This window comes from Dyella sp. RRB7 (genome assembly GCF_022761115.1).
Classification (GTDB): Bacteria; Pseudomonadota; Gammaproteobacteria; order Xanthomonadales; family Rhodanobacteraceae; genus Dyella.
The window spans coordinates 1,249,635-1,361,867 of sequence record NZ_JAKWJS010000001.1 but is presented as its reverse complement, the minus strand read 5'-3'; the positions used below and the strand labels follow the sequence as shown (position 1 = coordinate 1,361,867).

Below are 112,233 nucleotides of genomic sequence, written 5' to 3'. Positions count from 1 at the left end.
TGCGAGCCGCTGTGCTGGCGTATCGCAATCAGCTCGAAGACGCAGTGAGCGCCGACTTCGGCCATCGCTCACGCCATGAAACAGCCATAATGGAACTGGTTGGCGTCATCCAGTCCATCGACTATCTATCCAGGCATCTGCGCCGCTTCATGCGCACCGAGCGTCGACATGTGGCGCTCACTTATCGCAGCGGCAGGGCGTACGTGGAGTACCAGCCCAAGGGCATCATCGGCATCATGGCGCCGTGGAACTACCCGGTTTCCCTGGTGCTCATTCCGCTGGCCACGGCGCTGGCTGCCGGCAATCGCGCCATGCTCAAGCCCTCCGAACTCACGCCCCGCACCAGCGACGTGCTGAAGGATCTACTGACGCAAACCTTCCCGGCTGACGAGGTGGCGGTGGTGCGCGGCGGCCCCGACATGGGGGCCGCCTTCAGCGCTTTGGCATTCGACCACCTGTTGTTTACCGGCAGCACGCAGGTAGGGCGCAAGGTGATGAAGGCTGCCAGCGACAATCTGGTGCCTGTGACGCTGGAACTGGGCGGCAAGAGCCCGGTAGTCGTCGGGCGCGGCCAGGTCAACGATCGCGCGATCGGCAGCATCGTCTTCGGCAAATTGGCCAACGCCGGGCAGACCTGTGTGGCGCCGGACTATGCGCTGGTCCACGAGGACGACGTGGACGCCTTCGTCAAGCAGTTCGACGTGGCCGTGCGTGCCGCCTATCCAGAGGGACCGACCAGCGTCGACTACAGCTCCATCGTCAGCAGCGGTCATTACGATCGCCTGAAAGGCCTTCTTGGAGATGCCCGGCAGAAAGGAGGGCGCGTACTGGAAGTGGGCGTACATCCGGAGCACGCCACTCGCCGCATCCGCACCATGGCTCCCACGCTGGTGGTAGGTGCGCGCGACGACCTGGCCGTCATGCAGGAAGAAATCTTTGGTCCCATCCTGCCGGTGCGCAGCTATCGCACCATGGATGAGGTCATCGATTTCATCAACGCCCGCCCCCGTCCTCTGGCGCTCTACTACTTCGGGAGCAGGGACGCGGAATGCAATAAGCTTCTGGCGCGCACGACGTCGGGTAACGTCGGTATCAACAACACGATGATGCACGTGGCCCAGGATGACTTGCCTTTTGGGGGCGTGGGCCCGAGTGGCATGGGTGCTTATCACGGCATCGAAGGGTTCCGCACGATGAGCCATGCCAAGGGCGTGTTTGTCCAAGGGCAATGGAACCTGCCCAGCTTGTTACGCGCACCGTTTGGAAGGTTGGTTGACCTGGCACTGGCTGCGACCCTCAGGGGCAAACGCGCCTCCTCGCCCAAGGCACGCGCGCCCGGAGTGCATCAAAGCGCGTGATGCTGTAGTCGCCGCTTCGACCTCCGAATCTCCCTACACGGGTGTTCTACGGTATCCACCCTCCAGACCGTGATTCCGCTATGACCAAGCGCATCCTCCATGTCGTCACCAACGTGTCCCACTACGACAACCCGCGGCATCTGACAGGTCTATGGCTGTCCGAGCTGACACACGCCTACCACGTATTTGCGGAAAAGGGATTTGAGCAGCAACTGGTCAGTCCGCGGGGTGGCTTTTCGCCGCTGGAGCCGAGGTCGCTGAAATGGCCCCTGGCCGATCAATCCGTAAAGCAGTGGTTGGCCGACCCGCAAAAGCAGGCATGGCTGAAGACCACGGCTCGGCCCGAAGATGTCGATCCCACGGACTTCGACGCTATCTATTTCACCGGTGGACACGGCGTCATGTGGGACTTCCCAGACGACCCAGGGTTGCAGCGAATCACCCGCGACATCTATGAGCGCGGTGGCGTGGTGTCGTCGGTGTGCCACGGCTACTGCGGGTTGCTCAACACCCGCTTGTCGGATGGTCGTTTACTGGTGGCCGGTCGTCGTCTCACCGGTTATGCCTGGTCCGAAGAAGTGCTGGCGGGCGTGGCGAAGGACGTGCCCTACAACGCCGAGCAAGCAATGAAAGACCGCGGTGCCCTCTACGAAAAAGCCCCACTTCCGTTTATGCCCAAGGTAGTGGTTGACGGACACCTGGTCACCGGCCAAAACCCCGGATCGGCCAAGGCAACCGCGCAACAAGTCGCTGCGCAACTCTGATCTGGCCGTGTGCGGAATTGGCGGCCGGAGGGTCACGAATGCTGTCAGTAGCTTCGCGACTGCCGCCATATGCCGTCATTTGCAGAAGGCTGCACCCCCATATATGCCCGATGATATGCGAATAATTCAGCGAGTTGCCTCAAGTGCCACCAATCGGTGCCACCGATACCGCCATAGTCTGTTTATGTCTTTCTGACTTTGGTGGTCTGCATCCAAAGTCCATCGACTGGATTTCTTGTTCGGTTTTTGACCACGTCATTCGGATCACTGCTTCGGGAGCAAGCCCACGAGTGACGCGAAAGCGTGAGGACACCCCGCAAGACTGATGGCTAGCGAGCCACGTTGAGCAAGGCGCCCGCCGCCAGCCTAGCCTTCCACGCCTGATAAGCCGGATCATGCAGCGCCGGCTGCGCAGCCGCCATCTCGCGGATCGCGGTGTTTTCCGGGAAGGTGGCGACCAGCAGCGGTGCAAGGTTGGCCGCATGGCGGCGTTCGGCGATCAGGCTGCGCAGGCGTTCGCTGGCGGGTTGCTCGAATTCATCGACGATGGGGGAACCGCAACGGCGCCCCTTCGCCAGCGCCGTGACATACATGAACTGGGCCGCCTCGTTGTCGGGACAGGCCACCGCTAGGCGCTGCATCCAGCCGTAGATATTGCGTTCGCCGTAGATTCGCGTGCCATCCGTGCGGCCTTCATGCACGAATGACTGGGCGACAAGACAACGGGCGGCACGGGCACGCATAAAAAAACCCGCAGAGGGGAGTCTGCGGGTTCTGGATCCATCTGATTGCATGACGAAGGAGGGGAGCCTGGCCATGCGGTGGGAGCGATGTCTCACGACACGGGTATAAATGTACTACCTGGTTTATTAACAGAGAGTGAGCGACCTGGGCCAAGGGCTGTCGCTCCGCACCGCAAGGGCCGAAGCGCTGTCTGGCCGGTCCAGCCCCGGGGTTCATAGTCCGGCCGTCATACTGGCGCGTGAACATATCCCCCGATCCGTACGCCGAGAGCGTCAACCCCTCCGTCAGCTGCAGTGATTGCGAGGCGGTATGTTGCCGACTCACCGTCGTACTGATGCCCGACGACCAAGTGCCAGCCTGGCTCATCGATCGCCACACTCATGGCATGGAGACCCTGGCCAAGGGCGAAGATGGCTGGTGTGCCGCGGTGGACCCCAATACGTCACGCTGCACCATCTACGACCAGCGCCCTGCGATCTGTCGCAAATTCACCATGGGCAGCCCGGGCTGCCGGGATGAGCGTGACCGCTGGTTTGCCGGCGCGGCATTTCCCACGCCGGCAGTGTTGATCGGCTACTAGGACATCGGCACGCCCATCTTGCGGCCGGCGATGACCGTTAGGCCTTTTTCTTTGCTACGGCCTTTTTGACCGCGCGCTTGGCCACGCGCTTCCTGGATGCCTTCTTGGCGGTCTTGGAGACCTTGGCCGGGCTCGATGCACTGTCGATGAGCAGGCTGTCTTCGGTCACGCCGCGGCGCTTGAGGGCGGCGGCGAACCAGGCCGGCTGGCGGCCGCGGCCGGACCAGGTTTGCGAGGGATCAGCGGGGTTGCGATATTTGGGAGCCACCGAGCCTGCGGCACTTTTCCTGGCTCCGGCCTTTTTGCGGAGGGACGGATAGATGTCTTCCAGCGTGAGGCCGCTGCTGCTGAGCAGGGTCTCGATCTTCTGCCTGACCGTCTGGATTTGCGCGGCATGCGCCTCGTGCATCTGCGCGCTGGCGCTGGCGATGAGTGCCTGAAGTTCTTTCGGGGAGAGTGTCTTGAGATCGATGGCCATGGGATACCTGGGTTGGATGCTTCGAATCGAGCCTAGAGCGTGGGGTGCACCAGACTGTGAAGGTCACTGGCATTTGAGCTTGTGGGCAGCGCATCCCTATCGCTGGGCCCGCGCCAGAACCTGATCGCGAACAACGGCAATCACCGCTTGCCGCGTGGCAGATGCGGGCCCGAAAGCGGAAGATCAGGCCCATACATCGCGTCAATCATAAGACAGCCGCCAAAGAAGATGGCCATGCTCGTGCGTAGTGGATGCCATCACACCGGCTTTATGAGCCTGTCGCCGGTCACTATGCTCTGCATTCGCGGCGTGCCATGCGCCATGGCTGCTCCCTTTTCTGCAAGGTCTTTCATGCGATCACTCCGGCGAGTGCCGTCCAACCGTGGCCTGTCCTTGTTGTTGCCCCTGATCATGGGCGCGCTCGCCGCTGTGCTGGTCACCGACGGCGCCATGCTGTGGCCTGGCAATATCGTGTGGCTGCAACACGCGGATCTCGCGCAGAGCTATCTGGGCTGGGCGTTTTATCGGCACGATGCATGGACGCTGCCCTTCGGCGCCGCGCCTTCCTATGGGCTGGAGTTCCATTCATCGGTCTATTACTCCGACTCCATCCCGCTGCTGGCCATGGTGTTGAAACCGATCGCCGCCTGGCTGCCGGAACCCTTCCAGTACTTCGGCCTGTGGGTGGTCTTGTGTTTCGCGTTGCAGGCGCTGTTTGCGTGGAAGCTGCTTTCGTTGGCCACCAACAACGTGACGGCACGCGTGCTGGGCGGCGTGTTTTTCGTGATCGCCCCGCCGCTGCTGATGCGCCTGGGTGGCCATATGGCCCTGGTGGCGCAGTGGGCGATACTCGCCGCGCTCTATCTGTATCTGCGCCCCACGACGAAACATCAAGACCGCTGGTGGACCGCGCTGGTCGCCATGGCGATGCTGATCCATGCGTACATTTTTCTGATGGTTGGCGCGGTATGGGCCGCCGATATCCTGCGCCGTTTCCTGCCGGCCCGTGGCCTGCGGGCCGGCACGATGCTGCCTTGGCGTGATGCGGCGATTGAGATCGCGCAGGTGTTGGCAGCTACGCTCGCCGTCGCGTGGCTTGCCGGTTTCTTCATGATCCCAAGCCGCGGCATGCAGGCGGAAGGCTTCGGCTACTACAAGATGAATCTGCTCGCCCCTTTCAATGGTGCGGGATGGTCGTCATTGGGCCTCGCGTTTGGCGAAGCTCCTGGCGAGTACGAAGGCTTCAATTACTTCGGCGCCGGCGGCCTGCTGTTGTTGCTGAGCGCCCTACCGGCATGGTGGATAACGCGTGCCCGTGTGCCGGATCGTCGCCCGATATGGCCGTTGGTAGCTGTGGCGTTGGGCCTGGCCCTGTTTGCGGTCACGCCGACGATCGGCTTTGGCAGTCACCAATGGCATCTGCCGCTGCCGGTCTGGTTGCAGACGCGGCTTGCGCATTCCTCCATCCAGGCTACCGGCCGGCTGTTCTGGGTGGCTTATTACGCACTGCTGGCCGGCGCCTTCATGGTGCTGGCCAGGGCGTTACCCGCGCGCTGGTTGACCACCCTGCTTTGCGTGGCCGTAGCCCTGCAACTGGTGGACATCGGTCCTGCCGTGATGGGTTTGCGTACCACGCTGGAAACACGCGCCGCAGTCGACGATGCCACGCATCTGACGGGACCCTTCTGGAGTCAGGCCGGTTCGCGCTATACGCGCTTGCGTCTGGTGCCCACACGCATTCTCGCACCCGGCTGGGAGGTGCTTGCGCGCTTCGCCCTGGAGCATCGCATGTCGACCGATGACATCCAGGTGGCCCGCGCGGACTGGAAAGTGTTCAATCGCGTGCGCGCGGAACAGCTGCAAAGGCTGTCGAGCGGTGCGCCCGAGGAGCAGACGCTCTACGTGCTCGACTCCTCCATCATCGATGTGGTGGCGCGTGCCGCACGCCCGCAGGACGCGGTATTTACGCTCGATGGCATCCACTTGCTGGCACCGGACTGGAACCAACCATTGCCCGCCGGTGCGGTGGACCTCAAGCCGCCACACTGACAGCGGCACGACAGCCACTCGCCGGTTTCAGCCCAAGGGCAACGGAAATCCATGCGACGAGTGGCGATGCCAACGGCGGGAAAAACAACGGGCGCCGAAGCGCCCGTTGTCCCTCCCACCCAATGTTTACGCGATCAGAGCGCGTAGTACATCTGGAATTCCAGCGGATGCGTGCTGGCGCGATAGGCCGTCACTTCCTTCATCTTCAGCTCGATGTACGCATCGATGAAGTCGTCGGTGAACACGCCACCGGCCTTGAGGAAGTCGCGATCCTTGTCGAGCGCTTCCAGTGCCTGGTCGAGGCTGGAGCACACCTGCGGGATGTTCTTCTCTTCTTCCGGCGGCAGGTCGTACAGATCCTTGTCGGCCGGCGCACCCGGGTCGATCTTGTTGATGATGCCGTCGAGGCCGGCCATCATCAGCGCGGTGAACACCAGGTAGCCGGAGTTCATCGGATCGGGGAAGCGCACTTCGATGCGGCGACCCTTCGGGCTGGACACGTACGGAATGCGGCAGCTGGCCGAACGGTTGCGAGCCGAGTAGGCCAGCATCACCGGCGCCTCGAAGCCCGGCACCAGGCGCTTGTAGCTGTTGGTGGTGGAGTTGGCGAACGCGTTGATGGCCTTGGCGTGCTTGAAGATGCCGCCGATGTACCACAGCGCGGTCTGCGACAGGCCGCCATACAGATCACCCGCGAACAGGTTGTTGCCGTCCTTCGCCAGCGACTGGTGCACGTGCATGCCGCTGCCGTTGTCGCCGACGATCGGCTTGGGCATGAAGGTGACGGTCTTGCCGTTCTGGTGGGCCACGTTCTTGATCACGTACTTCATGGTGATCAGCTCGTCGGCCTTCTTCACCAGCGTGTTGAAGCGCGTACCGATTTCGCACTGGCCGGCGTTGGCCACTTCGTGATGGTGCACTTCCACCACCTGGCCCAGCGATTCGAGTACCTTGCACATGTCGGCGCGCAGGTCGCCCAGCGAGTCGACCGGGCTGACCGGGAAGTAGCCGCCCTTCACGCCCGGACGATGACCGGTGTTGTTGTCCTCGTACTTGTAGCGCGAGCTCCACGCGGCTTCCTCGGAGCCGATTTCGTAGAACACGCGGCCCATGTCGTTCTGCCAGCGCACCGAATCGAAGATGAAGAATTCCGGCTCCGGACCGAAGAAGGCGGTGTCGGCGATGCCGGTGGACTTGAGGAACGCTTCGCCACGCTTGGCGATGGAGCGCGGGTCACGGCCGTAGGCCTGCATGGTGGACGGCTCCAGCACGTCGCAATGCAGCACCAGCTGGGTGTGCGCGCTGAACGGGTCGATGTAGGCGGTGTCCGGATCCGGCAGCAGGATCATGTCGGACTCGTTGATGCCCTTCCAGCCGGCGATCGAGGAGCCGTCGAACATCTTGCCGTCCTCGAAGGTGCCTTCGTCGATGGCATGGGCCGGAAACGTGACATGGTGGTGCTTGCCGAGCATGTCGGCAAAGCGGAAGTCGACGAACTCGACCTCGTGTTCCTGGATCAGATCGAGCACTTTCTGGGCAGCGGCGGACATGGACAACCTCGGCGGGTCAAAGGGTGAGGAAACGACATGCGGCAGAGCAAGGCCCGTGCCAAGCGGATGTTTCTTTCTGCATCAAGCCATTAGACGATACCAGAGCATCCTGGCGTGGACTCGTTGCATCCATGTGAATCACACGAATGCACCAAGATGGTGCTAACAAGCTTCGGCCGGCATTCCAGCGGAAGTCCGGGCCGACGCTACCGACGTACACCGCAGGGTCGACTCCGGATCACCCCAAAAACGCCACGCCAGTCCCTTAAGCTATGCCGCTTTGGGCCGGCATGGAACCGGTACCCGCCAACTAACCGGAGTTTTCGTGAGCGATCTGATCAACGTCATCCTGCTCGGCATCATCGAGGGCATTACCGAGTTTCTGCCCATTTCCAGCACGGGTCACCTGCTGATCGCCGAGAAGTTCGGCCTGGGCGAGCGTTCGGACCTGTTCAACGTCGGCATCCAGGCGGGTGCGATCCTGGCGGTGACCTTTATCTACTGGAGCCGCATCTGGCAGCTGTTCACGCAATGGCGTGACCCGGCCAACCGCGACTACCTGGCCAAGCTGATTGCGGCGTTCCTGATCACCGCGGTGCTGGGCTTCGTGGCGGTGAAGCTTGGCTTCAAGCTGCCCGAGGCGGTGACGCCGGTGGCGTGGGCGCTGATCATCGGCGGCGTCTGGATGCTTGCCGCCGAGCGCCTGGCCGCGCGCCAGCCGGACCGCACCCAGGTGACCTGGCGCGTGGCGATCCTGGTCGGCATCGCGCAGATGGTGGCGGGCATTTTCCCGGGCACCTCGCGCTCGGCCGCCACCATCTTCACCGCCATGCTGGCCGGCACCAGCAACCGCGCCGCGGCGACGGAGTTCGCCTTCCTGGTGGGCATTCCCACCATGTACGCCGCCAGCGGCTACGAGCTGTTGAAGGTGCTCAAGGAAGGCGGCATCCACGAGGACTGGACCGCGCTGATCGTGGGCTTCGTGGTGTCGGGCATCGTGGGCTTTATCGCGGTGAAGTGGCTGCTCGGCTATATCCGCAGCCATCGCTTCACCCCGTTCGCGATCTATCGCATGGCGCTGGGCATCGCGTTGCTGCTGCTGATCCCGGCCGGCGCCTAAGCATTTCCCGGCAGGCGCGCGCTTGCCGGGAACGATCGATCAGGCGCGGATGCGCTCCGGCTCCGCCACCACGGCCATCGGCTTCTTGTGCTTGCCGGGCTCGTTGGTCTGCTCGAACACTTCGCGCACCCATTCGATGAAGGCCTGCACGCGGGCGGACAGGTGCTTCTTCTGCGGGTAGACGATCCACACCGGCTTGCCGGTGGAAATGGTGTCGGTCATCACCAGCTGCAGCTTGCCGAAGTCGAGCATGCAGGCGGCAATCACGTGCGGCGCTTGGGTGATGCCCAGCCCCGCGACCACCGCCTGGATCACCGACTCGGCGTCGTTGATCAGCAAATGCCCGTCGATGTCGACGGTCACCTGTCCGCTGGGCGTCTCGAACTGCCACTGGCGCGGACGGCCATTGGGCATGATGTAGTTGATGCAGCGGTGATCCTTCAGATCCTCGATGCTCTGCGGCGCGCCGTGCCTGGCCAGGTAGTCCGGCGAGGCGATCATGACGTTGCGCAGGTAGCCGATCTTGCGCGCGATCAGGCTGGAATCTTCCAGCGGACCGACCCGGATGGCGCAGTCGATGCCCTCCTCGTTGAGGTCGTAGGCGTAGTCACACATCGACAGCTCAAGGCGGATATCCGGGTAGCGCTGCTCGAATTCGGCCAAGCGCGGAATGATCACGGTACGGCCCACCGCCGCCGGCACCCCGATGCGCAGCTTGCCGGTGGGCTTGCGGCTGGCATAACCCAGCGCCTCGGTGGCCTCGGCCAGATCGGCAAGGATCTCCTTGCAACGCGCATGGAACGAGGCCCCATCATCGGTCAAACGCAATGAACGGGTGGAACGGAACAACAGCCGGGCGCCCAGCTGTTCCTCCAGTCGCGACACCGCGCGGCTGACCCCGGACGGGGTCATGCCCAGCTGGGCGGCGGCGGCGGCGAAGCTCTTGGCCTCGACCACGCGGACAAACGCGGAGATTGCGGCAAAGTCTTCCATAGGCTCGATTTCTACCCCATTCGTGACTGACAGTCACTATTGCATTGCACCAAAACGCATTTATTGAACTCCATGGTACACCTAATCTCTCGCTCCTGTTCGTCGGCGTACCCCTGCCCCGACGAGATCATTCTGGGATCGCGACATGAAGAAACAATGGATATTCGCCCTACTCACCCTGGCCGTGGTGGGCGGCAGCTGGGCCCTGCTGGGCCATAGCGCCGACACCCACGCCCAGTCCGCGCCTATGGCGCCACCCACGGTCACCGTTGCCCAGGTGCTGGTGCGCCCGGTGGACGACGCCGATGAGTTCACCGGCCGGCTGCAGGCCGTCGATACCATCCAGTTGCGGCCCCGCGTGGGCGGCTACGTGGATTCGGTGCATTTCCAGGAGGGCGCACTGGTGCGCAAGGACCAGCTGCTGTTCCGCATCGACCCGCGTCCGTATCAGGCCGAAGTGGATCGGCTGAGCGCCAACCTCAACCAGGCCCGTTCCGAGCAGGTGCTGGCGCAGTCCAACGCCGAGCGCGCCCAGCGGCTGCTCGATCAGCACGCCATTGCCAAGGAAGAAGCCGACCGCCAGGCCACCGCGGCGCAGAGCGCCAAGGCCCAGGTGGCCTCCACCACCGCAGCACTGGATGCGGCGCGCCTCAACCTCAGCTTCACCGAAGTGCGCGCGCCCATCGACGGCCGCGTCAGCAACGCGCTGGTGACGCCGGGCAACCTGGTCACCAGCAACGATGTGCTGACCAGCGTGGTGAGCGTCAACCCGATCTACGCCTACTTCGACGTGGACGAGCACAGCTTCCTGAAGTTCGATCGCCAGCGCCGCGAGCATGGCGCCTCGCCGCAGATCGCCATGGCGCTGGCCGATGAAAAGGGCTTTCCGCATACCGGTCGCGTCGACTTCGTGGACAACCAGCTGCGTGCGGGCAGCGGCACCATCCGCCTGCGCGCCGTGTTCGACAATGCCGACGCGCGCTATACGCCGGGCCTGTACGTACGCATCCAGCTGCGCAGCGACAGCCCGCAGCCGCGCGCGCTGGTCGACGACCGCGCCATCGGCACGGATCTGGGCAACAAGTTCGTCTACGTGATCGACAAGGACCGCAAGGTGGAATACCGCCGCGTGGAAACCGGTCCGCTGCTCGACGGCCTGCGCGTGGTGACCAACGGGCTCGATGCCAAGGACGTGGTGATCGTCAACGGCCTGCAGCACGTGCGCCCCGGCGTGGAAGTGAACCCGACCAAGGTGGCGATGGAAGCGCGCAGCCTCGATCCGGACAAGCAGATCGCGCAGCAAGGCGGCAGCGCAAACAAGATCGCCGCGCAGAACTGAATCCGCGACTCCCTTCCCTGCGACCGAACGGAGTTCCTTTCGGGACTCACGACAGGAAGAAGAAGCCCAAACGCCCCCTCCCCTGCGTGTAGCAGGGGAGGGTTGGGGAGGGGTGTAGCCGTCATGAAGCGTTTCGCTTCGTGGGCTCATCCCCTCCCGACCTCCCCCTGCAAGGCAGGGGGAGGAGCCTGAAGCCATCAGGACGAATGCAATGAAAATCGCCCAATTTTTCGTGGACAGGCCGATTCTGGCCGGCGTCCTTTCCGTACTGATCGTCATCGCGGGCGGCATCGCGCTGTTCAAGCTGCCGATCAGTGAATACCCCGAAGTGGTGCCGCCCACCGTGGTGGTGCGCGCCAGCTATCCCGGCGCCAACCCCAAGGTGATCGCCGAAACCGTCGCCACGCCGCTGGAGGAACAGATCAACGGCGTGGAAGGCATGCTCTACACCAGCTCGCAGTCCACCAGCGACGGCGCCATGACGCTCACCGTCACCTTCGCGCTGGGCACCGACCTGGACAATGCGCAGGTGCAAGTGCAGAACCGCGTGGCGCAGGCCCAGCCGCGCCTGCCACAGGAAGTGCAGCGCCTGGGCGTGACCACCCAGAAAAGCTCGCCCGACCTGACCATGGTGGTACACCTGATCTCGCCGGACCAGCGCTACGACATGCTGTACCTGTCCAACTATGCGCGACTGCACATCAAGGATCAGCTGGCCCGCCTCGACGGCGTCGGCGACGTACAGATCTTCGGCGCCGGCGAATACAGCATGCGCGTGTGGCTGGACCCCGAACGCCTGGCCATGCGCCAGCTCACCACCGGCGATGTGGTGCACGCCATCCAGGAGCAGAACGTGGCCGTCGCCGCCGGTGCGCTCAATGCGCCCCCGGGCCATGGCAACGCCGCGTTCCAGCTCAACATCAACACGCGTGGCCGCCTGATCAACGAAGAGGATTTCCTCAACATCATCGTGCGCACCGACGCCAACGGCGCCGTGACGCATCTGCGCGACGTGGCCCGGGTGGAACTTGGCGCCGACACCTATGCGCTGCGCAGCCTGCTCAACAACCATCCCGCCGTGGCACTGCCGATCTTTGCCCGGCCGGGCTCCAACGCCATCCAGATTTCCGACGAAGTCCGCCACACCATGACGGAACTGAAGAAGGATTTCCCGCAGGGCGTGGACTACCAGATCGTCTATGACCCGACCGTGTTCGTGCGCGGTTCGATCGAGGCGGTGGTGCATACGTTGTTCGAGGCGATCGCGCTGGTCGTGCTGGTGGTGATCCTGTTCCTGCAGACCTGGCGCGCCTCGATCATTCCGCTGGTGGCGGTGCCGGTGTCGTTGATCGGCACGTTCGCGGTGATGTACCTGGCGGGTTTCTCGCTCAACGCGCTGTCGCTGTTCGGCCTGGTGCTGGCCATCGGCATCGTGGTGGATGACGCCATCGTGGTGGTGGAAAACGTCGAGCGACATATCGAACACGGCCTCGCGCCCAAGGAAGCCACCCGCAAGGCGATGACCGAAGTCACCGGCCCGATCGTGGCCACGGCGCTGGTGCTGTGCGCGGTGTTCGTGCCGGCGGCGTTCATCAGCGGCCTCACCGGCGAGTTCTATCGCCAGTTCGCGCTGACCATCGCCATCTCCACGGTGATCTCCGCATTCAACTCGCTCACCCTCAGCCCCGCGCTGGCGGCGTTGCTGCTGCAGGATCGCAGTGCGCCGAAGGACAAGCTGAGCCGGTGGATCGATCGCGGCTTCGGCTGGCTGTTCCGCCCGTTCAATCGCCTGTTCATCAGCAGCGCAAACCGTTATGTGGGTGGCGTGAAGCGCATCCTGCGTTCGGGTTCGATCGCGCTGCTCATTTATGGCGGCCTGGTGCTGCTGGGCCTGTTCGGCTTCGCCCACGTACCGACCGGTTTCGTGCCGGCGCAGGACAAGCAGTACCTGGTGTCGTTCGCGCAGCTGCCCGATGCCGCGTCGCTGGATCGTTCGGAAGACGTGATCCGCCGCATGAGCGACATCGCGCTCAAGCAGCCGGGCGTGGAGAACGCCGTGGCGTTCCCGGGCCTGTCGATCAACGGCTTCACCAACAGCACCAACTCCGGCATCGTGTTCGTCACGCTCAAGCCGTTCGAGGAGCGTCGCGACGCGTCGATGTCCGCCGGGGCGATCACGGCCGCCCTGCAGCAGAAGTACGCGGCCATCCAGGACGCCTACATCGCGATCTTCCCGCCTCCGCCGGTGAACGGCCTGGGCACCATCGGCGGCTTCCGCCTGCAGGTGGAGGATCGTTCCGACGCGGGCTTCGAGGAGTTGTACAAGCAGACCCAGGGCCTGATCCAGGCCAGCACCAAGGTACCCACGCTGGCCGGCCTGTTCTCCAGCTACCAGGTCAGCGTGCCGCAGATCGACGCCGACGTGGACCGCGAGAAGGCCAAGGCCGAAGGCGTGGACCTGGCCGATGTGTACCAGACCATGCAGGCCTACCTGGGCTCGCTCTACGTCAACGACTTCAACCGTTTCGGTCGCACCTACCAGGTGAACGTGTCCGCCGAGCCCAGCTTCCGTCATGAGCCGGAGGACATCCTGCGGCTGAAGACGCGCAGCGCAAGCGGCGAGGCGATTCCGCTGGGTTCGTTCGTCACCGTGCACCAGACGGTGGGACCGGATCGCGTGCAGCACTACAACGGCTATCCCACCGCCGAGATCAATGGCGGCGCGGCGCCCGGCTTCAGCAGCGGCCAGGCACAGGCGGCGATCGAGAAGCTGGCACGCGACAACCTGCCCAACGGCATGACCTTCGAGTGGACCGAGCTGACCTATCAGCAGATCCTCGCCGGCAATACCGCGGTGCTGGTGTTCCCGCTGTGCGTGCTGCTGGTGTTCCTGGTGCTCGCTTCGCTGTACGAGAGCCTCGCCCTGCCGCTGGCGGTGATCCTGATCGTGCCGATGGTGCTGCTGTCCGCCATCAGCGGCGTGTGGATGTCCGGCGGTGACAACAACATCTTCACCCAGATCGGCTTGATCGTGCTGGTGGGCCTGGCCTGCAAGAACGCCATCCTGATCGTGGAATTCGCCCGCGAGGCGCAGATCATCGAAGGCATGGACCGCGTGCAAGCCGTGCTGGAAGCGGCCCGCCTGCGACTGCGCCCGATCCTGATGACCTCGTTCGCTTTCATCATGGGCGTGGTGCCGCTGGTGACCTCGCACGGCGCCGGCGCGGAGATGCGCCACGCGATGGGCGTGGCGGTGTTCTCGGGCATGTTGGGTGTCACCTTCTTCGGGCTGATCTTCACCCCGCTGTTCTACGTGCTGGTGCGCGGCTGGAGCGAGCGCATGAGCGAGCGCCGGCGTGCCCGCAAGGCGGCGCGCCTCGCCTCGGCCGCCCCTGCTTTGGAGAATCACTGATGAATAAGCTCACCGCACTCGCCGCTTCGTTGCTGCTGGCCGGTTGCGCCAGCGTGGGGCCGAATTACCACGCGCCGGTGGAAAAACCGGTAGCGCTGCAGGGCGTGAACAGCCAGCAGGAGTCCACCGCGAACTTCCAGGCCAACTGGTGGAAGCAGTTCAACGACCCCACGCTCGACGCGCTGATCCAGCGCGCCGCGCAGAACAGCCCCGACCTGAAGATCGCCTTCGCCCATCTGCGTGAATCACGCGCGCTATGGGGTGTGGCCAAGTCGCAGCAGATTCCCGACGTGGAAACCGGGGCCAACTACTCGCGGGCCCGCGAGCAGGAGCCCGGCTTCACCGACCAGCGCACCACCATCACCAGCTACCAGGCCGGTTTTGATGCGAGCTGGGAACTGGATCTGTTCGGCGGCGTGCGTCGCTCGGTGGAAGCCGCCGGCGCCGAGGCCGGCGCCAGCGAAGCCTCGCTGCAGGATGCCCAGGTGACGCTGTTCGCCGAGATCGCGCGCTACTACTTCGACCTGCGTGGCGTGCAGTTGCGCATCGACGTGGCCAACCGCGACATCGAGAACCAGCGCGAGTCGCTGCGCCTGATCCATGCCCGCGCCGATATCGGCACTGGCTCGGAGCAGGACGTGGCCAGCGCCACCGCGCGCCTGAAGTTCGTGGAAGCGCAGCTGCCTACCTTGCAGACGCTGGCGCAGAACGACACGTCCCGACTCGCCGTACTGGTGGGCGAACGACCGGGCGAGCTGGACATCGACCTGTCGCCGCAGGGCTTCAAGCCCATCGACGTGGCGCTGGCCATCGGCAACGCAGGCGACGTGCTGCAGCGCCGGCCCGACGTGCGCGTAGCCGAACGACAACTCGCCGCCGCCAACGCCCGCATCGGTGTCGCCAAGGCCGACTACTACCCGCACATCACGCTGGGCGGCTTCCTCGGCTTCCTGGCCGGGCGCAGCAACGATTTCGGCGGACCGGCCTCGCGTGCGTGGTCGATCGCGCCGAGCATCACCTGGTCGGGCCTCAACGTGCAGCGCGTGCGTTCCAACGTGAAGGCGAGCGAGGCACGTGCCGATGCGGCGCTGGCCAACTACCAGCGCAGCGTGCTGCAGGCCGTGGAAGACGTGGACAACGCCATCGTGGGCTACAACCTGCAGCGCGATCGCGTGCTCAAGCTGCAGGACCAGGTGGCCAACAGTCGCCGTGCGGCCGATCTCGCCCGCATCCGCTACAACGAAGGCGCCGCGGACTTCCTGCAGCTGCTGGATGCCGAACGCACCCAGCTGGAAGCGGAGGATTCGCTGGCCGACGCACAGGCCGCCATCAACCTGCGCGCCGTGTCGGTGTACAAGGCGCTGGGCGGTGGCTGGCAGGCCTGCGCCACCGAACGCTGCGATCAGCTTGCCGCCGCGCCATGAACGCGGTGGTGTTTCCGGTGAGGTCGCCACGTCGCCGTGCCGCGGCGGCCGAACCGGAGCTGGCGCAACGCGTGGCGCTGGTCAGCGGCGCCAATCGGGGGCTGGGCCTGGAAATCACCCGGCAGCTCGCCGCCGAAGGCATCACCGTACTGCTGGGCGCACGCAATCCGCTGGCCGGTGAAAAGGCCGCGCGGCAGCTGCGCCGCGATGGCGGCACGGTAATGGCAGCGCCGCTGGACGTGACCTCGATGGACGATATCCGTGCCCTGGTCGCGCGCATCGAGCGCGACTATGGACGGCTGGACATCCTGGTCAACAATGCCGGCGCCTATTTCGACATCGACAACCAGGCGACGTCGGTGAGCATGGATATCGTGCGCCAGGCGCTGGAAACCAATCTGCTCGGCGCCTGGCAACTCACCGAAGCCGTGCTGCCGCTGATGCAGCGTCACGGCTACGGCCGCATCGTCAATGTCTCCAGCGGCTGCGGCGCGATCGCCAGCGACGGTTCCGGCTGCCCGGCCTATCGCGTGTCCAAGGCAGCCTTGAACAGCCACACGCGCATGCTGGCGATGGAGCTGCAAGGCAGCGGCATCCTGGTCAATGCGGTCTGTCCTGGCTGGGTCGCCACCGACATGGGTGGCCACGGCGGACGCCCCGTCGCCGAGGGCGCCGCCGGCATCGTATGGGCCGCCACGCTCCCCTCGCGCCCCGCCATCACCGGCGGCTTCTTCCGCGACCGCATGCGCATAGACTGGTAAGGCACACGCCCAGGTCAGCGCTGCACCATCCGCGCAAACCACTGCCACCCGCGCACGCGCTCGGCCACCAGCTTGGCGCTGGTGAGCATCGGCACCGCCAGCAGCGCGCCGGGAATGCCCCATAGCCAGCCCCACACCAACAGCCACAGCAGGATGGCGATAGGGCTCAGCCGCATGCGATGGCCCTGGATCAGCGGCGTCACCACATTGCCTTCGAACGCCGTAATGCCTGCAAACGTGAGTGCGGGGAGCAGCGCCGAGGTGGCATCGTTGAAGTTGAGCAGCCCCACCACGGCGAGCACGCTGGTGGTGGTGATGGCGCCCACGTAGGGTATGAAGTTGGCCAGCATCGCGACCGCGCCCCACAACAGCGGATCCGGCATGTGATAAAGCCACAGCATCCCGGCAGTGATGGCGCCCAGCCCGACGTTGATCAGCAAGGCGGTGAGAATGTAGCGCGATACCTCGTACTGGATGCCGCGCACGATCGACACCGCATGGCGCTTGTAACCAAAGCCTGGCGAGGCCTGTACCAACCGCCTCAGCATCAGGTCGCCGTACACCAGGAAGAAGAACACCAGCAGCACCACGGTGAGCACACCGGCAAGTATCTTGGGCGTCGTGGCCACAATGTCCCATGCGGTAATGGACAAGCTGGGTTGCTGCACCTGTTGCGGCCGGGCGGGCCCGGTGAGGCTTTGCGTGGCGCGGTTGGCGGCTTCCAGCGGTTGGGTCACGGCGCGCAGCTTCGGCACAAAGCTGCGAATGGCGGTGGGTGCCTCATGGAACCAGCCAAGCGCCGGCTGTGTCAGCATGCCAATGCCACCGCCAATGGCCGCGATCAGCCCGATCATCAGCACGCTGGCACCCAGCCAGCGCGGAATGCCCAGATGGGCGGCGCGCGCCACGATGGGATTGAGCGCCAGCCCAATGAACGAAGCGAGCACCAGCGGTATCAGCAGCTGCTTGGTCAAGGTGACCGTGTACAGCAGCGCCAACGCCAGAAACACGTTCAATACGATATGGATGCCGCGCAGGTGCCGGCGTGCGCTCTGCGCGCGCTGAACACGCACGAGGCCACCACGAGGCACGCGGCTGGGCACCATCGCGGCGCCGTCACCGGGGGTGGCGGGCGGGCCAGGCGACTCCGGCTCACTCATGACGGGTCGAAGCTGCCTTGCGCGAACTCGGCGGCCAGCCGCACGCCCTGGCTCACCAACTCGGCTGCGGTACCGCTCAACAACGCGCCCAGGCCGGGTACCCGCAGGGGATGGACATTGAGCTGGCCCAGCACGAAGCCGGCACCGGCGGCCACGCCCACGGTGGCCAGGGGATAACGCTGTCCACGTGAGAGCAACGCCTGTGCCGGCACGGCCAGCTCGTGACGTGCTTCCACCGCACGCGCCTGCGCGGCGCGAACGGCATGCAGCTGCTTGATCAGGCTCATGGCGCGTCCTCCGGACGGATGTCGTCCTGCGGATCGGGACGATGCAGGGCCTCGCGCATCATCGCATTCCATTCGCCCCGCGTCGCGGGCAAGGTCATCCAGTGCATGCAGCGGCGGAACAGCAGCACCGCCCCGATTACGAAAGCCACTTCCACCAGGGCCAGCACCAGCAGCGCCCAGGTCCACGAGCCGAACCATTGCGCCAGCAGCCAGCCGATCAGGCCCAGCAGGGTCAGGCCAAGGCCCACACCCGCGACCGTCGCGACCAGGCCTGCGATCAGCAGCCAATGCACCGCGCTGCGGGCCAGCCCCAGTTCCGCCGCCAGCAGGCGAAGTTGCGCGCCGAACAGCTGGTGGAACGCACGCCCGAGGCGGCCGAGGTCATCCAACAGGCCCGGCGGCGACGGGGGTGCCGGCGTCTCGTCGGGTGAAGCGGGCGCGTCATCGCGTCCGGTCTGGTCCATCCGCTGTCCTCGGTGTCGCTTAGCGGCGGAGTATGCGGCCTAACAGCCAGCCGGCGCCAAGCGCGATGGCCACCGACTGCACCGGTTTCTCGCGTACGTAATCGCGCGCGCGGTCCAGCCACTCGTCGGCGCGATCGATCACCTCGTCATAGGTTTCGCGCCCGCGCTGACGAACCTCCTCGGCCTTGGCGCTGGCGCGCGTGGCGGCGTCGGCGGCCTTGTCGGTAGCGCGATGCAGGCCTTCCTCGACATGGTCGGCCGCGCGTTCCACGGCCTCCTTGGTGGTGTTCACGGCGCTGGAGGTGGCCTGCTTGATGCGCTCGGCGCGCTCCTCGATACGTTCGGCGGCGCCGCTTTCTTCATGCGCCTGGACCTGCTTGTTCATGACGTTCTCCCATGAGGCAATGGATTCACTGTAACCAATATCGCTAGCCGGGCGCGTGCCGGAGCGTGCCAGCTCCGGTGCGCTGCCGCTCAGCTGGCGCGGCGAAAGAAGGCGATCACGGCGAGGATCAGGAAAACAACGAACAGGATCTTCGCGATGCCGGCGGCCGTACCCGCAATGCCGGTAAAGCCGAACAGGGCTGCAATGATGGCGATGACAAGAAATACCAGGGCGTAGTGGAGCATGGTGCGGTCCTCGTGACGGGGCAGCGGATCGCCCCGCCCTCATTCACCCACAGGCCATGCCTTGCGGGCGTGAAGATGGACCGGCGCCAGTCGTTGGTTGCGCACTGTTCATGCTTTCGTCGCCACGGTTCAGGCTAGTGCCGGGTTGAGCGTATAGGTGCCCATCAGTTCCGCCTCGGCCAGCACATGGCCATCCATCGCGGCACGCAACTCGCTCACGGTGAAACCGTCGGCAAGCTTGAGGTGCTCCACATCCAGCGCATACAGGCGGAAGTGATAGTGATGCACCAGCGAGTCGTTCCATGGCGGGCATGGGCCGTCGTAGCCGAGGTATTCGCCGCGCATGTCCGCATCGCCCGCGAACCAACCGGTGAAGTCATTGATGCCCTGCACGCTGCCGGGCGGACCATACGGCGCGCGCTTGCCGCGCGGCACGATGCCGTCGCTGCAGGCGCCTTCGGCCAGCTCGCCGCATTCCACCGGGATGTTCGCCATCAGCCAGTGCACGAACTCCACGCGCGGCAGGTCGGCCGGCACCGTTCGCCCTGCCTGGTTGACGTCATCGGGTTTGCTCGGCACGTCGAAGTCGATGCAGGTCAGCACGAACGAGCGCGTGGCCAGCGGCGCGTCCTTCCACGCCAGATGCGGGCTCAGGTTGTCCGACAACGCGAACGGCGAGGCGCGTTTGCCAAAGGCGAGCGGGGCCGGAATCGGCTGTCCGTGGGTGAAATTGTCGCTGCGCAATTGCAAGGTGGTTCTCCTGGAACGATGAATCGAAAAGCATCAGGCGGCGCCCACGATAAAGCACTTGGCCGTCAGGGTTTTTGATAGGTCACGCGGTACACCGCACCGGCCAGGTCGTCGCTCACCAGCAGGCTGCCATCCGGCAGCGGCTGCACGTCAGCCGGGCGGCCCCAGGCTTTCTCGTCCTGCTCGAAACCATCGACCAGTGGCTCGTAACCGATGACCTTGTCGCCATGGAGACGCACCGTCATCACCCGATAACCGGACTTCTTGGTGCGGTTCCACGAGCCATGCTCGGCGATGAAGATGGCGCCCTGGTAGCTCGCCGGGAACTGCGCGCCCTCGTAGAAGCGCATGCCGAGCGAGGCCACGTGCGCGCCGAGCTTCAGCACGGGTGGCGTGTAGTCCTTGCAGCTCTTGCCCTTGCCGAAGTCCGGATCGAGCGTGTCGCCCTGGTGGCAGTAGGGAAAACCGAAATGCTCGCCCACATGGCTGAGCCGGTTCAGCTCGTCGCTGGGCATGTCGTCGCCCATCAGGTCGCGGCCGTTGTCGGTGAACCACAATTGCTTCGTGCGGGGTTGCCAGTCGAATCCCACGGTGTTGCGAATGCCGTAGGCGACATCCTCAAGCCCGCTGCCATCGGCATTCATGCGCGTGAGCTTGGCGTAGTCCTTGCCCTTGTCGCAGATGTTGCACGGCGCGCCGATCGGCACGTAGAGCTTGCCGTCCGGACCAAATGCGATGAACTTCCAGCCGTGGTGCGTCTCGGTGGGAAACTTGTCGTAGATCACCTGCGGCGCGGGCGGGTTGTCGAGATGGTTCTCGATGTCGCGCAGCACCAGGATCTTGCTGACGGCGGAGATGTACAGGTCACCATTGCGGAAGGCGACACCCACCGGCAACTGCAGGCCACTGGCGATCACCCGCACCTTGTCGGCGTGACCATCGCCCTTGCTGTCGGTAAGCGCATAGACCTTGCCGGCGCTGTTGGAGCCGACGAAGACCGTGCCCTTGGCGCCCAGCGTGATCTCGCGCGCATTGGGCACCTCATCCGAGTACACCGCGATATGGAAGCCCGCCGGCAGGGTCAGCTTATCCAGTTGCGGCGCGGCGGCAGCCGCATGGACGGCGAGCAGGCCGAGCAGAGCGAACATCAGCTTGCGCATGGACGTGGCTCCAGGAAGGGAAAGCGAAAGCGTAGCGCCGGCGACACCCCATGGGAACGTCACGGCAGGTCCGGCAGTGAATACTCGAGGTGATAGGCGTGCACCCCGTTGGCGACGGTGATGTCGAGCCGGCCGGCGATGCCGCTCAGCCCGTCGGTACCGGAGTCCGGCACGATGGTTACCGAGAGCTGTGGCGTGCCGCGGGTCAAGGTACCCGCATGCTGCAACGCAAAGCTGCCTTGCCGCCCATGCACGATGCCGCTGACGCGCTCCATCGCGACATAGCCCGCCGAACCATCGACCGGCGTACCCACCGCCAGCATCTGGCCGTTGCCCGTGCCTTCGAGATCACCATGGAATTGCTTGTGGATGGCCATGCGACCCACGCTTGGGTCGCCCACGCCGTCTTGCGCCGGTTGCGGCGACATCGTGATCTCGAACGTGCCATTGGCATGACGGGCCATAGCGTTATCTCCAGGCTGGGGCGACCCTATCGCGGAGGATGCGGACAGACGGACCATCGTCGGCGCGGGCCGGCCCACTGTCAACGATATCGCTGCCGCAGGAAACCCGACGAAGCCGCGCCGCTCAGCCCGCCGTCATCGCATTGAAGCGCGCGGCGATGTAGTCATCGGTGAAGCTGGTCATGTCCCAGCCGCGGATGAAGCCGCAGTGCCCGCCGTAGGCGGCGATATCCAGTTCGACATTGGCCGGCAATTCCAGCTTTTCGAACGCATCCACCGGAATTACCGGATCATCGCGCGCCGTGAGGATGGTCGCCGGTATATGCAGGTCCGCCAGCGCCCGGCCCGCCACCGAATAGCCGTCCAGATAAGCTTCGAGCGAATCGAAATCGGTATGCCGCGCCACCAGCGAGGCGGTGAGGCCGCGCAGGCTCTGCTTCAGCTCCGACAGCTCGAAATACTCCCGGTGCGGAAAGGCCGCCTGCTTGGCCTGCAACGAGCGCCGCCATTTGTGCATGAAGTACGCCTGGTAGAACCACGGCGCTGCTTCCTCCAGCGAGAACAGGCCTTCGCTGGGATCGATGATGGGGCACACCGCCAGCGCGTAACTCAATGGCAGCCCCGCGGCCGGCGCGCGCAAGGCGGCGCGCAGTGCGAAGTTTCCGCCCAGCGAGAAGCCCGCCAGTGCCATGGGTCGACTGGGATAACGCCGGGCGATGTCGCCCAGCGCATTCACCACCTCATCGATACGGCACGAATGGAACAAGGCCTCGTTGAGATCGTGGCTATTGCCGTGATCGCGGAAATTGAGCCGGAAAACATCCCAACCGTCGGCGAGCAGGCGGCTCCCCGTCTGCAGCACATAGGTGGAATCGACGCTGCCTTCCCAACCGTGGAACAGCACCGCGAGGCCGCGCGACGATGCTTGCCTGGACTGCGCCGTGTAGGCGCCGGTGAGCCGCACGCCGTCGCCGCCATCCACCGTCACCGGTTGCGCGCCCTGCAGCACCGCCCGGGCAGCCCGGGGCAACAACAGGCGGCGTACGCCGCTGGACGACAGCATGGTCTGGATATGGCCGCTGCGTAGCGGCCTGGGTGGCAGGAAATCCTTTCCCCGGGGCAGGCTCATGCGCGCTTGTCGTGGTTCGGCTTGTCTTCCAGCGCCAGTGCGATGCGCTCGCGCGCCAGCTCGGCCATGCGGCGGCGCGCATCGGGCGTGGCCGGCACCGGTTCGAGGAAATGCACCTCGGCATCGAGCGGCGCCTCGCCCAGCAGGCGCAGGAAGTTCTGCATGAAGTTTTCATGCTCGCGGAAGCCGGCGTCGATCACCCGGTGCCCGTCGCGGGCAAAGCGCAGCGCCACCGGCTGCACCGGCACCCCGGCGTCGAGCGCAGCCTGGAAAATGCGCGCGTGGAACACCCGCAACACACCGTTGTGGCCGGTACCGCCCTCGGGGAACACCGCCACCGAACGGCCGCCGCGCAGGCGATCGACCATCACCTGCATCACCGCCGCCAGCGAATGGTTGTTGCCGCGGCGATGGAAGATGGTGCCCCCGCTGGCGGCCAGCCAGCCGACCAGCGGCCAGCTGGCGATCTCGGCCTTGGCCACGAAACAGGCGGCACGCTGGCTATGCAACAGCTCGATATCGATCCACGAGGTATGGTTGGCCACGAACAGCGCCGCGTCGGGCAACGGCTTGCCCACGCGCACCGAACGCAAACCGAAGATGCGCAACAGCGCGGTCGACCACCAGCGGATGGTGCGGTGCGCAAATGGCTCGCGACCGTCCCTCATCACCGCATTGCGGTTCCAGCTCAGGACCAGGGAACACAACAGCACGCCCAGCACCACGTGCAGCAGCAGCAGCGGCACGCGCCAGGCATAGCGCAGTGGTCGCATCAGGTCGCGGCGGGCCGGGGCGGAAACGGTGTGGGTGTTCATCAGTCGGGTTAGTTTAGCGTTAGTCGGAGGCCGCTGTGCCCCCATGGAGAACGCTTCAACGCTCCCATTGGGTCAGGGGTAAAGCAGCCGAGCGCTTGACTGTACGCAGCACAAAACTGGAATTGACGTCAGCCACCCCCGCGGCGTTCAGCAAGCGGTCGAGCAGGAAGCGCGAAAAATCCTGCAGGTCGGCCACATAGACATGCAGCAGGTAGTCCATGTCGCCGGTGAGCGCATAACAGGCCACCACCTCGTCCCAGCCATTGACCAGTTCGACGAAGCGCTCCACCGCCGCGCTCTCGTGCTTGGTCAGCTGCACGCGCACGAAGGCCTGCAGCCCCAGGCCCACGGCCTGGGGGTCCACCTGGGCGGTATAGCCGGTAAGGATGCCCTCGGCCTCCAGTCGCTGCAGGCGCCGCAGGCAGGCCGAGGGCGACAGGCTGACCCGCTCGGCCAGGTCGGCATTGGTGATGCGGCCTTCCCCCTGCAATACGGCGAGAATGCGCAGATCGGTGCGGTCCAGCGCGGCCATGGCAATGAAATTCCGAAAATAGCTTCAGATATAACCGATTATTGCGCAAAAGACCCACGAATGAGCAATAAAACAAGCAACGTGCGCCTCGTCGGCCATATGCTGTGTCATCGCACCAGCAACCACGGCCAACGCCGTCCGGAGCACGCCATGAACACCGCCCCTCGCCGCGTCGAACACCAGCAGACTGACCGTGGCTACGTGCCGGTGTACGCCACCGGCGTGGTGGAGCAGCCCTGGGCCAACTACACCCGTACCGACCACGAGGTCTGGGACACCTTGTACAAGCGCCAGCGCGAGCTGCTGCCCGGCCGCGCCTGCCAGGAGTTTCTGGACGGCGTGGAGCGCTTCGGCCTGGGAGATGGCGGCATCCCGAAATTCGCCGACCTGAACAAGGTGCTCGGCGCCGCCACCGGCTGGGAGCTGGTGGCAGTGGAAGGCCTGCTGCCGGACGAGGTGTTCTTCGATCACCTGGCCCACCGCCGCTTCCCGGTCAGCTGGTGGATCCGCAAGCCGGACCAGCTCGACTACCTCAGCGAGCCGGACCTGTTTCACGACCTGTTCGGCCACGTGCCGCTGCTGCTCAATCCGGTGTTCGCCGACTACATGCAAGCCTACGGCCGCGGTGGCATGAAAGCCTTCGCCATCGGCCCCGAGGCGCTGATGAACCTCACGCGCCTGTACTGGTACACGGTGGAATTCGGCCTGATCAACACCGCCGATGGCCTGCGCATCTACGGCGCGGGCATCGTCAGCTCCAAGGGCGAGTCGATCTACTCGCTCGACTCGCCGTCGCCCAACCGCATCGGCTTCGGGCTGGAGCGTGTGATGAGCACGCGCTACCGCATCGACACCTACCAGCAGACCTACTTCGTGATCGACAGCTTCGAGCAGCTGTTCGACGCCACCCGCCCGGACTTCACGCCCATCTATGCCCACCTGCGCGAACAGCCGGCGCATGCCGCCGGTGACGTGCTCGACAACGACCGCGTGTTCACCCGCGGCAACCGCGAGGGTTGGGCTACCAACGCCGACACCTGAACCTTTAGGCGTTGCCTTGGCCCGGACGGCCCGCCCCATGGCGGGCCGTCTGCTTTCCAGGGTATGCGTACCTGCGTCCGTATGCCCTAGCTTGATATGACCTGGATCAATAGCCCACAACGAAATCCTCACGAACATGGCCTCATCCCGAATGACCCATACGGACGGATGAACCCCATGAAAGCTCTACTTCCCCTCTTCATCGCCGCAGCCCTCGGCGCCATCGCTGCGCCTGCTGCCCACGCTGACAGCAACGACAACTGGGTCGTGCGCTTTGGTGGATCAGTCGTCGATCCCAAGAGCAACAACGGCAACCTGGCCGGCCTTGGTTCTTCGGTGAGCAGCAGCGTGCGGCCGTCCGCCAGCCTTGAGTACATGATCACGCCCAATATTGGCGTGGACGTACTCGCCGCCTGGCCGTTCCAGCACGACGTGAAGCTGTCCGGCCTGGGCAAGGCGGCCCAGACCAAGGAACTGCCGCCGACGTTCGGCCTGAATTACCACTTCTTGCCCGACGCCACGGTGTCGCCGTTCCTCGGCATCGGCCTCAACTACACCAACTTCTTCAACACCAAGGGTGCGGGCGCGCTGCAGGGCGCCGGCGTCAGCATCGCCAACAGCTGGGGCGTGGCCGCCCATGCTGGCCTGGACGTGAAGCTCAGCCCGAAGTGGATCTTCACCGCCGACCTGCGCTGGGTCGACATCGAGAGCGACGTGAAAGTCAGCGGCAGCAAGGTCGGCACGGCCAAGATCAACCCGATGGTCTACGGCGTCAGCCTCGGCTACCGCTTCTGATACCGATAAGGGTTACCGGCACGGATGCTGGGCGGGCCCCCACAAGGGGGCCCGTTCTTTTATGGCGATTGCGCGCTATCAGCCGCGCTTCCACTCATCGACAGTAAGCACCTGTGCAATGCGGGTGCCGTCCCAGCGGTACATCAGGTGCTGCGCCTGCACGCAGGGCGCAACGCGGTCGGGATAGAACACGGCGACGCATTCGCCGCCCAGGTGACGCACGCTGTCGTACACGATGCCATCGGAGCCATCGTTGCGCAGCCGTCGAGCCAGCGCGATGCCGGCGGCGTAATTGTCCGGATCGTGGGCTGCCTTCCAGCCACCGCGCAGATCGTGCAGCCGCGCCTGGATGCTGGTGCGGTAGCAGCGCATTTCGATATCGCAGGCCGGCTCGGTGGTGGCGGCCAGAAAACGTTCGCGGTGATAGACCGTTTCTTCCACTGCGGTGGCCACGCTGTGGGCGGCATAGAACACGCCCCAGCTTCCGTCCGAGAAACGGCTGCCTTCGGGATTGAGATGGGTGAAGGCGGCCATCACCGGCGTGGTGCCGGGGCCGCTGACGCGTCGCTCCGGGGGCACCAGGCGCAACTCGCCCATCTCGTCGCGCAGGCGCGGGTTGGTCATCGCCTCGATGGCATAGAGCGCCTCCAGGTCACCCGGCTCGGCGATGCGGTCGAACACGCCGACCGGCGGAAAGCGGCTGGGCACGATGCGGTAGGCCTGGCTCCAGCGGATGCGTTTGAGCGGGGGAATGTCGGCCATGACGGGTGCTCTTTCTCGCGCGATCTGCCAGAGCCTGGGAGTATGCCGGGCGAAGGTATCGCCCGTTGCGACAGGCGCCTCGCGGCTGATCAGTTCCAGCCGCGCTGGGCATCCAGGTACTGGCGCACCACGTAGAGGTCGGCGACATTGCCCGACAGCATCCGCTGCAGCGCCGACTGTCCGCCGAACAGGGGACTGTGGTTGGCACGATGCACCCAGGCATCGGCCTGTTCCGGATCGGGAAACAGGATCTGCAGGCTCTTGAAGATACCCAGCAGATAGCTGATGCGCTCCAGCGTATCGCGACCCAGCGTGCCGCTTTGCAGGCGCTTCCACTTGTAGAAGGTCGATTCCGGCGGATCGCCCAGCAGGCGGCGCTGGTCGGCGATGCGCAGCTTCCAGCGTTCGGCGAGGTTGAAGAAGGCGCGCAGCGCGGGGCCGCCGAGATCGGCGCCGGGGATGCTTTCAGGCTGGAGATGAGCAGCCATGGCGTGACTCTCCCAGTGAAGTTATTTGCAATACTACTTCACAGGTGAATTTTTCGCCAGCGGCAAGCCGGCCGTTGCCCGTGGCCGTTCGACAGACCACGGAACAACGGCTCTTTAGCCGGCGCTTACGGCGCCTTGGTTTCCTTGGCGCAATCGCAACCGAAGTCCGGCTCCGGGCCGCCCTCGGCGATAAAGCGGTCGATGCGCTGCTCCAGCACCGGCAGCGGTACCGAACCCACTTGCAGCACGGTGTCGTGGAAGTGGCGGATATCGAACTTCGGTCCCAGCGCCTGCTCGGCCTTCTGGCGCAACTCCAGGATCTTCAGGTAGCCCAGTTCGTAGGACAGCGCCTGGCCCGGCCAGCTGATGTAGCGATCCACCTCGTTGGCGATCTCGCGATCGGACAGCGCCGTGTTCTGCGTCATGTAGTCGATGGCCTGCTGGCGCGTCCAGCCCAGGTGGTGGATGCCGGTGTCGACCACCAGGCGACAGGCGCGCCACATCTGGTAGGTGAGGTAGCCGAAGCGGTCGTAGGGCGTCTTGTAGATGCCCATCTCGTTGCCGAGGAATTCGGAATACAGGCCCCAGCCTTCACCGTAGGCGGAGATGTAACCCTCGCGGCGGAATGCCGGCTGGCCGTGCTGCTCGGCCGCCAGCGCCAACTGCAGCGAGTGGCCCGGCATCGATTCATGCAGGGTCAGCGCGGGCATGTTGTAGAGCGGGCGCGACGGCAGATCGTAGGTGTTGACCAGATAGGTGCCGGCACCGCCGCGGCCGGAGGTGTAGTACGGCGCGATATCGTCCGGCACCGGCACGATGGCGAAGCGCTGGCGCGGCAGGCGGCCGAATTCCTTGCCGAGCTGGCCGTCGACCTGCTTGGCCACCCAGGCGGTGCGCATCAGCAGTTCGTCCGGCGTCTTGGCGTAGAACTGCGGGTCGGTGCGCAGGAAGTGCAGGAAGTCGGCGAAGCTTCCCTTGAAGCCCGTCTCCTGCATGGTCTTGACCATTTCGGCGTGGATCTTGGCCACCTGGTCCAGGCCCACCTGGTGGATCGCGTCGGGGCTCAGGTCCAGCGTGGTGTATTCGATGATCTGCTGGCGATACCAGGCCTTGCCGTCGGGCATGGCCTCGGCCGCCAGCGTAGTGCGCGCCTTGGGCACGTACTCGGTGCGGAAGAAGGTGAGCAGGGTGCCGTAGGCGGGAATCACCTGGCCGGCGATGACCTTCTTCGCCTCGTCGCGCAGCCTGGCGGCGTCGGCGGGGGTGATCGTGCCGGGCATATTCTCGAACGGCTTGTAGAAGCTGCTCTGGGTGGGGTCCTTCAGCTCCGCCACCGAGGCGATCGATACATCGCGCCCGTTGAGCACTTCACGCGGCACGGTGAAGCCGCGCGCCAGGCCGTCGCGCATGTTGGCGATCTGCTGCTGGAAATAGGACGGCACCTCGCCGAGCCGGTCGAGGTAGCGGCGATAGTCCTGCGGCGTGCGCAGGTTGTCGCCTTCGAGCACGTAGTTGAGCTCGCTCCAGAACGCCGAGTCGCTGTTGAACGGCATCTGCCACTGCTTGAACTGCTGCACGGCGAGCAGGTTCTGGATCTGTGCGCGGTAGATCGCGTAGTTGACCTGGTCCTCGGCCGGCAACTGCTTGGGGTCGATGCCGTCCAGGCGGGTGAGCACTTTCTGCCAGTAGTCGAGCCGGCTCTGCTGGCTGGCGGCATCCACGTTGTCCAGCCGCGCGCCGTTGGGCTGCGCCTCGCCGGAGGTGCTGATGCCGGATTGACCATTGCGCCAGGCCCATTCCTGCTCGTAGATCTGCTTGAAGCGGGCATCCGCGTTCTGTTCGGCCCAGGCCGGTGCGGTCAATGCGAGGGCGGCCGCGGCCAGCCATGTCATGCGTTGTGCTTGGTTCACTTAAGGGTTTCCCTTGGCCGAAGATGAGGGGGGTGATGGTGCCAATACGGCATCCTCCACGCTCCAGTCGTTGAGCGCCTGTGGCGGAAGCTGGGGTAGCGCCATGCGCGACAGGGCATCGCGCGCGGCATCCTTCAACCGTGCCACGCGCAGCTCGACACCACGAGCACCCAGCCAGGTGGCGAAGTCGCCCAGCGACTCCAGCACCGTGCCATCGAGATCGGGCGACTCCTCCAGGCTCAGGATCACCCGGCGCAGCCCCTGGCTGGCGTCGACGCGCCGCCGCGCCTGGGCCAGCAAGGCTTCGGCGTTGACGAAGAACATCGGCTCTTCGGGGCGCACGATCAGCATGCCGGGTATCGGCAGCGCGCCCGGGTGCCCCTCGATGTCGACAAAATCGTGGCTATCGGCGAGGCGGCCAAGCACGCTCAGGCGCGGCGTGGCCAGCTGGCGCAACAACATGACCAGGCTGAAGGCAATGGCCAGCAGCAAGCCATTGAGGATGCCCAGCGACAGCACCGCCAGCACCGACGCCAGCGCCACCAGGCGATCCCGATGCCAGCGCAGGTAGGGCGCGAAGGTCGACAGCCGAAGCGACTTGCTCACCGCGTGGATCACGATGGCAGCCAGTACCGGCTGAGGAATCCGTTCGATCCAGCGCAGCGCCAGCAACACCAGCAGCAGCACGGTGGCCGCCGCGATCACGCCCGCCCAGCGCGAGCGGGCGCCCGCCGCCTCATTGGCCGAGGTGCCCGAATAGCCGGCACCCACCGGCATGCCCTGCAACGCACCCGAAATCACATTGGCCACGCCCAGCACCAGCAGGTCGCGGTTGGGGTTGACGCTATCGCCATGCTTGAGCGCAAAGCCGCGGATCGAGCTGTACGACTCCGCATACAGGATGAGCAGCAGCGCGGCCGCCAGCTCCACGCTGGGCACCCATTGTCCGCTCTGCGGCCAGCGCGGCCAGCCCAGCGATGCGGCCAGGTGGATCTCACCGGTAAGAGTCACCCCGCGCGCGGCCAGCCAGCCCGACGCGGCCACGCCCAGGGCAATCACCACCAGGCTGCCCGGCAGGCGACGCAAGCGTTCAGCCACGAACAGCAAGAACAGCGCAAGCACACCCGTGCCCACGGCGGCGGGCTTGAGCTGGGGCAATACCGAAGCCAGCTGCGCCAGCAGGGCCGGCACGAAATCGCCATGCATGTCCGCCACGCCCATCAGATGCGGCAGTTGCTTGAGCGCGATCACGCAAGCGAGGCCGAAGGTGTAGCCGCGCAGCACCGGCCGCGCGATCAGATGCGACAGCCCACCCAGGCGCGCTACACCGGCGACCAGGAAACACACGCCTGCCAACAGCACCAGCATGGCGCCCACCGCGGCCCGCGAGACGCTGTCGCTGCCGGCCAGCGCCAGCGTGCCCGCCGCCAGCACCGCGGCGGAAGACGACGTGGCCGACACAATGGCGTAGCGGCTGCGACCCAGCAGGCCATAAGTGGCCAGGCCCACGAACAGGGCTATCACGCCAGCCTGCGGTGGCAGGTTGGCGATGCCGGAGTACGCCACGGCCTCGGGCAATAGCAGGCCGGCGATGGATAGGCCGGCGATGAGATCCAGGTGCCATGTCGGCGCTGCAGCGGCTTTGGTGGGGCTCCCAGTCAGCGACATCGATCACTCCGGCGCGGGTGGCGACGTCGAGGTTAGCCGATCCGCTGCTTTTGCTCCCAGGGAGAAGAGGAAGCCGGCTGCTCAGCCGTCCATGCCTTCGTAATAGCCCCGCATGGCCTGCAGGTAGGCATCGAGGTTGCGGCCTTCCACCTCGCCAAAACGCTCGCCGGTAATGGTGCAGCTGGCGATGCGGTCGGGGCGGAAATTGCGGAAGCCCACGCGCAGCCGGCACCACGTGCCCAGCGTCCACGCGCCGCCCCAGAACGCCAGGCACAGCGGTTCCACCTCGCGCGTGCTGGTGCGGCCGGCCTCGTCGCTGTAATCCAGGCGCAGCACCTGGTTGTCGCTGATGGCAGCGTTGAGGCGGTCGATCAGCGCGGCGAAATCGCTCTTGCTCTGGTCGCGCCAGATCGGCGCGTAGATGCGCGTACGCCCCGCCCGTTCGCGCAATTCGGGCGGCAGCACCGCCTCGATCTTCAACAGGGCCGCCTGCGCGCTTTCGGCCAGCTTCTGCCCGGCGAACGCGCGCACGAAGCGCGTGCCGACCACCAGCGATTCGAGCTCGTCGGCGGTGAACATCAGCGGGGGGATGTCCGAACCCTTGCGCAACAGATAGCCCACGCCGGCCTCGCCTTCGATCGGCACGCCGGACAGCTGCAGGTCGGCCACGTCGCGGTACACGGTGCGCAGCGACACCCCCAGCGTGCCCGCCAGCTGGCGCGCCTGCAGCGCGGTGCGGCGCCCGCGCAAGGCATGGATGATGAGGAAGAGTCGGTCAGCGCGACGCATCGGTCAATGATGGCCGAGCGGGCGGCAGGCGGCCAGCGTCGGGAGTCATGGTTGAGGAAATACATGGCTCATCCCTCACCGTCATCCCCGCTTTCGCGGGGATGACGAATGGGAAAGTCCGCGCGAAACGGAAACCTCACGCCGCCTGCGCTCGATATTTGCCGTCGTGCGTGAAATCCCCACCGGTCTACAGGTAACGGGTCACTGCCGGCGTCTCGCGCCAGTTGTTGGCGCGGCCATCGGCATAGCCCACCGGCGCGCTTGCCCATTCCTCGTCGCTGACGTCATCCAGGCAGGCGACGTTGATCGCTACATAGGCACCGCCCACCGCCTCCACATAGCCGCGATGGAACGCATGCACGCCGCAGTGACGGCAGAACAGGTTATGGGCGCTGTGGGTGCCGAACTGGTAATCGGTGAGCGCGTCCTCGCCACTGAGCACGCGAAACGTTTCCGGCCTGGCCATGGCGCCCCAGAAGCGCAACTTGCGGCAGATCGAGCAATTGCAGCGGCCGGTACCGGAGGCCAGGTCCAGTTCGGCCTCGTAGCGGACCGCGCCACAGTGGCAGCTGCCTTGATGAATGCGGATCATGGAGTGGCTCCATGGAGTGGCTTGAGGTGACGGGATGGCGCGCGCTTGGCGACCACTTCGGTGCTGGGTTTGACGGGTTTGGCGGGTGCCGGTGACGGCTGGGGAATCCGGTACTGGCCATCCATCAGCAGGCCGCGCAGGTAGAGCGGCCGATACGCCAGCAGCATCCGTCCGATCAGGGATGCCATGTCATCCTCCTCAAGCCGCCACCGCAGTGGCGACTTCGCTCGCGCACCACGGCGGCGGCAGCGCGTGTTTGAACAGGCGGAACCAGTGCTCGCGGTCGGTGGGGCTGTACAGGTCGAGCGTGCGGATGACCTCCCGCGCGAACTCCACGCTGCCCAGCTGGCTGGCGGTGATCACGCCGCCATCGCTGACCGCCAGCACGGTCGGGTCGTACTGCTCGGCGCCGGCGTAGGCCGGCACATGGGTGCCGATGTGGCCGGGCCAGCTGCCGGTATGACGGCAGGCATCCAGCAGCCCGGCCCGGGCCAGCACCAGCACTCCGCTATCGATCGCGGCCACCGGCGCGCCGGCCGCGTGCACGCGCCGGGCGGCGCTTACCGCTTGCTCACCCTGCCCCCGTTCCCACTGATAGCCGCCAGGCACGATCAGCAGCGCCACGCGCTTGAGATCCAGCTCGTCCAGCGTCAACTCCGGCAGCACGCGCAAGCCACCCATGGACAACACCGGCTGCATGGAAAACCCCACCGTCCGCAGCCGCCATTCGCCGGGGCGGCGGATCTCGCACAGGGCCTGCGCCGCGTGCCAGTCGGCGAAGCCATCGAATGCCAGGAAATACACCGTATCGCGCATGAGAGTCCCTCCTTTTGACGGGGCCCAGTGTGGGTACCCCCTGCTGCCAGCGTGTTGTCAGCAGCCGCCAGCTGAACGGAGCGGTCAGGCTGGCCGCTGGCAAGCGTGGGCGCGAGCCGGGACAATAAGCATCCCTTTGCTTGCGGGTTCGCCATGAAGTCCATCTCGCTCATCCAGTTCCTGATCGAGGAACGTCGCGCCGGCCACGTGAATGCCGAGCTTTCCCTGTTGATCGAGGTGGTCGCCCGCGCCTGCAAGCGCATCGCGGTAGCCACCAACAAGGGCGCGCTGGGTGGCGTGCTCGGCGAGGCGGGTACCGGCAATATCCAGGGCGAGGCGCAGAAGAAGCTGGACGTGATCTCCAACGAGATCCTGCTGGAGGCGAACGCCTGGGGTGGCCAGCTGGCCGCCTGCGCGTCGGAGGAGATGGAAGATCCGCAACCCATCCCCGACATGTACCCCAAGGGCCATCACCTGCTGCTGTTCGATCCCCTCGACGGCAGCTCCAACATCGACGTGAACATCTCGGTCGGCACGATCTTCTCGATCCTGCGCTGCCCTGATGGCGTCACCGAGCCGAAGGCCGAGCATTTCCTGCAGCCGGGCACCACCCAGCTGGCCGCCGGTTACGTGGTGTATGGCCCGGCCACCGTGCTGGTGCTGACCTTCGGCCACGGCACGCACGAGTTCACGCTGGATCGTGAGGTGGGCAGTTTCATCCTCAGCCGTCGCGACATCCGCATTCCGGAAGAGACCGCCGAGTTCGCCATCAACATGTCCAACCAGCGCCACTGGGAAGCGCCGATGCAGCGCTATATCGGCGAGCTGCTGGCCGGCAAGGACGGCCCGCGCGGCAAGGACTTCAACATGCGCTGGGTGGCCTCGATGGTGGCCGACGTGCACCGCATCATTACCCGCGGCGGCGTGTTCTTCTATCCGCTGGACGCCAAGATCAAGTCCAAGGGCGGCAAGCTGCGCCTGATGTACGAAGCCAACCCGATGTCCTTCATCATCGAGCAGGCGGGCGGCGCCGCCACCACCGGCCGCGAGCGCATCATGGCGCTGCAGCCCACCGGCCTGCACCAGCGCGTACCGGTGTTCCTCGGTTCCAAGAAGGAAGTGGAAGTGGCTACGCACTACCACGTCGAGGCCGACGCGGCGGTCTGATCCTGCTCACCTCGTCCCCGCTTTCGCGGGGACGGCGGCGGGGCGTATTTCTGAGCGCCGCCCAACGACGCGCCCTAACCCGACATCGCGGCGCCCTTCGGCGGTCTTACACTCGCCCGCCAGTCATCACCGTACGCAAGGCGGTGTTGACACCCTCTCCCAACCTGTCGCCGACATGTCCACCACCCGCCGCTTTCGCTCCGTGCTGCCCCTGCTCGCCAGCCTGGCGCTGTGCGCCTGCTTCGGCCATACCAAGCCCACGCCGCCACCGGCGCCGCTGGTGCCGCCGCCGGTGGCGAAGCTGCGCATCGGGCTGGCGCTGGGTGGCGGCGCGGCCAAGGGCTTTGCGCATATCGGCGTGATCAAGATGCTGGAGGCCAACGGCATCCATCCGGACGTGGTGGCCGGCACCAGCGCCGGCAGTGTGGTGGGCTCGCTGTATGCCAGCGGCATGGATCCGTTCCAGCTGCAGGAGACGGCCTTCTCGCTGGATGAGAGCAGCATCCGCGACGTGCGGCTGTTCGCCGGTGGCGTGGTACAGGGGCAGAAGCTGCAGGACTACGTGAACCAGCAGGTCAAGAACCGGCCGCTGGACAAGCTGGGCATCCCCTTCGCCGCCGTCGCCACCCAGCTGGAAACCGGCCAGCGCACGGTGTTCGTGCGCGGCAACACCGGCCAGGCGGTGCGTGCGTCCAGCAGCGTGCCGGGTGTGTTCGAACCGGTGGAGATCAGCGGCAAGCACTATGTGGACGGCGGCGTGGTGAGCCCGGTGCCGGTGGACGCGGCGCGCCAGCTGGGCGCCGACGTGGTGATCGCGGTGGACATCTCCAGCAAGGCCAGCGGCACCAATCCAGTGGGCATGATCAACATCGTCGGCCAGTCGATCAGCATCATGGGACAGAAGCTGGGCGAACAGGAGCTGGCACGGGCCGATATCGTGATCCGCCCCAGGGTCAGCCAGATCGGCTCAGCCGATTTCGAGCAGAAGAACCAGGCCATTCTGGAAGGCGAGCGCGCCACCCAGGCAGCGATGCCGGCGATCAAGGCGAAGCTCGCGGCGGTGCAGGCGGCGCGGCAATCATCGGCGATCGCCGCGCACTGACCGTACGAACGGGCGCTGACATGGGCTGGTGGGCCTGCTAGGTTGCGATGTTTCCATCGCTAGAAACCACCCGCCATGCCCCGATCCGCTCGCCTGCTGCTGCCCTGGCTTGTTGCAGCATTCGCTCCCGCTGCCATGGCCGGTTCGGCCAACGTCGATCCACGCATCGAACAACTGCTCACCGAGCTGGGCAAGGTGCGCCAGATCGATGCCGTGCAACTGTCGCCCGATGGCAACCGGCTGGCCTGGGTGGTGCGCACCGGGGGCCGGGACAGCATCGAGGTGGCCCAGGCCGACGGCAGCGGGGCGCATCGCATCGGCACCGACAAGCCCGGCAGCTGTAGCCAGGGCGATATCGCCTGGGCACCGGATTCGCGCCACCTGGCCTTTCTCTCCGATTGCGCCAGCGGCGGCAAGCAGAAGGAGTTGTTCCTCGCCGACACCCAGGCCAACGCCGTGCCCAAGCGCCTGGCCGCGCTCACCGGCGTGGCCGATGACCTGAGCTGGTCGCCGGACGGCAAGGCGCTGGGCTTCCTCTACGTGCCCAACGGCACGCGTCGCGCCAGCGCCTTGTATGCGGCCAAGCCAGCCGCGGGCGAGATCGGCGTCGATGGGCTGGAAGTGCAGCGTGTGGCGACGGTGGACGCGGACGGCGGCAACCTGCGCCTGCTCACGTCGGCCGACACCTATGCCTACGAATTCGCCTGGTCACCCGATGGCCAGCGCATCGCCTATGTCGGAGCGCCGCCGCCGGGCGACAACAACTGGTGGGTAGCCAAGCTGTATGTGCAGGACGCCAAGGTTGATGCGAAGGCGGCGATGCTGCTCGATCCGTCCACCAGCAAAGGCTCGCTGCACGGCCTGCAGATCGCATTGCCGCGCTGGTCGCCGGATGGCCAGCGCATCGCCTTTATCGGCGGCCTGATGAGCGACCAGGGTTCCACCGGCGGCGACATCTACGCGGTGCCGTCCTGTGGCGGCGAAGCGGTGAATCTCACCCCAGGCATCCAGGTGACGCCCGCCTGGTTCGCCTGGACCGGCGCGCAACAATGGCTGGTCGCACAGGTCAGCAACGGCCAGAGCCAGGTGGCGGAATACGCCGTGACACGTGACCAGGCCAAGCAAGCGGTCACGCTGTTCACCCTGCCCGCCAGCATCGGCGACGGCAGCGCGGAAATGGCGCTTTCGTTGTCGGCCGACCAGCGCAAGGTCGCCTTCGTGCAAAGCTCCTACACCGACGCGCCGGAAGTGCATGCCGGCGAATTCGGCATGACGCCGCCACCGGCGGTGACCCACATCAACGCTGCGCTCAAGCCCGGCTGGGGCAAGGCCGAGTCGGTGGAATGGGACAACGAAGGCCGCCACGTGCAGGGCTGGCTGCTGTATCCGGCCAACTACGATGCGAAGAAAACCTACCCGATGATCGTCACCGTGCACGGCGGTCCCTCGGCGGCGGTGATCCCGCGCTGGCCGAGCGTGGGCTTCGGCGGCGCGCCGTTCTCCTCGCTGGGCTATTTCGTCTTCATGCCCAACCCGCGCGGCAGCTTCGGCCAGGGCGAGGCCTATGTGCAGGCCAACCGCAAGGACTTCGGCCACGGCGACCTGCGCGACATCCTCGCCGGCATCGACACCATCGAGAAGAAGCTGCCGGTGGACGACCAGCGCCTGGGACTCACCGGCTGGAGCTACGGCGGCTTCATGAGCATGTTCATCCCCACCCAGACCCAGCGTTTCCGCGCCGTGGTGGCGGGCGCCGGCATCGCCAACTGGCAGAGCTACTACGGCCAGAACCTGATCGACCAGTGGATGATCCCGTTCTTCGGCGCCTCGGTATACGACAACCCGGCGGTGTATGCGAAGAGCTCGGCGATCAACTTCATCAAGCAGGTGAAGACCCCAACGCTGATCGTGGTAGGCGATCGCGACGCCGAATGCCCGGCGCCGCAGTCGTTCGAATACTGGCATGCGCTGCGCGCGCAAGGCGTGCCCACCGCGCTGGTGGTGTATCCGAACGAAGGCCACCACTTCGTCGACCCCGATCACCAGCGCGACGTGCTGCAGCGTGCGCTGACGTGGTTCGAGAAGTATCTGCCGGCGTCGAAGTGAACGCTTGCTCCCTCTCCCCAAAGCGAGAGGGAGCATCTGTCGTTAGAACAACTGCCCCTGCGGCGACGGCTTGCGCGGCGGTACGAACTTCGTTGTATCCAGCCACAACTCCCGCGCACGGCCAAAGCCGTGCTTGCGGCAGGCCACGTCGAAGCGGCGGCGGATCAACTCCGCAAACACGCCTTGCCCGCGCATGCGCGTGGCGAAGTTGCTGTCGTAGTCGCGGCCACCATTCATCTGCTGCACCAGGCTCATGACGTGCGCGGCGCGTTGCGGTGCATGCAGCGCCAGCCATTCGCGGAACAGCGCTTTCAATTCGTACGGCAATCGCAACGTGGTGTAGCCCGCGCAACGGGCACCGGCCTCGGCTGCTTGTTCCAGCACCGCTTCCATATCGCCATCGTTGAGGGCGGGAATGATCGGCGCCACCAATACGCCTACCGGTACGCCGGCGTCGGCCAGCGTGCGGATCGCCTTGATGCGCCGGTGCGGTGCGCTGGCGCGCGGTTCCAGCTTGGCCGCGAGATGGTTGTCCAGTGAGTTCACCGACACGAAGACCTGCACCAGTTTTTCGCGCGCCATCGGCGCGAGAATGTCCAGGTCACGCTCCACCATCGCGTTCTTGGTGACGATGGTGCACGGGTGATGGCATTCGGCCAGCACCTCCAATGCAGCCCGCGTCAGTTTCCAGCGACGCTCGATCGGCTGGTAGGGATCGGTGTTGCTGCCGATGTTGATCGGACTGACCGTGTAACCCGGCCGCGCCAGTTCCAGCCGCAGCACCTCGGCCAGGTTGCTCTTCGCGCGCAACTTGGTCTCGAAGTCGAGGCCCGGCGAGAGATTGAGATAGCTGTGCGACGGCCGCGCGAAACAATAGATGCAGCCATGTTCGCACCCGCGATAAGGGTTGAGCGCCTGGCTGAAATGGATGTCCGGCGAGTCGTTGCGCGTGATGACGCTGCGTGCGCGTTCCTCGGTGACCTCGGTGCGCGGCCGGGGAGCGGCCTCGTCCAGCAACAGGCTTTGCCAGCCGTCGTCCTCCGCATGGTGGCGGATCGATTCGAAGCGCCCCTCGGGGTTGGAGGCGGCGCCGCGACCCTTGAATGCTTGCGATGGGAAGGAGGTGTCGGCCATGCATCCAGTGTGCGCCCGGCACGTCTCAGTCAACGCGACACCTGGGCGCCGGGCGCCAGCTGTTGCTGCAACGCCTTGGCCATCGCCGCCAATGGGTATTCCTGCGTGACCTGGCGATCGAGTTCGGTGAATACCGAGCTGGAAATGGTCCAGCCCAGCGGGATGGGGTAGTTGCCGGGACACAGGCGGAAATGCCAGAGCATGTCGCCTTGCGCAGGATCGGCATCATTGGGCTTGAGTGCGTGCAGCAGTTGCACGCGCGCGTAATCGCCGCGCGCATTGCGTGTATTGAGCAAGGCGTCGAACGGCGCGGTCGCCTCGCCGCGAACGCTGTCAGGCTTGGCGCTGGGTGCCGGCGGACACAGCGCGGAATAGAACGGCCACGGATGAGCGGCATCGTGGTTATCGACGAAGTCGCTGATCTGCGGATCGTTGCTGACATGGATGACGATGAAGCGCAGCGTCTGCTTGCGCTGCGTCGCCTTGGTGCGCAGCAGACGCATCACTTCCAGCAGGGTGGTGGTACCGGAGTTTTCGAAGTAGCCGCCATCGACCAGTTGCAGGCGCCTGGGCGCTGGCGGGTTCCTGGCGCCGGTTTCCAGCGTGCCGGCCGGGCTGATGTAGGTGAACCGCGCGCTATTGAGCACCACCTCACTCAACGGTACGCGCGGGTCGAGCCAGCTGGAGCCGTCGAAGGCGGCCGTCCACACTTCGCGCTGTGGCGTGCCGATGGGCCGGAACGGGTGCTGCACGAAGCGCCGGCCCTCGGCCACGGTGGTGCTGTTGAAGAATAGCGCCGGCAGCGCGGTGGATACCGTTCCATCCGCCTGCCGGTAAAGCGCGCTGAACGGTTGCTCGAAAGCGGTGACGCCTTGCGTGCGCGCGGCCGATTCCCAGGCGCGGGTCAACGCGCGGGCGCGATCGTTCAACCATGCACCCGGCAACCAGCGCTGGGTGAAGTCGACAAAGAAGGCATTGGCAAGCGTGGGCGCGAGAAAATCGTGGCCAAGCACGTCCTGCGCGCGCTGCTCCTGCGTCCATCCCGGTGCGGGCGCCGGCTGCTGCAGCAGGCTCACATAGGTGGCCAAACCCAGGCTGCCCCCCGACACGCCGCTTGCGGCAAACAGGTAGCGCGCCACCAATGGCTCGCCCGGCGAGGGCGCGGATGCATCCACCAGCGCGGTCAAGCGACTGAGCACCAGCGCGGTCCACGCCGCGGCACGGATGCCGCCGCCTTCGCTGGAAACCAGGATCACCGGGCAGATCGCACGGCCCGCGCAGCGATCATCCAGCCATGCATTCGCATAGTCGTCGAAGGCCGGGCGCGTATCGGCGGGCGGCGTCGCCGGATGCTGGTGCGTGCTCATCGTCGGGTACTGGCGCACCTTGTGGTTGTCGTTGAGATGCAAGCCATGCAGGGAGGCGCTGAGCAGCAGCATCGCACTGAGCAGCGGCACGCCACGACGGTCGCCGATCATGCAGATCAGGCTGCCACTGAGGCACAGGAAGGCTTCGGCAATCAGCAGGATGGCCAGCGGGCCGATGCCATCCAGCGCCTCGGGTCGCAGTGCGATCAACACGGTGGCGACAATATTGAGCACCACCACCACCGCGTAGATGACGCATGGCACCGTGCCGAGGTCGCGCACGCGCCACACGCGTTTCTCGGCCGACGGGGAACTGCGTGGTGGCGAGCGCAGGCGATAACGCGGCGATACCATTCCCCACAGGCGGCGGCGCGTGATGAAGAACACGAGGAGCACGAGGCATTCGATCACCAGGCCCAGGGCACGCCAGCTGCGTTGCGCGCAATGAACGGTCTCGCCACATGGCCCATGCGGCAGTTTGATCAGGGCCACCCCATAGCCCAGGGCAAGCAGCAAGGGCACGAGCGCACCGAGCAGGCGCGGCACCCAATCGCGCAATGGCGCGGCGCGCTCGTCCTGCAAGGCGGGCCAGCGCGGGTAGTACAACCGATAGGCATTGCGTGCGGCATACCAGATGGCCACGCCGGCCAACGCACCGCTCGCCAGCAACGCGACGTAGCGCGCCTCGCTGGGATCGGTCCAGAGAGCGATGATGAACAGCTCGGCCGCCTGGTCCACGCCAACGAATACCACCACGGCGGCTGCCAGTACCAGCAGTGATACGCGTACCGGCTTGAGGTGATCGAGCAGCAACGCCGTCCAGCCGAGCATGTGTCGCCAGCGACGACGCAGGTGCGATCCGCGCTTGCGCATTCCTTCGGTAGTTGTCGGCATGCGGCTCCCCTCCGGCACCGTGCGTCATCAGGACACGCGCATGGTAGTGCCTTGGAGGCCTTTGCCATTCAATCACCCCGACATCACGAATGTCGCGCGACCATTCCGGCGCGGCATCGCACGATCAACGCATTCTTTCTTCCGTTCCCCTTGAGGAGAACACGATGAGCGCAACAGGCTTGCTGATATTCCTGCTCGTTGGCGCCATTGCCGGATGGCTGGCGGGGCTGATCGTACGCGGCTTCGGCTTCGGACTGATCGGCAACATCGTGGTCGGCATCATCGGCGCATTCCTGGCCGGATGGCTGTTGCCGATGCTGGGCATCAGCTTTGTGATCGTCAGTCCGCTGGTCACCCACATCGTCTATGCATTGATCGGCGCGATCATCCTGCTGGCCATTATCGGCGTGATCAAGCGCGCCTGATCCAAGGCCAAAGAAGAGGCGCGACGGGTGACCGTCGCGCCTTTCTTGTATGCGCTTGGCGCGGTCAATGACGGATATCGACGTCCTTGGTTTCGCGCAAGAACAACAGGCCGATGAAGAACGTGCCGATGGCCACGATGATCGGATACCACAGGCCATAGTAGATATCGCCCTTCCATGCCACCAGCATGAAACCGATGGTGGGCACGAAGCCGCCGAACCAGCCATTGCCGATGTGATACGGCAGGCTCATCGAGGTGTAGCGGATGCGCGTGGGGAACATCTCCACCAGCCACGCTGCGATGGGTCCATAGACCATGGTGACGTAGAACACCAGGATCGCCAGCAGCACGGTCAGCATCACGTAGTTGGACTGGGCAGGATCGGCCTTCTCCGGATAACCGGCCGTCTTCAACGCCGCAGAAATCCGCGCGCCGAACGCCTTGCTCTGATCGGCGAACGCCTTGCTGTCGAGCGCGCCGCCTTCAAACGACGAAATGCTGGTGTCGCCGATCTTCACCTCGGCCACGCTGCCAGGTTCGGCGGTGACGTTGGCGTATGGAATGCCTTTCTTGGCCAGCGCGCTCTTGGCCACATCGCACGAGCTGGTGAACTTGGTCTTGCCCACCGGATCGAACTGGAAGCTGCACGCCTTCGGGTCCGCCACCACCTTCACCGGTGACGTGGCCGCCGCCTGTTCGATGGCCGGATTGCCGAAATGGGTAAGTCCCTTGAAGATCGGGAAGTAAGTGAGCGCCGCCAGCAGGCAGCCGGCGAGCACGATGGACTTGCGACCGATGCGGTCGGACAGCCAGCCGAAGAACACGAAGAACGGCGTGCCGATGGCCAGCGCGGCGGCGATCAGCAGGTTGGCCGTGGTGCCGTCGATCTTCAGGCTCTGGGTGAGGAAGTACAACGCATAGAACTGGCCGGTGTACCACACCACCGCCTGGCCGGCCGTGGCACCGAGCAGCGCGAGAATCACCAGCTTGAGGTTCTTCCACTGGCCAAACGCTTCGGTAAGCGGCGCCTTGGACTGCTTGCCCTCGGCCTTCATCTGCTGGAACACCGGCGATTCGGCCAATTGCAGGCGGATATACACCGACACGATCAGCAGCACCGACGAGACCAGGAACGGCACGCGCCAGCCCCAGGTATCGAAGGTGGCATCGCCCAGGCCCAGTCGCGTGCCCAGGATGACCAGCAGCGACAGGAACAGGCCAAAGGTGGCGGTGATCTGGATGAAGCTGGTGAACAGGCCGCGCTTGCCCGGCGGCGCATGCTCCGCCACATAGGTGGCCGCGCCGCCGTACTCGCCGCCCAACGCCAGGCCCTGCAGCAGGCGCAGCGCAATGAGGATCACCGGCGCCGCCACGCCGATGCTGTCGTAACCGGGCAGTACGCCGACCAGGAAGGTCGACAGGCCCATGATGATGATGGTGATCAGGAACGTGTGCTTGCGACCGATCATGTCGCCCAGACGGCCAAACACGATGGCACCGAACGGCCGCACCGCAAAGCCGGCGGCGAACGCGAGCAACGCGAAGATGAACTGGCTGGTCTCGTTGAGGCCGGTGAAGAAATGCTTGCCGATCAGCGCAGCCAGCGATCCATACAGGTAGAAGTCGTACCACTCGAACACGGTACCGAGGCTGGATGCCAGGATGACTCGTCGGTGGCTGGTGTCGAGCGATCCGCGCATGTCCGCTGCGGTCGTAGCCATGATGTTGCCCTCGATGGTGAACTGCCCGGTCGGGAAGATGGATCAGGATGTCAGGGTGCAAGCCACCGGAGCGGCTCTGCCGCCCTGTGCCTCTCTCGCCGTTGCCGGGGTCGGGGATTGTCCTTGCCCTTGGTCCGGCTGATCAGGCGGCAGCGCTTTCCCGCGCTGCCGTCGCGGTGGGTCAGAAGTGATACAGACCGCTCAGGTTGACCTGGTTGCCATTGACGTTCTGGTGCGGGCCATCGGCGCCCACCTGGTAACGCAGCTTGTCGTACATCCACTCGATGCCCAGTTCGTAGGCACCGGAGGCGTACTGCAGGCTCAACGCCGCCTGGTTGTCCCTCAGCAAGGCGGTGCCGGCCGTGGGGCTGGTGGTGGTCCACTGGATCACGTCGTTCTGGTTCGGCCGGATCATCGAGTAGAACGCCCAGGCGCTCCACTTCGGCGTGAAGTTGTAGCCCGCCTGTACGTAGCCGCCCGATTCCTTGATGTTGCCGAACTGCGACATGGCGCCGAAGATCTCGCCCAACGCCTTGCCGGAATAGGCCAGGCCCTTGAACGTCCACGGCCCCGGCTTCCACTGTCCGCCGATTTCGTAGCCGATGCTGTTGAGGGTGTCCCTGATCGGATTCGGCGCGATGTTGCCCACGCCGTTGAGGTCGATCTTGGAGTAGTGCGCGACAAAGTAGGCGAGCCAGTCGCTGCCCTGCGCGTGCAGGCGTGCTTCCACTTGCGGCCTGAAGTTGGCGGCGCCGGCGTTGAGGTAATTGGTGTTGGAGGTGCCCGCTTCGTTCTGCGGGCCATTCCAGTTGCCTTCGAAGACGCCCACGTCCAGGCGCCACTTGACGCCGTCCGAACCATGGTTGAGGTCCTGCATCCAGATCGCGCCCGGATAGCGCCAGCCGATGAAGCCCACGCCGTAACCCAGCGGGAAGGCGATGTGCGAAAGCGACGTGGCGGTGTTTTCCAGCGGGAACATCAGGTCCCACATCTGGCCGACGCGGAAGGTGGTGCCGCTGTCCGGATTGACGATGTCCATATAGGCCTGGCGCAGGCGCGGTATCGGCTGCTGCTGGGAATACGCGCCGGTGCCGTTGTTGCCGCCGAAGAAGTCCATTTCGATGCGGCCGCCGCCACTCCACTGGTCATTGAACTTGGCACCGGTGAAGTCGAGCCAGAAGCGCGTGTTGCGGATGTCCACGCCACTGAGGGAGCCGGCATAGCCGTTGGCCTTGTTGGCGGCCGTGGGTGGCGCCGGTACCTCGGCATTCTGGCCGTTGCCGTAATTGGAGAACGTCTTGTCCTGCCCGAACGCCGTGGCGCTGATGAAGCCGTGCAACGCCACCGACAGACCCGGCGCCGTGGTGAACTGCGGTTTCTCGGTGGCTGCCGCCGCCACCTTGGTGGATGCCGCCTGCGCGGTGGTGTTGGCCTGGTCGGCCGTGGCCTGGGCCGCCTGGGCTGTCTGTGCGGCCTGGGTGGTGGTGGCCTTCTGCTCCTGGATCATGGCCTTCAGTTCGGCCAGCTCCTGCTCCAGCTGATTCACGCGTTTCTCAAGCTGTTGCTCGCGCGCGCTTTCCTTGGTGCTGGTGCCCTGCGTGGTGCTTTGGGCATGCACGCCCAACGGCAGGCCTAGCGCGCAGGCAATGCTAAGTGCCAGCAGGCGACTGCGTCGTGTCGTGATCGGTGATGTCATGGCGCGCCTCCCCAGGTCGATGACGGGCCGAGCATGTCGATGCTGCAGCGCGAGCGCCTATTCCCCATTGGTCGAACCTCGACCAAAGTCGAAAGTCAGCGGCAACATACCGATCACCAGCCAACCGCTAAACTCGGCCGCTACCGCACGGCAAGGTTGCCGCGGCGGTTTCCAACGCCATGAGGAGGCCGGAGCGCCCGGCCGCAGGAGCCCCACGATGACCAAGCTCTACCCCGTCAAGCCCGATTTCGCCGCCAAGGCCCGCATCCGCAAGGACGATTACCAGCGGCTCTACGCCGAATCGGTGCAGGATCCGGAGGGCTTCTGGGGCAAGGTGGGCCAGCGCCTGACGTGGACCAAGACACCGACCAAGATCAAGAACGTCTCCTTCGACCCCAACAACCTGCATATCCGCTGGTACGAGGACGGCGAACTCAACATCGCCGCCAACTGCCTGGACCGCCACCTGGCCGAGCGCGGCGACAAGACCGCCATCATCTTCGAGGGCGACGACCCCAACGAGTCGCGCCACATTACTTATAAGGAACTGCACGCCGAGGTATGCAAGTTCGCCAACACGCTCAAGCACCTTGGCGTGACCAAGGGCGACCGCGTGGCGATCTACCTGCCGATGATCCCCGAGGCCGCGGTAGCCATGCTGGCGTGCGCGCGCATCGGTGCCATCCACTCGGTGGTGTTCGGCGGCTTTTCGCCCGATTCGCTGGCCGGCCGCATCGCCGACTCCACCGCCAAGGTGGTGGTGACCGCCGACGAAGGCGTTCGCGGCGGCAAGCACATTCCGCTCAAGACCAATGTGGACGCCGCGCTGGAACGCCCCGGCACCAACAGCGTGGAAACCGTGATCGTGGTGCGCCGCACCGGCAGCGCCGTGCCCATGCAGTCGCCGCGCGACCGTTACTACCACACGCTGATGGAAGGCCAGTCGGCCGATTGCCCGCCCACGCCGGTCGAGGCGGAGCACCCGCTGTTCATCCTGTACACCTCCGGTTCCACCGGCAAGCCCAAGGGCGTGCTGCACACCTCGGGCGGCTATCTGGTGTATGCCAGCTACACGCACGAACTGGTGTTCGACCTGCGTGAAGACGACGTGTACTGGTGCACCGCCGACGTGGGCTGGGTCACCGGCCACAGCTATGTGGTGTACGGCCCGCTGGCCAACGGCGCCACCACCCTGATGTTCGACGGCGTACCCAACTACCCCGATACCAGCCGTTTCTGGAATGTGGTGGACAAGCACCAGGTCACCCTGTTCTACACCGCGCCCACCGCCATCCGCGCGCTGATGCGCGACGGCGAGGCGCCGGTGAAGAAGGCGTCGCGCGCGTCCTTGCGCGTGCTTGGCTCGGTCGGCGAACCGATCAACCCGGAAGCATGGGAGTGGTACTACCGCGTGGTGGGCGACGAGCGCTGCCCGATCGTGGACACCTGGTGGCAGACCGAAACCGGCGGCATCCTGATCACGCCGCTGCCGGGCGCCATCGACACCAAGCCCGGTTCGGCCACGCTGCCGTTCTTCGGCATCATTCCGGCCGTGGTGGATGCCGGCGGCAACGTGCTCAAGGGCACCACCGAGGGCAACCTGGTGATCACCGATTCGTGGCCGGGCCAGATGCGCACCGTCTACGGCGACCACCAGCGTTTCATCGACACCTACTTCAGCGCCTATCCGGGCAACTACTTCACCGGCGACGGCGTGCGTCGCGATGAGGACGGCTACTACTGGATCACCGGCCGCGTCGACGACGTGATCAACGTCAGCGGGCACCGCATCGGCACCGCCGAAGTGGAAAGCGCGCTGGTGTCGCATCCCAAGGTGGCCGAGGCCGCCGTGGTGGGTTGCCCGCACGAGATCAAGGGCCAGGGCATCTACGCCTATGTCACGCTGATCGCCGGCGAAACCGGCAGCGACGAACTGCGCAAGGAGTTGATTGCCTGGGTGCGCAAGGAGATCGGCCCGATCGCCACGCCTGATTACCTGCAGTGGGCGCCGGGCCTGCCCAAGACGCGCTCGGGCAAGATCATGCGCCGCATCCTGCGCAAGATCGGCGAGAACCTGCCCGACCAGCTGGGCGACATTTCCACGCTGGCCGATCCGGGCGTGGTGAAGAACCTGGTCGACGAACGCCTGATCAAGTGACCCGAACCGTAGGAGCGCACCCGGTGTGCGGACAGTCTCCATCGCGCATAGTGTGCGCTCCTGCAACAAGCTGACCTTGCATGCCTGACGTATTGATCGCCGACGATCACCCGCTGTTCCGCGACGCCCTGCAGCGCGCGGTGCTGGCCGCCTTGCCGGAGGCGCACGTGCACTGCGCCGACAGCGTGTACAGCCTGCTGAGCCTGATCGAGCACTACCCGGACGCCGAGCTGTTGCTGCTGGACCTGCACATGCCCGGTGCCCGTGGTTATTCCGCACTGGTGCATATTCGCGGCCAGTTCCCCGGCCTGCCGACCATCGTGGTGTCCGGGCATGAAGAAGCGCAGGTGGCGCGCCGCGCCGTCGCGCATGGCGCATCGGCCTATATCCCCAAGTCCACGCCGGGCGAAGACATCATCACCGCGATCCGCAAGGTGCTCGACGGCGATGTATGGATGCCGCACCAACTGGTCGGTGGCGGCCTGGAGCTGAAGCCCGACGAGGCCGCCGTGGCCGATCGCGTGGCGACGCTCACGCCGCAACAGTTTCGCGTGCTCACCATGATCGCCGAAGGCCTGCTCAACAAGCAGATTGCCTACGACCTGGGCGTCTCCGAAGCCACCGTGAAAGCCCATATGACGGCGATCATGCGCAAGCTCGGCGTGAACAACCGCACCCAGGTTGCGCTGGCCGCCAGTCATCTCGCGCTGGATCAGGAATCGATGCCGTCGATGCCGGAAGAGGAAGAGGGCTAGGCTCTATGACTCCTCCCCTCGCAAAGCGGAGGAGGAAGTAGCACCGCTAAGCCGGCGTCTTCCGCCGCAGCAACGCGCTCAACAAGGCGCGCAGCGCCGCCGGCCGAATCGGCTTGTGCAACAGCGGATAACCCAGCGCACGCGCGCGCTGCTTCAGCTCGCTGCTGCCATCGGCGGTGATCATCGCCACCGGCGGCAGCTCGCCCACCGCTGCGCGCAGCTCCTCCAGCGCCTGCAAGCCATCCATGTCCTCGGCGAGGTGGTAGTCCGCCAGGATCAGGTCGATACGGCCACGCCGCAGTTCCTGCTGCGCCTGCGCCACATCCAACGCCGTGCGGCAATCGACGCCCCAGCGCTGCAATAGCGCGCGCATGCCGTCGAGTATCGACAGGTCGTTGTCGAGGCATAGCACGGTGAGCGGCAGCAGTTCGTTCGATACCGGATGCGCGACCGTGCGTCGCCGCGCCACCGCCGTCTCGACGCGCGGTACACGGATGGCAAAGCGGCTGCCTTTGCCTTCGCGCGATTCCAGTTCTAGGTGGTGATCGAGGATGCCGGCGATGCGATCGCAGATGGACAGGCCCAGGCCCAGTCCCTTCTCGCCCCACGGCGACGGTCGATCCAGCCGCTGGAACTCGCCGAAGATGCGTGCGCGCTGCTCGGCGGCGATGCCCGGACCGGTATCCCACACCTCGATGCGCACCTCGCTGCCCATGCGCCGCGCGCCCAGCAGGACGCCGCCCTCGCGCGTGTAGCGCAGCGCATTGGAAATGAAATTCTGCAGCACGCGGCGCAGCAGTTGCGGATCGCTGCGCAAGGCCAGCGTGGTCGGTGCCACGCGCAGGCGCAGGCCGCGTTGTTCGGCGACCACGGCAAACTGCGCTTTCAACGAATCGAACACGTCGGCCAGGGCGAAGTTGCTGATGTCCGCACGATAGCTGCCGGCATCCAGGCGCGAGGTGTCGAGCAGCGCATCGAGCAGGTCTTCCGCCGCACGGAACGAGGCATCGATGCGTTCGGCCAGCTGGCCTGCTTCGCTATCGAGGCCGGGATGCTGGCGCAACGCCGAGGTGAACAGCCGCGCGGCGTTCAACGGCTGCAACAGATCGTGGCTGGCAGCGGCGAGGAAGCGTGTCTTCGAGGCATTGGCGGCCTCCGCTTCGCGACGCGCGTGGGCCGTGGCGGTGAGTGCCTCGCTCAGTTCGGCCGTGCGTTGCTCGACGCGTTGTTCGAGGTTTTCGTTCGCTTCGATCAAGGCCTGTTCGGCGTGCTTGTACGCGGTGACGTCGGTATAGGTGGTGACGTAGCCACCGCCGGGCAGCGCACGCCCGCGCATCTCGATCACGGTACCGTCAGGACGAATACGCTGGAACAGATGGGGCGAACCGGCATGCATATGGCCGATGCGCTTGGCCACATGCGCTTCCACTTCGCCGGGTCCACATTCGCCGTGTTCGGCGTTCCAGCGAATCAGGTCGGCGACCGGCACGCCGACATAAACCATACCGTCGGGATAATCGAACAACTCCAGGTAGCGGCGATTCCACGCCACCAGCCGCATGCCCGCATCAACCACGCTGATGCCTTGCGACACATTCTCCAACGTGGTGGACAGCAACTCGCGATTGAAGCGCAGTTCCTGCGAGGCCTCGTCCATCAGCGCCATCGCCTCGGCGATATCCAGCCCCGAGCCCGACAACGCTCCCATCAGGATTCGTCGCGCACTGGCCGCGCCCACGGCCGAGGCCAGCAGGCGTTCGGTGTACTGGATCAACGCACGATCCGCGGCCTCGCTCGCCTGCAGCGGCTTGCCGCGGCGTTCGGCATAGTCATCGAACGCGCGCTGGCTGGTCCGCTCGCCCACGATGCGCTCGGCGATGGTGCGCAGGTCGGCCACGGCGACGCGGCCGCGCCAGTCACCCGCGCCACGGTTGTCGATCGCATAGGGGTCGATGAACATCGCCGCGTGCAGTCGTTCTTCCAGGGTGGGGCGAAAGCGCAGCGAGACAAAGATCAGGCACGCCACGTTCAGCAGCAACGACCAGAACGTGCCATGCATCACCGGGTCCCATCCACTCAAGTGGAACAAGGCCTGCGGCTGCAGCCAGCTGAGGCCCATCGGCCCGGTATCCAGCCAGTGGGCCGAGCGCCCCATCGCCGGCAGCAGCAGCGTGTAGGCCCAGGCGGAAAAACCCACGGCCAGGCCCACCGCCACGCCCTTGCGGCTGGCGCTGCGCCAATACAGCGCCGCCACGATGCCCGGCGCGAACTGCGCCACGGCGGCAAAGGCCAATAGTCCGGTCGCCGCCAGATTGGTGGTGTCGGCCACCACCCGGTAATACACATAGGCCATCGCGGCCAGGCCGATGATGGCGACGCGACGTACCAGCAACACCAGCTGGGACAGGTCCGCGCGCTGCTCCAGCTTGAAAGCGCGCAGGCGCAGCAGCATCGGCATCACCAGGTCATTGCTGATCATGGTGGACAACGCCACGCAGGCCACGATCACCATGCCGGTCGCGGCGGAGAAGCCGCCGATAAACGCCAGCAAGGCCATGCCGCGATCACCGTAGGCCATCGGCAAGGTCAACACCCACGCGTCCTTGCTGCCCAACGGCGCCTGTGGCAGATGCAGGCCGGCGGCCACGATGGGCAGCACCGCCAGGCTGACGATCACCATGTAGATGGGGAACAGCCAACGTGCGCGGGTCAGATCACGCGGGTCCTCGCATTCCACCACGCCAATCTGGAACTGCCGCGGCAGGCAGAACATCGCGCAGAAGGCGAGCAGCGTCTGTGCGAGAAAGCCGGGCGATACGCCCTGGGAGAACTGTTGCAACGGCAACTGCGCCGTCGCCTGCAGGCCCGGGCCGCGCCACAGCGCATAGACGGCCAGCGCGATGAACACGAACAGCTTGATCAGCGATTCCACCGCGATCGCGAGCATCATGCCGTGGTGATGCTCGGTGGCATCGATGGTGCGCGTACCAAACAGTATCGCGAACGTCGCCAGCAGGATCGCGCACCACAACGCACTGTCGCCGAACTGCGCGGAACCGGGTGCGCCAAAGCCGCCCAGCACGGCGTAGGACATCGACACCGCCTTGAACTGCAACGCCAGGTAGGGCACCACGGCGATGACCGCGATGATGGCCACCAGCGCGCCCAGGCCGTGCGACTTGCCAAAGCGCGCACCGATGAAGTCGGCGATCGACGTGATATTGCGCTGCCGCGCTACCAGCACCAGACGACGCAACAACCCGAAGCCAAACACGAACAGCAGGATCGGTCCCAGGTAGATCGGCAGATACGCCAGGCCATCGCGCGCTGCCGTGCCCACCGCGCCGTAGAACGTCCACGACGAGCAGTACACCGCCAACGCCAGGCTGTACACCAGCGGTCGCAGGCGCGGCTGGCGTGGATACAGCGGCCGCCGGTCGCCGGCGTAGGCCACCACGAACAGCAGGCCCACGTAGAGCAGCGAAACCAGCAACAGCAGCCATCCGGCGATCAAGCGCGATTCTCCGTAATGAGAGCGTCCCTGCGGGAATGAGCGGCCAGGCTTGAAAGTATCGCCACGCAACCGTCACCATGGAAGGATGATGACGACGGACGGCCAGACGCCAGCGAAAGTAGCAGAGCGGCTGGGTGATGACGAGATACATGTGTGGCGGCTTGCCTACGACCATCGCCAAGGTCGCGCGCCGCTGCTGGCCATGCTGGCGGCTTATCTCGGCCTGCCGGTGGCACAGGTTCAACTGGAGGAGTCGGCGCACGGCCGGCCCATGCTGGCCGCCGCCCACCATGATGCCTTTGGCTTCAACTGGACACACAGCAGCGATCAGGCGTTGATTGCCATCGCCCGCGGCTGCTCGCCGGGCGTCGACCTGGAGCGGCTGCGCCCGCATCCCCGCGCCTTATCCATTGCCAGGCGCTATTTCAGCCCCGACGAGACAGCCGCACTGGAGGCCTTGCCCGACCAGCAGCGCGATCGCGCCTTCCTTGAACTGTGGACCGCCAAGGAAGCCGTGCTCAAGGCGCTGGGACGCGGCATTGCCTTTGGCCTGCACCGCCTGAGCATCGGCGGTCCATCCGATGCGCCCGTGCTCGGGCGCCTGGAAGGCCATGAAGCCGGGCAGTGGCAACTGCACCGTCTGTTGCTCGATCACGACCACATCGGTTCGCTGGCATGGCATGGCGAACCCCGACGCGTGCGCCTGTGGACACTTGTCGAAGCAGGCTGATCGGCGCACTGTTTGCAACCCGCCGCCTTCGCGGCGCCCACGCCAGTCCTGTCTGCGAGTACCGTCTTTCCCATGACCCTGCTCAGCGTCAACCTCAACAAGATCGCCGTGCTGCGCAATTCGCGCGGTGGCTCGGAACCCGATATCACGCGCGCCGCGCATACCTGCATCGAAGCCGGTTGTGGCGGCATTACCGTGCATCCGCGCCCTGACCAACGCCATGTGCGCCCGGATGATGTCCGCGCACTCGCTGCCGCGTTGCGCGGGCGCGTCGAATACAACATTGAGGGCAACCCGTTTGCCTCGGCGCGAGGCTCGTATCCCGGCCTCATCGCACTGGCGCGCGAGGTACGCCCCACCCAGGTCACCCTGGTACCCGATAGCGATGGCCAGATCACCTCCGATCACGGTTTCGACCTGGAGCGCAATATCGACGTGCTGCGCCCCATCGTGGCCGAACTGCGCGATATCGGCAGTCGCGTGAGCCTGTTCGTCGATGCCGGCGCCAGCGGATTCGAAGCCGCCGTGGATATCGGCGTGGAACGTATCGAGATCTACACCGGACCCTACGCGCATGCATTCGCCGAAGGGCAGGTGCAGGAAGAGCTGGACCGCTGCGCCGACACCGCACGTCGCGCCCAGCATGCGGGGTTGGCCGTCAACGCCGGCCATGATCTGAGCCAGGCCAACCTCGGCACCTTCAGGGCGGCCATTCCCGGGCTGGCCGAAGTGTCCATCGGTCACGCGCTGATCGGTGAGGCACTGTATGAAGGGCTCGCCACCACGGTGCGGAAATACCTGCAGATCCTGCGCTGATCTGGCATTTCAAATAGCCGTCTAAACGGCTGTGGCCGACTCGGCGGAAATAGCTTCGGCCACGCCGCGTTTATCACGCTCGCAAAAAAGAACCCCCACACAAGGCGGGGGTTCTAAGGGTAGTGTTACTGCAATCCCTTTCGGGATTACTGGCCTTCGGTGAAGCCGATCTTGGTCAGGCCGTAGCTCTTCGCATCGGACAGCACACGAGCGACGTGCTCGTAGGCCACAGCGTCGTCCGCGTTGATCTGCACTTCCGGCTGCTTGGCCGGATCGCCCAGACCACCGATCACCGCCAGCTGCGCCTTCAGGCCCAGCTCGTCGACCGGAGTATCGTTCCAGTACAGCGCGCCGGACTGGTCGATCTTCAGGCGAATGGGTTCCGGCGGATTTTCCGGCTGGACCACATTCGGGTTGGGCTGGGGCAGATCGATCTTCACTTTATGGGTAAGTATCGGCGCCGTGATCATGAAGATGATCAGCAGCACCAACATCACGTCGACCAGCGGCGTGACGTTGATGTCAGCCATCGGCCCGCTACCACTTCCAGAACTGAATGCCATGACTGTTACTCCTTGCCGGTCGTGATGAAACCGACATGGACCATGCCCTGATCCTTGGCGTCGCCCAGGATCTTCTTCACGATCTTGTATTCCGTGGTCTTGTCCGCACGGATCTGCAGTTCCGGCTGCGGGGCTTTCGCCGCCGCAACCGCAAACTGCGCCTTCAGCTCGGCCTCGGTGACTTCAACGTCATTGAGGTACATCGAACCATCAGGCTTCACGGCCAAGTCCATCGGCTCCACCGGCTCCGAATCCGTAACCTTCGGATTGGCAGTCGGCAGTTCCACCGTGATTCGATGGGACATCAGCGGCGCCGTGATCATGAAGATGATCAGCAGCACCAGCATCACGTCGACCAGCGGCGTGACGTTGATCTCCGACATCGGACCGCCGGCATTGCCTCCGGTGCTCATTGCCATGGGTCAGATCCTCACTTGCCTTCGACGCGAGCGCCGGTGGCGAAGAAGTCGTGCAGGTCGTGCGCGAACTCGTCGAACTGAGCGTAGGTCAGGCGATTCGAGCGGTTGAAGAAGTTGTAGGCAAGCACGGCCGGGATAGCGGTGAACAGACCGAAGGCGGTCATGATCAGAGCTTCACCCACGGGACCTGCCACCGCTTCCATCGAGGCGTTGCCCGACGCGGAGATCTTGATCAGCGCGTGGTAGATGCCCCACACGGTACCGAGAAGACCGATGAACGGAGCCGACGAACCGACCGTGGCGAGCAGGGTCAGGCCGCCTTCCAGACGCAGGCTCTCGCGAGCCACGGCCTGGCGCAGGGCGCGGTCGATGAACTCCGAACGGCTCAGCGACTCGGCGAGGCGACCACCGCCGGCCGAAGCCTGCTGGTGATGCGCGACGGCCGAAGCGGCGTCGAGGGCGATCTTGGAGAACGGTTCGCCCTTGGGCTGGGCTTCCAGTTCGCGAATCGCGTCCTGGGTGGAGCCGTTGGCCCAAAAGCCGTTGATGACCTTGTCGGCGCGACCGCGGACCATCGAGTTGCGGATGGCGTTGGCGACAATGAAGTACCACGAGGAGAAGGACATCACCACGAGCACCACAAACACGATCCAGCCAAGGAAATCGAAGTTGTGGATGAGGTGGTCAAAGCCCATCGACTTCATGGCTTCGGCGTTGGTGGTACCGCCCGTGGGGGCTGGAGGAGTCTGTTGGAACATAACGCTACCCTTGGAAAGTCAAGCGTGAACTGATTAACCGTAACCTTCGGTTACAGCTGATTGAGATTGAAGTTGATCGGAACACGGACATAACCTTCCGTCTTTTGCCCGTTCCTGATGTTCGGATTGAAGCGCCACTTGCGTGCCGTTTCAATCGCGGCCTGGTCCAGCTCGCGATAACCGCTGGACGATTCCACCTTGATGTCCTTCGGCGAACCGTCCACACCGACCAGGATCATCAGCGTTACCGTGCCCTCGTGACGCTGGCGAATCGCCTGCGGCGGATACTTGGGCTGGATACGACTGTTATAGCTGATGTCCTGGCTGGCCGTGATATCTGCAGGCGGAGCCGGGGGAGCAGGCGGAGCCGGCGGTGCTGCCGCGACGGCGTTGGTGTTCGCCTCCTCGACAGCCGGCGGCGGAGCCGGCGGCGGCGGGGTCGGCGGCGGCTTCACCTGCTGGATGATCTTCGGCGGCGGCTGCTTCGGCGGCTCCGGCGGCGGCGGCGGCGGCGGCGGCGGCGGCGGCGGCGGCTCGATAAAGTTCACCTGGACAGTGCGTTCTTTTTCTTTCTGTGCCTGCTTCGGCGGTGCCATAGGCGCCACCAGCAACAGGAACGCGAACGCATGCAGCGCGATGGCAACAGCCAGCGCCCAGGTACGCCTCCAATTAAACGGCCCTTGGCCGGTTGCTTCGTTACTTGAGGCCATCTGTCACTAATCTGGAGCTAATCAAACGAGGAGACGTGGTCACGGCACCCGGTGGCAATATCGATCCAAAGAGGGATGACATTTGCCACTGGACGAGAGCACGGAAAGATTCCAACGGTACAACAGCACATGGCATTTGTATAGCTTTCGTGAGGCATCCGAATGGACGTCCATCTGCCTCACGGCCGTCATACGGCCTGCCTTACTTGCTGGACGCCTGCGCCTTCAGCCAAGCCTTGGCTTTTGCTGAGGTTTCAGGGTCCTGTGCGGCCTTCTCCATGGCTGCGATCGTGCCCGGCTTGTCCTTCAGGCCACGGCACGCTTCGGCCAGCAACATATAAGCAGTGCCCTTGTGCTGCACGCCCTTGTCGATGCCCTGTTGAATGAGGCCCTTGGCCTCGCTGTACTTGCTCTGCTCGATCAGCAGCTGGCCGGCGCGTACGGCAGCCTCGCCGTCGCTGGCCAGCGGGATCGCCTTCTGATAAGCAGCAATCGCCTTGCTCGAATCGCCAGCCACATAGGAGGCGTCAGCGAGCAGCTTGTAGTTTTCGTAGGTGGGCGTGACCACGCCCTTGTTCATGCCGTCGGTGAGGGTAGCCACCGCCTTGCTGGCCGGGCCCTTCGGATCTTCGCTGTCCTGGCCGGTGATCAGGTACAGCTTGGCAAGGTTCACGTAGTCCTTTTCGGACTTGAACGCGCCAGCGGCCTGGGCCTTCTCCATCAGCGCGATGGCTTCCGGATACTTCTGCGCCTGCATCAGCACGGCGACGGCGTTGTTCAGGGCAGTGGTGTCGTTCGGGTTGGCGGCAAGCTGCGCCTGCGCCACCTGGGCGGCCTGGTCGGACTGACCCGATTCCGAGTAGCAGGCCAGCAGCAGCTGGTTCCAGCTGTCATTCGGCTTGTCGGTCATCGACTGCGCCTTCTTGATGGCGGCGATGGCTTCCGGGTACTTCTGCAGGCGGTAGTAGGCGTTGCCTTCCAGCGCATAGGACTCCGGGGTCTCCTTGCGGCCTTCGGCGCGCCACTTGGCGATGGTGTCCAGGGCAGGCTGGTACTGCTCGTCGGCCAGGTAGAACTGGGCAAGCATGTACTCGAGCTGGAAGTAGGTGTCGTTCGGCAGTACGCCGTTGTCCAGCGCGCGCTTGAGCAGGTCGATGGCGCCCTTCACGTCGCCGTCGTTGTAGTGCACGTTGGCCAGGCCCTGCAGGGCGAGCGCCTGGGCGTACTTGCTCTTGCTGCTGTCGGCGATGGGCTGGAGGATCTGCTCGGCCTTGGCCTTGTCCTGCGCATTGACCGCATCGAGGCCGTCGTTGATGGCCTTCTGGTCCTTCTCGCTGGTCAGGTCCAGCTTCGGTTCCTTGCGGGTGGCGTTGGGGTACAGCACTTCCTTCTTGTCTTTGGAAGAGCTGTCGCCTGCGATGACCGGGGTGCTCACCACGGCCAGGGCCAGCGCCGTACCTGCGAGCATCTTGATCAGGGCAACACGCTTCATGGCAGTCCTCGAGTGTAGGTGTTCTCGCGCCGGAGGCACGGGGGGATCGCTGAGCGTAACCTGACTAGGTGGCAGATAACAAGTCGCAGCGCCATAACAAAGATTGTTAATAATCAATAAGTTGAACCATACGCCGGCGACTGGACGTGATTTTCAAGCATCAGCATCATGGCAGCCATGACTTTTTGCCCTGGAAATCGCGCGGTTATCGCCGCTGTCTTCATGTACTAATGTGCTAACAGGCTAGTACGACAGGGAAAACGAAAGCCGGCGTGACGGCCGTCACGCGACGACCGCCAACGCCGGCACGTAGCCTTTAAATGTCCAGATTAGCCACCTTCAGCGCGTTGGCTTCGATGAAATCGCGACGCGGCTCAACCGCCTCGCCCATCAACATGGAGAACATCTGGTCGGCCGCGAAGGCGTCTTCGATGCCCACCTGCAACATGCGACGGGTATCCGGGTTGACGGTGGTTTCCCACAGCTGCTCCGGATTCATTTCACCCAGGCCCTTGAAGCGCTGGATGGTGCGACCCTTCTTGCCCTCTTCCAGCAGCCAGTGGCGCGCTTCGGCAAAGCTCTGCACGCCGCGCGAGCCGTTGCCACGGCGAACCACGGCATCGGGCTGGATAAGCCCGGACAACTGCTGGCTGACGTGCAGGATCGGACGGAACTCGTTGCTGGTGAAGAACGGCTGCGGCAGCAGCCAGGTGTGGCTGAGTCCGTGCTGGTCGCGCACCACTTCGATGGCGGCCGGGTGTTCATCGTCCAGCGCCGGGCGCAACACCAGGCGGTAGCGCGGCTTGCCAAGGCCACTGGCGGCGAGGCGCAATTCCACGCCGGCCAGCCAACCCTGCATGGCCGTGGCGTCGGCCCACAGCGCCGGTTCGATCGGCGCGTGTTCCAGCAGCGCGGTGAGCACGCTGGCGTCGAAGCGATGGCCCAGGCGTTCGATCTGGTCCAGGGCGGCCTGATAGTCGCGCAACAGCTTTTCCAGCGCCTCGCCGGAGATACCGGGGGCGTGTGGCGAGTACTGCAGCTCGGCGCCGTCCACGGCGCTGGACACCAGGTAGCCGTTGAGGGCTGCATCGTCCTTCAGATACAGCTCCTGCTTGCCCTGCTTGATCTTGTACAGCGGCGGCAGGCCGATGTAGACGTGGCCGCGCTCGATCAGCTCGGGCATCTGGCGGTAGAAGAAGGTCAGCAGCAGGGTACGGATATGCGAGCCGTCCACGTCCGCGTCGGTCATGATGACGATGCGGTGGTAGCGCAGCTTGTCGGGGTTGTATTCCTCCTTGCCGATGCCGGTGCCGAGCGCGGTGATCAGCGTGCCGACTTCGGCGGAGGCGAGCATCTTGTCGAAACGGGCCTTCTCCACGTTGAGGATCTTGCCCTTCAACGGCAGCACGGCCTGGGTCTTGCGGTTGCGGCCCTGCTTGGCCGAACCGCCGGCGGAGTCACCCTCGACCAGGAACAGTTCGCACAGCGCCGGATCTTTCTCCTGGCAGTCGGCCAGCTTGCCCGGCAGGCCGGCGATATCCAGCGCGCCCTTGCGGCGGGTCATCTCGCGCGCCTTGCGGGCGGCTTCGCGGGCGCGGGCGGCGTCGACCACCTTGGAGGCGATCGCCTTGGCTTCGTTCGGATGCTCCAGCAGGAACTCGCCGAGCTTCTCGTTGACGGCCTGCTCCACCGCGGTCTTCACCTCGGAGGAAACCAGCTTGTCCTTGGTCTGCGAGGAGAACTTCGGGTCGGGGACCTTCACCGACAGCACGGCGATCAGGCCTTCGCGCATGTCGTCGCCCGACAGCGCCACCTTGGCGTTCTTGGCCAGGCCTTCCTTCTCGATGTAGCCCTGCAAGGAGCGCGTCAGCGCCGCGCGGAAACCGGTGAGATGGGTGCCACCGTCGCGCTGCGGGATGTTGTTGGTGAAGCAGAACATCGTCTCCTGGTAGGAGTCGGTCCACTGCATCGCCAGTTCCACCGAGATGCCGTCCTGCTGGGCGCTGAGGCTGATCACGTTCGGGTGCAGCGCGGTCTTGAGCTGCGCCAGGTGCTGCACGAACGACTTGATGCCGCCCTCATAGGCAAAACGGTCGCTGCGGCCTTCCCCACGCTCATCCTTCAGGTCGATGGTGACGCCCGAGTTGAGGAACGCCAGCTCGCGCAGGCGCTTGGCCAGGATGTCGTAATGGAATTCGACGTTGGTGAACGTGCCGGTGCTGGGCAGGAAGCGCACGGTGGTGCCACGCTTGCTGGAATCGGCCACGGGCTTGATCGGGTACAGCGGCTCGCCATGGGCGTATTCCTGCTGGTACTCCTTGCCCTCGCGGAAAATGGTCAGCCACAGGTGCGAGCTGAGCGCATTGACCACGGACACGCCCACGCCATGCAGGCCGCCGGAAACCTTGTAGGAATTGGCGTCGAACTTGCCACCGGCATGCAGCACGGTCATCACCACTTCCGCAGTGGAGCGCCCTTCTTCCGGATGGGTGTCCACCGGGATGCCACGGCCGTTATCGCTGACGCTGACCGAGCCATCCTCGAGGATGGTGACGGTGACATGGTCGCAATAGCCGGCCAGGGCTTCATCGATGGAGTTGTCGACGACTTCGAACACCATGTGGTGCAGGCCGGTGCCATCATCGGTATCACCGATGTACATGCCAGGGCGCTTGCGCACCGCTTCCAGACCTTTCAGGACCTTGATGTTGCTCGAATCGTAGGATGCGTTCATTCGTCGACCGTTTCCTGGGCGCCTTTTCCCGCCCGGACGGCGCCATAAAGGCCGGGCTGGGGACACAATCGGTGGATTATAGCAGGGGGCTGAGACAACCCTGTTCCACGTGGAACACATGGGCTGGACCGCCCTGGAGAGCCTCAGGAACCTCGGTGCCAGTGACCAGTACCTGGGCACCCACCGCCTGCAATTGCCCTACCAGGGCCGCCTGATGAGCCTTGTCCAGTTCCGAGGCCAGATCATCCAGGCAGACCACGGGCCACTCGCCCCGTCGTTGTGCGTAAAGCGACGCCTGCGCCAAGACGCAGGCCAATGCGGTGAGCTTCTCCTGCCCGCGCGACAGATGCTCTCGCAGCGGTGCGTGTTCAAACACGATGGACCAGTCGGCGCGATGCGGACCCAGGCTGGTGTGCCCGCGAGCCAGATCCCTACCCCGCTGCGTCGCCAGCAGGTCGAGCAGCTCGACATCCTCGGACCAACCTCGACGGTAACGCAACTCCACCGAGCCGAGCTCGGGCAGCAACGCCTGGATGCTTTCATCCAAATGGGGGCGAAGTGCTTCCAGATAAAGCTCACGCTGGCGATCGATGATCACCGCAGAGCCGGCCAGCTCAGCCTCCCAGGGCAAAAACTGGGCATCGGGTATGGCCAAATTGGACCGCAGCAATGAATTCCGTTGCTTCAGGGCGCGCTGATAGCGTCTCCAGGCCAACATGAAGTCATGTTCCACGTGGAACACGCCCCAATCGAGGTAACGGCGACGCTCTTCCGCGCCACCGGCAATCAGCGCGTGCGAACCCGGCTCGAAGCACACCACCGCGCACTCCCCTACCAGCTCGCTCAGGGTAACGGCCTCGCCATCCATGCGGGCCTCCCAACGCCCGCCTTGCCGCCCCAGTCCGACCCGGCGACCTCGCCCATCGGCATGGCGCAGCTCGGCAAACACGGCTAGCGTGGTTTCCCCCCGCTTCAACAGCGCATCCTTCGCGCCACTGCGAAACGAGCGCGCATGGGACAGCAGAAAGGCCGCTTCCAGCAGACTGGTCTTGCCCGCCCCGTTGGGTCCGGCAAACACCGTCATGCCGGGGCTCAACGGCACGGTGACATCATCCAGACAGCGCAAGCCTCGGATGCGCAGGCTTTCCAGCCACATGTCAGCGCGTTCCCCATGCAAGAACGCCGGAGCGTCTTGCGACAGCTCCGGCGTTGCCTAGGGTCTTGCCCCGCTTACGCAAACGATGGACCGACATCAGAGCCGCAGCGGCATGATCACGTGGCGAGCCTGATCGTTGTCGTCTTCCTGCACCAGGCAGCTGGACTGGGCGTCGCGCAGGTTCAGGCGGGCACGCTCGCCGCGCAACGCGGCCAAAGCGTCCAGCAGGTAGCCCACGTTGAAGCCCACCGCCAGATCCGACACCACGGTATCGGCTTCCAGCTCTTCCACGGCCTCTTCCTGCTCGGGATTGTGCGCCACGATGCGCAGCTTGCCCGGCGACAGCTCCAGCTTCACGCCGCGGTACTTCTCGTTGGAAAGAATGGCTGCACGCTGCAGGGCGCCTCGCAACACTTCGCGATCCAGCGTGGCGTGCTTGTCCGCGCCCAGCGGAATCACCGCCTCGTAGTCCGGGAACCGGCCGTCGATCAGCTTGGAGGTGAACACCACGTCGCCGCGGCGCACGCGCAGGTGGTTGCGCCCGAATTCCAGCTCCACTTCCCCATCGCCGGTTTCGAACAAGCCGACCAGCTCGTTCACGCCCTTGCGCGGAATGATGATCTGGCGACGCGCCGTCACCTTGCTGTCGAGCTTGGTTTCCTTGAGCGCCAGACGGTGGCCGTCAGTGGCGACGCAGCGAAGCGTGTGTTCCTGAAGATCCAGCAGCATGCCGTTCAAGTAGTAACGCACGTCCTGATTGGCCATGGCGAAGGCGGTGCGCTCCATCAGGTCGCGCAACACCTCTTCCGGCAGCGCTACCCGCTCAACCAGCTCTATTTCATCGATGGTCGGGAATTCGGTGGCCGGCAAGGTAGCCAGCGTGAACCGGCTGCGTCCCGCATTGAGGGCGACGCGATCGCCGTTGAGCTTCAGTTCGATGTGGGCGCCATCCGGCAAGGCACGCACGATGTCGAAAAGCTTGCGGGCAGGGATGGTGATTTCACCGTCGACCAGCTTGTCAGCGGCCGTGGTGGCGATCATCTCCACTTCCAGGTCGGTGCCGGTCAGCGACACTTTGCCGTCGGCGACCTTGACCAGCAGGTTGGCGAGGACCGGCAGCGTCTGGCGACGTTCGACGACGCCTACGACTTGCTGCAACGGTTTGAGCAGCGCTTCTCGTTGGATGCTGAATTGCATATTTTCGCTTCCCCTAAACCTGCTTTTCTGTTTTTAAAAGAAGTTCTGTAGTGGTGGTAGGTGGCGTGGATAACTTTTAAAACCGAAAAAAACCATGAAAATCATCGTTTTAGGTGATTTTCGCACTGTGTTCTAAAGGGCCGGATGACTGTGGGTCGATTGTGGATAACTTCGCCACCCGAATCGTCCACCTATTATCCACAGGTTGCCACACTACTTTTCAAGCGCTTAGTGCACAGGCGCCGATTAACCGGTAAGGATGCGGATCAACTGTTCCCAGTCCTGCCGCATGCGGGTGTCCGTCTCGCACAACTTCTTGATCGTGCGGCAGGCGTGCAGCACCGTGGTGTGGTCGCGACCGCCGAACGCCTCGCCGATTTCCGGCAGGCTGTGCTCGGTGAGCTCCTTGGACAGCGCCATGGCGATCTGGCGCGGACGGGCCAGCGAGCGCACGCGGCGCTTGGACAGCAGATCCTGCAGGCGCACCTGGTAGTAGTCGGCCACGATCTTCTGGATGTTGGGCACCGTCACCGCCTGGGCGTGCGTGGCCAGCAGGTCGCGCAGTGTTTCCTCGGCGAAGTCGATGGTGATGGGCTTGCCGTAGAAATTGGCCCGCGCCGCCAGCGTATTGAGCGCCCCTTCCAGGTCGCGCACGTTGGAGCGGATGCGCTTGGCCAGCAGCATCGCCACGTTCTCGCTCACCGCCACGCCCTTGTCGTGCGCCTTGGCCAGCAGGATCGCCGCACGCGTCTCGAAATCCGGCGGCTCGATCGCCACCGACAGGCCCCAGCCCAGGCGCGACTTCAGGCGCGGCTCGAGCTTGTCCACTTCCTTCGGGTAGCGGTCGCAGGTGAGGATGATCTGCTGCTTGGACTCGAACAGCGCGTTGAAGGTGTGGAAAAACTCTTCCTGGGTGGTGTCCTTGCCAGCGAAGAACTGGATGTCGTCGATCAGCAGCGCATCCACCGAGCGGAAGCGGCGCTTGAACTCGTCCATGCTCTTGGTGCGCAGCGCCTCGATCATCGAGCCGACGAACTGCTCCGAGCGCAGGTACAGCACCTTGAAGTCCGGATTGCGCTCGCGCATCAGGTTGCCGGTGGCGTGCATCAGATGGGTCTTGCCCAGGCCGGTGCCGCCGTACAGCAGCAGCGGGTTGTAGGCGCGGCCCGGGTTCATCGCCACCTGCATGGCGGCGGCCTTGCCCAGCTGGTTGGACTTGCCCTCGACGAAGGTTTCGAAGGTGTAGTGCGGGTCCAGGTTGTGGTTGAAGCTGGGCGCCGGCGGTTCGGCCACGGCGGGCGCGGCCTTCGCCGGCGCTGCCACGGGCGGTGCCGCCTTGCCGCTGGCATTGGCGCGGGGCGAGCTGGAGCCCACTTCCAGCCGCACGGTCAGCTCGTGACCGGTGAGCTGGCTGATCACCGTTTCGATGCGGGCCAGGTAGCGCTCGCGCACCGTATCGAGGGTGTACGGATTGGGGGCGAACAGCTGCAGGCCATGGGTGTCATCGCGCGCCTGCAGCGGCATCAGCCACGTATGCAGGTCTTCGGCGTTCAATTCGCCCTCGAGACGCTCGAGACAGCGCCGCCACAGTTCACTCATGGGATCGTTTTCAACCACTGGAAGGAGCGCTTGCGCGCGGGGTGGACCGGCAAGTCTAGCAGCACGAACCCTCCCAGTCGGCATGGATATCCACACGGATATCCACAGGAAACCAACAGCCCCTTGTCAAGCCAAAAACGACCCGATTTGACAGGGGCCAACCATACTCCGCATAATCTCCAACCTTTTTATCACTTTAACTTCGGACGAAGCCATGTCGAAGCGAACCTTCCAGCCCAGCAAGCTCAAGCGCGCCCGTACCCACGGCTTCCGCGCCCGCATGGCGACGGCCGACGGCCGCAAGGTCCTGAACGCACGTCGCGCCAAGGGCCGCAAGCGCCTGATCCCGTAAGCGGCACGCCTGTCATGCGTGCCGCCGGCCTGCCGCGCGAGGCGCGGCTTCGCCGCGCCGGTGATTTCGCTGCTCTGCGCCATGCCAGCGGCCGCTTCGGCGGCCGCTGTTTTTCTGTGCGTTATCGGGTCAACTCCCTGGGACATCCGCGCCTGGGCCTAGCCATCTCCAAGCGCGTCTCCAAGCGTGCGGTGGACCGCAACCGCATCAAGCGCCTCGTGCGCGAATCTTTCCGGCGCGCCCGTCTTGAGCTTCCGCCCATCGACCTCATGGTGATGGCGCGCGAGCAGGCTGTGGGCCTGCCCGGCCCCGAACTGCTGGCCGAACTTCAGCTGCTGTGGAAGAAGTTGCGCTCCGCGAGGCTCGACACCGCATTGAAGCCGGGCGACACGGCCGGCACAATCGTGCGTTGACCTTTTATTCCCTTCGCCCACCGCGGCCCCCTGTCGCGGCATCCATCGGATCTGCTTCGCGATGAATCAAACGCGTACCTTCCTCATCTTCGCCCTGCTGGCCGTGGCCTACATGCTGTTCATGGCCTGGGAGAAGGATTACGCCCCGCAGCCTGCCGCCGCGGTCGCCAGCTCGTCGACGTCCGCCACCCCGGCCAGCGCCGACGGCAGCGTGCCGGGCGCCACCACCGCCGCGGCTCCCGCTGCCGTGCCCGGCACGGCGCAGGAAGCATCGGCGCAGCTGATCACCCTCACCACCGACCTGCTGCGCCTCACCATCGATACGCGCGGCGGCAGCGTGGTGCGTTCGGAACTGCTCAGCTATCCCTCGGTGCCGCGCACCAAGAAGGATCCCGATCCGGCGCCGGTGCGCCTGCTCGACGACGACCGCGCGCAGTACTTCGTGGCGCAGAGCGGCCTGGTGAGCAACCAGGGTGAGGCGCCCGACCACCGCGCCGTGTTCCAGGCCGCGCAGACCAGCTACGCGCTGGCCCAGGGCCAGGACGAACTGAAGGTCGACCTCACCTGGCAGGATGCGGCCGGCCTCAAGGTCACCAAGACCTACACGCTCAAGCGCGGCAGCTATGTCGTGGCGCTGGACCAGAAGATCGACAACGGCACCCCCACCGCCTGGCAGGGCAACGCCTACGAACAACTGCAGCGCGTGGCGCCGGCCCAGCAACACACCTGGTGGCAGAACTTCAGCGACCCCTCCTCGCACAGCTTCTACGGTGCCGCGTGGTACAGCCCGGAAGACAAGCTCTCCACCCTGCCGTTCGCCGATTTCGCCAAGAAGCCGTTGAACCAGACGATCACCGGTGGCTGGGCGTCGATGCTGCAGCACTATTTCTTCGTGGCCTGGATTCCGGCCGCGCAGGATGCCAACGCCTATACCACCAGCGTGATCAACCCGGATACGGCCCAGCCGATCTACCTGGTTCGCGCGGTCGGTCCGTCGCTCAACGTGGCGCCGGGCCAGAGCCTCACCACCGCCTCGCGCCTGTATATCGGCCCGAAGCTTCAGGGCACGCTGGATGCGGTGGCGCCGGGCCTGGACCTGACCACCAACTACGGCTGGCTCACCGTGGTATCGCAGCCGCTGCACTGGCTGCTGTCCAAGCTGCATGGCCTCACCGGCAACTGGGGCGTGGCGATCATCCTGCTGGTGCTGGGCCTGAAGGCGGCGCTGTGGAAGCTGACCGCCGCCCAGTTCCGCTCCGGCGCCAAGATGCGCAAGCTGCAGCCGCGCGTGAACGCCCTGAAGGAGCGTTACGGCGACGACAAGGTCAAGATGCAGCAGGCCATGATGGAGCTGTACAAGAAGGAGAAGGTCAACCCGATGTCGGGCTGCCTGCCCGCGCTGGTGACCATGCCGGTGTTCTTCGGCCTGTACCGCGTGCTGATGGAGAGCGTGGAGCTGCGTCACTCGCCGTTCTTCGGCTGGATCCATGACCTGTCGGCGCCCGATCCGTTCTTCGTGTTGCCGGTGCTGTACGTGCTGGTGATGCTGGCCACCCAGTGGCTGTCGCCGTCGGCGGCGGGCATGGACCCGGCGCAGCAGAAGATGATGAAGGTGATGCCGGTGCTGTTCGGCGTGATGTTCTTCTTCTTCCCGGCCGGCCTGGTGCTGTACTGGGTCGTCAACGGCGCCACCAGCCTGGCGCAGCAGTGGCTGATCACGCGCAGCGTCGAGCGCGCGGAAGAGAAGGCCAAGGCGGCCGCCTGAGTCGTTCGGGCACCTAGAGAAAAAGGCCGCTGATGCGGCCTTTTTCTTTTCCGGAAACCATGACGCCTCCGATCGTCGTCCCCGCTTTCGCGAGGACGACGGAGAGAAAGCATTGAAGTTCTCCAGCCCGCTCTCACAACCGCCATAATCCACGCCATGACCTCGATCGACACCATCGCCGCCATTGCCAGCGCACCCGGCGCCGCCGGTGTCGGTGTGTTGCGCGTTTCCGGTCCGGCCGTTCCCGCCATCGCCGGCGAACTGCTGGGACGCGATCCGCAGCCGCGCCACGCGCACTTCACCGCATTCCGCGAGCGCGATGGCGAACTGATCGATCGCGGCCTGCTGCTGTACTTCCCCGCCCCTGCCTCCTACACCGGCGAGCATGTGCTGGAACTGCAGGGCCACGGCAGCCCGGTGTTGCTCGATACGCTGCTGCGCCGCGTCTGCGCCATGGGTGCACGGCTGGCGCGACCGGGCGAGTTCACCGAGCGCGCCTTCCTCAATGGCAAGCTCGACCTGGCCCAGGCCGAGGCGGTGGCCGATCTGATTGCCGCGCGTTCGCAGGCCGGCGCCCGCGCCGCGCTGCGCTCGATGGAAGGCGTGTTCTCGCGCAAGGTGGACGCCTTGCAGCAGGCGTTGATCGCGCTGCGCGTGCACATCGAAGCGGCCATCGATTTTCCCGAAGAGGAAATCGACTTTCTCGCCGACCCGGCCATCATGCGGCAGCTCGATGCCTTGCGGGCGCAGCTGGCCGAACTGCTGCGCGAAGCGCAGCGAGGCGTTCGCCTCAACGACGGCCTGCGGGTGGCGATCATTGGACGTCCAAACGCGGGCAAGTCGAGCCTGCTCAATGCACTGGCCGGCAGCGACCGCGCCATCGTCACCGACATTGCCGGCACCACCCGCGATGTGTTGCGCGAACAGCTCAGCCTCGATGGCATCGCGCTGGAACTGGCCGATACCGCCGGCCTGCGCGAGACCGATGATCCGGTGGAACGCGAAGGCGTGCGCCGCGCCCAGGGTGAACTGGCGCGGGCCGATGTCGCCCTGCTGGTGACCGACGCGCAGCATGCGCAACACGATCTCGCCCTGCTCGCTGATCTTCCGCCCAGCGTCGAGCGCCTGGTGCTGATCAACAAGATCGATCTGGAACAGGCCGGCGCACGCTACGAAACACGCGACGATGCGATCTGGGTGTGGGCCTCGGCGAAAACCGGCGTCGGCCTGGATGCCCTGCGCGACCATCTCAAGCAACTGGCGGGCGCCGGCAGCGGCGAAGGCGCGTTCAGCGCGCGCCGTCGACATGTGCTGGCGCTGGAGCAGGTGGCCGTGCATCTGCACAACGCCCACGCCACGCTGGTCACCACCCGCGCCGGCGAACTCGCCGCCGAAGAACTGCGCCAGGCCCAGCATGCCCTGGGCGAAATCACCGGCAGCTACACCAGCGACGATCTGTTGGGCGCGATCTTCAGTTCGTTCTGCATCGGCAAGTAGCCATGTGCCGTTGTCTGCAATAACAGACCGTTACAACCCCCTTTGCTGACGGCCATGACGCGATGGCGCTAACATGCTGAGCTTGCTCGCGTCTTATTGAACAAACCCAGGCATGCTCACTTTCTTCTTCGGCGGCTTCGGGCTGTCCATCCTCTGGCTGATTCCCTTGATCTGGCGTGTCGTGCGGCCTGTATTCGCGGGGCGGCGGCCGGCGTTTGGTGGTGAAGGCACGATCCGCTGCTGGTTGGGCGGTTTGCTGGTCCTGATGGCCAGCGCCACGCTGGAAGGATTGATCGTCGGCCACTACACCGATGACCCGAACGCGGGTGGCTCCGTTTGCCGCGCGCTGGCCAGCGGGTTCAGCAGTGTGCTGGGTGCATCGTTGACCAGCCTGCTGATGCTGACTTTGCTGGCGGTCACGCTGCCCTGGTATCTCGGTGTCCCCAGGCGTGCCGCGTTCAAGCGCCTTGTGAGCGGCGTGGATCTGCTCGCCGCGTTGTTGAGCCGGGGGCTGGAACTGTCGCTGGCACGCTTTGGTGGCCAACGCGGACGCGGTGCGGTGCGTCGTGCTGATCGCACCTCGCCGGCGCGTCGCAGTCGCGCTTCGACGGACGTCCGCCGTACCGCGGCGGTGACTGCGCCAGTGCCCTCGCCGGTTGAACGTGCGGCGCCTGCGTCACCTGCCATGCCGGCATACGCACCACGTCCCCGCGCGAGCGCGGCCAAAGAGAAGGTCATACGCGAACCCTGGTTGCTGCCCAAGAGTGCGCGCGCTGCCGCATCGGCGCCGACCGTACCGCTCGAGCGTCTGGGTCGACCGGCGTCGGTGGTCGCTCCCGCCGCGGTTCCACCGGTGTCCGCGATCGAGCCGGCGCCGCTGATCGTGGCGCCGCCGCAGCTCGCTGCCAACGCCGCCATCGACGACTTTGTCGCCGCGCCAGTCATCACGCCCATTGCGCCCGAGCCGCTGCCGGCGCACGCGGACGTTGCCCGGGCAGCGGAAGCCACCGACGCGCCGATCGCCGAGCCAGAGCTGGAGCCCATCTCCAACCTGGTCGGCGCGGTACCTGTTGCGTCAGGCCGATACCTCGCCGCCAATGACGATCAGCCCGCCGCCACCATCGCGCCGTCGCCTGTCACCGTGACGACGCGCACGCGTTCCGCCGCGCAGCTGCCACCCCTTTCGCTGCTGGCACCGCCGCGGCCCGACTTCAGCTCGGTCGATGAAGCGCAGTTGGCGGATACCAGCGAATTGATCGAGCAGCGCCTGCGCGAGTTCAAGGTGCCGGTCACCGTGGTGGGCGCGTCGGCGGGTCCGGTGATCACGCGCTTTGAGGTGGAGCCCGCGGTCGGTGTGCGCGGCAACCAGATCGTGGCGCTGATGAAGGATCTGGCGCGTGGACTCGGACGGACGTCCATACGCGTGGTCGAGACCATTCCGGGCAAGACCTGCATGGGCCTGGAACTGCCGAACGAACAGCGGCAGATGATCGCGTTGTCGGAGATCCTCGATTCGCCGGCATACCGCGGCTCCGATTCGCTGCTGACGCTGGCGATGGGCAAGGGCATCACCGGCGAGCCGGTGGTGGCCGACCTGGCCAAGGCGCCGCACATGCTGGTGGCCGGCACCACCGGTTCGGGCAAGTCGGTGGCGGTCAACGCGATGATCCTGTCGATGCTGTACAAGGCCACGCCCGACGACGTGCGCATGATCATGATCGACCCGAAGATGCTGGAACTCTCGGTATACGAGGGCATTCCGCATCTGCTGGCGCCGGTGGTCACCGACATGAAGCTGGCCGCCAACGCGCTGGCGTGGTGTGTGGCGGAGATGGAGAACCGCTACCGGGTGATGTCGGACCTGCGTGTGCGCAACCTCGCCGGCTTCAACCAGAAGGTGCGCGAGGCACGGGCGTCTGGACGTCCGTTGCTCAATCCCTTCCCCGCGCATCCGGAAGTGCCCGAGACACTCGATACCTTGCCGATGATCGTGGTGGTGATCGACGAGCTGGCCGACCTGATGATGGTGGCCGGCAAGAAGATCGAGGAACTGATCGCACGCCTCGCGCAGAAGGCGCGCGCGGCCGGCATCCATCTGATCCTGGCCACCCAGCGTCCGTCGGTGGACGTGATCACCGGCCTGATCAAGGCGAACATTCCCACCCGCGTGGCGTTCCAGGTGTCGAGCAAGATCGACTCGCGCACCATCCTCGACCAGATGGGCGCCGAAAGCCTGCTGGGCCAGGGCGACATGTTGTTCCTGCCGCCCGGTACCGGTTATCCGCAGCGCATCCATGGCGCCTTTGTCGCGGATGAGGAAGTGCATCGCGTGGTGGCGCACCTGAAGCTTTACGGCGAGCCGGACTACAAGGATGAGATCCTGGCCGGTCCGCCCAGCGAGGGTTCCGGCGAACTATTCGCCGAAGACGGCGGCGATGCCGAACTCGACCCGCTCTACGACGAGGCCGCGGCGTTCGTGCTGCGCTCGCGTCGCGCCTCCATCTCGTTCGTGCAGCGCCAGTTCCGCATCGGCTACAACCGCGCCGCACGGCTGGTGGAAGCGATGGAAGCGGCGGGGCTGGTGTCGTCGATGGGCATCAACGGACAGCGCGAGGTGATTGCGCCGGGTCCGGTGGATTGAGTCGCGGGTTCGCGCACTTCGTGCGCGATTCATGCGTGCGCCAGCCACGCCTCCAGTTCGGCAAGGCGCGGCATGCCGCCTTGTGCGCCCAGGCGCGTCACTGACAGCGCGGCGGCGGCGCAGGCCTTTCGCACCGCCACGGGCAAGCCCTGCTGCAGGAACACCGCCAGCGCGGCGTTGAAGGTGTCGCCGGCGCCGGTGGTATCCACCACGTCGACCTTGAAGCCCGGCTGGTGTGCGGGCTCACCGCCATCGCGGTACCAGGCGCCATCGCCACCACGGGTGAGCACGACCGGTGCTGGCGCACGCTGCATCAGGGAACGGAAATCCTCGTCGGCATCGGCGCCCAGCAGTATCGCCAGCTCGTGCTGGTTGGGCGTGAGATAGCGTGCAAGCTTCAGCCATTCGATCGGCAGCGGCTGCGCCGGCGCAGGATTGAGGATCACCGGTTTGCCCAGGCGATGGCCCAGGCGCAGCGTGGCCTCGATCGCGTCCAGCGGAATTTCCATCTGCACCAGGACGGCATCCGCGCTGGCCAGGGTGGACTGGGCGCGTTCGATCTGCGCGGGCGTCACGCGCGCATTGGCGGCAGGCACCACGATGATGTGGTTTTCGCCTTCGGCCACGGTGATGGACGCGGTGCCGCTGCCGCAGTCGGCGATGCGCGCCACGTGTTCCAGTGATACGCCCTCGCGGGCCAGCCCTTCGTGCAGTTGCGTGCCGAAGGCATCGTCGCCGAGTGCGCCCACGAGCGCGACCTCGGCGCCCAGGCGCGCGGCGGCTACCGCCTGGTTGGCGCCCTTGCCGCCGTGCACGGTAAGGAAGCGTTCGCCGAGAATGGTTTCACCCGGTGCGGCGAAGCGGGGCGCCAGCGTCACCAGGTCCATATTGATGCTGCCGACAACGACGACGCGGGTCATGACTGCTCCATCACTGCGAATGCGACAAACGCAGCAGCATACGTGATGGGGTTCGGGAGCGTCATCCCGACGCGGGCCGGGATGACGGATCAGGCGTGCGGGTGCTCAGCCGCCGCTGCTGCCCGAGGAAGAAGGCGCACCCTGGCCACGATGTTCCTGTGCGTGCTCCATGGCTTTCTCGCGCAACGCCTTCCACTGGTCGCGTTGGGCATCGGTGAGCAGCGCGTCGACCTGCTTGGTGCTGTCCTGCACGATCGTCATGACCTTGGCACGCCGGTCGGACGGGCTGAGGCTGGTGTCCGCGCGCAGCGCCTGGATCTGCTGGTCGCGGTTTTGCAGGATAGGTCCGATCTTGGCCTGCTGGTCGGCGGTGAGCTGCAGTTGTTTGGTGAGGTGGGCCATCTGTTGCTGCGGGTTGGCCGCATGCTGGCCCTGGTGCGCGGGGCCGGTGCTGTCCTGCGGCTGGGCCAGGGCGGTGCCTGCCAGGGCAAGGCCAAGCGCCAGCGCGGCGAAACGGGAAAGACGGTTCATGGGTGTGCTCCAGTGGGGTACTCGCTCCCGAACGCGGGCCGGGGAAGCCAGGTTGACGGAGCCCGGCCACCGTGGCCGCTTGAAAGCCCGTCGGCTGCCCCGACCATCCATTGGATCGCCCGCCCCGAGGAAGCCCCCATGATCGAGCTGCATTACTGGCCCACGCCCAACGGCCACAAGATCACCCTGTTGCTGGAAGAGTCCGGCCTGCCCTACACCATCAAGCCGGTGAACATCGGCAAGGGCGAACAGTTCCAGCCGGCGTTCCTGGCCATTTCGCCCAACAACCGCATGCCGGCCATGGTCGATACCGCGCCGGCCGATGGCGGCGAGCCCATCAGCGTGTTCGAGTCGGGTGCGATCCTGCAGTACCTGGCCGAAAAGAGCGGGCGCTTTCTCCCCACCGATACGCGCGGTCGCTACACGGTGCTGGAGTGGTTGTACTGGCAGGTGGGCGGACTCGGGCCGATGCTGGGCCAGAACCACCACTTCAGCCGCTATGCGCCGGAAAAGATTCCCTACGCCATCGACCGCTACGTGAACGAGACGCGCCGCCTCTACGGCGTGTTGAACAAGCGCCTGGAAGGGCACGCCTTCATCGCCGGCAAGGACTACACCATCGCCGACATGGCGGCTTATCCGTGGATCGTGCCGTACGAAAACCAGGGCATGGTGCTGGAGGATTTCCCGCACCTGAAGGCCTGGTTCGAAGCCATCCGCGCGCGTCCCGCCACCCAGCGCGCCTATGCGCTGGGCGAGGAAATCAAGGGTCGCTTTGATCTCACTGCGGATGAAGAGGCACGCAAGGTGCTGTTCGGGCAGGGTGCGAAGGGGTAAGCCGCTCGTCATCCCCGCTTTCGCGGGGATGACGATCAAGGGGGAGGTCGGCTGCGTCGAGGAAGGTTGCCCTCGCACGCGACTTTCGCAGGCACGTTGTTTCGCAACGTCCCTGCAAAAATCGCTGGTTTCCTCGGGCTTCACGCGTTCTAATCGCCGCTTGTTCTTGCGTACGACGCGTCGCCCAAGGAAGTACCCATGCGCGCCCTCCTTTTTGCCGCCCTGACGATGGTGGCCCTGCCGACCATGGCCGAAAAACTCACGATTGAACGCATTTTCGACGGCGGCAGCCTGGCTGGGCCCGCCCCGCGCGGCCTGCAGATCTCGCCCGATGGCAGCCGCGTCACCTTCCTGCGCGCGCGACCGGACGACCAGTTCCAGCTCGATCTGTGGGAATACCAGCTCAAGGACAACAGCACGCGCCTGCTGGTGGATTCGAAGAAGCTCGAACCCAATGGCGAGCAGTTGTCCGACGCCGAGAAGGCGCGCCGCGAGCGCGAACGCACCGCCGGCCTGCATGGCATCGTCAGCTACCAATGGTCGCCTGATGGCAGGCAGCTGCTGTTTCCCATCGGCGGCAAGCTGTACGTCTATGCGCTGGCCACGCCCGACGCGGCGCCCAGGCTGCTGGACACCGGCGACAACGTGATCGATCCGCGCATCTCGCCCAAGGGCCGCTACGTGTCCTTCCTGCGCGACCAGAACCTGTGGGTGATCGACCTCGGCAGCGGCGAAGCGAAGCAACTCACCCACGATGGCGGCGGCACCGTGCACAACGGCGAGGCCGAGTTCGTGGCGCAGGAAGAGATGGATCGCAGCAGTGGCTACTGGTGGGCGCCGGACGATTCGGCCATCGCCTTCGAGCGCTTCGACGAGGCCAAGGTGCCGGTGACCAAGCGCACCGAGCTGTATGCGGACCACACCGAAGTGATCGACCAGCGCTACCCGGCGGCGGGCACGCCCAATGTCGCGGTGAAGCTGGGCCTGGTCTCGCCGGCCGGCGGCCCAACACGCTGGATCGACTTAGGGAAAGACCCCGACATCTACCTCACCCGCGTCAACTGGCTGCCCGACGCCAGGCACCTCGCCTACCAGCGCATGCCGCGCAGCCAGCAACAGCTGGACCTGCGCCTGGTCGATGCGAAGACGCTGGCGCAGCGCACCCTGCTCAGCGAGAGCAGCGACAGCTGGATCAACCTCAACAACGACCTCACCTTCCTCAAGGACGGCAAGGCCTTCCTGTGGGGCAGCGAGCGCAGCGGTTATCACCACCTGTACCTGTACGGCCTCGACGGCAAGCTCCGGCATGCCGTGAGCGCGGGCGAGTGGCAGATCGACGGCGTGCTCGCGGTGAACGAGCACGACGGCACCGTATACGTGAGCTCCAACAAGGACGCCGTGCCCGAGCGCCAGGTGTATGCGCTCAAGCTCGATGGCAGCACGGCGACTGCGCCGGTGCGCATCAGCCAGGGAGCCGGCACGCATATGGCGGAATTCGCGCCCAACGCGGCGTTCTACCTCGACAACTTCTCCAGCGTGGACACGCCGCCCCAGGTGAGCGTGCACAAGCCCGACGGCGCCCTGGCCAGTTGGATCGAGCCCAACAAGCTCGACGAGAAACACCCGTTCTGGCCGTACCGCGACAGCCTGATCAAGCCGGAATTCGGCACGCTGCAGGCTGCCGACGGACAGACCCTGTACTACCGCCTGTACAAACCCGCCGGCTTCGACCCGTCGAAGAAGTACCCGGTGTTCGACATGTACTACGGCGGCCCCAGCGCGCAGCTGGTCACCAATGCCTGGGGCGATTACTTCAACCAGTACATGGCCAACCAGGGCTTCGTGGTGTTCACCCTGGACAACCGCGGCATGGCGCGGCGCGGACGCAAGTTCGAGAACGCGATCTACCAGCAGCTGGGCGCGGTCGAAGTGGACGACCAGCTGGTGGGCATCCACTGGCTCAAGTCGCAGCCATGGGTCGATGGCCGGCGCATCGGCGTGTTCGGCTGGAGCTACGGCGGCTACATGACCACCATGATGCTGTCCAAGGCCTCCGACGAACTGGCCGGCGGCGTGGCGGTGGCGCCGGTGACCAACTGGCGCCTGTACGACACCTTCTACACCGAGCGCTACCTGGGCCGCCCGCAGGACAACGACGCCGGCTACACGCGCAGTTCACCACTGGCCTGGCTCGACGGGCTCACCGCCAAGCTGTACCTGGTGCATGGCATGGCCGACGACAACGTGCTGTTCCTCAACTCCACCGAGCTGATGGCGGAGCTGCAGAAGCGCGGCACCCAGTTCCAGTTCATGGCTTACCCGGGCGCCAAGCACGGCCTCAACCTGCCGGGCCAGCGCACCCACGTGTATCACCTGATCGAGAATTTCTTTCAGCAGCAGATAAAGGGCACGCCGTTGCCGGTCAATGCGGCCAAGGCGCCCGTGCCTGCTCCGGCGACGACGCGCTGAGGGCAATTCACCCGTCGTTCCCGCTTTCGCGGGGATGACGGGCCATAAAGCAAAAAGGCCGCCCCGGGGAGCGGCCTTCCATGCGGCTGGCGTCAGGCAGGCACGTGCCCCACGCCCGTATCGCCCTGCTCCAGCGGCGGCGGCGTGCCGGCCACGGCGAGCAGCGAGGTGGCGTAGCCGTCCTCGATGCTGACGGTGGATACCTCGTCCCACGAGAAGAACGAGGCCTCGCGCAGCCATTCGGCGTCCGGCGAGATCTCCTGCATGTTGAAGCCGTCTTCCTCCACGCTGACCAGCCGGCCGATGTAACAGACCTCCGACTCGTCCTCGCTGTCCACGTGCACGCCGATCACCGGCGCCAGCGCGGCGGCGGCCTGGATCACGCTGCGGATGTCGTCCAGCGGGAAGCCCCGCGGCGTGCGTGGCATCAGGTGCTTGAGGTTAAGCGCCTTCTCCATGAAGACGGCGTGCTTGTCCGGCGCCTCCAGCTCGGAGACGTCGCGGTGGCGCATCACGTACATGCCGTCGTAGGTGATGCCGTCACCGACCACCCACAGCAGGAAGAATTCGCGGCCGACGCCGCCCACGTAACCACAGAAGCTGCCGTGTTCAAGCTCGCCGCGCCATAACCGGACCAGCTGGTGCTGCTGCTGCGCCTCGCGCAACTGAGCCCGCTGGCCGGTGGTTTTCAGTTCAATCACAGTACCCATGGTCATAATTTTAACAGCTGGGGGCTTTCCCCTTGTTTACAGGATGTAACGGCTAAGATCCTCGTCCTGGACCAGAGTTCCCAGATTTTTATCGACATATTCGGCGTCAATTAGGTAATTTTCGCCGGATTTGTCTGCAGCTTCGTAGGAGATCTTTTCCAGCAGCCGTTCCATCACCGTGTGCAGGCGGCGGGCGCCGATGTTCTCGGTGCGCTCGTTCACCTGGAAGGCCACTTCGGCCAGCCGGTCCACGCCGGACTCGGTGAACTCGACCGTGACGCCCTCGGTGCCCAGCAGGGCGACGTACTGCTTGGTCAAGGCGTTATTCGGCTCGCGCAGGATGCGCTTGAAGTCGCCCACCGACAGCGCCGACAGCTCCACGCGGATCGGCAGGCGGCCCTGCAGTTCCGGGATCAGGTCCGAGGGCTTGGCCAGCGAGAACGCGCCGGAGGCGATGAACAGCATGTGGTCGGTCTTGATCGGGCCGTACTTGGTCGACACGGTGGAGCCTTCCACCAGCGGCAGCAGGTCGCGCTGCACGCCTTCGCGGCTGACCCCGGCGCCGCCCCACTCGGAGCGCTGCGCCACCTTGTCGATCTCGTCGATGAAGACGATGCCGTTCTGCTCGGCCGCTTCCATCGCCTGGGCGCGCACTTCCTCGTCGTTGAGCAGCTTGGCCGCTTCCTCGTCGATCAGCAGCGGGCGGGCCAGCTTGATCGCCAGCTTGCGCTGCTGGGTCTTGGCGCCGCCGATGTTCTGGAACATCTGGCGCAGCTGCTGGCCCATTTCCTCCATGCCCGGGGGCGACATGATCTCCACGCCCACGTTCATGGCGAAGTCCAGCTCGATCTCGCGCTCGTCCAGCGCGCCTTCGCGCAGTTGCTTGCGCAGCTTCTGGCGGGTGTCGTTGTGGGCGTCGCTGGACGGCGTGGCGTCGTGGCTCCAGTCGGTGGGCTGCTGGCGGCGCGGCAACAGCGCATCGAGGATGCGGTCCTCGGCGCGGTCCTCGGCCTGCGAGCGCACGCGCTTCATGGCCTGTTCGCGGGTCAGTTTGTAGGCCACGTCGGCCAGGTCGCGCACGATCGACTCGACGTCCTTGCCCACATAACCCACCTCGGTGAACTTGGTGGCTTCCACCTTCACGAACGGCGCGTTGGCCAGCGTGGCCAGGCGGCGGGCGATCTCGGTCTTGCCCACGCCGGTGGGGCCGATCATCAGGATGTTCTTGGGCGTCACCTCGTCACGCATGCCCGGCTCCAGCTGCATGCGGCGCCAGCGGTTGCGCAGCGCAATGGCCACGGCGCGCTTGGCGTCGTGCTGGCCGATGATGTAGCGGTCGAGTTCGTTGACGATTTCGCGGGGAGTGAGTTCGGACATGGGGTCACCAGAGAGTGTGGTCTTGCCTGCCGGTCATTCCAGCGCACGCTGGAATCCAGTGCCTTGGCGGTGCGCGAAAGACGCTGGATCCCGGCCTTCGCCGGGATGACGCTACCGAAGCGCGCTTACAGCTCTTCGATCGTGGTGTTGTGGTTGGTGTAGATGCAGATGTCGCCGGCGATCTTCAGCGCGCGCTCGACGATGGCGCGCGGATCGAGGTCGGTGTTTTCCATCAGCGCCAGCGCGGCGGACTGCGCATACGGGCCGCCTGAGCCGATGGCGATCAGGCCGTGCTCGGGCTCCAGCACGTCGCCGTTGCCGGAGATCAGCAGCGAGGCGTCCTTGTCGGCCACGGCCAGCATGGCTTCCAGGCGGCCCAGGCGGCGATCAGTACGCCATTCCTTGGCCAGTTCCACCGCCGAGCGGGTAAGGTTGCCGCCGTGCTTGTCCAGCTTCTGCTCGAACAGCTCGAACAGGGTAAAGGCGTCGGCGGTGGCGCCGGCGAAGCCCGCCAGCACGTCGCCCTTGCCCAGGCGGCGGATCTTGCGCGCATTGGCCTTCATCACCGTGTTGCCGAGGGTGACCTGGCCGTCGCCGCCGATCACCACGCGGCCGTGACGGCGCACCGAGACGATGGTGGTGGCGTGAAAGGATTCCATGGGGAGCTCCGCGAACAATGGGTCCGCCAGAGGTGGGGCCGTGGCGCCGGAATCCAAGCCATGGCGCCCGCCATGGCCCCGAACGGCTATTTGCGCCGCGCGCGCGGGTGCGCCGCGTCGTACACCTTGGCCAGGTGCTGGAAATCCAGGTGGGTATAGATCTGCGTGGTGGCGATGTCGGCGTGGCCGAGCAGTTCCTGCACCGCGCGCAGGTCGCCGGAGGATTCCAGCATGTGGCTGGCGAAGGTGTGGCGCAGCAGATGCGGATGCACGTGCTTGGCCATGCCCTGCAGCAGCGCCAGTTTCTTCATGCGCAGCTGCACCGTGCGCGGGTTGATCGGTGCGCCCGCGCGCCCGCGAAACACCGGGGATTCCGGTGTCATGCCTTCGGCGTGGCCCAGCGCGCGCAGCGCGTTTATCGCATGCCGGCCCACCGGTACGATGCGCGTCTTACTGCCCTTGCCCAGCACCCGCACCTCGCCGGCGTCGAGCTGCAGGTCACCCCAACGCAGGCCGGTGAGTTCGGACAGGCGCAGGCCGGAGGAATAGAACAGCTCCAGCATGGCGCGGTCGCGCAGGCTCAGTGCGCCGTCGCCCTGCGTTTCCACCAGCGCGGTGGCCTCGTCCACGTCGAGCACCTGCGGCAGCTTGCGGTGCACCTTGGGCCCGCGCACGCCGGCCAGCGGGTCGTGCGCCAGCTGGCCTTCGCGGGTCAGCTGGCGGAACAGGCTGCGGCAGGACGACAACAGGCGCTGCAGGCTCTTGGGCGACAGCCCGCCGCGATGCTCGGTGGCCACGAAGCTGCGCATGCGGTTGGGTTCCAGCGCATCGAAGGTGGCCACGCCCTGGGCTTCCATCCAGCGCAGCAGCTTGGCCAGGTCGCGGCGATAACCGTCGACCGTGTGCACCGACGCCTGCCGCTCGCCCGCCAGACGGGTAAGCCACGCGTCGACCTGTTGGGAGGGCGTCATGGCCGGCGTCAGACGCCTTCGTGCGAGCGGCGCAGCGCGGCGGTAACGGTGGAGGCGATCATCTTCAGGAACAGCGTGCCCATGCCGGGCTGGAAATGGTCGGGGTCGCCGCTGCCGATGGCCAGGATGCCGAACTCGCCCAGCGGCATGATGGCGGCGGAGCGGATTTCCGGCGCGTGATCGCCAAACAGCCGATACAGCCGCTCGGCCGACAGGCGGCCGGCCACCGGCTCGTGGTGGGCCAGGAAGTCGTTGAACTCCGGCATCGCCGAGCGTCCGCCCGGCACATGCACCAGCCAGTCCGCCGGCGGCAGGCCGATCGGTCCGAACAGCAGCAGGCGTACCTGGTCGGTCTTGAAATCGTCGGCCAGCCGCGCCACCACACTGCGCGCCGCCACCGCCGGGGTGGTGGCCCGCAGCACGGCGACGTTGAGGTCGTGCACGCGCTGCATCAGGCGTTCGTTTTCCGCGGCGATGGCGATCAGGCCGGCGAGCTGGCGTTCCAGCTCGGCGTTCTTCTCGCGCAGGCTTTGCAACTGGTAGACGGCCAGCGAAGCCACCGGGCCTTGCTCGCGTGGCAGCGTGAGCTGGGCGGCAAGGTCGGGAAAGTCGCCGAGGAATTCGGGATGACGGCGCAGATACGCGGCCACGTCGCTGGCGCTCAGGGTGTCGGCGAGTGCGGTGTCGGACATGCGCGGTTACCTCAAACCAGGTGGCAGGGACGGTGCGTCGCTGCCGGGAGTGTGCGATGCCCGGGCATCGGCTTTCAACGTGCCGGCCCCGAACCCAGCCATTCGCCTTCGAACACGAAGGCCGCGGGCCCGGTCATCCACAGGGTATGGCCGGGACCGGCCCAATCGATCGTCAGCTTGCCGCCGGGCAGGCTGACCCGCACGCGGTCATCCACTTCGCCGCGGCGACGCATCACCGCCACGGCCGCGCAGGCGCCGGTGCCGCAGGCCAGCGTCCAGCCGCTGCCGCGCTCGTGCACGCGCAGACGCAGCTGCTCGCGGTTGACCACCTGCACGAAGCCCGCGTTGGCGCCTTTCGGGAAACGCTCATGGGTCGACAGCAACGGGCCCCAGCGGAACAGCGTCGGCGCGCCCAGGTCGGGCACCACGGTTACAGCGTGCGGGTTGCCCATCGATACGGCGCCGATCTGCAGCGACTGGTCGCCCACCTCGATGGCGTAGCTGTCCGCCTCGGCCTCGGCGCGAAACGGTATGCGCGCCGGCTCGAACGCGGGCACGCCCATGTCCACGGTGACTTCATAGGGACCGAGCAGGCGCACCGTGACCGGGCCGGAAGGACTCTCCAGCCGCACGGTGTCGCCCACCGCCAGCTCGCCCGCGCGGTGCAACCACGCCGTCACGCAGCGCACGCCGTTGCCGCACTGGCCCGCGGGCGAACCGTCGGTGTTCCAGATGCCGTAGTAGAAGGCACAGGAAGGATCGCGCCGGGGCTCGATGCTGATCAGCTGGTCGAAGCCCACGCCGGCATGGCGGTCGCCGATGGCGCGGATCTGCGCCGCATCGAGCGGAAACGGGCGATGCCGGCAATCGACCATCACGAAGTCGTTGCCGATGCCATGCATCTTGGTAAAGGCCAGCTTCATCACATGAACTTGCCGCCGGTGATGCGGCCGTCCTTGTCCAGCTCCGCGAAGTAGCGGCTGTTGTTGTTGCGCAGCTCGCGCGTGCTCGGCATGCCTGGCGTCACCAGCAGCACGTCCGGATAGGCCGTGCGGAACTGTTCCGGCGTCGGGTGCGTGGCGATAAAGGCGTCGAAGGCCTTCAGGTCCGTCACGAAGCCGTGCACCGGTGCGGGCGCGGCGGGTGACGCCGTGGTGACGGTGGCTGCCGGTGCGGCCGGATGGACCGGCGCCGCCGCAGGGGCTGGCGTCGGCTTGGGAATGTACAGCGGCCCCTTGTTGCCGCAGCCGGCGAGCAGGGCAAACACGGAACACAGCGGTAGCAGCAACAGGGATCGACGCATGGGAAGGTTTCCGGCAGGGACCGCCGCAGTATAGGGAAGCCTCAAAAACGTGGCGACCGCCCGCTAACCCGCCCAGTCAGCCGCTATCATGCCGCCGTCGCCGCCCGCGCGCGGTACGCGAAGCAGAAGTACGACGATGGACTGGACCGCGCTGTTGCGCATGCCGACGACGATCCTGCTGATCCTGGCGGTGATCGCACTGATGTTCACCCTGGTGCAGCTGGTGGTCCTGCGCCAGCGCCTGCACGACGGGCAGCGACTGGCCGCCAGCTGGCGGGCGCTGGTGTTGCTGGTGTCGTTCGCGCTGACCCTGGCGCTGACCGGGGCAGGCTTCGCCCTGCGTGGCTACCGCCTGCTGGCCGAGGAAACGCCGGTGGTGGAGATCGACGCGCACATTCTCTCGCCGCAGCGCTGGTCGCTGGTGCTGCACTGGCCCGATGGCGCGACGCGCCAGCTGATGCTGGCCGGCGATGCCTGGCGCGTGGAAGCCGTGGTGCTGAAGTGGAAACTGCCGGCCATGCTGGCCGGGTTGCCGCCGCTGTACCGCCTGGACCGCCTGTCCGGCCGCTACGACGACCCCACCGATGAGGCCCAGGCACCGCGCACGGTGATCGACTTCAACGAGGCTGGCGGTTTCGACCTGCTCGACCTGCACAAGCAGTATCCGCAATGGGTGCCCGACGTGGACGTGCTGTTCGGCAGCGGCGTGTTTCTGCCGCTGGTGGACCAGGGCCATTACACAGTGAGCCTGCTGCGCACCGGGGCGCTGGTGGCGCGGCCGGATGAAGCGACGGAGCAGAAGATCGCGCAGCCGTTCTAAGCTCTTCTTCCCCTCTCCTGTGGGGAGAGGGAATCAGGCCAGCGCCTTCTCATACCGCCACGCATCGGCGCCATCGCCGTAATAGCGCGCGTAGTGGCCGATGCGCTGGTAACCCAGGCGTTCGTACAGGCGGATGGCATCGTCGTTGTCGGTGCGCACTTCCAATCGCAGCACCTTGCAGCGACGGCGCCTGGCCGCGTGCTCGGCCGCGTCCAGCAGGGCCGAGCCCACGCCCTTGCCGCGCGCTTCGGCGCGGGTGGCTATCGAATACAGCCGCGCCACCTGCGTGCCCTTGCGGAAAAACACCACCGCCGTGCCCAGGAAGCGTCGATGATTGGCGCTGGCCACCAGTACCTGTGCGGTCTCGCTGTCCAGATGGCGGCGATATTGCGCCCGGCTCAGGCGGTCGGTGGCGAAGCTGTGTTCCTCCAGCGCGACGAGGTCATCGAGATCGGAGAGTTCAGCACGGCGCACGCGCACGGCGGCGGTCGCGGGCATGGGGGTCATCAGGGGCGGATCTCGCGGGGCAGGAGGAAAGGCAAGCGGCGCACTCTAGTCTCCGGGTCCTTCGGGGGCAATGATGACTTGTGGCGCATTTAAGCCAGCTTCAGTGCCACGCCGCTTCCTGTGCCACACTGCGCGCCTTGTGCGGTGCCGCCCCGTTTTCCCCGCGTGACGACACTACCTCCGTTCCATCCGACAGAGGTGTCATGACCCGGCTCGTCATCGTCGTCGAGAAAGCTTCCGACTGGAGCTCCTACTACCCGTCCGTGGACGTGGTCACCGCGATGGACTACCTGCGCGAGCCGGTGGGCGGCGACGACGAGCGCACGCACGTCATCAACCTTTGTCGCAGCTACAAGTACCTGGGCACCGGCTATTACGTGTCGCTGCTGGCCGAGGCGCGCGGGCATCGCGTGATGCCGTCGGTGCGCACGGTGAACGACCTGCGCCGCCGCTCGCTGTACGGCCTGGACATCGAGGACCTCAGCACCCGGCTCACCCATTTCCTGCCGGCGGGCGGGCGCGACACCACCGACTTCGGCATCCTGGTGTACTTCGGCCAGACCGCCTACCCCGCGTTGCAGGATCTTGCGCGCCAGGTGTTCGAAATGTTCCCCTGCCCGCTGCTGCGCATCGAGTTCGAGCGCGACCGCGTGTGGCAGATCAGCGCGATCAAGCCGGTGGGCCTGCACACCCTGGTCGACCAGCAGGAAGACGCTTTCGCCGAGGAGCTGGACCGCTTCAGCAAGAAGCTGTGGCGCAAGCCCAAGGCGCGCAGGCAGTTCCGCTACGACATCGCCATGCTGGTCGACCCGGCCGAACAGATGCCGCCGTCGAACAAGAAGGCGTTGAAGTCGTTCATCGCCGCCGGCAAGGAACTGGGCATCGAGGTCGATCCCATCGGCAAGAACGACTACCAGCGCCTGGCCGAGTACGACGGCCTGTTCATCCGCGAAACCACCGCCAGCGACAACCACACCTACCGCTTTGCGCACCGCGCGGAGAAGGAAGGCATGGTGGTGATCGACGACCCGACCTCGATCCTGCGTTGCACCAACAAGATCTTCCTCAACGACCTGATGGTGTCGCGCAAGCTCGCCGTGCCGCGCACGGAGATCCTCTACCGCGACGACGCCAAGGGCCTGAAGGAAGTCGCCGCGCGGCTCGGCTACCCGCTGGTGCTGAAGATTCCCGACGGCTCGTTCTCGCGCGGCGTGGTCAAGGTGGAAACCGAGGAGGCGCTGGGCAAGGCCGCCGCCGAACTGTTCCAGCACAGTGCGCTGCTGCTGGTGCAGGAGTTCGTCTATACCGGGTTCGACTGGCGCATCGGCGTGTTCAACAACGAGCCGTTGTATGCCTGCAAGTACTACATGTCGCGCGGCCACTGGCAGATCTACAACCATGGCGCCAAGGGCACGGCCAAGTCGGGCGGTTTCGAAACCATCGCCGTGCGCGACGCGCCGGCCGAAGTGGTGAAGCTGGCGCTCAAGGCCACCCAGGCGGTGGGCGATGGCCTGTACGGCGTGGACCTCAAGCAGGCCGGCGACAAGCCGGTGGTGATCGAGGTGAACGACAACCCGTCGATCGATGCGGGCGTCGAGGATGCCTATCTCGGCGACGAGCTTTATCTGCGCATCATGCAGGAGTTCCTGCGCCGCATGGAACGCAAGCGCCTGGGCAAGCCCGGCTAGTAGGCATGCGGCAGTCCCTCCATGGACTGCCGGCAACACCAGGCGCGATCCCTCGCGCCGCCCCGGCGATGTGCCCAGCCATCCAAGGCCATCGCGCGGAGCTGCCAACCGCGGCGCCTCCGGCCGCGGTATCCACTGCCAAGCGGAATTCAGTGCCAGATCGGCTGGGGTGCGCGCTGGCGGCGCGGGCGCAGCAAGGCAAGCAGCTGGCGCGGCAGCGAGGGCTCCAGCGCCAGCACCACCACCAGCGGGGCGCCGACCAGCCAGAACGCCGGCGTCCAGCCCAGCAGTTCGGTGCGCGCGGGCACCAGCGTGGTCAGCAGCAACACCACGCCAGCCAGCAGCCACAACAGGGATGCGCCGAGCAGGCGTTCGTGGAGAGCGGCTTGCGGATGGGTCGGGCGCATCGTGGTGGTCCAGTCGGTGGGTAGGGGGCACAGCCTGCGGCAGCCCGATCTCAAAACCTGCGATGGCGCGCCCGCGCGGGCTAAAATGCCTGGCTTAGCACCGGGCGGCAGACCTCCCGGCATCGACGTCACCAGGAGCTCGCATGAGTGCAGGACAGTTCGCGGTATTTGGCCACCCCATCAGCCATTCGCTCTCGCCGCAGATTCACCAGGCCTTCGCCCACCAGTTCGGGCTGGAGCTGGAATACCGCACCATCGATGCCGCACCGGACGCCTTCAACGCCGCCGTGCACCAGTTCTTTGCCGAGGGCGGGCGCGGCGCCAACGTGACCCTGCCGCACAAGGCCGCCGCCTTCGCGCTGGCGCATGAGCGCAGCGAAGCGGCCAGCCGCGCCGGCAGCGCCAATGTGCTCACCGCCCTGCCCGACGGCCGGCTCGCTGCCCACAACACCGATGGCGACGGCATGGTGCGCGACATCACCGAGCGCCATGAGGTCGACCTGCGCGGCCATACCGCGTTGCTGCTCGGCGCTGGCGGCGCTGCCCACGGCGCGGCCTGGGCGTTGCTCGACGCGGGCGTGGAAACGCTCACCATCGTCAACCGCACGCCCGAAACGGCCGATGCGCTGGCCGACGCCATCGGCGACCCGGCGCGTGCGCATACGCGCTACTGGGAAGACCTGGCCGACCTGGGCGCCTTCGACCTGATCGTCAACGCCACCTCGGCCGGCGTGCTCGGCGCGTCGCTCGATTTGCCGTTCGCCATCGTGGGCAATCGTGCGCTGTGCTACGACCTTTCCTATGGCGAGGCCGCCACCGGCTTCCTCGCCTGGGCGCGCACGGCCGGCGCACGCTACGCGTTCGACGGCCTGGGCATGCTGGTGGAAACCGCCGCCGATGCCTTCGAGCTGTGGCACGGCCAGCGCCCGGATACCGACCCGGTGTACGCCCAGCTGCGCCAGCAGTACGGCTGAAGGTCATGCGGCATCGCCGTCACCAAGGCGTCGAAGGGTGACGGCGTTGCGCTGCCGCGCCGGTTGCGGCGCCTGCTGCATCGCGCCGTCGATCTCCTCGCCGATTCCGGGAATGCCGTTGAGCAAGCCCGCCGGTGTGCGTTGCGTGCAGCTTACCGACGACAACCGTTGCGCCATCTTTGGCCGGCCGGAGCGGCCTCCCGTCTGCGCGGGGCTTCGAGCCGAGGCGGCGATGTGCGGCGACGATCGCATGCAGGCCCTGGCTTACCTGGCGGCGCTCGAAGCGGCCACCCGCGCCGTCTGACGCCTCCTTCACGACCAGGGTCACGGATCGGCGCGCCATGCACGGCGTGGCCGGATGGACGTCCCATGGGCTGTGACCCCGGCCGGGTGCACGTGATAGCGTGCGCGGCGCAGGGGGCACATCGCGGGGAGTGAACGTTATGGTGCCCAAGGGATGGTTTCGCCGTCGTCTGGTGTTGACCGGCGTGCTGTTGGCGCTGGCCGGTGGGCTGGTCGCGCAAGCCAGCGCCGATCCGGTGATCGGATCAAGCAACGTGGTGGTGGCCGACCCGGGCGTGCCGCGCCCGCCGGGACCGCCGTGCCAGGTGGTGTTGTTCACCGATGTGACGTTTACCGATTTCAATGCACGGCCTTACAGCTACGCGCCACCCGGCGGGTGTGGCGGCCCGTGGGCCAAGGTGGTGCTGGAGGCGGATTTCTCGGTCACCGCGGGGCGCCAGTACGACCGCACCGCCACGCTCTGGCTGGGCGGCGTGAATCTCTATTTCGGCACTACGCAGGAACCTTCCGCGGCAGTCGCGCCGAGCTGGCATGTCGAGCGCGACCTCACCGATTACGCCACCTTGTTGCGTCGTGCCGGGCAGGGCCAGGCCATCATCGGCAACGTGGTGAACAGCACGTACACCGGCGTGATCCACGGTACCGCGCGGCTGCTGTTCTACCCGGCCAGCGCGCAGGTGCGTGCGGCCGATGTGCCCGATGCGGTGTATCCGCTGGGGTCCGATCCGGTGGGCAGCACCACCACGCTCAATTCACCGACCGACACGTTGGCGCGCACGCTCAGCTTGCCGCGCAACGTGGAACGCGCGTACCTGGATGTGTTCACGCAGAGCCAGAGCGGCGACGAGTTCTGGTACACCTGCGTGCCCAACGCCTACGCCGCGCAGGTGCAGGAGTGTGGCGGCGGCAACTTCCGCGAGGCGGAGATCAGCATCGATGGCCAGCCGGCTGGCGTGGCGCCGGTGTATCCGTGGATCTATACCGGCGGTATCGATCCGTACCTGTGGCGTCCCACGCCCGGCGTGCAGACGCTCGACTTCATGCCGTATCGCGTCGACCTGACGCCGTTCGCCGGCCAGCTCAGCGATGGCAACCCGCATGAAGTGGCTTTGCAGGTGGCCGGCGCCAACGGTTACTTCTCCGCCACCGCCACGCTGCTGGTCTATCGCGATGCCCATACCAAGCAGGTCAGTGGCCGGATCACGCGCAACACCCTGGCGGGCCAGGCACCGACGCCCCGCATCGGCAGCACGCTGGCCACCGACAGCAGTGGCAACACCTCGGGCGACATCACCACGCGACTCAACCGTCACTTCGTCATCGAAGGCTACGCAACCACCTCGCATGGCCGCATCACCAGCACGGTGACGCAGGACGTGGGCTTCGATGACCGCCAGCGTTTCACCATCAACAGCAGCACGTATCGCCAGCAAACCTGGCAGTACGCCTGGTCCGACAGCGTCAGCCAGAGCCATGTCGGCAACCTGCTCACGGTGGAACGTCGCGAGCGCTTCAGTTATCCCTTCGCGCTCGACTACAACCAGTTGCTGGCCAGCGACGGCAGCAGCAGCTCGGGCAGCACGGTGCACCAAGGCTATCGCCAGCATGACGAGCGTCGCCTGCTCGGCATGACGGTGTATGCCGCCGATATCGACAACAGGGTCGACAGCGCCGATACGCTGGCGTTGGATGCCAGCGGTGCCGTCACCGGCCACAGCGGGCAGCAGAGCGCACAGGACTTTGCCTTCCGCGATTCGCTGGGCGGCTGCTATCGCGCGTCGTTGACCACGCAGGCCGGCGCGTTGACCAGCGACAGCAATGGTCAGGGCTGCCCCGGGCAGCGCAATCGCGTGTCCTGGCTTGCCCATCCGGATGGCTCACCCGACAGCAGCCTGCTGCCGGGACACTGAGCCGGCACGGCGCGTGATTCGCATGCGGCGATCCACTGGTCGCCGCAGTGTGAACTGCGTCACAGATAGTGTTGCGAGGCAACATCTTCGCAACATGACCTGACTAAGCTGCGCGCCGGTCTTTACCGTTCACCTGGCGTCGCCCATGTCATCCGCTGCTTTGCGTCGTCGTACCCTGGGCGTTGCCCGCTACTTGTTCGTGATCGTCCTGGGGCTGGTCGCCATTGGCGGCGCGGTGATTTTCTGGCTGCTCAAGGCACAGGCCGAGGTCGACGAGCCAGCACCCGTGGCGGTGACAGCCGCCGGCCCCGCCGCGCACGACGGCACGGCCACCGGCGATCTGCTGCAGCAGGCGCGCCAGGCCATGGCCGAACAGCGCCTGCTTGCGCCGGTCGGCAACAATGCCTTCGAGCTGTACCTGGCGGTGCTCAAGCGCGAGCCCGGCAACCGGGTGGCGCAGGATGCCTTGCGCGAGATCTTCCCGTTTGCGGCCCAGGTCGCCGAGCACACCATCGACGACGGTGACGATGCCGAAGCGCAGCGCCAGATCGATCTGCTCACCCGCGCCGATCCACAGAACTACACCTTGACCCTGCTGCAGACCAAGTTGCAGGCGCAGCGCGATGCGGCCGCCCAGCAGGCCGCCGCTGCCACGGCTGCCGGCAAGCACGAGCAGCCGACCGGCGCGGCGACGCATCCCTCGGCGCCGGCACCCGCGCCGGCGATCGCCGCCGTTCCCGTTGCGCCGGCATCCCAGCCTGCCGCTCGCCCGGCGACCGCGCCGAGCGCATCGGAGCAGGCCATCGCACAGCTGCATGTGGAGTCCACCACGGTGGAGGCCGCACCGCGCTCGGCGGTGCATCCGCGCACGTCGACGCCGGTCGCCACGGATGCCAGCGGCGGCGCCGTGCCGGTGCTGACCTCTCGCGTCGAACCGGTCTATCCGGTCGATGCGCGCCGCATGCGGCGACAGGGTTGGGTGGACGTCACCTTCACCGTGCAGCCCAACGGCACCGTGACCAATGCTGCCGTAGCCGATGCCGAGCCCAAGTACGTATTCGATCGCGCCGCGCTCAGCGCGGTTGCACGCTGGCAGTTCACGCCGGGCATGCAGGACGGCAAGCCGGTGGCGGCCCAGGTGCGCCAGCGCATCGAGTTCCGGCTCTGATCGATCGGCTGGCAAACAGCCGGATCACCGATTGCCGCGTCCGATTTCCCGCTGGCGTATGGACGGCCAAACCCGGTCATATCGCTGACATCATGTAACGATAATGTGACACCTCCGCCGGGGCGCCTGAGGGCAGGCGACCCTGTGCGCGGTAACGATCCACTGCAGCGGTGTCATGTCTCTACTTGCTTCCCTCGCGCCGCGTCAGCGCGCGCTTGTTGCCGTATCCCTGGTCGTTGCCATCGCCATCGCGGGTGGCGCTTACGCGTGGTTGCACGGCAGCCGTGGTGCCAGCGTTGCCGCGGCAGCGGACGGGCAGGCGTCCGGCGGCAAGGACGATAGCGGCGTGGGCATCCTGCTCGACCTGGCCAAGAGCGCCGTCACCGAGAAGCGCCTGGTGGCGCCGGCGGGCAGCAATGCCTATGAGTTCTACCTCAGCGTGCTGCAGCTCGATCCCAGCAACAAGACCGCGCTGGAACAGCTGCACGAGTCGTTCCCGGCCGCCTCCGCCGACGTCGAGAGGGCCATCAACGACAACGAACTGGACGATGCACAGCGCGAGCTGTCGCTGCTGCGCGAGTTCGACAGCACCAACTACATTCTCTCGCTGCTGGGCGGCAAGCTCGATGCACAGCGCCAGATCATGATCCGCCAGGACGAGGCCAAGGCCGCCATCATCCAGGCGCAGCAGTCGGCGTCGAGCGGCTCAGCGCAGTAAGCACGCCTACCTCGTCATTGCGCGGCGAGGTACTCGTCCTTCAGCCGCACGTAGTGGTCGGCCGAGTAGTGCAGCTGCTCGATCTGCTTGTCGCTGAGCACGCGCACCAGCTTGGCCGGGTTGCCCAGCCACAGCTCGCGCTCGCCGACCACCTTGCCGGGCGGAATCAAGCTGCCCGCGCCGACGAAGCCGTATTTCTTCACGGTGGCGCCATCGAGCACGGTGGCATGCATGCCGATCAGGCAGTAGTCCTCGATGGTGCAGGCGTGGATCACCGCGCCGTGGCCGATGGTGACGCCCTCGCCCACGACGGTGGGAAAGCCGCCCGGCGAATACGGGCCATCGTGGGTGACGTGGATGACGGCGCCGTCCTGCACGTTGCTGCGCGCGCCGATGCGGATGAAGTGCACGTCGCCGCGCAATACCGCGCCGGGCCAGATGGATACATCGTCATCGAGTTCCACCGCACCGATGACGGTGGCAGCCGGATCGACATAGACGCGCTGGTGAAGCGTGGGCCAGATGCCCTTGTATTTGCGTAGTGGGTCCATCGGCCTATGGTACTCCCGGCCGCGATCCCGGCGGTCACGCCTGCGCTTGGAGCATCTTGAGGGTGTGCAGGTAGCCCGACTCCATCGCGCGGTGCCAGTCCTTCCAGTCCAGCATGCCGATGTGTTCCAGCGGCGGCGTGATCAGCAGGTCGGCACGCTCGCGCCGATGCTCGCTGGGGCCTTCGCTGTTGACCATGGCCGCGCGCACCAGGGTGGATACCAGTCCTGGCCGCTGGATGTCCTGGCGTCCCAGCAACAGCTGCCACCATGGCGGCGTGGCGTATTCCTCGGCGGTGGTGAGCAGCGAGATGTCGGCGCGGATATCCACGGCGGTGATGTGGGCGATGCCATCGTCGGCCATCACGTCGGTAGGCAGGTTGTCGACCAGCGCGCCATCCACGTAGACACGGCCGTGATGCAGCACCGGTGGCAGCACGCCCGGAATGGCGCTGGACGCGCGCAGCCACAACCACAGCGGGCCATGCCGGTGCACCACCATGCCTTCGCCGGATAGGCAGGTGGAGACGCAGAAGAACGGCAGCGTCAGGTCTTCGATGTCCAGTGCACCGAAGGCGCGCCGCAGCATCGCCGCCGCGCGTCGGCCACGGGTCAGCGCGATGATGGGCACGGTCCAGTCCGACAGCGGGCGTCCCTCGACGAAGCTGCGGCGGAACATCTCCACCATCTCGTCCAGTTCCCAGCCGGCCGCCACGCCGGCGCCGATGATGGCGCCGATGCTGGTACCACCCACCGCGTCAAACTCGTGACCCGCCTCGTGCAAGGCACGCAAGGCTCCGAGATGAGCCACGCCGCGCGCACCGCCGCCGGCCAGCACCAACCCGCGCGCGTTGCCGCTGACCCGCCGCGCCAACCGGGCGATGTCGGCCCGCCCGCCCACGTGGTGGTGCTGCAGGTCGCCGCTGAATTGCGCGCGCCAGCGCTGCGCGGCGCCAAGCCCGGGCTGGCGTCCCGCCTGCAGCAGGATCAGGTGACGCGGTCGATGACCGACCCGCGACGGATCCATCAGCGACGATTCCGGCCACGGCCGTGCCGGTTGCGAGGCAAGCGCGGGCAACAACAGCACGTCGGCCTGGCGCAGGCAGCGCTGGCGCCAATGGCTGTCGCCGGTGGTGTCCAGGTAGATCACGAAGCGCGCCTGGGCCTCGCGCTCGGCGAACCAGTCACTGCCGCGCCCGACCCCATGCTCGGCATCGATCACGATGCAGCTGCCCCAGTGCTCCAGCTCCATCGCCAGCTGCATGGCGAGCGAACGCGCCGGCACGTCCGGGTTCGCCGGCAGCAGCGCGAAGGTGCGTGCGACCCCGGGCGCTTCATCGCCGCGCATGCGTTGCTGCAGCCGGGCGATCGCCACGCGGGCCACGCCCAGCATGGCTTGCGGATACCGCCGGGTCAGCGCCTCATAGGCGGCGCGGTCCAGCCGCAACAATTCCGAATCGCGCAACGCCCGCGCGGTGTGCTGGCGGTGTTCGCCGGTGATCAGGCCGATCTCGCCCACGCTGTCGCCCGCTGCCACCAGGCGCACCCGCTGGGTAGGACCGGCGAACACGCCCAGGCTGCCGCTGACCACCAGGTACAGCGCGTCCGCAGGGTCGCCTTGCCGGAACAGCGCACGACCGCCGGGCAGTGAAAACCATTCGAGTTCGGGAACGAGCGCGGCGAGCGCCTCGTCCTCCAGATGCCCGAACACGTCGCAATGACGCAGCAGGGCGGAGAAATCGGGCATGGGCATGCGCCGATGGTACGGCGCGCGATATGACAATTCGTGAGCGCGAGCCCGCCTGGACGCGCTTCCCCGCTTGATTTCGCCTGGGTGGGTCGCCACGCTGGCGGGCAGCCCGCCGGCCTGTCCGCGGGCGCTAAGGAGAATCCATGGAACACCATAATCCGCTGCTGGCCGACGACACCTTGCCGGCGTTTTCGCAGATCCGCCCCGAGCACGTCACGCCCGCGATCGACACCTTGCTGGCCGACTACCGCGCCGGCATCGACGCGCTGACCGCCCCCGGCGCTCCGCACGATTTCGCCAGCGTGATGCTGACCCAGGAACGCCTGGAACAGCGCCTGGCACGCGCCTGGGCGCCGGTGGGTCATCTGCATTCGGTGGCCGACAGCGAGGCGCTGCGCAAGGTCTACGGCCCGGCGGAGGAAAAGCTCACCGACCACGCCATCGAGGTGGGCCAGAACCGCGCGCTCTACCAGGCCGTGCAGGCGCTGGCCGACGCCCCCGATTTCGCCACCCTGCCGCGTGCGGAACGCGCCCTGGTGGAACACGCCCTGCGCGACTTCCGCCTGTCCGGCGTGGCGCTGGAGGAACCGGCGCGTTCGCGCTATCGCGAGATCGGCGTGGAGCTGAGCAAACTGTCCACCGAATTTTCCAACGCCGTGCTCGACGCCACCGATGCGTGGCATGAGCACATCACCGACGAACGCGATCTTGCCGGCATTCCCGAATCCGGCCGTGCGGTGCTGCGCCAGTACGCCAAGGAGCAGAACCTCGACGGCTACCTGGTCACGCTCAAGCAGCCCAGCGTGCAGGCGGTGCTCACCTATGCCGACAACCGCGGCCTGCGCGAGCGCGTGTACTGGGCCTACCAGACGCGCGCCTCCGACCAGGGCCCGCAGGCCGGCAAGTACGACAACAGCGAACGCATCGAGCGCATCATGGCGTTGCGCCACGAGGCCGCCAGGCTGCTCGGCTTCGACAACGCCGCCGAGGAATCGCTGGCCACCAAGATGGCCGGCACGCCCGCCGAGGTGATGGCCTTCCTGCACGACCTGGCCAGCCGCGCCAAGCCGGTGGCGCGCGACGAACTCAACCGCTTGCGCGAGTTCGCCACCACCGAACTCAAGCTCGATAACCTCGAATCATGGGACGTGGGCTACGCCTCGGAGAAGTTGCGCCAGCAGCAGTACGACCTGGATGAGGAACAGCTCAAGCCGTATTTCCCGCTGCCGGCGGTGATCGACGGGCTGTTCGGCCTCACCCAGCGCCTCTACGGCATTTCGCTCAGCGTGCGCGAAGGCGTCGATGTGTGGCATCCGGACGTGCGCTACTACGACGTGCGCGACGCCGATGGCCGCGTGTTCGCCGGCGCCTATGTCGATCTCTACGCGCGCACCGGCAAGCGTGGCGGTGCGTGGATGGACGTATGCCGCGCGCGTTTCCGCGATGGCGACCATGAGCAATTGCCGGTGGCGTTCCTCACCTGCAACTTCGCTCCGCCGACCGAAGGTCGCCCCGCGCTGCTCACGCACGACGACGTGCTCACCCTGTTCCACGAGTTCGGCCACGGCCTGCATCACCTGCTCACCGAGATCGCGCTGCCCTCCATCGGCGGCATCGACGGCGTGGAGTGGGACGCGGTGGAACTGCCCAGCCAGTTCATGGAGAACTTCGGCTGGAACCGCGAGGCGCTGGACCTGTTCGCCCGTCACTACGAAACCGGCGAGCGCCTGCCCGACGAGTTGTTCGAACGCATGCTGGCGGCGCGCCATTTCCACGCCGGCCTGTTCCTGGTGCGTCAGCTCGAATTCGCCATGTTCGATTTCCGCCTGCACCTGGAATACGACCCGGCCAAGGGCGCGCGCACCATGGACGTGCTGGAGGAAGTGCGCCACGAAGTGGCGGTGCTGCATCCGCCGGCCTGGCAGCGTTTCCCGCATGCGTTCTCGCATATTTTCGCGGGCGGCTACGCGGCCGGTTACTACAGCTACCTGTGGGCCGAGCTGCTCAGTGCCGATGCGTTCGGGGAGTTCGAGGAAAACGGCGTGATCGATCGCGCCACCGGCGAGCGTTTCCGCCGCGAGATCCTCGCGGTGGGCGCCAGCCGCCCCGCGCTGGAAAGCTTCATCGCCTTCCGTGGCCGCGCACCCGAGCCGGAGGCGCTGCTCAAGAGCCACGGGCTGGCCTGAGGATGCCCGCCGTCCCTCAGCGGACGGCGGCGTCCGCGCATCCATCCTTTACAATGCGCCCATGAAAATCGCCTCGTGGAACGTGAACTCACTCAAGGTGCGCATGCCGCACCTGACCGAGTGGCTGGCCGAGGCCAGGCCGGATGTGGTGGCGCTGCAGGAAACCAAGCTGGAAGACGCGAAGTTTCCCGTGGATGAACTGGCCGCGGCCGGTTATCGCGCGGTGTTCTCCGGCCAGAAGACCTACAACGGCGTCGCCTTGCTGGCGCGCGCCGACGTGCACCCGGGTTTCGAGGATGTCGTCACCGACATCCCGAACCTGGACGACCCGCAGCGGCGCATCCTGGCGGCCACGGTCGGTGGCGTGCGCGTGGTCGACCTGTACGTGGTCAACGGCAAGGCCGTCGGCGACGAAAAATACGCCTACAAGCTGGACTGGCTGGCGAAGATGCGCGAGTTCCTGGCGCGCGAGATCGAGCGGCATCCCAGGCTGGTCGTGCTGGGCGATTTCAACATCGCGCCGGACGATCGCGATGTCTACGATCCGGTGGCCTGGGGCGAGGACATCCTGTGCTCGCCGCCGGAACGCGAGGCGCTCAAGCGCATCACCGAGCTGGGCCTGCACGATAGCTTCCGGCTGTTCGAGCAGGGCGGCGAACACTTCAGCTGGTGGGACTACCGTCAGGGTGCGTTCCGGCGCAACATGGGTCTGCGCATCGACTTGATCCTGATCGGCGACGCCCTGAAATCCGCGGCGACCACGGCGGGCATCGACCGCACGCCGCGTACGTGGGAACGACCTTCCGATCACACGCCGGTAACCGTGGATCTGGATATCTAAGGCAAAACAGGCAGCTGGATGAATACACCGAAGACCGACTGGCCCAGTTCGCTGGACGACAAAGAACTCGACGAACTGGATCTCTACCTGCGCGCCCACGTCGGCGAAGGCGACCTGCTGCTCGACGGCGTGCATGGCCTGCTTTCGGCGCTGGCGGTCGGCCCCATGCAGGTCTTGCCGGAAGAGTGGCTGCCCGAGGTGTTGCACGAGCCGTTCGCGGACGAAGCGGAAGGCAATCGCGTGCTTGCCCTGCTGGCCAAGCTCAACGATTCGATCAGCGCCGAACTCGACGTCGATGCCTACGAACCCATCCTGGGCGAAGTGGAAACCGAAGCGGGCCCGGTGCTTTCCGCCGCCGGCTGGTGCGAAGGCTTCAGCCGCGGCATCGACCTGCGCGCCGGGCTGTGGGAAAAGCGTCTGGCCGACGATCCGCAGCTGATGGAATTGCTGGGTCCGGTGATGGCGCTGGCGGTGGACGAGGGCATCCTCAACGCCGACGCCGAGTTCGAGAAGCTCAGCGACGACGAGTACGACGAATGCCTGGCCCAGGTGCCGACCGTGCTCGGCGCCGTCAATCACTACTGGCATGAGCACCCGGCCACCGAAGCCGAGCTGGAAGCGGCCATTCGTCCTGCCGAGGAAGCCGAGCCGCAACATCCGCCGCCGCGCCAGCGCAGCGGACATTGGGTGCATTGACGAGCCAACGCGGGAAACGCTGCCGTTTCCCGCTACCGGCGAAACAATCCGTTCCGGTTTCGCCTCTTGGGCATGCTGCCCGGCGACGTCATCATGGGTGGCAGACCTATCCATGGGAGCAAGCCATGACTGAGCGCAGCATTCTCCGCCGCATCCGCGGCATCGACACCTCCGATGGCGCAGGCGTCAAGCTCAAGCGCGTCATCGGCCAGCCGGGCCTGGACATGCTCGACCCGTTCCTGCTGCTGGACGAATTTCGTTCCGACCAGGCGGGCGACTACATCGCCGGTTTCCCAGAGCATCCGCATCGCGGCTTCGAAACCGTGACCTACATGCTGGCCGGCCACATGAAGCATCACGACAACCACGGCAACAGCGGCGACCTGGTGCCGGGCAGCGTGCAATGGATGACCGCCGGCCGCGGCATCCTGCATTCGGAAATGCCCGAGCAGGAAGACGGCCTGATGTGGGGCTTCCAGCTGTGGGTGAACCTGCCGTCGAAGGACAAGATGATCGCGCCGCGCTACCAGGACATCGGCCCCGAGCGCATTCCGGTGGTGCATCCGGCCGATGGCGTCGAAGTGAAGGTGATCGCCGGTGAATTCGACGGCGTGACCGGCCCGGTATCCGAAGTGATCACCCAGCCGATCTATCTGGATATCGCCGTGCAGCCGGGCGCGTCGGTCACCATCCCGCTGCCCGATGGCCATGCCGGTTTTGCCTATGTGTTCGACGGTGTGGACGCCGAGGTCGGCGGCCAGCCGCTCGCCCGCAGCGAGCTGGCGGTGCTTTCGCGCAACGGCGGCCTGCGCATTGCCGGGCGCGACACGGTAGCCCGCGTGCTGCTGGTGGCCGGCCATCCGCTCAACGAAAGCGTGGCGCGCTACGGACCGTTCGTGATGAACACGCCCGAGCAGATCCACGAAGCCATCACCGACTTCCGCGCCGGCAAGTTCTGAGAGCCCCCTCCCAGCCTCTCCCTGCATGCAGGGGGAGGGGTAATCCCCTAAAGCCACCATCGCCGCCGCCGTTAACCCTACCGATGTAGGGGGAATCCGGCGGCTGGCGGCACGGATGGCGCGGTCGATGCATGCCATCCGTGCCTGCCGCCGGGTTCACAGAATCAAGCCTTTAGCCCAAAAGACGGGTTGTAAAACGACCTTAGTTCGTCGTTAAATTGGCATTAATCCAAGGGGATGCAACCAGCTGTACCATCAACTTACAGCTCCTTGCTAAGAATCCATATATAACTAGCTGTATTTATTGCCATGAATGCCCTGATTACACTCGTTGTCCTGGCCTTGATCGCGACCTTTGCGGCCGCCATCAAGCGCGTGCCGGTCGACCAGGTGCATAGCCTCTACCGCCGTGGCAAGCCGTATCGCCTGCTGCAGCCTGGCACCCACATGGCCTTGCCGCTGGTCGACCACGTCGAGCACCGCATCAACCTCAGCGGCCAGGTGTTGCGCTTCGAGGAGCCGCTGCCCAACGCCCACGACGTGCGCGGCACGGTGTACTGGCAGGTGCTGGAGCCGGAGCGTGCCGACGCGGTGATCGAGCAGGCCGATCAGTTGATCCGCGGCGGTGCCCTGGCGGCGCTGCGGCAAGAGCCGGAAGCCTATAGCGCCGATCATCGCGACCTGGGTTCGCGCCTCAAGCAGAGCATGAACGGCGCGCTGCGCGAGCGCGGCATGATGGTCACCCGGGTGGAGCTGGAATTCGCCTGAGCGGCACTGGCGCCGATCAGGTCATGGTGAGGCCGCCCCAGAGCGCCCGCCACAGGGGAGTCCCTTGAAACCCGCTTCGGCGGGTTTTTCTTTGCCCGCGCTGGCATCGTAGGCATCGCGCCCCGATACTTCCGCCCCTTCCTATTCCAAGGTACCGCCGCATGACTTCCCGCCACGACCTGCATACCCAGCTGGAACGAGGCGTGGCCTCGCTCGGCCTGCAGCTGCCGGCGGGCGCGGTGGAGCGCCTGCTCGACTATCAGGCGCTGCTGGCGCGTTGGAACGCCACCTACAATCTCACCGCCATCCGCGACCCGATGGAGATGGTCAGCCGGCATCTGGTCGATTCGCTGGCGATCCTGCCTTATGTGCAGGGCCAGACGCTGGCGGATTTGGGCACCGGCCCCGGCCTGCCCGGCATTCCGCTGGCCATCGCCGCACCGCAGCGGCAGGTATTGCTGGTGGATTCCAACGGCAAGAAGGTCCGCTTCCTGCGTGAGGCGATCCGCTCGCTCAAGCTCGATAACGTGCGGGCGGTGCAGTCGCGGGTGGAAGACGTCGAGGGCCAGTTCGACTGCATCACCGCGCGCGCCTTCGCCAGCCTGGCCGACATGCTGGCGTGGGGTGGTCATCTTATGACCAGGGAGGGTGTCTGGCTGGCCATGAAGGGCAAGCACCCGGAGGATGAATTGGCCGGCGTGCCGCCCGGCTTCGAAGTGCGGGCCATCCACACGCTGGCCGTGCCCGATGTCGGCGGCGAACGCCATCTCGTCGTGCTCGGCCGGGCAGGCTGCTAATCTAGCCCCCTTTTCACTCGCGCACGGTATCGACGACACCATGGCTCGCATCATCGCTGTCGCCAACCAGAAGGGCGGCGTCGGCAAGACCACCACCGCTGTGAACCTCGCCGCCGCGCTGGCTGCCGCCAAGCGCAAGGTGCTGCTGGTCGATTTCGATCCGCAGGGCAACGCGACCATGGCGTCGGGCGTGGACAAGCGCGTGGCCAAGCCCAACGGCTGCGAAGTGCTGCTGGACGAGGCGCCGATCGAGCAGGCCATCGTCAAGACCGAAGCGCATTTCGACCTGCTGCCCGGCAATGGCGACCTTACCGCCGCCGAGCTGAAGCTGATGGACGCGATCGCGCGCGAGAGCCGGCTCAAGGAGCAGCTGGCCAAGGTGGCCGACCGCTACGACATCATCCTGATCGACTGCCCGCCGTCGCTGCACCTGCTCACGCTCAATGCGCTGACGGCGGCGAATGGCCTGCTGATCCCGGTGCAGTGCGAATACTTCGCGCTGGAAGGGCTTTCCAGCCTGCTCGACACGGTGAAGGCCGTGCGCCAGCGGCTCAACCCGGCGCTGGAAATCGAGGGGCTGCTGCGCACCATGTACGACGTGCGCAACAACCTGGGCAACGAAGTGTCGGCGCAGCTCATCCATCACTTCGGTGACAAGGTGCTGCGTTCGATCATTCCGCGCAACGTGCGCCTGGCCGAAGCGCCCAGCCATGGGCAGCCCATTCATCTGTACGATCGCAGTTCGCGTGGCGCGATTGCCTATATCGGCCTCGCCGGCGAAATGATCCGGCGCGAGCGTGGCCACGCTGCCGCCGCCGTGCACGATCACGCGGGCGACGTCGCCGAGGCGGCGTTGCATGACGATGCCACCCAGGTCGGCCTGGCCGACGAGACGCTCGACGACATCGTCGACATCCATCAGGAGTAAGCATGTCTGCTGCGAAAAAACGGGGCCTGGGACGCGGGCTCGATGCGCTGCTGGGTGGTGATGGCGCCGGTACGCCGTCGGTGATCGAGCAGGAAGGCGAGCTGCGTACCCTGCCCATCCAGCAGATCCAGCCGGGCAAGTACCAGCCGCGCCGCCACTGGAACGACGAAGCGCTGGACGAACTGGCCGCGTCGATTCGCGCGCAGGGCCTGATCCAGCCGGTGGTGGTGCGCGCGATCGGCAAGAACAGCTACGAGCTGATCGCCGGCGAGCGCCGCTGGCGCGCCGCCCAGCGCGCGCAACTGACCGAGCTGCCGGTGCTGGTGAAGGACGTGCCCGAAGTGGCCGTGCCGGCGATGGCGCTGATCGAGAACATCCAGCGCCAGGACCTCACCCCGCTGGAAGAAGCCGATGCGCTCAAGCGCCTGATCGACGATTTCGACCTTACCCACCAGCAGGCCGCCGATGCCGTGGGCCGCTCGCGCGCGGCCGTATCCAACCTGCTGCGCCTCACCGAGCTACCGGCTTCGATCAAGCGCCTGCTGGACGAAAGCAAGCTGGAGATGGGCCATGCCCGTTGCCTGCTGACCCTGCCCGAGCATCTGGCCGAAGGGCTGGCGCTGGAAGCGGCCCGCAAGGGTTGGAGCGTGCGCGAGCTGGAGGAAGCCGCCCGCCGCGTGCAGACCGCGCCCAAGGGCAAAGCCAAGAGTGCGCCCTCGCGCGACCCCAACGTGGCCGACCTGGAGCGCGAGCTGGCCGAGCGTTTTGCCACCCGCGTGGAGCTGGCGCAGGGCCGCGGTGGCCGCGGCAAGCTGGTGATCCACTACCACAGCAATGACGAGCTGGAAGGGATACTCGGCAAGATCCGCTAGGGATTTGTCCGCAACTCCGTCATTCCGGCGAAAGCCGGAATGACGCCCTCATGAAGGGTCGGAGGGACCGGTATCGGCTCCTGACGCCATCCCGTCTACCCACTAGAATGGCGCCCTGGCGCCGCGCGCCCTTTGTTTAGAGAAGGCCTTCCCCATGCCACAACTGTCCGTCGTCGTCCCGGTATTCAACGAGCGCGACAACATTCCGCCGCTGCTCGCCGAGATCGCCGCCGCCCTGCGTGGCAAGGTGGAGTTCGAGATCGTCTACGTGGACGACGACTCCAGCGACGACAGCGTGGCCGTGCTCGCCAGCGAGAAGCCGAACTACCCGGAGCTGCGCATCGTGCGTCATCTCACCCGCAGCGGGCAGAGCACGGCGGTGTGGAACGGCGTGCGCGCCGCGCGTTCGCCGTGGATCGCCACGCTCGATGGCGATGGCCAGAACGATCCGGCCGATATTCCCAAGCTGCTCGCCGCCCGCGACGGCGCGACGGAAGACACTCGTCTGTTTGCCGGCTGGCGTACCACGCGGCGCGACAGCTTCAACAAGCGCATTTCCTCCAAGATCGCCAACGCGGTGCGCTCGCGCATGCTCAAGGACGCCACGCCCGATACCGGCTGCGGCCTGAAGCTGTTCGATCGCGAGGTATTCCTGCGCCTGCCCTACTTCGACCACATGCACCGTTACCTGCCGGCACTGGTCAAGCGCGCGGGCTTCCGGAGCACCAGCGTGCCGGTCGGCCATCGCCCGCGCACGGCGGGCACCTCCAAGTACGGCATGCTCGACCGCCTGTGGGTGGGCATTGCCGACCTGCGTGGCGTGGCGTGGCTGATGCGTCGTGGCAAGGTGACCCAGGTCGAGGAAATCTGATCCGTTCGGCGTCGTTGCGGGAACGTTTCGTTGCCTGGCTTGTGACGCGTTTTTCATCGGCGTATGCGGATGATCCTTCCTTTGGGAGGCCGCCCGAACCATGAGCATTGCCGTCAAGCGGGTCTACGAGCCGGCGGCGCCGTCCGACGGCTACCGCGTGCTGGTCGATCGGCTATGGCCGCGCGGCCTCAAGAAGGAAGATGCCGCACTCGACGAGTGGACCAAGGAACTGGCGCCTTCCGCGGCGCTGCGCAAGTGGTTTGGCCATGACCCCGCGCGCTGGGAAGGTTTCCGCCATCGCTACGCCGGCGAACTGGACGCCGCCGCCGAATACTGGCGGCCGTTGGCGACGCAGGCTTCGCGGCATCGCATCACCCTGCTGTATGGCGCGCGCGACGAAGAACACAACAATGCCGTTGCGCTGAAGTGCTATCTCGACGCCTGGCTCAAGGCTCACGGACCCCATTGAGGCGATGCGCCGGCTGCCAGTCGGACAGCATGCGCCGGGTCTGCAGGCGGCCCAGCTCGATCAGTTCGCGGGCGCGATAGAACTCGTACACGTTCGCCACGTTGCGCGGCAGCCGGATCAGCAGATCCGGCTCGTACGCGGCCAAGCGCAGGCGCGACAGGTTGGCCTGCATCAGGTCCATCGATTGGGTGAGCAGTTCCAGCATGCCCGGCTCGCGTGGCTTGTCCGAGCCGTGCGGCATCAACTTGCCGATGAAATCGCCAATGCGCGAGCGATAGCTGCTGGAGATTTCCGCGTCGGGTGTGGCGAGTTCCTCTGGCGTGGAGGTGTCCGGCGGGCCGTCCACGCTTACCGCGAAAATGTAGTCGGCCGTCTCGCGAATCAGCGGCGTCACTGGCACCGGATTGAGCAGGCCGCCATCGATCAGCCGTCGATCGCCCAGCACGAAGGGGCGAAAGATGGTGGGAATCGCGATCGACGCGCGGATGGCGTCGAACAGCGAACCGCGCGTCAGCCATACCTCGCGCTCGCGATCGAGGTCGGTGGCCACGGCGGTGAAGGCCAGCGGCAGCTCCTCGATGCTGGCGTCGCCGATCAACTCGCGCAAGGTGTCGATGATGCGCTCGCCCTTGATCAGGCCGCCGCCGGACAACGTCCAGTCGACCAGCCTGAGCACATCCATCTTGGCCAGCGCCGAGACCCAGTCGCGATAGACGTCCAGCTTGCCCATCGCATAGATGCCGCCGATCAGCGCGCCCATCGAGGTGCCGGCGATGGCGACGATCTCATAGCCCTGGGCTTCGATCTCCTCGATCGCGCCGATATGGGCCAGTCCCTTCGCACCGCCGGAACCAAGCGCCAGCGCCACGGTCGGTTTTCGGGTGGCCATGGAATCCGCAGGTATGGCAGAGGACTGGGCGATCTCGGTAGGGCTCATGGAACGCACGGCACGGCGACAGTCGGGGGCGTTAGCCTCGTCCTGTCGCGAGGTGATGGCAAGTGTTTGCCCGGCCGGCGCCGCGTCAGCGCGGCGGTTTCTGGTACTCGCCCAGCGCCAGTTGCAGCTGGATCTTCATTTCCTCGCGCAGCGACAGCGGTGCCACCACTTCCGCATCCGGACCGTACTTGAGCACGTCCATCAGCAGTTCCTTGGAATTGGAATAGGGCACCTGCAGTTCGTAGCGCCCATCGGGCAACCATTCGCCCTTCTGCTGCGAATGCCAGTGTTCGTCGGCGACCCAGCGCGCGGCATGCTGCGAGAAGCGCAGCGTGGCCCAGGCCTTGGGCTTGCCGGCGAAGATGCCGTAGCTGGAGGCGAGCGCATCGTTGAGTTCGTTCTCGGGCACGTCGCGCGCCGGTTCGTCCAATGCTTGCGGCTCGGCGATGCGATCCACCGCGAAGCTGCGCAGCGCCTCGCGGTCGTGATCCCACACATCGAGGTACCAGTTGTCGCGGTAATGCGTCAGCCGCTGCGGCGACACCTTGCGATGACTGTCCGCGTTGGTGGTGCGTGCGCGATAGCGGAAGCGCAGCTGCTTGCGTTCCAGCACGGCGCCGGCGACCACGCGGAACACCTGCTGGTCGAGCTTGCGCTCGCCCCACGCGATCACGCGGATGCGTTCGATCGGCAAGGCCTTGCCGCTGCCCTGGTCGGACAGCAGGTGTTCGATGCGCGCCTTGAACGGCGCCAGCGCACCGGCCAGCACGCCGGGTCCGCTGCGTCCGATCAATTCGTTGAGCGCGAGCAGCGCGGCCAGTTCGTCCGAGGTGAGCCACAGGCCCGGCAGCTCGAAGCGTTCGCCCTCGCCTACCGCATAGCGAAACGCCGCGTGCTCACCGCCCGCACTCTCGATCGGCGCACCCAGCGCGTCGCGCAGAAATGCCACGTCGCGATACAGCGTCGCGCGCGAGCACTCCAGCTCGTCCATCAGACGCGGCAGGGGCACGGGATAGTGCGCCGACTTGAGCAGTCGGTGCAGGGTCAGAATGCGCTCGTAACGATCCATGAAATGATTTTCGACGGCAGCCTCCGCGTAGCATGCGCACCGTTGGCGATAGTCGCAAGTCCACCAGACGGTGGAAGCCGGCTGAATCGTCAAATAATCATGTCCTCGTGATCCGATCTTCACGTACAGACGACAGAAAACTCATGAAGCAGCCCCGTGTTCGCCCACAACCCGCCGTGATCAACGAGCCTGGCGGTCCCGCGCTCATTCGCCCGCGGCGCGTGGGCGCCACCTCGCTGCAGGTGGCAGCCTTCCAGGGCCTGGGCCTGTGGATGCTGCTGGGGCTTGCCCTGGCGGTGGGCGTCTATCCCTCCGGCCGCGGCGATGCGCTGGTGCCGCTTGCCCTGGGCGCATTGCTACTGATCATCGGGCTGGTGGCGGCGTGCGTGCGTGCGCCATGGATGCCCACCTGGCACGGTTGGCGCATCGGCAAGGACACTCGCCCCACGCGCGAGGCACTGATCGTTCTCGCCAGCTTCCTGCCGATGCTGGCGGTAGCTGGGCTGGCCCGGGGGGACAATACGTTCTGGGCCACGCGCCTGGCCGGCGCGGCGCTCACGCTATGCAGCCTGGTCAGCCTCACGGTCGCCGGCTATGCCGATATCAAGCGGCGCATGCCGGGGCTCGATACCCGCCTCATCTCGCAGCTGCCGCTCAGTCGCGTGGTCTCCGCGGCCTATGGCGGTGGCCTGTGGCTGTGGCTTTGCGCGGCGGGGCAGGATGGCGGCGATGCCGCCGATCCCAGGCCATGGATCGTGGGCCTGCTGCTGCTGGCGCTGCTGCGTGGACTGGTCGAAGGCATGCGCTGGCAGGCCGTGCTGCAGCGATTGCCGGTGCCGCGGGCCAGGCTTGAAGTGCAGCCCCGGCGCTACCTCGCGGCCAGCCTGATCTATGCCTTGCCGTGCCTGGCCCTGATCCTGGCGAGTTTCGATGATGGCCGCCTGTTCATGGCCGCGCTCGCCACGCTGAGCTGCATGGCAGGCATGAGTATCGAGCTGAGTTTGTATGATGAGGCCTTGGCGGCGCTCCCCGACAGCCGCTGAATGGCCATCCGGCGCCGTTTGGGCCGCGAAAAAGCCGCCCTGTTCACAGGCAGTTCAATCCGCCTCGCTAAGGTGACGGCCTGCTTTTGTTTAACGAAAAAGGAACAAATCCCCATGAAGAAGACCCTGATGGCGGGCGCCCTGCTCGCGGCGCTGGTGAGTTTTGGCGCACAGGCTGACGACGCGCCGGCCGCTGCGGCCTCCACCTCCAACCCGGCCGACAACGGCGGCTGGACGGGCTCGGGCGAATTTGGCTTCGCCTCCTCTTATGGCAACTCCCGCTCGGAGAACATCAACGCCAAGCTTGGCCTGAGCCAGGAAAACGACATGTGGAAGAACAACTTCTTCCTCAATGGCCTGCGTTCGAAGGGCGAAGTGCAGGTGCAGGACCAGTACGGCAACGAAGTGGACCGGCTCACCACCACCGCCAACCGCTACGACTCGGGCGCCTCGGTGGGCTTCAAGCTCGATCCGCGCAGCTACATCGTCACCGCGGCCCGCTACGAGCACGACGATTTCGGCGCCAACCTGTGGCAGGGCATCGTCTCGGTGGGCTACGGCTATATCGCGCTGAAGACCGAGAGCACCGAGCTGTCGTTCGAAGCCGGTCCCGGTTACAAGGAATATCGCCCGGCCGACGTCACCGAGGAAGTGAACGGCGCGAACGTCAAGGTGCCGCAGGCCACGCAGAACGAAGTGGTCGGTCGCGGCCTGATCAACTACAAGTACCGCCTCACCGCCAACACCGCGCTGGAAGATACGCTGCTGATGGAAGCGGGTTCGAAGAACAAGTACTACCAGAACGACATCGGCGTATCGGTCAGCATGACCAAGAAGATGGCGCTGAAGCTTGGCTACCAGGTCCGCTACAACAGCGACGTGCAGCCGGGCACCGACAGCACCGACACGCTGCTCACCACCAACCTGGTCTACAACTTCTAATCGCTGGCGAAGGCCTCGAACCCCGCTCCCGGCGTGAGCGGGGCGATGCGTTTCAGCGGTCGAGTAGTGTCCGCGCGCCCTGCGCGAACAACGCCTCGGCAACGCGCTGCCCCAGCGCCTCGGCCTGGTCGCCCTCGGCCTGTGCTTCCGCCAGCAGCAGGCGGCCGCTGCTGGCATCGCCCACCATGCCGCGCAGGTGCAGGCCGCGTTCGGTGAGCGTGCACCATGCTCCCACCGGCACGGTGCAGCTGCCGCCCAGCAGGTGATTCATGGCGCGCTCGGCGGTGACGGCCAGCCGGGTGTCGGCATCGTCGAGTGCCGCAAGCAGCGCGAGTACCGCCGGCTGGTCGGCGCGGGCTTCGATGGCGATGGCCGCCTGGCCCGGTGCCGGCAGCCAGTCCGGCGCGGTGAGGCGGCTGCGGATGCGGCTCGACAGTCCCAGCCGTTCCAGTCCCGCGCAGGCCAGCAGGATCGCGTCGTAATGGCCCGCGTCGAGCCGCGACAGGCGCGTGCCCACGTTGCCGCGTAGGTCCAGCAAGCTGAGATCGGGCCGCACCGCGCGCAACTGGGCCTGTCGGCGCAGCGAAGATGTACCCACCCGCGCGCCCAGCGGCAACGTGGCGAGATCGGCGTAGTCGTTGCTGACAAAGGCGTCGGCCGCATCGGCGCGCGGCAGGATGGCCGGCAGGGTGAAGCCCGGCTCCACCTCGGCCGGTACGTCCTTCAGCGAATGCACGGCCAGATCCGCGCGGCCTTCCAGCATGGCCACTTCCAGTTCCTTGAGGAACAGGCCTTTGCCGCCAATGGTGGCCAGCGGCTTGTCCAGGATCTCGTCGCCCCGTGTCGACATCGGCACCAGCTCCACCATCAGTCCGGGATGGGCGGCGCGCAACTCGGCGGCTACGTGCTCGGCCTGCCACAGGGCGAGCGCACTCTTGCGGGTGGCGATGCGCAGCATGGATGGGGTCATGAAGGTCTCGGTGAAGGCGCCGCGCAACGGCGTCGTTGGGAAAGCTTATTGTGTCGTAAATGGCGCGCGCGGCGCAGGGTACCGCGCCGTGCATGACGTCGCATGGGCGCCGTGCGCTTCGCTCAACCCATGCGCAGCAGTTTGCGCAACGTGGGCAGGTTGCGGCGACTGACTTCCGGGGTGAGGTCGGTGCCACCGAGCCGGGCCAGCACGCGGCCATCCTGCAGGGTCTTCAGGCCGATCAGCCGTTGCGACGGCACCAGGCAATTGCGATGCAGGCGGATCAGGGCTTCCGGATAGGCCTCTTCCAGCTGGCGCAGCGATTCTTCCAGCAGCAACTGGCCGCCGCGATGTTGCACCACCACGTATTTCTCTTCGGCCAGCAGGCACACCACGTCATCCAGCGCCACCCGCACCTGCTCGCCGCGCAGGCGTCCATGCAGATAGCTGGTGGCTTCCCGTGGCCCCTGCAGCAGGCGCTGGCGCGCACGCTGCAACGCCTCGGCGAGCCGCTCCAGGCGTACGGGCTTGAGCAGGTAGTCGACGGCGCCGAGGTCGAAGGCATGCACGGCGTGGTTTTCGTAGGCCGTGCAGAACACGATCTGGGGCCGCTTGCGTCCGACCAGCCGCTGCGCCAGCGCGGTGCCGCTCATGCCGGGCATGTTGATATCCAGCAGCAACAGGTCGGGCTGCAGCTCGCTGAGCGCCACCAGCGCGGCCTCGCCATCGCTGACGTTGCCGACGATGTCGACGTCTTCGCACTCACCAAGCAGCGCTGCCAGACGGGCGCGAGCGAGGGGTTCGTCATCAACGATCAATACGCGCATAAAAGCCTGTTCTACGGTTGCGGAAGTTGCAGGCGCACCACGAAGCGTTCGCCCTGTGGGCCGGCCAGCACCCGGGCGCGTGGCCCGTAGCGATAGGCCACGCGCTGGCGCACATTGTCCAGCCCGTGGCCGTGGCCGCCCGGCGTGGGTTCGCCCGCGCGTGGATTATCGATCTCGATGACGATGCCGTCAGGCCCCTGCTGCCCGCGCAGGATCACTTCACCGCCCTCGCGCAGCGGCTGGATGCCATGACGCACGGCGTTCTCCACCAGCGGTTGCAGCAGCAGGCGCGGCAAGGGAAAGGATGGCGGCAACTCATCCAGCTCCCGTCGCACGCGCAGGCGTTCGCCGAGGCGCAGCTGCTCGATGGCCAGGTAACGGTCGACCAGCGCCAACTCCTCGGCCAAGGTGCCGTCACCGGTGCCATGCTCGCCCAGCGCGGCGCGGAACAGTTCGGAAAGATCCTCCACCGTGCGCTCGGCGGCCGCCGGATCGACCCGCACCAGCGCCGCCACGGTATTCATGCTGTTGAACAGGAAATGGGGCCGAATGCGCGCCTGCAGCGCGGCCACCTGCGCCTTGGTGACGGCGGCCAGGCGGGTCTGCCACTGCGCCAGCAGATAGAAGTAGCGCAGCAGCGCCCCGCCAAGCAGGGCGGCGATCAGCGTGTTGTTGCGCACGAAATCGCCGGCGGTGTCGGTGAGCAATTGCATCTGCATGGCGTCGTCCATCCAGTGCACCAGCGCGCTGCCCGCCGCCACGATCAGCACCATCACCAGCCACACCCCGGCATACGGCGCGTTCCCTGGCAGGCGCTGCAACAGCGGGCGCAGTTTGCACAGCGCCACGCCAATCACCAGCGCCAGCCAGTCGGCGAACAGCATGCCCACGCTGTAGCCGCGCCAGCCGTGGCTGTTGTTGGGCGCCAACCACATCACGGTGACGATGATTGCGCCGACCACCAGCAGCGTGAAGATCACCGGCATGCTGCAGAAATCGGGCAGCAGCTGGCGCCCGGGGCGACCGCTGGCAGGTGGTTCGATGGGGGGGGGCGTCATGCGGCGGAGTATGCCGCATGCGGGGAAAGGGATATGGGGTGTCGCTGGTCATTCCTGCGCAAGCAGGGACCCAGTGACTGTGTTCTTGATGGTGGCGTTATCGCTCGCGTGCTCGCCTGCGGCGGGCTTCCGAGCCGCTGCCGCGGCCCGGGTCACTTCTCTTTGCGTGGCCAAAGAGAAGTAACCAAGAGAAAGGCCACCCCGATGGCGCGCCCTTCGGGTGCGCGGACGGGTTGCGGAGGTTTGGCGACAGGGCCTCCTGCCCTGACGCCAAACTGGCTCGCCTCCATGCGAGCCACCCTGCGGGCTTTTCCTCCACCCGCCCGCCGCGCCATAGGGGACCCGAAGATCAACAGCCAGGGCTCGAGCCGTGTGCTCTTGATCTATGGGCACCCTGTGCGGCGGTGAGGGCCGGACGATCAGGCCCGCAGGGGGATCGACAAGGAAGTCGATCCCTTTTCGTCAGGGCAGGAGCCCTGTCGAAAAGCCCGGCCGCAGGCGAGCCTGGTCATCGCTACGCCACAATCATAAGGCGCAGTCACTGGATCCCTGCTTGCTCAGAGATGACGGGCTGGGGACGATTGCGAAACGCACGAGGATGCCGAGAAAAAAGCGGTTGCGCCCAACGTCCCTCAACCTGCCAAACGCGAAGTCATCCACTGCCGCAAATCAGCCACCTCCTCCGAGCACACGGAATGCGGCATCGGATAGGTATGCCAGGCCACCGGGTAACCTAGCGACTGCAGCAGGTCGCGCGAGGCCACGCCGCGCGTGAGCGGCACGATCGGGTCGGCGGTGCCGTGGCCCCAGAAGATGGGCGTGGCGGCATTGGCGGCGCTGCGTTCGGCCGCGAACGACTCGTGTAGCGGCAGATAGGTGGACAGCGCGATCACGCCGGCGATCTGCTCGGCATGACGCAGGCCGGCCGCCAAGGCAATGGCGCCGCCCTGCGAAAAGCCGGCCAGCAGGATGCGGCCGGTCGGTACGCCGCGCTGGTTTTCCTGGGCAATCAGGGCATCGACGCTGGTGATGGAGGCGCGTATGCCGCTTTCGTCCTGGCGGGATACCAGGTCCATGCCGGCGATGTCGTACCACGCGCGCATCGGCATGCCGCCGTAGACCGTCACCGGTCGCGTCGGCGCATGCGGAAAGACGAGGCGCAGCGCGGGCCACTCGGGCGAAATCAGCTCCGGCACGATGGATGCGAAATCGTTGCCGTCCGCGCCCAGGCCATGCAACCAGATCACGCTGTGGGTGGGGTTGGGCGCGGTTTCGATGTCGACGGAGGGAAGGGGCATGAGACGTCGCCAGGGCTAGGGCAATCAGGTGGGCATGCCTTACCTGGCATGCAGCGAAACTCCCGGAACGCGCGGTGCGCACGTCGGGACGACACCGCCGATGGGCGAACCAGGAAGATTAGCTGCCTAGGTGGCCAGTTTGAACCCGGACCATCGGCGCTTGCCAGTTGGCCGGCCTTGGCTATGCTCGGGCGTTTTGATCGTGGAGCCCTTCATGCGCCGAATGCTGTTCGCCGGCCTTGCCGCCTTCGCCGCCTTGCCCGCGGCGGCCCTGTCGCCTGCCGCCAGCGGTGGACCGTTGGACCTGGAAACCATCATGGCCAATCCGGACTGGATCGGCGCGGCGGTGGAGTCTCCCTACTGGAGCGTGGACGGGCGCAGCCTGTACTACTCGCTCAAGCAGGACGGCAGCAAGGTGCGCGACCTTTATCGGGTTGACCTGGCCAGCGGCCAGAGCGTGAAGCTCGACCCGGCGGCGGTGGCCCAGGCCGACGGTCCGGCGGTGTTCGATCGCGCGCATCGTCATGCCGCTTTCGTGCGCCACGGCGATATCTTCATGATCGACCTGGCCAGCGGTCGCCGCGTGCAGGTCACGCGTAGCACCGAGGCGGAATCCTCGCCGCGTTTTTCCAGCGACAACCGCAGCCTGCAGTATCGCCAGGGCAACAACTGGTTCGTCTACGACATCGCCCAGGGCGTGAGCGCGCCGGCCGCCGTGCTGCGCTTCGTCGACGACCCGCAGGCCAAGCAGCCGGACCAGCTCAACGCCATGCAGCTGGAACTGTTCAAGTCGCTGCGCGAGAACAAGTCCGACAAGGACGCCCAGCGCGCCAACGACGACGCCCTGGCCGCCGCCGACCCGGGTCGCGCGCCCAAGCCGATCTATCTCGGCGACGGTGGCGAGCCGGTCGACACCGAACTGTCGCCGGATGGCCGCTGGATGCTGGTGGTGACCAAGCCCAAGGGCGCCAAGGACGGCAAGCATCCGGAAGTCACCCACTATGTGACCGACTCCGGCTATGCCGAGCGGCAGGAAACGCGCACCTACGTGGGCCGCGACGACCCCACGCCGCAGTCGCTGGTGCTGGTGGACCTGAAGGCGGCCAAGTTCTATCCGCTCAAGACCGACGGCCTGCCCGGCATCAAGGACGATCCGCTCAAGGACATCCGCGCCAACACGGTCGCGGCGCTGCAGAAGGCCGGCAAGGACGACCAGGCCAAGGCGTTGAAGGCACCCGAGGTGCGCCCGGTGCGCATCGTTTCCAGCGCCGATGACGGCGGTGGCGGCGGCATCGTGTGGAGCGACGACGGCCAGAACGTGGCCGTGCAGCTGCGCGCCATCGACAACAAGGACCGTTGGATCGCCAGCGTCGATTTCGACAAGCACGCGCTGCTCAACCAGCACCGCCTCACCGACAACGCCTGGATCAACTGGAACTTCAACGATTTCGGCTGGCTCAAGGATGGCCGCACGCTGTGGTATCTCAGCGAAGAAAGCGGTTATTCGCAGCTCTACAGCAAGAGCCTGGGCGGCAAGGCCAAGGCGCTGACCACCGGCAAGTTCGAGGTGAGCCATCCCGCGCTCAGCGACGACGGCCAGTGGTTCTACGTGCGCACCAACCAGGCCGCACCGTACAGCTATGACGTGTATCGCCTGCCCAGCGGCGGTGGCGAGCTGACCCGTGTCACCCAGTACCAGGGCATGGACGACTTCGTGCTGTCGCCGGACGGCCGCCAGCTGGCGGTGCTGCATTCCTCGCCCTACGTGCTGCCCCAGCTGGCGGTGCAGGATGCCGCGGGCGGCGCGCCGCGCGAGCTCACCAACACCATGAAGCCGGCCTTCACCGCGCATCCGTGGATCCAGCCGCAGATCGTGCCGGTGCCGTCATCGCATGGTGCGGGCAGCATCTGGGCGAAGTATTACGGCCCGTCCGATGCGGCCGATGCCGGCTCGCGTCCGGCGGTGATCTTCGTGCATGGCGCGGGCTACCTGCAGAACGTCACGCTGTCCTATTCCAACTACTTCCGCGAGCAGATGTTCCATAACCTGCTGGTGCAGCAGGGCTACGTGGTGCTGGACATGGACTATCGCGCGTCGGAGGGCTACGGCCGCGACTGGCGCACCGCGATCTACCGCCAGATGGGCCACCCGGAACTGGACGACCTGCTCGACGGCAAGGCCTGGCTGGTGAAGAACCACGGTGTCGATCCCAGGCGCGTGGGCATCTACGGCGGCAGCTACGGCGGCTTCATGACGCTGATGTCGCTGCTGCGCGCGCCGGGTGAATTCGCCGCCGGTTCCGCGCTGCGTCCGGTCACCGACTGGACCAGCTACAACCACGAGTACACCTCCAACATCCTCAACGACCCGCAGCTGGATCCGGAGGCCTATGCCACCAGCTCGCCGATCGAATACGCCGACCAGCTGCAGGACCCGCTGCTGATGCAGCACGGCCTGATCGACGACAACGTGCTCACCAGCGACACCATCCGCCTGTACCAGCGCTTCATCGAGCTGCACAAGCAGAACTTCTGGATGTCGCTGTACCCGATGGAGCGCCACGGCTTCGTGCACCCGGACTCGTGGTACGACGAGTACCGCCGCATCGACGAGCTGTTCAATACGTACGTGAAGCCGGTGAAGCAGTAAGCGCCGTCATTCCCTCTCCCCGCCGGGGAGAGGGAAGCGCAGCTTCAACCCGATCCCTGCGCCGCAAAATACCTCGCCGGCGGCTGTCCGAAACTGCGCCGGAACATGGCCACGAACGCGCTGACGCTGGCATAGCCCAGCGCATCGGCCACCGCCGATACCGGCTCGCCATCGGCCAGCCGCTCCAGCCCGCGCGACAGCCGGGCCAGCTGGCGCCACTGCGCGAAGCTCAACGCGGTTTCGCTGCGGAACAACCGGCTCAGGCTGCGTGGCGACAGGCCAGCCCATAGCGCCCATTCGTCGAGGCTGCGGTTGTCTTCGGGCTTTTCCAGCAGGGCAAAGGCGATACGCAGGGCGCGTCGGTCCATCGGCATCGGCAGGTGCAGTGGTTCGCGCTGGGCCCGGCAGATTTCCTCCAGCAGCACCAGGGTCAGGCGCTCCTGGCTTTCGTCCAGTTGCGCTTCCCAGGTCCAGGTGCTGGCGCGCCGCACCAGCGCACGCATCAGTTCGGTCACGCCGATCACGCATGGCTCGGCGGGCAGGCAACTGCAGTCGGGCGGCGTGATGAACACGCCCCAGCCGCTCATCGGGCCGCTGATGCTCACCATGTGCTGTTCCCCGGGCGGCATCCAGCCCGCGCGATGGGGCGGCAGCAGCCAGGAGCCCTTGGCGGTGCGCACGTGCACCAGGCCGCTTTCCACGCAGAAGAACTGCCCGCGCGAGTGGCTGTGCCAGCCGTACTCATGGGTGCCCTGGTCGTACTCGCCGGCCGCTTCGCCCTCGTTCCAGTAGGCGATCACCGAGGGTCCGTCGATGCGCTCGATCAGGGTGTACAGCTGCTCGCGCTTGTTCTTTGGGTCCATGGCCGATTCTCGATAAAGATTGACCAAATAACGCTAACAGTATTCCCGCGCCCTGCCTAACATGCTCGCCTGTCCTCCACCGCTGCCGCCGCTCGCGGTGTCGCATGTGCCTCTGGCTGCGGTCGTCGCAAGGTTGCGACCGCATGCCGTCGCCCATCCACATCCATTCAAGCGGCGCCGCTGGCATCGGTGCCCGAAGGGAGCCTGACCCATGTCGATG

Annotated in this window: 105 protein-coding genes (2 of these 105 running past the window's edge); 47 read left to right on the top strand and 58 right to left on the bottom strand. The window is 65.9% G+C overall.

Going from position 1 to position 112,233, the window contains the following annotated elements:
- A protein-coding gene (locus MJ606_RS06145; protein ID WP_243048506.1) for a coniferyl aldehyde dehydrogenase crosses the window boundary here: on the top strand, positions 1-1,358 show its 3' portion. Its footprint begins 124 nt before the window's first position; 1,358 of the gene's 1,482 nt are visible here — the last part of the coding sequence; its start codon lies beyond the left edge, outside the window; it ends in the stop codon at positions 1,356-1,358.
- Between the two features lie 80 nt (positions 1,359-1,438).
- A complete protein-coding gene (locus MJ606_RS06140; RefSeq protein ID WP_243048505.1) occupies positions 1,439-2,122 on the top strand; it encodes a type 1 glutamine amidotransferase domain-containing protein in 684 nt (227 codons plus the stop codon).
- Between the two features lie 329 nt (positions 2,123-2,451).
- Here the strand turns inward: MJ606_RS06140 and MJ606_RS06135 are convergent, their stop codons facing one another.
- Complete coding sequence (locus MJ606_RS06135; protein WP_243048504.1) at positions 2,452-2,865, bottom strand: hypothetical protein; 414 nt, start codon at positions 2,863-2,865, stop codon at positions 2,452-2,454.
- Between the two features lie 239 nt (positions 2,866-3,104).
- Here MJ606_RS06135 and MJ606_RS06130 point away from each other — a divergent pair, with 239 nt between their 5' ends.
- Positions 3,105-3,446, top strand: coding sequence for a YkgJ family cysteine cluster protein (locus MJ606_RS06130; RefSeq protein ID WP_243048503.1), 342 nt, complete (start codon positions 3,105-3,107; stop codon positions 3,444-3,446).
- Between the two features lie 37 nt (positions 3,447-3,483).
- Here the strand turns inward: MJ606_RS06130 and MJ606_RS06125 are convergent, their stop codons facing one another.
- Positions 3,484-3,924 (bottom strand): H-NS histone family protein, encoded by a 441-nt coding sequence (locus tag MJ606_RS06125; RefSeq protein WP_243048502.1) that lies wholly within the window; start codon positions 3,922-3,924, stop codon positions 3,484-3,486.
- Between the two features lie 351 nt (positions 3,925-4,275).
- Here MJ606_RS06125 and MJ606_RS06120 point away from each other — a divergent pair, with 351 nt between their 5' ends.
- Positions 4,276-5,973, top strand: a complete 1,698-nt coding sequence (locus MJ606_RS06120) for a DUF6311 domain-containing protein (protein WP_243048501.1) — start codon at positions 4,276-4,278, stop codon at positions 5,971-5,973.
- A 134-nt stretch (positions 5,974-6,107) separates the two neighbouring features.
- Here MJ606_RS06120 and glnA read toward each other — a convergent pair whose 3' ends face one another.
- On the bottom strand, positions 6,108-7,523 hold the full coding sequence (glnA, locus tag MJ606_RS06115) for a type I glutamate--ammonia ligase (RefSeq protein ID WP_243048500.1): 1,416 nt from the start codon (positions 7,521-7,523) through the stop codon (positions 6,108-6,110).
- A 325-nt stretch (positions 7,524-7,848) separates the two neighbouring features.
- On the opposite strand from glnA, the gene MJ606_RS06110 reads away from it, so the two are divergent.
- Positions 7,849-8,643: an undecaprenyl-diphosphate phosphatase gene (locus MJ606_RS06110; RefSeq protein ID WP_243048499.1), complete on the top strand. Its 795-nt coding sequence runs from the start codon at positions 7,849-7,851 to the stop codon at positions 8,641-8,643.
- 39 nt (positions 8,644-8,682) lie between these two features.
- Here MJ606_RS06110 and MJ606_RS06105 read toward each other — a convergent pair whose 3' ends face one another.
- Positions 8,683-9,636 carry a LysR family transcriptional regulator gene (locus tag MJ606_RS06105; RefSeq protein ID WP_243048498.1) on the bottom strand — a complete coding sequence of 318 codons (954 nt, stop codon included), beginning with the start codon at positions 9,634-9,636 and terminating at the stop codon, positions 8,683-8,685.
- A 145-nt stretch (positions 9,637-9,781) separates the two neighbouring features.
- Here MJ606_RS06105 and MJ606_RS06100 point away from each other — a divergent pair, with 145 nt between their 5' ends.
- From MJ606_RS06100 to MJ606_RS06085, 4 genes are all read left to right on the top strand, one after another.
- A complete protein-coding gene (locus tag MJ606_RS06100; protein ID WP_243048497.1) occupies positions 9,782-10,975 on the top strand; it encodes an efflux RND transporter periplasmic adaptor subunit in 1,194 nt (397 codons plus the stop codon).
- Between the two features lie 211 nt (positions 10,976-11,186).
- Positions 11,187-14,387, top strand: coding sequence for a multidrug efflux RND transporter permease subunit (locus MJ606_RS06095; RefSeq protein ID WP_243048496.1), 3,201 nt, complete (start codon positions 11,187-11,189; stop codon positions 14,385-14,387).
- On the top strand, positions 14,387-15,811 hold the full coding sequence (locus MJ606_RS06090) for an efflux transporter outer membrane subunit (protein WP_243048495.1): 1,425 nt from the start codon (positions 14,387-14,389) through the stop codon (positions 15,809-15,811). Before MJ606_RS06095 ends, MJ606_RS06090 begins: the two co-directional genes overlap by 1 nt.
- Before the next feature lie 17 nt (positions 15,812-15,828).
- The gene (locus MJ606_RS06085) at positions 15,829-16,572 is read left to right on the top strand and encodes an SDR family oxidoreductase (RefSeq protein WP_243048494.1); all 744 of its coding nucleotides are present in this window, start codon (positions 15,829-15,831) and stop codon (positions 16,570-16,572) included.
- Positions 16,573-16,586: 14 nt separating this feature from the next.
- Here the strand turns inward: MJ606_RS06085 and MJ606_RS06080 are convergent, their stop codons facing one another.
- From MJ606_RS06080 to MJ606_RS06030, 11 genes are all read right to left on the bottom strand, one after another.
- Positions 16,587-17,645: an AI-2E family transporter gene (locus MJ606_RS06080; RefSeq protein WP_243048493.1), complete on the bottom strand. Its 1,059-nt coding sequence runs from the start codon at positions 17,643-17,645 to the stop codon at positions 16,587-16,589.
- Between the two features lie 83 nt (positions 17,646-17,728).
- Positions 17,729-18,019, bottom strand: coding sequence for a hypothetical protein (locus MJ606_RS06075; protein WP_243048492.1), 291 nt, complete (start codon positions 18,017-18,019; stop codon positions 17,729-17,731).
- Positions 18,016-18,483, bottom strand: a complete 468-nt coding sequence (locus tag MJ606_RS06070) for an ABC transporter ATP-binding protein (protein ID WP_243048491.1) — start codon at positions 18,481-18,483, stop codon at positions 18,016-18,018. The genes MJ606_RS06075 and MJ606_RS06070 overlap by 4 nt, the downstream gene beginning before the upstream one ends.
- A 19-nt stretch (positions 18,484-18,502) precedes the next feature.
- A complete protein-coding gene (locus MJ606_RS06065; protein ID WP_243048490.1) occupies positions 18,503-18,868 on the bottom strand; it encodes a hypothetical protein in 366 nt (121 codons plus the stop codon).
- 89 nt (positions 18,869-18,957) lie between these two features.
- Positions 18,958-19,113 (bottom strand): DUF1328 domain-containing protein, encoded by a 156-nt coding sequence (locus MJ606_RS06060; RefSeq protein WP_243048489.1) that lies wholly within the window; start codon positions 19,111-19,113, stop codon positions 18,958-18,960.
- 129 nt (positions 19,114-19,242) lie between these two features.
- Positions 19,243-19,863, bottom strand: a complete 621-nt coding sequence (locus tag MJ606_RS06055; RefSeq protein WP_243048488.1) for a YbhB/YbcL family Raf kinase inhibitor-like protein — start codon at positions 19,861-19,863, stop codon at positions 19,243-19,245.
- A 65-nt stretch (positions 19,864-19,928) separates the two neighbouring features.
- Complete coding sequence (locus tag MJ606_RS06050; protein ID WP_243048487.1) at positions 19,929-21,023, bottom strand: PQQ-dependent sugar dehydrogenase; 1,095 nt, start codon at positions 21,021-21,023, stop codon at positions 19,929-19,931.
- 59 nt (positions 21,024-21,082) lie between these two features.
- On the bottom strand, positions 21,083-21,487 hold the full coding sequence (locus MJ606_RS06045) for a DUF3224 domain-containing protein (protein ID WP_243048486.1): 405 nt from the start codon (positions 21,485-21,487) through the stop codon (positions 21,083-21,085).
- 124 nt (positions 21,488-21,611) lie between these two features.
- The gene (locus MJ606_RS06040; RefSeq protein WP_243048485.1) at positions 21,612-22,616 is read right to left on the bottom strand and encodes an alpha/beta fold hydrolase; all 1,005 of its coding nucleotides are present in this window, start codon (positions 22,614-22,616) and stop codon (positions 21,612-21,614) included.
- On the bottom strand, positions 22,613-23,431 hold the full coding sequence (locus tag MJ606_RS06035) for a lysophospholipid acyltransferase family protein (RefSeq protein WP_243048484.1): 819 nt from the start codon (positions 23,429-23,431) through the stop codon (positions 22,613-22,615). Before MJ606_RS06035 ends, MJ606_RS06040 begins: the two co-directional genes overlap by 4 nt.
- A gap of 55 nt (positions 23,432-23,486) precedes the next feature.
- Positions 23,487-23,963, bottom strand: a complete 477-nt coding sequence (locus MJ606_RS06030; RefSeq protein ID WP_243048483.1) for an Lrp/AsnC family transcriptional regulator — start codon at positions 23,961-23,963, stop codon at positions 23,487-23,489.
- A gap of 150 nt (positions 23,964-24,113) precedes the next feature.
- Between MJ606_RS06030 and phhA the strand changes: the two genes are divergently transcribed.
- Together phhA and MJ606_RS06020 are read left to right on the top strand one after the other, a co-directional pair.
- Entirely contained in the window at positions 24,114-25,004 is an 891-nt protein-coding gene (phhA, locus tag MJ606_RS06025) for a phenylalanine 4-monooxygenase (protein WP_243048482.1), read from the top strand.
- A 177-nt stretch (positions 25,005-25,181) separates the two neighbouring features.
- A complete protein-coding gene (locus MJ606_RS06020; RefSeq protein WP_243048481.1) occupies positions 25,182-25,799 on the top strand; it encodes an OmpW family outer membrane protein in 618 nt (205 codons plus the stop codon).
- Positions 25,800-25,877: 78 nt separating this feature from the next.
- Here the strand turns inward: MJ606_RS06020 and MJ606_RS06015 are convergent, their stop codons facing one another.
- The 8 genes from MJ606_RS06015 to MJ606_RS05980 form a co-directional block, all read right to left on the bottom strand.
- Positions 25,878-26,561 carry an RES family NAD+ phosphorylase gene (locus MJ606_RS06015; protein ID WP_243048480.1) on the bottom strand — a complete coding sequence of 228 codons (684 nt, stop codon included), beginning with the start codon at positions 26,559-26,561 and terminating at the stop codon, positions 25,878-25,880.
- Positions 26,562-26,650: 89 nt separating this feature from the next.
- Positions 26,651-27,049, bottom strand: coding sequence for an antitoxin Xre/MbcA/ParS toxin-binding domain-containing protein (locus MJ606_RS06010; protein WP_243048479.1), 399 nt, complete (start codon positions 27,047-27,049; stop codon positions 26,651-26,653).
- Between the two features lie 125 nt (positions 27,050-27,174).
- Positions 27,175-28,941, bottom strand: a complete 1,767-nt coding sequence (locus MJ606_RS06005) for a DUF885 family protein (protein ID WP_243048603.1) — start codon at positions 28,939-28,941, stop codon at positions 27,175-27,177.
- An 18-nt stretch (positions 28,942-28,959) separates the two neighbouring features.
- Entirely contained in the window at positions 28,960-30,627 is a 1,668-nt protein-coding gene (locus tag MJ606_RS06000) for a SulP family inorganic anion transporter (protein WP_243048478.1), read from the bottom strand.
- Between the two features lie 81 nt (positions 30,628-30,708).
- Positions 30,709-31,416 carry a YafY family protein gene (locus tag MJ606_RS05995; RefSeq protein ID WP_243048477.1) on the bottom strand — a complete coding sequence of 236 codons (708 nt, stop codon included), beginning with the start codon at positions 31,414-31,416 and terminating at the stop codon, positions 30,709-30,711.
- 187 nt (positions 31,417-31,603) lie between these two features.
- A complete protein-coding gene (locus tag MJ606_RS05990) occupies positions 31,604-32,008 on the bottom strand; it encodes a GFA family protein (RefSeq protein WP_243048476.1) in 405 nt (134 codons plus the stop codon).
- Positions 32,005-32,196 (bottom strand): hypothetical protein, encoded by a 192-nt coding sequence (locus MJ606_RS05985; RefSeq protein ID WP_243048475.1) that lies wholly within the window; start codon positions 32,194-32,196, stop codon positions 32,005-32,007. Before MJ606_RS05985 ends, MJ606_RS05990 begins: the two co-directional genes overlap by 4 nt.
- Positions 32,197-32,206: 10 nt before the next feature.
- The gene (locus tag MJ606_RS05980; protein ID WP_243048474.1) at positions 32,207-32,824 is read right to left on the bottom strand and encodes a DJ-1/PfpI family protein; all 618 of its coding nucleotides are present in this window, start codon (positions 32,822-32,824) and stop codon (positions 32,207-32,209) included.
- A 153-nt stretch (positions 32,825-32,977) separates the two neighbouring features.
- On the opposite strand from MJ606_RS05980, the gene MJ606_RS05975 reads away from it, so the two are divergent.
- The 3 genes from MJ606_RS05975 to MJ606_RS05965 all read left to right on the top strand — a co-directional run bounded on the left by MJ606_RS05975 (position 32,978) and on the right by MJ606_RS05965 (position 37,199).
- Positions 32,978-33,991 carry a class 1 fructose-bisphosphatase gene (locus MJ606_RS05975; protein WP_243048473.1) on the top strand — a complete coding sequence of 338 codons (1,014 nt, stop codon included), beginning with the start codon at positions 32,978-32,980 and terminating at the stop codon, positions 33,989-33,991.
- 175 nt (positions 33,992-34,166) lie between these two features.
- Positions 34,167-35,093, top strand: coding sequence for a patatin-like phospholipase family protein (locus MJ606_RS05970; RefSeq protein ID WP_243048472.1), 927 nt, complete (start codon positions 34,167-34,169; stop codon positions 35,091-35,093).
- 75 nt (positions 35,094-35,168) lie between these two features.
- On the top strand, positions 35,169-37,199 hold the full coding sequence (locus tag MJ606_RS05965) for a S9 family peptidase (RefSeq protein WP_243048471.1): 2,031 nt from the start codon (positions 35,169-35,171) through the stop codon (positions 37,197-37,199).
- A gap of 42 nt (positions 37,200-37,241) precedes the next feature.
- Here MJ606_RS05965 and MJ606_RS05960 read toward each other — a convergent pair whose 3' ends face one another.
- Together MJ606_RS05960 and MJ606_RS05955 are read right to left on the bottom strand one after the other, a co-directional pair.
- Positions 37,242-38,333, bottom strand: coding sequence for a PA0069 family radical SAM protein (locus tag MJ606_RS05960; protein WP_243048470.1), 1,092 nt, complete (start codon positions 38,331-38,333; stop codon positions 37,242-37,244).
- A gap of 29 nt (positions 38,334-38,362) precedes the next feature.
- Entirely contained in the window at positions 38,363-40,594 is a 2,232-nt protein-coding gene (locus MJ606_RS05955) for a hypothetical protein (protein ID WP_243048469.1), read from the bottom strand.
- Between the two features lie 164 nt (positions 40,595-40,758).
- On the opposite strand from MJ606_RS05955, the gene MJ606_RS05950 reads away from it, so the two are divergent.
- A complete protein-coding gene (locus MJ606_RS05950; RefSeq protein ID WP_343214797.1) occupies positions 40,759-41,019 on the top strand; it encodes a GlsB/YeaQ/YmgE family stress response membrane protein in 261 nt (86 codons plus the stop codon).
- A gap of 64 nt (positions 41,020-41,083) precedes the next feature.
- Here the strand turns inward: MJ606_RS05950 and MJ606_RS05945 are convergent, their stop codons facing one another.
- Together MJ606_RS05945 and MJ606_RS05940 are read right to left on the bottom strand one after the other, a co-directional pair.
- Entirely contained in the window at positions 41,084-42,742 is a 1,659-nt protein-coding gene (locus MJ606_RS05945; RefSeq protein WP_243048467.1) for an MFS transporter, read from the bottom strand.
- Between the two features lie 181 nt (positions 42,743-42,923).
- Positions 42,924-44,438: an OprO/OprP family phosphate-selective porin gene (locus MJ606_RS05940; RefSeq protein WP_243048466.1), complete on the bottom strand. Its 1,515-nt coding sequence runs from the start codon at positions 44,436-44,438 to the stop codon at positions 42,924-42,926.
- A 217-nt stretch (positions 44,439-44,655) separates the two neighbouring features.
- Here MJ606_RS05940 and acs point away from each other — a divergent pair, with 217 nt between their 5' ends.
- Positions 44,656-46,596: an acetate--CoA ligase gene (acs, locus tag MJ606_RS05935; RefSeq protein WP_243048465.1), complete on the top strand. Its 1,941-nt coding sequence runs from the start codon at positions 44,656-44,658 to the stop codon at positions 46,594-46,596.
- An 80-nt stretch (positions 46,597-46,676) separates the two neighbouring features.
- The gene (locus tag MJ606_RS05930; protein ID WP_243048464.1) at positions 46,677-47,351 is read left to right on the top strand and encodes a response regulator transcription factor; all 675 of its coding nucleotides are present in this window, start codon (positions 46,677-46,679) and stop codon (positions 47,349-47,351) included.
- Between the two features lie 46 nt (positions 47,352-47,397).
- Here the strand turns inward: MJ606_RS05930 and MJ606_RS05925 are convergent, their stop codons facing one another.
- Positions 47,398-50,865 (bottom strand): PAS domain-containing hybrid sensor histidine kinase/response regulator, encoded by a 3,468-nt coding sequence (locus tag MJ606_RS05925; protein WP_243048463.1) that lies wholly within the window; start codon positions 50,863-50,865, stop codon positions 47,398-47,400.
- Between the two features lie 151 nt (positions 50,866-51,016).
- On the opposite strand from MJ606_RS05925, the gene MJ606_RS05920 reads away from it, so the two are divergent.
- Positions 51,017-51,595: a 4'-phosphopantetheinyl transferase superfamily protein gene (locus MJ606_RS05920; RefSeq protein ID WP_343214795.1), complete on the top strand. Its 579-nt coding sequence runs from the start codon at positions 51,017-51,019 to the stop codon at positions 51,593-51,595.
- 72 nt (positions 51,596-51,667) lie between these two features.
- Positions 51,668-52,411, top strand: coding sequence for a pyridoxine 5'-phosphate synthase (locus MJ606_RS05915; protein ID WP_243048461.1), 744 nt, complete (start codon positions 51,668-51,670; stop codon positions 52,409-52,411).
- 146 nt (positions 52,412-52,557) lie between these two features.
- On the opposite strand, the gene MJ606_RS05910 is transcribed toward MJ606_RS05915, so the two are convergent.
- From MJ606_RS05910 to dnaA, 9 genes are all read right to left on the bottom strand, one after another.
- Positions 52,558-52,974, bottom strand: coding sequence for a biopolymer transporter ExbD (locus MJ606_RS05910; RefSeq protein ID WP_243048460.1), 417 nt, complete (start codon positions 52,972-52,974; stop codon positions 52,558-52,560).
- A 5-nt stretch (positions 52,975-52,979) separates the two neighbouring features.
- A complete protein-coding gene (locus MJ606_RS05905; RefSeq protein ID WP_243048459.1) occupies positions 52,980-53,393 on the bottom strand; it encodes a biopolymer transporter ExbD in 414 nt (137 codons plus the stop codon).
- 11 nt (positions 53,394-53,404) lie between these two features.
- Entirely contained in the window at positions 53,405-54,151 is a 747-nt protein-coding gene (locus MJ606_RS05900) for a MotA/TolQ/ExbB proton channel family protein (protein WP_243048458.1), read from the bottom strand.
- 50 nt (positions 54,152-54,201) lie between these two features.
- Positions 54,202-54,861 (bottom strand): energy transducer TonB, encoded by a 660-nt coding sequence (locus MJ606_RS05895; protein ID WP_243048457.1) that lies wholly within the window; start codon positions 54,859-54,861, stop codon positions 54,202-54,204.
- Between the two features lie 202 nt (positions 54,862-55,063).
- Positions 55,064-56,353 (bottom strand): tetratricopeptide repeat protein, encoded by a 1,290-nt coding sequence (locus MJ606_RS05890; RefSeq protein WP_243048456.1) that lies wholly within the window; start codon positions 56,351-56,353, stop codon positions 55,064-55,066.
- 316 nt (positions 56,354-56,669) lie between these two features.
- Positions 56,670-59,087, bottom strand: a complete 2,418-nt coding sequence (gene gyrB / locus MJ606_RS05885; protein WP_243048455.1) for a DNA topoisomerase (ATP-hydrolyzing) subunit B — start codon at positions 59,085-59,087, stop codon at positions 56,670-56,672.
- Positions 59,088-59,163: 76 nt separating this feature from the next.
- A complete protein-coding gene (gene recF / locus MJ606_RS05880) occupies positions 59,164-60,243 on the bottom strand; it encodes a DNA replication/repair protein RecF (RefSeq protein WP_243048454.1) in 1,080 nt (359 codons plus the stop codon).
- A 96-nt stretch (positions 60,244-60,339) separates the two neighbouring features.
- Positions 60,340-61,440 carry a DNA polymerase III subunit beta gene (gene dnaN / locus MJ606_RS05875; RefSeq protein WP_243048453.1) on the bottom strand — a complete coding sequence of 367 codons (1,101 nt, stop codon included), beginning with the start codon at positions 61,438-61,440 and terminating at the stop codon, positions 60,340-60,342.
- Positions 61,441-61,686: 246 nt separating this feature from the next.
- A complete protein-coding gene (dnaA, locus tag MJ606_RS05870) occupies positions 61,687-63,039 on the bottom strand; it encodes a chromosomal replication initiator protein DnaA (protein ID WP_243048452.1) in 1,353 nt (450 codons plus the stop codon).
- Between the two features lie 214 nt (positions 63,040-63,253).
- Between dnaA and rpmH the strand changes: the two genes are divergently transcribed.
- The 5 genes from rpmH (at position 63,254) to MJ606_RS05845 (ending at position 69,707) form a co-directional block, all read left to right on the top strand.
- Positions 63,254-63,391 carry a 50S ribosomal protein L34 gene (rpmH, locus tag MJ606_RS05865; protein WP_038622724.1) on the top strand — a complete coding sequence of 46 codons (138 nt, stop codon included), beginning with the start codon at positions 63,254-63,256 and terminating at the stop codon, positions 63,389-63,391.
- A gap of 14 nt (positions 63,392-63,405) precedes the next feature.
- A complete protein-coding gene (gene rnpA / locus MJ606_RS05860; RefSeq protein WP_243048451.1) occupies positions 63,406-63,804 on the top strand; it encodes a ribonuclease P protein component in 399 nt (132 codons plus the stop codon).
- Positions 63,805-63,865: 61 nt separating this feature from the next.
- On the top strand, positions 63,866-65,569 hold the full coding sequence (gene yidC, locus MJ606_RS05855; protein WP_243048450.1) for a membrane protein insertase YidC: 1,704 nt from the start codon (positions 63,866-63,868) through the stop codon (positions 65,567-65,569).
- A gap of 156 nt (positions 65,570-65,725) precedes the next feature.
- Positions 65,726-67,066, top strand: a complete 1,341-nt coding sequence (mnmE, locus tag MJ606_RS05850) for a tRNA uridine-5-carboxymethylaminomethyl(34) synthesis GTPase MnmE (protein WP_243048449.1) — start codon at positions 65,726-65,728, stop codon at positions 67,064-67,066.
- 112 nt (positions 67,067-67,178) lie between these two features.
- Positions 67,179-69,707 (top strand): DNA translocase FtsK, encoded by a 2,529-nt coding sequence (locus tag MJ606_RS05845; RefSeq protein WP_279236626.1) that lies wholly within the window; start codon positions 67,179-67,181, stop codon positions 69,705-69,707.
- A 29-nt stretch (positions 69,708-69,736) separates the two neighbouring features.
- On the opposite strand, the gene rbsK is transcribed toward MJ606_RS05845, so the two are convergent.
- Entirely contained in the window at positions 69,737-70,627 is an 891-nt protein-coding gene (gene rbsK, locus MJ606_RS05840) for a ribokinase (protein WP_243048448.1), read from the bottom strand.
- A gap of 105 nt (positions 70,628-70,732) precedes the next feature.
- Entirely contained in the window at positions 70,733-71,158 is a 426-nt protein-coding gene (locus MJ606_RS05835) for a hypothetical protein (RefSeq protein ID WP_243048447.1), read from the bottom strand.
- 138 nt (positions 71,159-71,296) lie between these two features.
- Here MJ606_RS05835 and MJ606_RS05830 point away from each other — a divergent pair, with 138 nt between their 5' ends.
- Together MJ606_RS05830 and MJ606_RS05825 are read left to right on the top strand one after the other, a co-directional pair.
- Positions 71,297-71,995 carry a glutathione binding-like protein gene (locus MJ606_RS05830; protein WP_243048446.1) on the top strand — a complete coding sequence of 233 codons (699 nt, stop codon included), beginning with the start codon at positions 71,297-71,299 and terminating at the stop codon, positions 71,993-71,995.
- Positions 71,996-72,193: 198 nt separating this feature from the next.
- Positions 72,194-74,464, top strand: a complete 2,271-nt coding sequence (locus MJ606_RS05825; protein ID WP_243048445.1) for a DPP IV N-terminal domain-containing protein — start codon at positions 72,194-72,196, stop codon at positions 74,462-74,464.
- Between the two features lie 92 nt (positions 74,465-74,556).
- Here MJ606_RS05825 and MJ606_RS05820 read toward each other — a convergent pair whose 3' ends face one another.
- From MJ606_RS05820 to MJ606_RS05790, 7 genes are all read right to left on the bottom strand, one after another.
- On the bottom strand, positions 74,557-75,174 hold the full coding sequence (locus tag MJ606_RS05820) for a hypothetical protein (RefSeq protein ID WP_243048444.1): 618 nt from the start codon (positions 75,172-75,174) through the stop codon (positions 74,557-74,559).
- Positions 75,175-75,210: 36 nt separating this feature from the next.
- Positions 75,211-76,551: an ATP-dependent protease ATPase subunit HslU gene (gene hslU, locus MJ606_RS05815; protein WP_243048443.1), complete on the bottom strand. Its 1,341-nt coding sequence runs from the start codon at positions 76,549-76,551 to the stop codon at positions 75,211-75,213.
- Between the two features lie 125 nt (positions 76,552-76,676).
- The gene (hslV, locus tag MJ606_RS05810; RefSeq protein WP_243048442.1) at positions 76,677-77,210 is read right to left on the bottom strand and encodes an ATP-dependent protease subunit HslV; all 534 of its coding nucleotides are present in this window, start codon (positions 77,208-77,210) and stop codon (positions 76,677-76,679) included.
- A gap of 86 nt (positions 77,211-77,296) precedes the next feature.
- A complete protein-coding gene (gene xerC, locus MJ606_RS05805; protein ID WP_243048441.1) occupies positions 77,297-78,181 on the bottom strand; it encodes a tyrosine recombinase XerC in 885 nt (294 codons plus the stop codon).
- A gap of 8 nt (positions 78,182-78,189) precedes the next feature.
- On the bottom strand, positions 78,190-78,873 hold the full coding sequence (locus MJ606_RS05800) for a DUF484 family protein (RefSeq protein WP_243048440.1): 684 nt from the start codon (positions 78,871-78,873) through the stop codon (positions 78,190-78,192).
- A gap of 74 nt (positions 78,874-78,947) precedes the next feature.
- The gene (gene dapF / locus MJ606_RS05795) at positions 78,948-79,796 is read right to left on the bottom strand and encodes a diaminopimelate epimerase (protein WP_243048439.1); all 849 of its coding nucleotides are present in this window, start codon (positions 79,794-79,796) and stop codon (positions 78,948-78,950) included.
- Positions 79,796-80,176, bottom strand: coding sequence for a lipoprotein (locus tag MJ606_RS05790; RefSeq protein WP_243048438.1), 381 nt, complete (start codon positions 80,174-80,176; stop codon positions 79,796-79,798). The genes dapF and MJ606_RS05790 overlap by 1 nt, the downstream gene beginning before the upstream one ends.
- A 136-nt stretch (positions 80,177-80,312) precedes the next feature.
- On the opposite strand from MJ606_RS05790, the gene MJ606_RS05785 reads away from it, so the two are divergent.
- The gene (locus MJ606_RS05785; protein ID WP_243048437.1) at positions 80,313-80,996 is read left to right on the top strand and encodes a hypothetical protein; all 684 of its coding nucleotides are present in this window, start codon (positions 80,313-80,315) and stop codon (positions 80,994-80,996) included.
- 33 nt (positions 80,997-81,029) lie between these two features.
- On the opposite strand, the gene MJ606_RS05780 is transcribed toward MJ606_RS05785, so the two are convergent.
- Positions 81,030-81,494: a GNAT family N-acetyltransferase gene (locus MJ606_RS05780; RefSeq protein WP_243048436.1), complete on the bottom strand. Its 465-nt coding sequence runs from the start codon at positions 81,492-81,494 to the stop codon at positions 81,030-81,032.
- Positions 81,495-81,706: 212 nt separating this feature from the next.
- On the opposite strand from MJ606_RS05780, the gene MJ606_RS05775 reads away from it, so the two are divergent.
- Complete coding sequence (locus MJ606_RS05775) at positions 81,707-83,191, top strand: RimK family protein (RefSeq protein WP_243048435.1); 1,485 nt, start codon at positions 81,707-81,709, stop codon at positions 83,189-83,191.
- Between the two features lie 149 nt (positions 83,192-83,340).
- Here MJ606_RS05775 and MJ606_RS05770 read toward each other — a convergent pair whose 3' ends face one another.
- The gene (locus tag MJ606_RS05770; protein WP_243048434.1) at positions 83,341-83,598 is read right to left on the bottom strand and encodes a hypothetical protein; all 258 of its coding nucleotides are present in this window, start codon (positions 83,596-83,598) and stop codon (positions 83,341-83,343) included.
- A 143-nt stretch (positions 83,599-83,741) separates the two neighbouring features.
- On the opposite strand from MJ606_RS05770, the gene aroE reads away from it, so the two are divergent.
- Positions 83,742-84,572 (top strand): shikimate dehydrogenase, encoded by an 831-nt coding sequence (aroE, locus tag MJ606_RS05765; RefSeq protein ID WP_243048433.1) that lies wholly within the window; start codon positions 83,742-83,744, stop codon positions 84,570-84,572.
- 3 nt (positions 84,573-84,575) lie between these two features.
- On the opposite strand, the gene MJ606_RS18380 is transcribed toward aroE, so the two are convergent.
- A complete protein-coding gene (locus MJ606_RS18380; protein WP_343214798.1) occupies positions 84,576-84,698 on the bottom strand; it encodes a hypothetical protein in 123 nt (40 codons plus the stop codon).
- On the opposite strand from MJ606_RS18380, the gene MJ606_RS05760 reads away from it, so the two are divergent.
- From MJ606_RS05760 to MJ606_RS05745, 4 genes are all read left to right on the top strand, one after another.
- Positions 84,652-84,876 (top strand): proteinase inhibitor, encoded by a 225-nt coding sequence (locus tag MJ606_RS05760; protein WP_243048601.1) that lies wholly within the window; start codon positions 84,652-84,654, stop codon positions 84,874-84,876. The two genes, MJ606_RS18380 and MJ606_RS05760, sit on opposite strands and share 47 nt — an antisense overlap.
- A 139-nt stretch (positions 84,877-85,015) precedes the next feature.
- A complete protein-coding gene (locus MJ606_RS05755) occupies positions 85,016-86,785 on the top strand; it encodes a peptide-N4-asparagine amidase (protein ID WP_243048432.1) in 1,770 nt (589 codons plus the stop codon).
- A 145-nt stretch (positions 86,786-86,930) separates the two neighbouring features.
- Positions 86,931-87,953, top strand: coding sequence for an energy transducer TonB (locus tag MJ606_RS05750; protein WP_243048431.1), 1,023 nt, complete (start codon positions 86,931-86,933; stop codon positions 87,951-87,953).
- Positions 87,954-88,128: 175 nt separating this feature from the next.
- Positions 88,129-88,671, top strand: a complete 543-nt coding sequence (locus tag MJ606_RS05745; protein WP_243048430.1) for a hypothetical protein — start codon at positions 88,129-88,131, stop codon at positions 88,669-88,671.
- A 14-nt stretch (positions 88,672-88,685) separates the two neighbouring features.
- Here MJ606_RS05745 and MJ606_RS05740 read toward each other — a convergent pair whose 3' ends face one another.
- A complete protein-coding gene (locus MJ606_RS05740; protein WP_243048429.1) occupies positions 88,686-89,222 on the bottom strand; it encodes a gamma carbonic anhydrase family protein in 537 nt (178 codons plus the stop codon).
- A 34-nt stretch (positions 89,223-89,256) separates the two neighbouring features.
- Entirely contained in the window at positions 89,257-90,966 is a 1,710-nt protein-coding gene (locus MJ606_RS05735) for a patatin-like phospholipase family protein (protein WP_243048428.1), read from the bottom strand.
- Between the two features lie 146 nt (positions 90,967-91,112).
- On the opposite strand from MJ606_RS05735, the gene MJ606_RS05730 reads away from it, so the two are divergent.
- From MJ606_RS05730 to MJ606_RS05685, 10 genes are all read left to right on the top strand, one after another.
- Positions 91,113-93,155 carry a M3 family metallopeptidase gene (locus tag MJ606_RS05730; RefSeq protein ID WP_243048427.1) on the top strand — a complete coding sequence of 681 codons (2,043 nt, stop codon included), beginning with the start codon at positions 91,113-91,115 and terminating at the stop codon, positions 93,153-93,155.
- A gap of 61 nt (positions 93,156-93,216) precedes the next feature.
- Positions 93,217-93,996, top strand: coding sequence for an exodeoxyribonuclease III (gene xth / locus MJ606_RS05725; protein ID WP_243048426.1), 780 nt, complete (start codon positions 93,217-93,219; stop codon positions 93,994-93,996).
- An 18-nt stretch (positions 93,997-94,014) separates the two neighbouring features.
- Positions 94,015-94,692 (top strand): YecA family protein, encoded by a 678-nt coding sequence (locus MJ606_RS05720; RefSeq protein ID WP_243048425.1) that lies wholly within the window; start codon positions 94,015-94,017, stop codon positions 94,690-94,692.
- 125 nt (positions 94,693-94,817) lie between these two features.
- A complete protein-coding gene (locus MJ606_RS05715; protein WP_243048424.1) occupies positions 94,818-95,651 on the top strand; it encodes a pirin family protein in 834 nt (277 codons plus the stop codon).
- A gap of 309 nt (positions 95,652-95,960) precedes the next feature.
- Positions 95,961-96,419, top strand: coding sequence for an SPFH domain-containing protein (locus MJ606_RS05710; RefSeq protein WP_243048423.1), 459 nt, complete (start codon positions 95,961-95,963; stop codon positions 96,417-96,419).
- A 161-nt stretch (positions 96,420-96,580) separates the two neighbouring features.
- Positions 96,581-97,216 carry a 16S rRNA (guanine(527)-N(7))-methyltransferase RsmG gene (gene rsmG / locus MJ606_RS05705; protein WP_243048422.1) on the top strand — a complete coding sequence of 212 codons (636 nt, stop codon included), beginning with the start codon at positions 96,581-96,583 and terminating at the stop codon, positions 97,214-97,216.
- A gap of 40 nt (positions 97,217-97,256) precedes the next feature.
- A complete protein-coding gene (locus tag MJ606_RS05700) occupies positions 97,257-98,144 on the top strand; it encodes an AAA family ATPase (RefSeq protein WP_243048421.1) in 888 nt (295 codons plus the stop codon).
- 2 nt (positions 98,145-98,146) lie between these two features.
- Positions 98,147-99,016 carry a ParB/RepB/Spo0J family partition protein gene (locus MJ606_RS05695; RefSeq protein ID WP_243048420.1) on the top strand — a complete coding sequence of 290 codons (870 nt, stop codon included), beginning with the start codon at positions 98,147-98,149 and terminating at the stop codon, positions 99,014-99,016.
- A gap of 154 nt (positions 99,017-99,170) precedes the next feature.
- Positions 99,171-99,887, top strand: a complete 717-nt coding sequence (locus MJ606_RS05690) for a glycosyltransferase (RefSeq protein WP_243048419.1) — start codon at positions 99,171-99,173, stop codon at positions 99,885-99,887.
- Between the two features lie 100 nt (positions 99,888-99,987).
- Positions 99,988-100,356 (top strand): DUF488 domain-containing protein, encoded by a 369-nt coding sequence (locus MJ606_RS05685; RefSeq protein ID WP_243048418.1) that lies wholly within the window; start codon positions 99,988-99,990, stop codon positions 100,354-100,356.
- On the opposite strand, the gene MJ606_RS05680 is transcribed toward MJ606_RS05685, so the two are convergent.
- The gene (locus MJ606_RS05680; protein ID WP_243048417.1) at positions 100,334-101,245 is read right to left on the bottom strand and encodes a patatin-like phospholipase family protein; all 912 of its coding nucleotides are present in this window, start codon (positions 101,243-101,245) and stop codon (positions 100,334-100,336) included. The genes MJ606_RS05685 and MJ606_RS05680 overlap by 23 nt on opposite strands.
- 133 nt (positions 101,246-101,378) lie before the next feature.
- On the bottom strand, positions 101,379-102,362 hold the full coding sequence (locus MJ606_RS05675) for a YafY family protein (RefSeq protein ID WP_243048416.1): 984 nt from the start codon (positions 102,360-102,362) through the stop codon (positions 101,379-101,381).
- A 143-nt stretch (positions 102,363-102,505) separates the two neighbouring features.
- Here MJ606_RS05675 and MJ606_RS05670 point away from each other — a divergent pair, with 143 nt between their 5' ends.
- Both MJ606_RS05670 and MJ606_RS05665 read left to right on the top strand, forming a co-directional pair.
- On the top strand, positions 102,506-103,405 hold the full coding sequence (locus MJ606_RS05670; protein WP_243048415.1) for a hypothetical protein: 900 nt from the start codon (positions 102,506-102,508) through the stop codon (positions 103,403-103,405).
- A 114-nt stretch (positions 103,406-103,519) separates the two neighbouring features.
- The gene (locus MJ606_RS05665) at positions 103,520-104,347 is read left to right on the top strand and encodes a DUF481 domain-containing protein (protein ID WP_243048414.1); all 828 of its coding nucleotides are present in this window, start codon (positions 103,520-103,522) and stop codon (positions 104,345-104,347) included.
- Between the two features lie 52 nt (positions 104,348-104,399).
- Here the strand turns inward: MJ606_RS05665 and hemC are convergent, their stop codons facing one another.
- From hemC to MJ606_RS05645, 4 genes are all read right to left on the bottom strand, one after another.
- The gene (hemC, locus tag MJ606_RS05660; RefSeq protein ID WP_243048413.1) at positions 104,400-105,317 is read right to left on the bottom strand and encodes a hydroxymethylbilane synthase; all 918 of its coding nucleotides are present in this window, start codon (positions 105,315-105,317) and stop codon (positions 104,400-104,402) included.
- A 122-nt stretch (positions 105,318-105,439) separates the two neighbouring features.
- Positions 105,440-106,144, bottom strand: a complete 705-nt coding sequence (locus tag MJ606_RS05655; RefSeq protein WP_243048412.1) for a LytTR family DNA-binding domain-containing protein — start codon at positions 106,142-106,144, stop codon at positions 105,440-105,442.
- A gap of 11 nt (positions 106,145-106,155) precedes the next feature.
- Entirely contained in the window at positions 106,156-107,202 is a 1,047-nt protein-coding gene (locus MJ606_RS05650; protein ID WP_243048411.1) for a histidine kinase, read from the bottom strand.
- A gap of 632 nt (positions 107,203-107,834) precedes the next feature.
- A complete protein-coding gene (locus MJ606_RS05645) occupies positions 107,835-108,500 on the bottom strand; it encodes an alpha/beta hydrolase (RefSeq protein ID WP_243048410.1) in 666 nt (221 codons plus the stop codon).
- Between the two features lie 214 nt (positions 108,501-108,714).
- Between MJ606_RS05645 and MJ606_RS05640 the strand changes: the two genes are divergently transcribed.
- On the top strand, positions 108,715-111,150 hold the full coding sequence (locus MJ606_RS05640; RefSeq protein ID WP_243048409.1) for a prolyl oligopeptidase family serine peptidase: 2,436 nt from the start codon (positions 108,715-108,717) through the stop codon (positions 111,148-111,150).
- 44 nt (positions 111,151-111,194) lie between these two features.
- Here the strand turns inward: MJ606_RS05640 and MJ606_RS05635 are convergent, their stop codons facing one another.
- On the bottom strand, positions 111,195-112,013 hold the full coding sequence (locus MJ606_RS05635) for a helix-turn-helix transcriptional regulator (protein WP_243048408.1): 819 nt from the start codon (positions 112,011-112,013) through the stop codon (positions 111,195-111,197).
- A gap of 211 nt (positions 112,014-112,224) precedes the next feature.
- Here MJ606_RS05635 and MJ606_RS05630 point away from each other — a divergent pair, with 211 nt between their 5' ends.
- On the top strand, positions 112,225-112,233 hold the 5' end (the start) of the coding sequence (locus tag MJ606_RS05630) for a hypothetical protein (protein ID WP_243048407.1). It continues 228 nt past the right edge of the window; the window shows 9 of its 237 coding nt (coding positions 1-9); the start codon lies at positions 112,225-112,227; the stop codon falls past the right edge of the window.

What these genes read in the sequence shown, in the direction of transcription:
- MJ606_RS06140 (WP_243048505.1), top strand. Translation starts at nt 1,439, where the DNA reads ATGACCAAGCGCATCCTCCATGTCGTCACCAACGTGTCCCACTACGAC.
- MJ606_RS06135 (WP_243048504.1), bottom strand. Translation starts at nt 2,865, where the DNA reads ATGCGTGCCCGTGCCGCCCGTTGTCTTGTCGCCCAGTCATTCGTGCAT.
- MJ606_RS06125 (WP_243048502.1), bottom strand. Translation starts at nt 3,924, where the DNA reads ATGGCCATCGATCTCAAGACACTCTCCCCGAAAGAACTTCAGGCACTC.
- MJ606_RS06120 (WP_243048501.1), top strand. Translation starts at nt 4,276, where the DNA reads ATGCGATCACTCCGGCGAGTGCCGTCCAACCGTGGCCTGTCCTTGTTG.
- glnA (WP_243048500.1), bottom strand. Translation starts at nt 7,523, where the DNA reads ATGTCCGCCGCTGCCCAGAAAGTGCTCGATCTGATCCAGGAACACGAG.
- MJ606_RS06105 (WP_243048498.1), bottom strand. Translation starts at nt 9,636, where the DNA reads ATGGAAGACTTTGCCGCAATCTCCGCGTTTGTCCGCGTGGTCGAGGCC.
- MJ606_RS06100 (WP_243048497.1), top strand. Translation starts at nt 9,782, where the DNA reads ATGAAGAAACAATGGATATTCGCCCTACTCACCCTGGCCGTGGTGGGC.
- MJ606_RS06095 (WP_243048496.1), top strand. Translation starts at nt 11,187, where the DNA reads ATGAAAATCGCCCAATTTTTCGTGGACAGGCCGATTCTGGCCGGCGTC.
- MJ606_RS06090 (WP_243048495.1), top strand. Translation starts at nt 14,387, where the DNA reads ATGAATAAGCTCACCGCACTCGCCGCTTCGTTGCTGCTGGCCGGTTGC.
- MJ606_RS06075 (WP_243048492.1), bottom strand. Translation starts at nt 18,019, where the DNA reads ATGAGCCTGATCAAGCAGCTGCATGCCGTTCGCGCCGCGCAGGCGCGT.
- MJ606_RS06070 (WP_243048491.1), bottom strand. Translation starts at nt 18,483, where the DNA reads ATGGACCAGACCGGACGCGATGACGCGCCCGCTTCACCCGACGAGACG.
- MJ606_RS06065 (WP_243048490.1), bottom strand. Translation starts at nt 18,868, where the DNA reads ATGAACAAGCAGGTCCAGGCGCATGAAGAAAGCGGCGCCGCCGAACGT.
- MJ606_RS06060 (WP_243048489.1), bottom strand. Translation starts at nt 19,113, where the DNA reads ATGCTCCACTACGCCCTGGTATTTCTTGTCATCGCCATCATTGCAGCC.
- MJ606_RS06050 (WP_243048487.1), bottom strand. Translation starts at nt 21,023, where the DNA reads ATGCGCAAGCTGATGTTCGCTCTGCTCGGCCTGCTCGCCGTCCATGCG.
- MJ606_RS06045 (WP_243048486.1), bottom strand. Translation starts at nt 21,487, where the DNA reads ATGGCCCGTCATGCCAATGGCACGTTCGAGATCACGATGTCGCCGCAA.
- MJ606_RS06040 (WP_243048485.1), bottom strand. Translation starts at nt 22,616, where the DNA reads ATGAGCCTGCCCCGGGGAAAGGATTTCCTGCCACCCAGGCCGCTACGC.
- MJ606_RS06035 (WP_243048484.1), bottom strand. Translation starts at nt 23,431, where the DNA reads ATGAACACCCACACCGTTTCCGCCCCGGCCCGCCGCGACCTGATGCGA.
- MJ606_RS06030 (WP_243048483.1), bottom strand. Translation starts at nt 23,963, where the DNA reads ATGGCCGCGCTGGACCGCACCGATCTGCGCATTCTCGCCGTATTGCAG.
- phhA (WP_243048482.1), top strand. Translation starts at nt 24,114, where the DNA reads ATGAACACCGCCCCTCGCCGCGTCGAACACCAGCAGACTGACCGTGGC.
- MJ606_RS06020 (WP_243048481.1), top strand. Translation starts at nt 25,182, where the DNA reads ATGAAAGCTCTACTTCCCCTCTTCATCGCCGCAGCCCTCGGCGCCATC.
- MJ606_RS06015 (WP_243048480.1), bottom strand. Translation starts at nt 26,561, where the DNA reads ATGGCCGACATTCCCCCGCTCAAACGCATCCGCTGGAGCCAGGCCTAC.
- MJ606_RS06010 (WP_243048479.1), bottom strand. Translation starts at nt 27,049, where the DNA reads ATGGCTGCTCATCTCCAGCCTGAAAGCATCCCCGGCGCCGATCTCGGC.
- MJ606_RS06005 (WP_243048603.1), bottom strand. Translation starts at nt 28,941, where the DNA reads ATGACATGGCTGGCCGCGGCCGCCCTCGCATTGACCGCACCGGCCTGG.
- MJ606_RS06000 (WP_243048478.1), bottom strand. Translation starts at nt 30,627, where the DNA reads ATGTCGCTGACTGGGAGCCCCACCAAAGCCGCTGCAGCGCCGACATGG.
- MJ606_RS05995 (WP_243048477.1), bottom strand. Translation starts at nt 31,416, where the DNA reads ATGCGTCGCGCTGACCGACTCTTCCTCATCATCCATGCCTTGCGCGGG.
- MJ606_RS05990 (WP_243048476.1), bottom strand. Translation starts at nt 32,008, where the DNA reads ATGATCCGCATTCATCAAGGCAGCTGCCACTGTGGCGCGGTCCGCTAC.
- MJ606_RS05985 (WP_243048475.1), bottom strand. Translation starts at nt 32,196, where the DNA reads ATGGCATCCCTGATCGGACGGATGCTGCTGGCGTATCGGCCGCTCTAC.
- MJ606_RS05980 (WP_243048474.1), bottom strand. Translation starts at nt 32,824, where the DNA reads ATGCGCGATACGGTGTATTTCCTGGCATTCGATGGCTTCGCCGACTGG.
- MJ606_RS05975 (WP_243048473.1), top strand. Translation starts at nt 32,978, where the DNA reads ATGAAGTCCATCTCGCTCATCCAGTTCCTGATCGAGGAACGTCGCGCC.
- MJ606_RS05970 (WP_243048472.1), top strand. Translation starts at nt 34,167, where the DNA reads ATGTCCACCACCCGCCGCTTTCGCTCCGTGCTGCCCCTGCTCGCCAGC.
- MJ606_RS05965 (WP_243048471.1), top strand. Translation starts at nt 35,169, where the DNA reads ATGCCCCGATCCGCTCGCCTGCTGCTGCCCTGGCTTGTTGCAGCATTC.
- MJ606_RS05960 (WP_243048470.1), bottom strand. Translation starts at nt 38,333, where the DNA reads ATGGCCGACACCTCCTTCCCATCGCAAGCATTCAAGGGTCGCGGCGCC.
- MJ606_RS05955 (WP_243048469.1), bottom strand. Translation starts at nt 40,594, where the DNA reads ATGCCGACAACTACCGAAGGAATGCGCAAGCGCGGATCGCACCTGCGT.
- MJ606_RS05950 (WP_343214797.1), top strand. Translation starts at nt 40,759, where the DNA reads ATGAGCGCAACAGGCTTGCTGATATTCCTGCTCGTTGGCGCCATTGCC.
- MJ606_RS05945 (WP_243048467.1), bottom strand. Translation starts at nt 42,742, where the DNA reads ATGGCTACGACCGCAGCGGACATGCGCGGATCGCTCGACACCAGCCAC.
- MJ606_RS05940 (WP_243048466.1), bottom strand. Translation starts at nt 44,438, where the DNA reads ATGACATCACCGATCACGACACGACGCAGTCGCCTGCTGGCACTTAGC.
- acs (WP_243048465.1), top strand. Translation starts at nt 44,656, where the DNA reads ATGACCAAGCTCTACCCCGTCAAGCCCGATTTCGCCGCCAAGGCCCGC.
- MJ606_RS05930 (WP_243048464.1), top strand. Translation starts at nt 46,677, where the DNA reads ATGCCTGACGTATTGATCGCCGACGATCACCCGCTGTTCCGCGACGCC.
- MJ606_RS05915 (WP_243048461.1), top strand. Translation starts at nt 51,668, where the DNA reads ATGACCCTGCTCAGCGTCAACCTCAACAAGATCGCCGTGCTGCGCAAT.
- MJ606_RS05910 (WP_243048460.1), bottom strand. Translation starts at nt 52,974, where the DNA reads ATGGCATTCAGTTCTGGAAGTGGTAGCGGGCCGATGGCTGACATCAAC.
- MJ606_RS05905 (WP_243048459.1), bottom strand. Translation starts at nt 53,393, where the DNA reads ATGGCAATGAGCACCGGAGGCAATGCCGGCGGTCCGATGTCGGAGATC.
- MJ606_RS05900 (WP_243048458.1), bottom strand. Translation starts at nt 54,151, where the DNA reads ATGTTCCAACAGACTCCTCCAGCCCCCACGGGCGGTACCACCAACGCC.
- MJ606_RS05895 (WP_243048457.1), bottom strand. Translation starts at nt 54,861, where the DNA reads ATGGCCTCAAGTAACGAAGCAACCGGCCAAGGGCCGTTTAATTGGAGG.
- MJ606_RS05890 (WP_243048456.1), bottom strand. Translation starts at nt 56,353, where the DNA reads ATGAAGCGTGTTGCCCTGATCAAGATGCTCGCAGGTACGGCGCTGGCC.
- gyrB (WP_243048455.1), bottom strand. Translation starts at nt 59,087, where the DNA reads ATGAACGCATCCTACGATTCGAGCAACATCAAGGTCCTGAAAGGTCTG.
- recF (WP_243048454.1), bottom strand. Translation starts at nt 60,243, where the DNA reads ATGTGGCTGGAAAGCCTGCGCATCCGAGGCTTGCGCTGTCTGGATGAT.
- dnaN (WP_243048453.1), bottom strand. Translation starts at nt 61,440, where the DNA reads ATGCAATTCAGCATCCAACGAGAAGCGCTGCTCAAACCGTTGCAGCAA.
- dnaA (WP_243048452.1), bottom strand. Translation starts at nt 63,039, where the DNA reads ATGAGTGAACTGTGGCGGCGCTGTCTCGAGCGTCTCGAGGGCGAATTG.
- rpmH (WP_038622724.1), top strand. Translation starts at nt 63,254, where the DNA reads ATGTCGAAGCGAACCTTCCAGCCCAGCAAGCTCAAGCGCGCCCGTACC.
- rnpA (WP_243048451.1), top strand. Translation starts at nt 63,406, where the DNA reads ATGCGTGCCGCCGGCCTGCCGCGCGAGGCGCGGCTTCGCCGCGCCGGT.
- yidC (WP_243048450.1), top strand. Translation starts at nt 63,866, where the DNA reads ATGAATCAAACGCGTACCTTCCTCATCTTCGCCCTGCTGGCCGTGGCC.
- mnmE (WP_243048449.1), top strand. Translation starts at nt 65,726, where the DNA reads ATGACCTCGATCGACACCATCGCCGCCATTGCCAGCGCACCCGGCGCC.
- MJ606_RS05845 (WP_279236626.1), top strand. Translation starts at nt 67,179, where the DNA reads ATGCTCACTTTCTTCTTCGGCGGCTTCGGGCTGTCCATCCTCTGGCTG.
- rbsK (WP_243048448.1), bottom strand. Translation starts at nt 70,627, where the DNA reads ATGACCCGCGTCGTCGTTGTCGGCAGCATCAATATGGACCTGGTGACG.
- MJ606_RS05835 (WP_243048447.1), bottom strand. Translation starts at nt 71,158, where the DNA reads ATGAACCGTCTTTCCCGTTTCGCCGCGCTGGCGCTTGGCCTTGCCCTG.
- MJ606_RS05830 (WP_243048446.1), top strand. Translation starts at nt 71,297, where the DNA reads ATGATCGAGCTGCATTACTGGCCCACGCCCAACGGCCACAAGATCACC.
- MJ606_RS05825 (WP_243048445.1), top strand. Translation starts at nt 72,194, where the DNA reads ATGCGCGCCCTCCTTTTTGCCGCCCTGACGATGGTGGCCCTGCCGACC.
- MJ606_RS05820 (WP_243048444.1), bottom strand. Translation starts at nt 75,174, where the DNA reads ATGGGTACTGTGATTGAACTGAAAACCACCGGCCAGCGGGCTCAGTTG.
- hslU (WP_243048443.1), bottom strand. Translation starts at nt 76,551, where the DNA reads ATGTCCGAACTCACTCCCCGCGAAATCGTCAACGAACTCGACCGCTAC.
- hslV (WP_243048442.1), bottom strand. Translation starts at nt 77,210, where the DNA reads ATGGAATCCTTTCACGCCACCACCATCGTCTCGGTGCGCCGTCACGGC.
- xerC (WP_243048441.1), bottom strand. Translation starts at nt 78,181, where the DNA reads ATGACGCCCTCCCAACAGGTCGACGCGTGGCTTACCCGTCTGGCGGGC.
- MJ606_RS05800 (WP_243048440.1), bottom strand. Translation starts at nt 78,873, where the DNA reads ATGTCCGACACCGCACTCGCCGACACCCTGAGCGCCAGCGACGTGGCC.
- dapF (WP_243048439.1), bottom strand. Translation starts at nt 79,796, where the DNA reads ATGAAGCTGGCCTTTACCAAGATGCATGGCATCGGCAACGACTTCGTG.
- MJ606_RS05790 (WP_243048438.1), bottom strand. Translation starts at nt 80,176, where the DNA reads ATGCGTCGATCCCTGTTGCTGCTACCGCTGTGTTCCGTGTTTGCCCTG.
- MJ606_RS05785 (WP_243048437.1), top strand. Translation starts at nt 80,313, where the DNA reads ATGGACTGGACCGCGCTGTTGCGCATGCCGACGACGATCCTGCTGATC.
- MJ606_RS05780 (WP_243048436.1), bottom strand. Translation starts at nt 81,494, where the DNA reads ATGCCCGCGACCGCCGCCGTGCGCGTGCGCCGTGCTGAACTCTCCGAT.
- MJ606_RS05775 (WP_243048435.1), top strand. Translation starts at nt 81,707, where the DNA reads ATGACCCGGCTCGTCATCGTCGTCGAGAAAGCTTCCGACTGGAGCTCC.
- MJ606_RS05770 (WP_243048434.1), bottom strand. Translation starts at nt 83,598, where the DNA reads ATGCGCCCGACCCATCCGCAAGCCGCTCTCCACGAACGCCTGCTCGGC.
- aroE (WP_243048433.1), top strand. Translation starts at nt 83,742, where the DNA reads ATGAGTGCAGGACAGTTCGCGGTATTTGGCCACCCCATCAGCCATTCG.
- MJ606_RS05755 (WP_243048432.1), top strand. Translation starts at nt 85,016, where the DNA reads ATGGTGCCCAAGGGATGGTTTCGCCGTCGTCTGGTGTTGACCGGCGTG.
- MJ606_RS05750 (WP_243048431.1), top strand. Translation starts at nt 86,931, where the DNA reads ATGTCATCCGCTGCTTTGCGTCGTCGTACCCTGGGCGTTGCCCGCTAC.
- MJ606_RS05745 (WP_243048430.1), top strand. Translation starts at nt 88,129, where the DNA reads ATGTCTCTACTTGCTTCCCTCGCGCCGCGTCAGCGCGCGCTTGTTGCC.
- MJ606_RS05740 (WP_243048429.1), bottom strand. Translation starts at nt 89,222, where the DNA reads ATGGACCCACTACGCAAATACAAGGGCATCTGGCCCACGCTTCACCAG.
- MJ606_RS05735 (WP_243048428.1), bottom strand. Translation starts at nt 90,966, where the DNA reads ATGCCCGATTTCTCCGCCCTGCTGCGTCATTGCGACGTGTTCGGGCAT.
- MJ606_RS05730 (WP_243048427.1), top strand. Translation starts at nt 91,113, where the DNA reads ATGGAACACCATAATCCGCTGCTGGCCGACGACACCTTGCCGGCGTTT.
- xth (WP_243048426.1), top strand. Translation starts at nt 93,217, where the DNA reads ATGAAAATCGCCTCGTGGAACGTGAACTCACTCAAGGTGCGCATGCCG.
- MJ606_RS05720 (WP_243048425.1), top strand. Translation starts at nt 94,015, where the DNA reads ATGAATACACCGAAGACCGACTGGCCCAGTTCGCTGGACGACAAAGAA.
- MJ606_RS05715 (WP_243048424.1), top strand. Translation starts at nt 94,818, where the DNA reads ATGACTGAGCGCAGCATTCTCCGCCGCATCCGCGGCATCGACACCTCC.
- MJ606_RS05710 (WP_243048423.1), top strand. Translation starts at nt 95,961, where the DNA reads ATGAATGCCCTGATTACACTCGTTGTCCTGGCCTTGATCGCGACCTTT.
- rsmG (WP_243048422.1), top strand. Translation starts at nt 96,581, where the DNA reads ATGACTTCCCGCCACGACCTGCATACCCAGCTGGAACGAGGCGTGGCC.
- MJ606_RS05700 (WP_243048421.1), top strand. Translation starts at nt 97,257, where the DNA reads ATGGCTCGCATCATCGCTGTCGCCAACCAGAAGGGCGGCGTCGGCAAG.
- MJ606_RS05695 (WP_243048420.1), top strand. Translation starts at nt 98,147, where the DNA reads ATGTCTGCTGCGAAAAAACGGGGCCTGGGACGCGGGCTCGATGCGCTG.
- MJ606_RS05690 (WP_243048419.1), top strand. Translation starts at nt 99,171, where the DNA reads ATGCCACAACTGTCCGTCGTCGTCCCGGTATTCAACGAGCGCGACAAC.
- MJ606_RS05685 (WP_243048418.1), top strand. Translation starts at nt 99,988, where the DNA reads ATGAGCATTGCCGTCAAGCGGGTCTACGAGCCGGCGGCGCCGTCCGAC.
- MJ606_RS05680 (WP_243048417.1), bottom strand. Translation starts at nt 101,245, where the DNA reads ATGGCCACCCGAAAACCGACCGTGGCGCTGGCGCTTGGTTCCGGCGGT.
- MJ606_RS05675 (WP_243048416.1), bottom strand. Translation starts at nt 102,362, where the DNA reads ATGGATCGTTACGAGCGCATTCTGACCCTGCACCGACTGCTCAAGTCG.
- MJ606_RS05670 (WP_243048415.1), top strand. Translation starts at nt 102,506, where the DNA reads ATGAAGCAGCCCCGTGTTCGCCCACAACCCGCCGTGATCAACGAGCCT.
- MJ606_RS05665 (WP_243048414.1), top strand. Translation starts at nt 103,520, where the DNA reads ATGAAGAAGACCCTGATGGCGGGCGCCCTGCTCGCGGCGCTGGTGAGT.
- hemC (WP_243048413.1), bottom strand. Translation starts at nt 105,317, where the DNA reads ATGACCCCATCCATGCTGCGCATCGCCACCCGCAAGAGTGCGCTCGCC.
- MJ606_RS05655 (WP_243048412.1), bottom strand. Translation starts at nt 106,144, where the DNA reads ATGCGCGTATTGATCGTTGATGACGAACCCCTCGCTCGCGCCCGTCTG.
- MJ606_RS05650 (WP_243048411.1), bottom strand. Translation starts at nt 107,202, where the DNA reads ATGACGCCCCCCCCCATCGAACCACCTGCCAGCGGTCGCCCCGGGCGC.
- MJ606_RS05645 (WP_243048410.1), bottom strand. Translation starts at nt 108,500, where the DNA reads ATGCCCCTTCCCTCCGTCGACATCGAAACCGCGCCCAACCCCACCCAC.
- MJ606_RS05640 (WP_243048409.1), top strand. Translation starts at nt 108,715, where the DNA reads ATGCGCCGAATGCTGTTCGCCGGCCTTGCCGCCTTCGCCGCCTTGCCC.
- MJ606_RS05635 (WP_243048408.1), bottom strand. Translation starts at nt 112,013, where the DNA reads ATGGACCCAAAGAACAAGCGCGAGCAGCTGTACACCCTGATCGAGCGC.